The organism is Bacillus carboniphilus (genome assembly GCF_020524035.2).
In the GTDB taxonomy this organism is placed as follows: Bacteria; Bacillota; Bacilli; order Bacillales; family JAIVKR01; genus Bacillus_CC.
Window position 1 is genome coordinate 1,153,426 of record NZ_CP129013.1, and the last position, 115,343, is coordinate 1,268,768.

The 115,343-nt window shown below is 35.0% G+C and carries 117 protein-coding genes, 1 other RNA gene and 15 pseudogenes (1 of these 133 running past the window's edge); 18 read left to right on the forward strand and 115 right to left on the reverse strand.

The window, feature by feature from the left end; genetic code table 11:
* A protein-coding gene (glsA, locus tag LC087_RS05825) for a glutaminase A (protein WP_226538470.1) crosses the window boundary here: on the reverse strand, positions 1 to 608 show its 5' portion. 322 nt of this gene lie to the left of the window's left edge; the window shows 608 of its 930 coding nt (coding positions 1-608); it begins with the start codon at positions 606 to 608; the stop codon falls past the left edge of the window.
* 162 nt (positions 609 to 770) lie between these two features.
* Here glsA and LC087_RS05830 point away from each other — a divergent pair, with 162 nt between their 5' ends.
* Positions 771 to 1,226: a peptidyl-prolyl cis-trans isomerase gene (locus LC087_RS05830; RefSeq protein ID WP_226538471.1), complete on the forward strand. Its 456-nt coding sequence runs from the start codon at positions 771 to 773 to the stop codon at positions 1,224 to 1,226.
* Positions 1,227 to 1,662: 436 nt separating this feature from the next.
* Here the strand turns inward: LC087_RS05830 and LC087_RS05835 are convergent, their stop codons facing one another.
* Positions 1,663 to 2,991 (reverse strand): PhoH family protein, encoded by a 1,329-nt coding sequence (locus LC087_RS05835; RefSeq protein WP_226538472.1) that lies wholly within the window; start codon positions 2,989 to 2,991, stop codon positions 1,663 to 1,665.
* A gap of 429 nt (positions 2,992 to 3,420) precedes the next feature.
* On the opposite strand from LC087_RS05835, the gene LC087_RS05840 reads away from it, so the two are divergent.
* The gene (locus LC087_RS05840) at positions 3,421 to 4,014 is read left to right on the forward strand and encodes a YhcN/YlaJ family sporulation lipoprotein (RefSeq protein WP_226538473.1); all 594 of its coding nucleotides are present in this window, start codon (positions 3,421 to 3,423) and stop codon (positions 4,012 to 4,014) included.
* A 105-nt stretch (positions 4,015 to 4,119) separates the two neighbouring features.
* On the opposite strand, the pseudogene LC087_RS05845 reads toward LC087_RS05840, so the two are convergent.
* Positions 4,120 to 4,579: pseudogene (locus LC087_RS05845) on the reverse strand (pyridoxamine 5'-phosphate oxidase family protein).
* A gap of 243 nt (positions 4,580 to 4,822) precedes the next feature.
* On the opposite strand from LC087_RS05845, the gene LC087_RS05850 reads away from it, so the two are divergent.
* Both LC087_RS05850 and LC087_RS05855 read left to right on the forward strand, forming a co-directional pair.
* A complete protein-coding gene (locus LC087_RS05850) occupies positions 4,823 to 5,014 on the forward strand; it encodes a YlaI family protein (protein WP_226538475.1) in 192 nt (63 codons plus the stop codon).
* Positions 5,011 to 5,451: an SCO4225 family membrane protein gene (locus tag LC087_RS05855; RefSeq protein ID WP_226538476.1), complete on the forward strand. Its 441-nt coding sequence runs from the start codon at positions 5,011 to 5,013 to the stop codon at positions 5,449 to 5,451. Before LC087_RS05850 ends, LC087_RS05855 begins: the two co-directional genes overlap by 4 nt.
* A 27-nt stretch (positions 5,452 to 5,478) precedes the next feature.
* Here LC087_RS05855 and LC087_RS05860 read toward each other — a convergent pair whose 3' ends face one another.
* The 5 genes and pseudogenes from LC087_RS05860 to LC087_RS05880 form a co-directional block, all read right to left on the reverse strand.
* Positions 5,479 to 6,030, reverse strand: coding sequence for a YpmS family protein (locus LC087_RS05860; protein ID WP_306020316.1), 552 nt, complete (start codon positions 6,028 to 6,030; stop codon positions 5,479 to 5,481).
* 32 nt (positions 6,031 to 6,062) lie between these two features.
* Positions 6,063 to 6,842 carry a GDSL-type esterase/lipase family protein gene (locus LC087_RS05865; protein WP_226538478.1) on the reverse strand — a complete coding sequence of 260 codons (780 nt, stop codon included), beginning with the start codon at positions 6,840 to 6,842 and terminating at the stop codon, positions 6,063 to 6,065.
* Between the two features lie 173 nt (positions 6,843 to 7,015).
* Positions 7,016 to 7,564, reverse strand: coding sequence for an SCO family protein (locus LC087_RS05870; protein WP_226538479.1), 549 nt, complete (start codon positions 7,562 to 7,564; stop codon positions 7,016 to 7,018).
* A 40-nt stretch (positions 7,565 to 7,604) separates the two neighbouring features.
* A pseudogene (locus LC087_RS05875) lies at positions 7,605 to 8,448 on the reverse strand (DegV family protein).
* 193 nt (positions 8,449 to 8,641) lie between these two features.
* Entirely contained in the window at positions 8,642 to 8,776 is a 135-nt protein-coding gene (locus LC087_RS05880; RefSeq protein ID WP_264189759.1) for a hypothetical protein, read from the reverse strand.
* On the opposite strand from LC087_RS05880, the pseudogene trhA reads away from it, so the two are divergent.
* Positions 8,777 to 9,410 (forward strand): annotated as a pseudogene (gene trhA, locus LC087_RS05885) (PAQR family membrane homeostasis protein TrhA).
* Between the two features lie 113 nt (positions 9,411 to 9,523).
* Here the strand turns inward: trhA and LC087_RS05890 are convergent.
* The 4 genes from LC087_RS05890 to LC087_RS05905 form a co-directional block, all read right to left on the reverse strand.
* Positions 9,524 to 10,255: a lysophospholipid acyltransferase family protein gene (locus LC087_RS05890; protein WP_226538482.1), complete on the reverse strand. Its 732-nt coding sequence runs from the start codon at positions 10,253 to 10,255 to the stop codon at positions 9,524 to 9,526.
* A 166-nt stretch (positions 10,256 to 10,421) separates the two neighbouring features.
* Positions 10,422 to 10,910 carry a dihydrofolate reductase gene (locus LC087_RS05895; RefSeq protein ID WP_226538483.1) on the reverse strand — a complete coding sequence of 163 codons (489 nt, stop codon included), beginning with the start codon at positions 10,908 to 10,910 and terminating at the stop codon, positions 10,422 to 10,424.
* Positions 10,907 to 11,701 (reverse strand): thymidylate synthase, encoded by a 795-nt coding sequence (locus tag LC087_RS05900; protein WP_226538484.1) that lies wholly within the window; start codon positions 11,699 to 11,701, stop codon positions 10,907 to 10,909. Before LC087_RS05900 ends, LC087_RS05895 begins: the two co-directional genes overlap by 4 nt.
* Positions 11,702 to 11,811: 110 nt before the next feature.
* Complete coding sequence (locus tag LC087_RS05905) at positions 11,812 to 12,405, reverse strand: YpjP family protein (protein WP_226538485.1); 594 nt, start codon at positions 12,403 to 12,405, stop codon at positions 11,812 to 11,814.
* A 385-nt stretch (positions 12,406 to 12,790) separates the two neighbouring features.
* Here LC087_RS05905 and LC087_RS05910 point away from each other — a divergent pair, with 385 nt between their 5' ends.
* On the forward strand, positions 12,791 to 13,177 hold the full coding sequence (locus LC087_RS05910; RefSeq protein ID WP_226538486.1) for a DUF4181 domain-containing protein: 387 nt from the start codon (positions 12,791 to 12,793) through the stop codon (positions 13,175 to 13,177).
* A 52-nt stretch (positions 13,178 to 13,229) separates the two neighbouring features.
* Here the strand turns inward: LC087_RS05910 and LC087_RS05915 are convergent, their stop codons facing one another.
* From LC087_RS05915 to LC087_RS05930, 6 genes and pseudogenes are all read right to left on the reverse strand, one after another.
* The gene (locus tag LC087_RS05915) at positions 13,230 to 13,664 is read right to left on the reverse strand and encodes a BrxA/BrxB family bacilliredoxin (protein WP_226538487.1); all 435 of its coding nucleotides are present in this window, start codon (positions 13,662 to 13,664) and stop codon (positions 13,230 to 13,232) included.
* A 509-nt stretch (positions 13,665 to 14,173) separates the two neighbouring features.
* Positions 14,174 to 15,847, reverse strand: a complete 1,674-nt coding sequence (gene ilvD, locus LC087_RS05920) for a dihydroxy-acid dehydratase (RefSeq protein WP_226538488.1) — start codon at positions 15,845 to 15,847, stop codon at positions 14,174 to 14,176.
* 278 nt (positions 15,848 to 16,125) lie between these two features.
* On the reverse strand, positions 16,126 to 16,731 hold the full coding sequence (locus LC087_RS19600) for a HEAT repeat domain-containing protein (protein WP_371932686.1): 606 nt from the start codon (positions 16,729 to 16,731) through the stop codon (positions 16,126 to 16,128).
* 6 nt (positions 16,732 to 16,737) lie between these two features.
* Positions 16,738 to 17,150: pseudogene (locus LC087_RS19605) on the reverse strand (virulence factor); the annotation flags it as partial.
* The gene (locus LC087_RS19610) at positions 17,104 to 17,235 is read right to left on the reverse strand and encodes a hypothetical protein (RefSeq protein ID WP_371932652.1); all 132 of its coding nucleotides are present in this window, start codon (positions 17,233 to 17,235) and stop codon (positions 17,104 to 17,106) included. The pseudogene LC087_RS19605 and the gene LC087_RS19610, both read right to left, overlap by 47 nt.
* Before the next feature lie 64 nt (positions 17,236 to 17,299).
* Positions 17,300 to 17,792, reverse strand: a pseudogene (locus LC087_RS05930) (glutathione peroxidase).
* Between the two features lie 168 nt (positions 17,793 to 17,960).
* Between LC087_RS05930 and metA the strand changes: the two are divergent.
* Entirely contained in the window at positions 17,961 to 18,869 is a 909-nt protein-coding gene (gene metA, locus LC087_RS05935) for a homoserine O-acetyltransferase MetA (RefSeq protein ID WP_226538491.1), read from the forward strand.
* A 118-nt stretch (positions 18,870 to 18,987) separates the two neighbouring features.
* On the forward strand, positions 18,988 to 20,130 hold the full coding sequence (locus LC087_RS05940; RefSeq protein ID WP_226538492.1) for a diglucosyl diacylglycerol synthase: 1,143 nt from the start codon (positions 18,988 to 18,990) through the stop codon (positions 20,128 to 20,130).
* A gap of 233 nt (positions 20,131 to 20,363) precedes the next feature.
* Here the strand turns inward: LC087_RS05940 and LC087_RS05945 are convergent, their stop codons facing one another.
* Positions 20,364 to 21,041 carry a class I SAM-dependent methyltransferase gene (locus LC087_RS05945; RefSeq protein ID WP_226538493.1) on the reverse strand — a complete coding sequence of 226 codons (678 nt, stop codon included), beginning with the start codon at positions 21,039 to 21,041 and terminating at the stop codon, positions 20,364 to 20,366.
* Between the two features lie 242 nt (positions 21,042 to 21,283).
* Between LC087_RS05945 and cspD the strand changes: the two genes are divergently transcribed.
* Positions 21,284 to 21,487: a cold-shock protein CspD gene (gene cspD / locus LC087_RS05950; RefSeq protein WP_226538494.1), complete on the forward strand. Its 204-nt coding sequence runs from the start codon at positions 21,284 to 21,286 to the stop codon at positions 21,485 to 21,487.
* A gap of 131 nt (positions 21,488 to 21,618) precedes the next feature.
* A complete protein-coding gene (locus tag LC087_RS05955; RefSeq protein ID WP_226538495.1) occupies positions 21,619 to 21,891 on the forward strand; it encodes a DUF2564 family protein in 273 nt (90 codons plus the stop codon).
* 9 nt (positions 21,892 to 21,900) lie between these two features.
* Here the strand turns inward: LC087_RS05955 and LC087_RS05960 are convergent, their stop codons facing one another.
* From LC087_RS05960 to LC087_RS06025, 14 genes and pseudogenes are all read right to left on the reverse strand, one after another.
* The gene (locus LC087_RS05960) at positions 21,901 to 22,095 is read right to left on the reverse strand and encodes a zinc-finger domain-containing protein (RefSeq protein WP_226538496.1); all 195 of its coding nucleotides are present in this window, start codon (positions 22,093 to 22,095) and stop codon (positions 21,901 to 21,903) included.
* A gap of 95 nt (positions 22,096 to 22,190) precedes the next feature.
* Entirely contained in the window at positions 22,191 to 23,087 is an 897-nt protein-coding gene (locus LC087_RS05965) for a 5'-3' exonuclease (protein ID WP_306020326.1), read from the reverse strand.
* A gap of 201 nt (positions 23,088 to 23,288) precedes the next feature.
* A complete protein-coding gene (locus tag LC087_RS05970) occupies positions 23,289 to 23,417 on the reverse strand; it encodes a hypothetical protein (protein ID WP_264189760.1) in 129 nt (42 codons plus the stop codon).
* A gap of 98 nt (positions 23,418 to 23,515) precedes the next feature.
* Positions 23,516 to 23,779, reverse strand: a complete 264-nt coding sequence (locus LC087_RS05975) for a YpbS family protein (RefSeq protein ID WP_226538497.1) — start codon at positions 23,777 to 23,779, stop codon at positions 23,516 to 23,518.
* A gap of 15 nt (positions 23,780 to 23,794) precedes the next feature.
* Entirely contained in the window at positions 23,795 to 24,985 is a 1,191-nt protein-coding gene (locus LC087_RS05980) for a dynamin family protein (protein ID WP_306020328.1), read from the reverse strand.
* Between the two features lie 7 nt (positions 24,986 to 24,992).
* Positions 24,993 to 27,254, reverse strand: coding sequence for a dynamin family protein (locus LC087_RS05985; RefSeq protein WP_306020330.1), 2,262 nt, complete (start codon positions 27,252 to 27,254; stop codon positions 24,993 to 24,995).
* A 461-nt stretch (positions 27,255 to 27,715) separates the two neighbouring features.
* Positions 27,716 to 28,241 (reverse strand): annotated as a pseudogene (locus LC087_RS05990) (isoprenylcysteine carboxyl methyltransferase family protein).
* Positions 28,223 to 29,318: pseudogene (locus tag LC087_RS05995) on the reverse strand (type III polyketide synthase). Before LC087_RS05995 ends, LC087_RS05990 begins: the two co-directional pseudogenes overlap by 19 nt.
* Before the next feature lie 120 nt (positions 29,319 to 29,438).
* The gene (locus LC087_RS06000) at positions 29,439 to 30,941 is read right to left on the reverse strand and encodes a carboxypeptidase M32 (protein ID WP_226538500.1); all 1,503 of its coding nucleotides are present in this window, start codon (positions 30,939 to 30,941) and stop codon (positions 29,439 to 29,441) included.
* A gap of 172 nt (positions 30,942 to 31,113) precedes the next feature.
* Positions 31,114 to 33,039, reverse strand: coding sequence for an ATP-dependent DNA helicase (locus LC087_RS06005; RefSeq protein ID WP_226538501.1), 1,926 nt, complete (start codon positions 33,037 to 33,039; stop codon positions 31,114 to 31,116).
* Positions 33,040 to 33,166: 127 nt separating this feature from the next.
* Positions 33,167 to 34,297 carry a THUMP domain-containing class I SAM-dependent RNA methyltransferase gene (locus tag LC087_RS06010; RefSeq protein ID WP_226538502.1) on the reverse strand — a complete coding sequence of 377 codons (1,131 nt, stop codon included), beginning with the start codon at positions 34,295 to 34,297 and terminating at the stop codon, positions 33,167 to 33,169.
* Positions 34,298 to 34,492: 195 nt separating this feature from the next.
* Positions 34,493 to 34,870: RNase P RNA component class B (rnpB, locus tag LC087_RS06015), an RNA gene on the reverse strand.
* 65 nt (positions 34,871 to 34,935) lie between these two features.
* On the reverse strand, positions 34,936 to 35,241 hold the full coding sequence (gene gpsB / locus LC087_RS06020) for a cell division regulator GpsB (protein ID WP_226538503.1): 306 nt from the start codon (positions 35,239 to 35,241) through the stop codon (positions 34,936 to 34,938).
* A 124-nt stretch (positions 35,242 to 35,365) separates the two neighbouring features.
* Entirely contained in the window at positions 35,366 to 35,920 is a 555-nt protein-coding gene (locus LC087_RS06025) for an SLOG family protein (protein WP_226538504.1), read from the reverse strand.
* A gap of 564 nt (positions 35,921 to 36,484) precedes the next feature.
* Here LC087_RS06025 and LC087_RS06030 point away from each other — a divergent pair.
* Entirely contained in the window at positions 36,485 to 36,934 is a 450-nt protein-coding gene (locus tag LC087_RS06030; RefSeq protein ID WP_226538505.1) for an Hsp20 family protein, read from the forward strand.
* An 86-nt stretch (positions 36,935 to 37,020) separates the two neighbouring features.
* On the opposite strand, the gene LC087_RS06035 is transcribed toward LC087_RS06030, so the two are convergent.
* Complete coding sequence (locus tag LC087_RS06035) at positions 37,021 to 37,401, reverse strand: YppG family protein (protein WP_226538506.1); 381 nt, start codon at positions 37,399 to 37,401, stop codon at positions 37,021 to 37,023.
* Between the two features lie 189 nt (positions 37,402 to 37,590).
* On the opposite strand from LC087_RS06035, the gene LC087_RS06040 reads away from it, so the two are divergent.
* The gene (locus tag LC087_RS06040; RefSeq protein WP_226538507.1) at positions 37,591 to 37,737 is read left to right on the forward strand and encodes a hypothetical protein; all 147 of its coding nucleotides are present in this window, start codon (positions 37,591 to 37,593) and stop codon (positions 37,735 to 37,737) included.
* Between the two features lie 74 nt (positions 37,738 to 37,811).
* Here the strand turns inward: LC087_RS06040 and LC087_RS06045 are convergent, their stop codons facing one another.
* The 3 genes from LC087_RS06045 to LC087_RS06055 form a co-directional block, all read right to left on the reverse strand.
* The gene (locus tag LC087_RS06045) at positions 37,812 to 38,186 is read right to left on the reverse strand and encodes a YppE family protein (RefSeq protein WP_226538508.1); all 375 of its coding nucleotides are present in this window, start codon (positions 38,184 to 38,186) and stop codon (positions 37,812 to 37,814) included.
* 21 nt (positions 38,187 to 38,207) lie between these two features.
* Positions 38,208 to 38,366: a hypothetical protein gene (locus LC087_RS06050; protein WP_226538509.1), complete on the reverse strand. Its 159-nt coding sequence runs from the start codon at positions 38,364 to 38,366 to the stop codon at positions 38,208 to 38,210.
* 329 nt (positions 38,367 to 38,695) lie between these two features.
* On the reverse strand, positions 38,696 to 39,646 hold the full coding sequence (locus LC087_RS06055; protein WP_226538510.1) for a DUF2515 family protein: 951 nt from the start codon (positions 39,644 to 39,646) through the stop codon (positions 38,696 to 38,698).
* A gap of 152 nt (positions 39,647 to 39,798) precedes the next feature.
* Here LC087_RS06055 and recU point away from each other — a divergent pair, with 152 nt between their 5' ends.
* The 3 genes from recU (at position 39,799) to LC087_RS06070 (ending at position 42,989) form a co-directional block, all read left to right on the forward strand.
* On the forward strand, positions 39,799 to 40,395 hold the full coding sequence (recU, locus tag LC087_RS06060) for a Holliday junction resolvase RecU (RefSeq protein WP_226538511.1): 597 nt from the start codon (positions 39,799 to 39,801) through the stop codon (positions 40,393 to 40,395).
* 55 nt (positions 40,396 to 40,450) lie between these two features.
* Positions 40,451 to 42,160 (forward strand): transglycosylase domain-containing protein, encoded by a 1,710-nt coding sequence (locus LC087_RS06065; RefSeq protein ID WP_306020339.1) that lies wholly within the window; start codon positions 40,451 to 40,453, stop codon positions 42,158 to 42,160.
* A gap of 100 nt (positions 42,161 to 42,260) precedes the next feature.
* The gene (locus LC087_RS06070; protein ID WP_306020341.1) at positions 42,261 to 42,989 is read left to right on the forward strand and encodes a fibronectin type III domain-containing protein; all 729 of its coding nucleotides are present in this window, start codon (positions 42,261 to 42,263) and stop codon (positions 42,987 to 42,989) included.
* Positions 42,990 to 43,003: 14 nt separating this feature from the next.
* Here the strand turns inward: LC087_RS06070 and LC087_RS06075 are convergent, their stop codons facing one another.
* The 21 genes and pseudogenes from LC087_RS06075 to LC087_RS06175 all read right to left on the reverse strand — a co-directional run bounded on the left by LC087_RS06075 (position 43,004) and on the right by LC087_RS06175 (position 60,640).
* The gene (locus LC087_RS06075; RefSeq protein ID WP_226538676.1) at positions 43,004 to 43,375 is read right to left on the reverse strand and encodes a GNAT family N-acetyltransferase; all 372 of its coding nucleotides are present in this window, start codon (positions 43,373 to 43,375) and stop codon (positions 43,004 to 43,006) included.
* A 234-nt stretch (positions 43,376 to 43,609) separates the two neighbouring features.
* On the reverse strand, positions 43,610 to 44,113 hold the full coding sequence (locus LC087_RS06080; RefSeq protein ID WP_226538513.1) for a YpoC family protein: 504 nt from the start codon (positions 44,111 to 44,113) through the stop codon (positions 43,610 to 43,612).
* On the reverse strand, positions 44,110 to 44,760 hold the full coding sequence (gene nth / locus LC087_RS06085) for an endonuclease III (RefSeq protein WP_226538514.1): 651 nt from the start codon (positions 44,758 to 44,760) through the stop codon (positions 44,110 to 44,112). Before nth ends, LC087_RS06080 begins: the two co-directional genes overlap by 4 nt.
* Positions 44,761 to 44,771: 11 nt before the next feature.
* Positions 44,772 to 45,482, reverse strand: coding sequence for a DnaD domain-containing protein (locus LC087_RS06090; protein ID WP_226538515.1), 711 nt, complete (start codon positions 45,480 to 45,482; stop codon positions 44,772 to 44,774).
* Between the two features lie 162 nt (positions 45,483 to 45,644).
* Positions 45,645 to 46,936 (reverse strand): annotated as a pseudogene (gene asnS / locus LC087_RS06095) (asparagine--tRNA ligase).
* Between the two features lie 384 nt (positions 46,937 to 47,320).
* Positions 47,321 to 48,516 (reverse strand): annotated as a pseudogene (locus LC087_RS06100) (pyridoxal phosphate-dependent aminotransferase).
* A 19-nt stretch (positions 48,517 to 48,535) separates the two neighbouring features.
* The gene (locus LC087_RS06105) at positions 48,536 to 49,042 is read right to left on the reverse strand and encodes a cell wall elongation regulator TseB-like domain-containing protein (protein ID WP_226538518.1); all 507 of its coding nucleotides are present in this window, start codon (positions 49,040 to 49,042) and stop codon (positions 48,536 to 48,538) included.
* Positions 49,043 to 49,050: 8 nt separating this feature from the next.
* Complete coding sequence (locus LC087_RS06110) at positions 49,051 to 49,221, reverse strand: YpmA family protein (protein WP_226538519.1); 171 nt, start codon at positions 49,219 to 49,221, stop codon at positions 49,051 to 49,053.
* Between the two features lie 217 nt (positions 49,222 to 49,438).
* The gene (locus tag LC087_RS06115; RefSeq protein ID WP_226538520.1) at positions 49,439 to 50,275 is read right to left on the reverse strand and encodes a ComEC/Rec2 family competence protein; all 837 of its coding nucleotides are present in this window, start codon (positions 50,273 to 50,275) and stop codon (positions 49,439 to 49,441) included.
* A gap of 67 nt (positions 50,276 to 50,342) precedes the next feature.
* On the reverse strand, positions 50,343 to 50,471 hold the full coding sequence (locus LC087_RS06120; protein ID WP_306020346.1) for a hypothetical protein: 129 nt from the start codon (positions 50,469 to 50,471) through the stop codon (positions 50,343 to 50,345).
* Positions 50,464 to 50,823: a helicase C-terminal domain-containing protein gene (locus LC087_RS06125; RefSeq protein ID WP_306020347.1), complete on the reverse strand. Its 360-nt coding sequence runs from the start codon at positions 50,821 to 50,823 to the stop codon at positions 50,464 to 50,466. The genes LC087_RS06120 and LC087_RS06125 overlap by 8 nt, the downstream gene beginning before the upstream one ends.
* A complete protein-coding gene (locus tag LC087_RS06130; RefSeq protein WP_306020349.1) occupies positions 50,816 to 52,999 on the reverse strand; it encodes an exonuclease domain-containing protein in 2,184 nt (727 codons plus the stop codon). The genes LC087_RS06125 and LC087_RS06130 overlap by 8 nt, the downstream gene beginning before the upstream one ends.
* A 103-nt stretch (positions 53,000 to 53,102) precedes the next feature.
* On the reverse strand, positions 53,103 to 53,489 hold the full coding sequence (panD, locus tag LC087_RS06135) for an aspartate 1-decarboxylase (RefSeq protein ID WP_226538522.1): 387 nt from the start codon (positions 53,487 to 53,489) through the stop codon (positions 53,103 to 53,105).
* A gap of 61 nt (positions 53,490 to 53,550) precedes the next feature.
* Positions 53,551 to 54,408, reverse strand: a complete 858-nt coding sequence (gene panC / locus LC087_RS06140; RefSeq protein ID WP_226538523.1) for a pantoate--beta-alanine ligase — start codon at positions 54,406 to 54,408, stop codon at positions 53,551 to 53,553.
* Positions 54,408 to 55,244 (reverse strand): 3-methyl-2-oxobutanoate hydroxymethyltransferase, encoded by an 837-nt coding sequence (gene panB, locus LC087_RS06145; protein WP_226538524.1) that lies wholly within the window; start codon positions 55,242 to 55,244, stop codon positions 54,408 to 54,410. Before panB ends, panC begins: the two co-directional genes overlap by 1 nt.
* Positions 55,245 to 55,593: 349 nt before the next feature.
* Positions 55,594 to 56,574 carry a biotin--[acetyl-CoA-carboxylase] ligase gene (locus tag LC087_RS06150; protein ID WP_226538525.1) on the reverse strand — a complete coding sequence of 327 codons (981 nt, stop codon included), beginning with the start codon at positions 56,572 to 56,574 and terminating at the stop codon, positions 55,594 to 55,596.
* Complete coding sequence (locus tag LC087_RS06155; protein ID WP_226538526.1) at positions 56,555 to 57,757, reverse strand: CCA tRNA nucleotidyltransferase; 1,203 nt, start codon at positions 57,755 to 57,757, stop codon at positions 56,555 to 56,557. The genes LC087_RS06150 and LC087_RS06155 overlap by 20 nt, the downstream gene beginning before the upstream one ends.
* Positions 57,750 to 58,889 (reverse strand): annotated as a pseudogene (bshA, locus tag LC087_RS06160) (N-acetyl-alpha-D-glucosaminyl L-malate synthase BshA). Before bshA ends, LC087_RS06155 begins: the two are co-directional and overlap by 8 nt.
* Before the next feature lie 197 nt (positions 58,890 to 59,086).
* Positions 59,087 to 59,506, reverse strand: coding sequence for a methylglyoxal synthase (mgsA, locus tag LC087_RS06165; RefSeq protein ID WP_226538528.1), 420 nt, complete (start codon positions 59,504 to 59,506; stop codon positions 59,087 to 59,089).
* 11 nt (positions 59,507 to 59,517) lie between these two features.
* The gene (gene dapB, locus LC087_RS06170; RefSeq protein ID WP_306020355.1) at positions 59,518 to 60,318 is read right to left on the reverse strand and encodes a 4-hydroxy-tetrahydrodipicolinate reductase; all 801 of its coding nucleotides are present in this window, start codon (positions 60,316 to 60,318) and stop codon (positions 59,518 to 59,520) included.
* Positions 60,305 to 60,640, reverse strand: coding sequence for a nucleotide pyrophosphohydrolase (locus LC087_RS06175; protein WP_226538677.1), 336 nt, complete (start codon positions 60,638 to 60,640; stop codon positions 60,305 to 60,307). The genes dapB and LC087_RS06175 overlap by 14 nt, the downstream gene beginning before the upstream one ends.
* A 163-nt stretch (positions 60,641 to 60,803) precedes the next feature.
* Here LC087_RS06175 and LC087_RS06180 point away from each other — a divergent pair, with 163 nt between their 5' ends.
* Complete coding sequence (locus tag LC087_RS06180) at positions 60,804 to 61,715, forward strand: YitT family protein (protein ID WP_226538530.1); 912 nt, start codon at positions 60,804 to 60,806, stop codon at positions 61,713 to 61,715.
* A 178-nt stretch (positions 61,716 to 61,893) separates the two neighbouring features.
* Here LC087_RS06180 and ypjB read toward each other — a convergent pair whose 3' ends face one another.
* The 45 genes and pseudogenes from ypjB to prsW all read right to left on the reverse strand — a co-directional run bounded on the left by ypjB (position 61,894) and on the right by prsW (position 103,082).
* Positions 61,894 to 62,673 carry a sporulation protein YpjB gene (ypjB, locus tag LC087_RS06185; RefSeq protein ID WP_226538531.1) on the reverse strand — a complete coding sequence of 260 codons (780 nt, stop codon included), beginning with the start codon at positions 62,671 to 62,673 and terminating at the stop codon, positions 61,894 to 61,896.
* A gap of 132 nt (positions 62,674 to 62,805) precedes the next feature.
* Positions 62,806 to 63,402 carry a lipoprotein heptaprenylglyceryl N-acetyltransferase LhaT gene (locus LC087_RS06190; protein ID WP_371932687.1) on the reverse strand — a complete coding sequence of 199 codons (597 nt, stop codon included), beginning with the start codon at positions 63,400 to 63,402 and terminating at the stop codon, positions 62,806 to 62,808.
* An 80-nt stretch (positions 63,403 to 63,482) separates the two neighbouring features.
* The gene (locus LC087_RS06195; protein ID WP_226538533.1) at positions 63,483 to 64,253 is read right to left on the reverse strand and encodes a menaquinol-cytochrome c reductase cytochrome b/c subunit; all 771 of its coding nucleotides are present in this window, start codon (positions 64,251 to 64,253) and stop codon (positions 63,483 to 63,485) included.
* Between the two features lie 32 nt (positions 64,254 to 64,285).
* Complete coding sequence (gene qcrB / locus LC087_RS06200) at positions 64,286 to 64,960, reverse strand: menaquinol-cytochrome c reductase cytochrome b subunit (protein ID WP_226538534.1); 675 nt, start codon at positions 64,958 to 64,960, stop codon at positions 64,286 to 64,288.
* A gap of 12 nt (positions 64,961 to 64,972) precedes the next feature.
* Positions 64,973 to 65,482 (reverse strand): Rieske (2Fe-2S) protein, encoded by a 510-nt coding sequence (locus tag LC087_RS06205; RefSeq protein WP_226538535.1) that lies wholly within the window; start codon positions 65,480 to 65,482, stop codon positions 64,973 to 64,975.
* A gap of 142 nt (positions 65,483 to 65,624) precedes the next feature.
* On the reverse strand, positions 65,625 to 66,059 hold the full coding sequence (locus LC087_RS06210) for a DUF2487 family protein (protein ID WP_226538536.1): 435 nt from the start codon (positions 66,057 to 66,059) through the stop codon (positions 65,625 to 65,627).
* A gap of 132 nt (positions 66,060 to 66,191) precedes the next feature.
* Positions 66,192 to 66,733 (reverse strand): annotated as a pseudogene (locus tag LC087_RS06215) (ReoY family proteolytic degradation factor).
* A gap of 199 nt (positions 66,734 to 66,932) precedes the next feature.
* The gene (locus LC087_RS06220) at positions 66,933 to 68,183 is read right to left on the reverse strand and encodes a tetratricopeptide repeat protein (protein ID WP_226538538.1); all 1,251 of its coding nucleotides are present in this window, start codon (positions 68,181 to 68,183) and stop codon (positions 66,933 to 66,935) included.
* 37 nt (positions 68,184 to 68,220) lie between these two features.
* Complete coding sequence (locus LC087_RS06225) at positions 68,221 to 69,138, reverse strand: hypothetical protein (protein WP_226538539.1); 918 nt, start codon at positions 69,136 to 69,138, stop codon at positions 68,221 to 68,223.
* Between the two features lie 109 nt (positions 69,139 to 69,247).
* The gene (aroA, locus tag LC087_RS06230; protein ID WP_226538540.1) at positions 69,248 to 70,534 is read right to left on the reverse strand and encodes a 3-phosphoshikimate 1-carboxyvinyltransferase; all 1,287 of its coding nucleotides are present in this window, start codon (positions 70,532 to 70,534) and stop codon (positions 69,248 to 69,250) included.
* Positions 70,535 to 70,546: 12 nt separating this feature from the next.
* The gene (locus tag LC087_RS06235) at positions 70,547 to 71,653 is read right to left on the reverse strand and encodes a prephenate dehydrogenase (protein ID WP_264189763.1); all 1,107 of its coding nucleotides are present in this window, start codon (positions 71,651 to 71,653) and stop codon (positions 70,547 to 70,549) included.
* Positions 71,654 to 71,670: 17 nt separating this feature from the next.
* The gene (gene hisC, locus LC087_RS06240) at positions 71,671 to 72,768 is read right to left on the reverse strand and encodes a histidinol-phosphate transaminase (RefSeq protein WP_226538541.1); all 1,098 of its coding nucleotides are present in this window, start codon (positions 72,766 to 72,768) and stop codon (positions 71,671 to 71,673) included.
* A gap of 45 nt (positions 72,769 to 72,813) precedes the next feature.
* Complete coding sequence (gene trpA, locus LC087_RS06245; protein WP_226538542.1) at positions 72,814 to 73,626, reverse strand: tryptophan synthase subunit alpha; 813 nt, start codon at positions 73,624 to 73,626, stop codon at positions 72,814 to 72,816.
* Entirely contained in the window at positions 73,619 to 74,812 is a 1,194-nt protein-coding gene (trpB, locus tag LC087_RS06250) for a tryptophan synthase subunit beta (RefSeq protein ID WP_226538543.1), read from the reverse strand. Before trpB ends, trpA begins: the two co-directional genes overlap by 8 nt.
* Entirely contained in the window at positions 74,812 to 75,459 is a 648-nt protein-coding gene (locus LC087_RS06255) for a phosphoribosylanthranilate isomerase (protein WP_226538544.1), read from the reverse strand. The genes trpB and LC087_RS06255 overlap by 1 nt, the downstream gene beginning before the upstream one ends.
* Positions 75,456 to 76,208 carry an indole-3-glycerol phosphate synthase TrpC gene (gene trpC, locus LC087_RS06260; protein WP_226538545.1) on the reverse strand — a complete coding sequence of 251 codons (753 nt, stop codon included), beginning with the start codon at positions 76,206 to 76,208 and terminating at the stop codon, positions 75,456 to 75,458. The genes LC087_RS06255 and trpC overlap by 4 nt, the downstream gene beginning before the upstream one ends.
* Positions 76,201 to 77,211 (reverse strand): anthranilate phosphoribosyltransferase, encoded by a 1,011-nt coding sequence (gene trpD / locus LC087_RS06265; RefSeq protein WP_226538546.1) that lies wholly within the window; start codon positions 77,209 to 77,211, stop codon positions 76,201 to 76,203. The genes trpC and trpD overlap by 8 nt, the downstream gene beginning before the upstream one ends.
* The gene (locus LC087_RS06270; protein WP_226538547.1) at positions 77,208 to 78,710 is read right to left on the reverse strand and encodes an anthranilate synthase component I family protein; all 1,503 of its coding nucleotides are present in this window, start codon (positions 78,708 to 78,710) and stop codon (positions 77,208 to 77,210) included. Before LC087_RS06270 ends, trpD begins: the two co-directional genes overlap by 4 nt.
* A 297-nt stretch (positions 78,711 to 79,007) precedes the next feature.
* A complete protein-coding gene (gene aroH / locus LC087_RS06275; protein WP_264189764.1) occupies positions 79,008 to 79,376 on the reverse strand; it encodes a chorismate mutase in 369 nt (122 codons plus the stop codon).
* On the reverse strand, positions 79,373 to 80,467 hold the full coding sequence (aroB, locus tag LC087_RS06280; protein ID WP_226538548.1) for a 3-dehydroquinate synthase: 1,095 nt from the start codon (positions 80,465 to 80,467) through the stop codon (positions 79,373 to 79,375). Before aroB ends, aroH begins: the two co-directional genes overlap by 4 nt.
* Positions 80,467 to 81,639, reverse strand: coding sequence for a chorismate synthase (gene aroC, locus LC087_RS06285; RefSeq protein WP_306020363.1), 1,173 nt, complete (start codon positions 81,637 to 81,639; stop codon positions 80,467 to 80,469). The genes aroB and aroC overlap by 1 nt, the downstream gene beginning before the upstream one ends.
* 80 nt (positions 81,640 to 81,719) lie before the next feature.
* Positions 81,720 to 82,496 (reverse strand): CheR family methyltransferase, encoded by a 777-nt coding sequence (locus LC087_RS06290; protein WP_226538550.1) that lies wholly within the window; start codon positions 82,494 to 82,496, stop codon positions 81,720 to 81,722.
* 329 nt (positions 82,497 to 82,825) lie between these two features.
* Positions 82,826 to 83,272 carry a nucleoside-diphosphate kinase gene (ndk, locus tag LC087_RS06295; protein WP_226538551.1) on the reverse strand — a complete coding sequence of 149 codons (447 nt, stop codon included), beginning with the start codon at positions 83,270 to 83,272 and terminating at the stop codon, positions 82,826 to 82,828.
* A gap of 187 nt (positions 83,273 to 83,459) precedes the next feature.
* The gene (gene hepT, locus LC087_RS06300) at positions 83,460 to 84,422 is read right to left on the reverse strand and encodes a heptaprenyl diphosphate synthase component II (protein ID WP_226538552.1); all 963 of its coding nucleotides are present in this window, start codon (positions 84,420 to 84,422) and stop codon (positions 83,460 to 83,462) included.
* Between the two features lie 64 nt (positions 84,423 to 84,486).
* Positions 84,487 to 85,200, reverse strand: a complete 714-nt coding sequence (locus LC087_RS06305; protein WP_226538553.1) for a demethylmenaquinone methyltransferase — start codon at positions 85,198 to 85,200, stop codon at positions 84,487 to 84,489.
* A gap of 1 nt (position 85,201) precedes the next feature.
* Positions 85,202 to 85,957: a heptaprenyl diphosphate synthase component 1 gene (locus LC087_RS06310; protein ID WP_226538554.1), complete on the reverse strand. Its 756-nt coding sequence runs from the start codon at positions 85,955 to 85,957 to the stop codon at positions 85,202 to 85,204.
* Positions 85,958 to 86,607: 650 nt separating this feature from the next.
* The gene (gene mtrB, locus LC087_RS06315; protein WP_226538555.1) at positions 86,608 to 86,835 is read right to left on the reverse strand and encodes a trp RNA-binding attenuation protein MtrB; all 228 of its coding nucleotides are present in this window, start codon (positions 86,833 to 86,835) and stop codon (positions 86,608 to 86,610) included.
* A gap of 41 nt (positions 86,836 to 86,876) precedes the next feature.
* Positions 86,877 to 87,419, reverse strand: coding sequence for a GTP cyclohydrolase I FolE (folE, locus tag LC087_RS06320; protein ID WP_371932653.1), 543 nt, complete (start codon positions 87,417 to 87,419; stop codon positions 86,877 to 86,879).
* A gap of 228 nt (positions 87,420 to 87,647) precedes the next feature.
* Positions 87,648 to 87,926: pseudogene (gene hbs, locus LC087_RS06325) on the reverse strand (non-specific DNA-binding protein Hbs).
* 378 nt (positions 87,927 to 88,304) lie between these two features.
* Positions 88,305 to 89,783, reverse strand: a complete 1,479-nt coding sequence (spoIVA, locus tag LC087_RS06330) for a stage IV sporulation protein A (protein ID WP_226538558.1) — start codon at positions 89,781 to 89,783, stop codon at positions 88,305 to 88,307.
* A 216-nt stretch (positions 89,784 to 89,999) separates the two neighbouring features.
* Positions 90,000 to 90,725: a hypothetical protein gene (locus LC087_RS06335; protein WP_226538559.1), complete on the reverse strand. Its 726-nt coding sequence runs from the start codon at positions 90,723 to 90,725 to the stop codon at positions 90,000 to 90,002.
* An 11-nt stretch (positions 90,726 to 90,736) separates the two neighbouring features.
* A complete protein-coding gene (locus LC087_RS06340) occupies positions 90,737 to 90,937 on the reverse strand; it encodes a DUF2768 domain-containing protein (RefSeq protein WP_226538560.1) in 201 nt (66 codons plus the stop codon).
* 522 nt (positions 90,938 to 91,459) lie between these two features.
* Positions 91,460 to 92,508 (reverse strand): annotated as a pseudogene (locus LC087_RS06345) (NAD(P)H-dependent glycerol-3-phosphate dehydrogenase).
* A gap of 75 nt (positions 92,509 to 92,583) precedes the next feature.
* Positions 92,584 to 93,895: pseudogene (gene der / locus LC087_RS06350) on the reverse strand (ribosome biogenesis GTPase Der).
* Between the two features lie 186 nt (positions 93,896 to 94,081).
* The gene (locus LC087_RS06355) at positions 94,082 to 94,270 is read right to left on the reverse strand and encodes a capping complex subunit for YIEGIA (RefSeq protein ID WP_226538563.1); all 189 of its coding nucleotides are present in this window, start codon (positions 94,268 to 94,270) and stop codon (positions 94,082 to 94,084) included.
* A gap of 1 nt (position 94,271) precedes the next feature.
* Positions 94,272 to 95,162, reverse strand: coding sequence for a YIEGIA family protein (locus LC087_RS06360; protein ID WP_226538564.1), 891 nt, complete (start codon positions 95,160 to 95,162; stop codon positions 94,272 to 94,274).
* A complete protein-coding gene (locus tag LC087_RS06365) occupies positions 95,159 to 95,764 on the reverse strand; it encodes a YphA family membrane protein (protein WP_226538565.1) in 606 nt (201 codons plus the stop codon). Before LC087_RS06365 ends, LC087_RS06360 begins: the two co-directional genes overlap by 4 nt.
* A gap of 105 nt (positions 95,765 to 95,869) precedes the next feature.
* Positions 95,870 to 97,012, reverse strand: coding sequence for a 30S ribosomal protein S1 (gene rpsA, locus LC087_RS06370; RefSeq protein WP_226538566.1), 1,143 nt, complete (start codon positions 97,010 to 97,012; stop codon positions 95,870 to 95,872).
* A gap of 136 nt (positions 97,013 to 97,148) precedes the next feature.
* A complete protein-coding gene (locus LC087_RS06375) occupies positions 97,149 to 97,736 on the reverse strand; it encodes a lysophospholipid acyltransferase family protein (protein ID WP_226538567.1) in 588 nt (195 codons plus the stop codon).
* 7 nt (positions 97,737 to 97,743) lie between these two features.
* Positions 97,744 to 98,427 carry a (d)CMP kinase gene (gene cmk, locus LC087_RS06380; RefSeq protein ID WP_306020371.1) on the reverse strand — a complete coding sequence of 228 codons (684 nt, stop codon included), beginning with the start codon at positions 98,425 to 98,427 and terminating at the stop codon, positions 97,744 to 97,746.
* A 208-nt stretch (positions 98,428 to 98,635) separates the two neighbouring features.
* The gene (locus tag LC087_RS06385; protein WP_306020373.1) at positions 98,636 to 98,821 is read right to left on the reverse strand and encodes a DUF5359 family protein; all 186 of its coding nucleotides are present in this window, start codon (positions 98,819 to 98,821) and stop codon (positions 98,636 to 98,638) included.
* A 55-nt stretch (positions 98,822 to 98,876) separates the two neighbouring features.
* The gene (locus tag LC087_RS06390; protein WP_306020375.1) at positions 98,877 to 99,446 is read right to left on the reverse strand and encodes a flagellar brake protein; all 570 of its coding nucleotides are present in this window, start codon (positions 99,444 to 99,446) and stop codon (positions 98,877 to 98,879) included.
* A gap of 300 nt (positions 99,447 to 99,746) precedes the next feature.
* Positions 99,747 to 101,084 carry a germination protein YpeB gene (gene ypeB / locus LC087_RS06395; protein ID WP_226538571.1) on the reverse strand — a complete coding sequence of 446 codons (1,338 nt, stop codon included), beginning with the start codon at positions 101,082 to 101,084 and terminating at the stop codon, positions 99,747 to 99,749.
* A 13-nt stretch (positions 101,085 to 101,097) separates the two neighbouring features.
* Positions 101,098 to 102,165, reverse strand: coding sequence for a spore cortex-lytic enzyme (gene sleB / locus LC087_RS06400; RefSeq protein WP_371932654.1), 1,068 nt, complete (start codon positions 102,163 to 102,165; stop codon positions 101,098 to 101,100).
* A 230-nt stretch (positions 102,166 to 102,395) separates the two neighbouring features.
* Positions 102,396 to 103,082 carry a glutamic-type intramembrane protease PrsW gene (gene prsW / locus LC087_RS06405; RefSeq protein WP_226538572.1) on the reverse strand — a complete coding sequence of 229 codons (687 nt, stop codon included), beginning with the start codon at positions 103,080 to 103,082 and terminating at the stop codon, positions 102,396 to 102,398.
* Positions 103,083 to 103,274: 192 nt separating this feature from the next.
* Between prsW and LC087_RS06410 the strand changes: the two genes are divergently transcribed.
* Positions 103,275 to 104,240, forward strand: a complete 966-nt coding sequence (locus LC087_RS06410; RefSeq protein WP_226538573.1) for an asparaginase — start codon at positions 103,275 to 103,277, stop codon at positions 104,238 to 104,240.
* 51 nt (positions 104,241 to 104,291) lie between these two features.
* Here the strand turns inward: LC087_RS06410 and LC087_RS06415 are convergent, their stop codons facing one another.
* The 11 genes and pseudogenes from LC087_RS06415 to LC087_RS06465 all read right to left on the reverse strand — a co-directional run bounded on the left by LC087_RS06415 (position 104,292) and on the right by LC087_RS06465 (position 113,897).
* Positions 104,292 to 105,263 (reverse strand): YpdA family putative bacillithiol disulfide reductase, encoded by a 972-nt coding sequence (locus LC087_RS06415; RefSeq protein WP_226538574.1) that lies wholly within the window; start codon positions 105,261 to 105,263, stop codon positions 104,292 to 104,294.
* A 345-nt stretch (positions 105,264 to 105,608) separates the two neighbouring features.
* A pseudogene (locus tag LC087_RS06420) lies at positions 105,609 to 106,876 on the reverse strand (Glu/Leu/Phe/Val family dehydrogenase).
* Positions 106,877 to 107,056: 180 nt separating this feature from the next.
* Entirely contained in the window at positions 107,057 to 107,653 is a 597-nt protein-coding gene (locus tag LC087_RS06425) for a genetic competence negative regulator (RefSeq protein WP_226538576.1), read from the reverse strand.
* Between the two features lie 136 nt (positions 107,654 to 107,789).
* Positions 107,790 to 108,554: a metallophosphoesterase gene (locus LC087_RS06430; protein WP_226538577.1), complete on the reverse strand. Its 765-nt coding sequence runs from the start codon at positions 108,552 to 108,554 to the stop codon at positions 107,790 to 107,792.
* Positions 108,551 to 108,949: a hypothetical protein gene (locus LC087_RS06435; protein WP_226538578.1), complete on the reverse strand. Its 399-nt coding sequence runs from the start codon at positions 108,947 to 108,949 to the stop codon at positions 108,551 to 108,553. The genes LC087_RS06430 and LC087_RS06435 overlap by 4 nt, the downstream gene beginning before the upstream one ends.
* 48 nt (positions 108,950 to 108,997) lie before the next feature.
* Positions 108,998 to 109,633: a CBS domain-containing protein gene (locus LC087_RS06440; protein WP_226538579.1), complete on the reverse strand. Its 636-nt coding sequence runs from the start codon at positions 109,631 to 109,633 to the stop codon at positions 108,998 to 109,000.
* A 111-nt stretch (positions 109,634 to 109,744) separates the two neighbouring features.
* On the reverse strand, positions 109,745 to 110,203 hold the full coding sequence (locus tag LC087_RS06445; protein ID WP_226538580.1) for a DUF2663 family protein: 459 nt from the start codon (positions 110,201 to 110,203) through the stop codon (positions 109,745 to 109,747).
* A gap of 85 nt (positions 110,204 to 110,288) precedes the next feature.
* Complete coding sequence (locus LC087_RS06450) at positions 110,289 to 110,690, reverse strand: LysM peptidoglycan-binding domain-containing protein (protein WP_226538581.1); 402 nt, start codon at positions 110,688 to 110,690, stop codon at positions 110,289 to 110,291.
* A 9-nt stretch (positions 110,691 to 110,699) separates the two neighbouring features.
* Complete coding sequence (locus LC087_RS06455; RefSeq protein WP_371932655.1) at positions 110,700 to 111,302, reverse strand: CPBP family intramembrane glutamic endopeptidase; 603 nt, start codon at positions 111,300 to 111,302, stop codon at positions 110,700 to 110,702.
* A gap of 1 nt (position 111,303) precedes the next feature.
* Entirely contained in the window at positions 111,304 to 112,791 is a 1,488-nt protein-coding gene (locus LC087_RS06460; RefSeq protein ID WP_226538583.1) for a RecQ family ATP-dependent DNA helicase, read from the reverse strand.
* Positions 112,788 to 113,897: a YpbB family protein gene (locus tag LC087_RS06465; protein WP_226538584.1), complete on the reverse strand. Its 1,110-nt coding sequence runs from the start codon at positions 113,895 to 113,897 to the stop codon at positions 112,788 to 112,790. Before LC087_RS06465 ends, LC087_RS06460 begins: the two co-directional genes overlap by 4 nt.
* Before the next feature lie 314 nt (positions 113,898 to 114,211).
* On the opposite strand from LC087_RS06465, the gene LC087_RS06470 reads away from it, so the two are divergent.
* Positions 114,212 to 114,460 carry a ferredoxin gene (locus LC087_RS06470; protein WP_226538585.1) on the forward strand — a complete coding sequence of 83 codons (249 nt, stop codon included), beginning with the start codon at positions 114,212 to 114,214 and terminating at the stop codon, positions 114,458 to 114,460.
* A 255-nt stretch (positions 114,461 to 114,715) separates the two neighbouring features.
* Here LC087_RS06470 and LC087_RS06475 read toward each other — a convergent pair whose 3' ends face one another.
* Positions 114,716 to 115,264 (reverse strand): ECF transporter S component, encoded by a 549-nt coding sequence (locus LC087_RS06475; protein ID WP_226538586.1) that lies wholly within the window; start codon positions 115,262 to 115,264, stop codon positions 114,716 to 114,718.
* Positions 115,265 to 115,343: the final 79 nt, after the last annotated feature.

Sequence of the window (115,343 nt, forward strand, 5' to 3'; positions counted from 1 at the left end):
CTGTGCATTTTTATGGAGCATTGCTTCGTATACACTTCTATTAAATGATCTACACTCCCCTTTATTATGTCATGCTCTTTCATAAAATAACACAGAGATCGGTTTAGCCAAGCAGTGTTATATTCTGATTGAGCAACGATTGTGTCATAAGTAATCGAATCTGAATCGGCTAATTCTTTTATAAAGTTTAAAAGTCTTGTAAATTGCTCATCTTTATCAGAACCTTTAATCATATTAGTCACCGCTAATGCACCTGCGTTTATCATCGGGTTTAATGGTTTAGACGGGTTATTTGTCTCTAATTTTACAATTGAATTAAAAGGATCTCCTGTCGGTTCCATTCCTACATGCTCAAAAACATACTCTTCTCCATGATCCATTAATACAAGCGCTAAAGATAAAACCTTCGAAATACTTTGCAACGTGAAGCTATGCTCAACATCTCCTGCTGATACACAAGTTTTATCTAAATAGTATATTGAAGCACACAAATGCTCTTTATTCTCATTTGCTAAAGCAGGAATGTAATCCGCTAATTTTCCTTTAGTTGTCAAAGACTTTACTTGATTAATAATCCTTTGTAGTTGTTCGTCCTTTTTACAATGCATTTTCTTCACCTTTCTTTATGTCAAAGGGAATGTGAAATAACATTAACACCACATCAATACCAAGAATATTGCAAATGATTGATATCATTATCTTTACCCATCTATGATGAAAAGTGACAAAGTTTTTGTTAACCTTTATACTTTTATAGGGGAGGGGTAAATATGTCAGATATTATTCAAATTAAAGGAAGCGTACAGTTTGAAATCACTCTTGATCCTAGCACATGGATTTTTGATGATCGAAAGGTCGATTTATCCACTTGCTTTCAAGATCAAAATAATTTAGACGAGATCCAATTTGAAACCGAATTGTACCGACCACCTACTGCAAAATCAGAACAAAAATTTCAAAAAGAAAAAATATTAACTGGCTCCTTTGCGATTCCGCTCGCACCTTTTTTAAAAAATAGCGAACCTAAATCAAGCGCAACTTTCGTTTCATTTCAAACAAATGATGAAAAAATAACTATACCTATTCACGATGCTGAAAAGATATTACTAGCCTTCAGTAAGGATGGAAAACCATTGAAGGATGATGGACCTGTCCATGTATACTATAAGGATGGTTCAAACCAACACTCACCTATAAAAAGGGTTGATGGGATCATTATTTCTTGAATATAAGAAAAGCGTAAGCGCCCGTTTAGCGACGCAGGTGAAAAGGTACGTCAACTAAGTACAGTCACGACGCGCAAACTAACGGTGACGCTAGGACTTCCTGTGCATCGCCGCATGAGATAAAGGAAACACGAAAACCAGAAAGTAGATGATCTACTAACTACCGCCACGTCCTGTGGTAACGTAGATCCACTTCCCTCCTGGAGGCGTCTCCGTTGACTTATCGTAAAGGTAATGGAACATTATCTAAAAACGCCCAAGTCATGTGGGCAACGATGATGCTAGCACGTCGTGTGCTTTGAAAGCAACACAAGACGCTGGGCAATGGAGCTAGACAACGGTGAAAACACCTTTTATAAAGGACAAAGTTTATACATTCTTCTTTTTTAAGAAAAGGGACATCTTAAAGTCTTTTTACGACTAAGATGCCCCTTTTTTATAATATATCGGCTGCCAGCTGCGCTAAATTTGAACGTTCACCCTTAATTAGCCTCACATGTCCAGAAACTTTTTGCTCTTTAAACCTTTCAACAATATAGGTTAATCCATTATTATAAGCATCCAAATATGGATGATCAATTTGTTCTGGATCTCCCATTAAGACAATTTTACTTCTTTCCCCTACTCTTGTTAATATGGTTTTAACCTCATGCTTCGTTAAGTTTTGCGCTTCATCTATAATAATAAAATGGTCTGGAATACTTCTACCACGAATATACGTAAGAGCTTCAACTTCAATAGAACCCATACCAGCTAGGATCGCATCAAGCTCACCTGGCTTTTTCGTATTAAATAAATATTCTAGGTTATCATAGATTGGCTGCATCCAAGGCCTCAATTTTTCTTCCTTTTCTCCTGGAAGGTAACCTATATCTTTTCCCATCGGTACAATAGGTCTTGCCACAACAAGTTTATTAAACTGTTGCAAATCCTCCGTCTGCATTAATCCTGCTGCTAACGCTAGCAATGTTTTTCCTGTACCTGCTTTTCCAATTAAAGTGACAAGAGGTATGTCATTTCGAAGGAGAAGCTCTAAAGCCATAGTTTGCTGGACATTTCGCGAGCGTATTCCCCAAACATGCTCTTGATTGAAAATTAATTTTTGAATATTTTCCCCTTTATCATCAACAATTCCAAGAGCAGAAGATGAACTCCCTAATACATCCTTCATAACGATAAATTGTCTAGGAAAAAAAGTTTGCTGACTAATTTCTGAAATTTTTATATAGTTTTTTTCATAGAAGGATGTAAGTTGCTCTGTAGTTATGTAATACTCGGAGAAGCCCGTATAAATTTGATTAGAATCGACTACACGATCACTTAAAAAATCTTCTGTTAACACCCCAATGGCATCCGCTTTCACTCTTACTAAAGTGTCTTTACTTACTAAAATAACGGGCTTGCCTCGATCTTTTCCATTCTCCTCATCCGTTAAATTTTTTGCAACAGCTAATATTCGATTATCATTAGTTTTTTCAATAAAGATTTCTTGTAAGTCATGGAAGGAGCGGTGATTTAATTCTATGCGTATCGTTCCCCCATTAGGAAGTGGAATTTTCTCATGTAATCTCCCTTTATTTCTTAATTCATCTATTAACTTTGAGATATATCGAGCATTTTTCCCTATTTCATCCATGTATCTTTTTTTTGAGTCCACCTCTTCTAAAACAACAGCCGGGATCACAACATCATTGTCCTCAAAAGAAAAAATCGATTTTGGATCTTGTAAAAGTACGTTTGTATCTAAAACGTAAACTTTGCTCAATCTTCCGCCTCCTATACATTGTTTTAGGAAGTTAAGTCGTATTCAAAAAATCGGGAATAACTTACTCCTGCAAGTACTTGAGCAATATCCATTTACCTATATATATGAATTTTTGAATAAAGATAGAAGGTTGTTAAGACAATAAGTATAAATCAACTATACACTTATAGTGCATGTTCAAAAAGTAAGGAAAAAAGGACGCTGAATCAAAAAGCTAAAGTCCTTTGCTCACACTAGGGCGAGCATAACGTGAAGGTGTTCTTTACCTTTTCAAAGTATTTGACTATTTCAGAAGATCTACTAAGTACAGTCACGTCCTGTAACTAACGATGATGCTAGGCCATCCACGCCATCGTAGGACTTTTTGAACAAACTCTTAAAGACCTCGCAGTATGACTATTACAAATTAAGCTTGTAAAGGAGAAAAAAATGACAATCAGCCATAAAATTTGTATCGCATGTATGTTACTTTTAGTGAGCTGTTCAAATCAACAAGCGGAGTCAAATGGTAAAGAGAATAAAATCAATGTAAGAAACACAGCTGTGGAAAAAACGGAACAAAAAACAGGTCAGGATATAGCGAAACATTTAGTATCTTTAGCAAATGATAATCCTGATGTAAATGATGCTACTGCTATCGTAATTGGGAATTTTGCAGTAGTAGGAATCGATGTTAATTCAAAGATAGATCGAAGTAAAGTTGAAACCATAAAATATACTGTGGCGGAAACATTAAAAAAAGATCCTTACGGCGCTAATTCTGTTATCATCGCAGACCCAGATACAAATGAGAGGTTGCGTGCAATGGGAAAAGAAATTGCAAACGGTCGCCCTATAGCAGGAATTCTGGATGAACTTGCCGCGATCACCGGTAGGATCATCCCAGACGTCCCAAAAGAACAAATAACTCCAGATAAAAAATTAGCACCTGATGCAGAAAAAGACCAACTTGATAACCAGGAAGAACAGAACATTGATGAAATTCAAAACAAGCAATCAAACGATTACCTAAAAGATCAATAAAACATAAAATGGTGTTCAAGATAGCAAGTACAAAGTAAGGGAAATTAATAAGCCAGCTAAATACAAAAACATCAATCATTATTGAAAACCATTTCTATATTAAAATCATTTACATCTTTTCATTGCCTCGATAACAGCTTGGTCAAGTTTTTCAGCAGCCTGTTTATCATATGTTTTTTCATAAGCAGGCTTAGCTGAAATTTTAGACCCATAAAACATCACATCATGAACTTCGTTTATCTTTAACTCAAAAAGTACTAGTTTTAAAGGAACTCCAGCAAGCCTTTCTTCTTTCATGTTGGCAAATCCATTAATGGAGTAAGTCGTTCCATTTGTAATTACATTTATAACTACTGCTGGATGTTTTTTTTATGTTTTCTACAATGCGAGAACTTTCATCAACTGTAAAATAAACTCGTTGACGATCAGGAGCATATACCCAAGAGATGACACTGACTGACGGGACAGATGTTTCGTGATCAATCGTTGCAACGTGAACAAAATGTTCTTTTTGAAGACTTTCAAATAATGGATCAATCATAGAAGTTTCAATCCTATTTGCCATTTTCACACCTCCATTTCCAGTGTATAATTCTATCATAACGATTTTTCACAAATTGGTCCATTCATAATTATGAAATTTTTGGTTCCCTTTAGAATAAAACAATAGAAGTGCATGTTCAAAAAGCAGGGAAAGAGGATGCTGAATAGAAAAGCTGAAACCCTGTAGGTCCATCCTTAACGAAGATGCTAGGCAATCCATTCCAACGTAGGACTTTTTGAACAACCTCTAGAAAGGAATTTTGAAATGAAAGTAAAATGTGTACTATGTGAAGTAATAGAAACAATTGATGATGATACATTAATCGCAAAAAGACTAAGGAATCGTCCAATCCATACTTATTTATGTAGCAATTGCTATAACCGTATAGAAGAAAAAACGCTCAAAAGAAAACAAACGCATCCCTTATCAAAAGAGGAATCAGACTATACACAATGAAAAAGGTGTATTATTATGGTGCTATCTCAGGGTTAGTTTCTGGTATTTTAATGGGGATGTTCCTTAAAGTGTTGGAAGAGAAAACGGGTGAAAAAGTTTATACCCTTTTATTAAATATTGATTTTATTTATGAAAACCCTCTTCCTGAACTAGTTGAGTTTTCACTCCATTTATTAGTGGCTATTGGTATTGGTGTTTTATTACAAATAATTGTGTCAATGACAGATAAGAGTTCTTTTAATTCAATCCTCATATACTCTTTTCTTTTAACAGCGCCTACCATTATTTTATTTTTCCCTTTAACAACCATCGCCAATAAGCCAACCCCAGAAATGAGCGATGTATTGGCCCTTTCCTTATGGACCGTTGGTCATATCATTTTTGCTTTTATTTTAGGATTATTGCTACATTGCCTCTATAAGAGGAATCAACCATGATTTTCATGCTTCATGGTTGATTTTCACTTACTGAGGAATTAGTAAAGTAACTTCAACTCTCTCCTCCTCTAAATTAATGTCATTCGCTTTTATCTTATACCCACTGCCTACTTCCAATTCCGTTAACAAGACGTAAATTGATTCTTCTTCTTTATCAATAACAACCTCATTTGGAATGGCATATTGGCTATTAACATAATTTAACACAAATGATACAGGAAGACTGAAACTACCTAAAGTCAAATCATCAACTTTTAACTGTACATTTCCTTCTTCAGTTACAATAGGAATTAAATCCATCGTCATATTAATATCTTTCCCAAAAGCAACTATTTTTCCTACCACTCGTACTTTATCATTTACTATCACTTGATACTGTAATGGTTGATTATTCGATTCTTTTTCTAAAAATTGATTAATGATCCTCTCCACTGCTTCTAAATCAGATTCAAGGCTAATTTCTGCATAACGATCCATCGATATGGGTTCATCAAGCTCGAGTTCAGGTTCACTACTGTTAGTGAATAATAAAACAAACAATGTTGAAATACTCAAAACATTTAAAGCAAGAAGGAGCAAAAAAAGCCCTTTTCCAACTTATATACTTCATATTATTCTCCTCCGTCATTAAAATGAATAGTATCTAAAATTCTGTCAGCCATATTGGAATAGCCTTCCTCATTAGGATGGAATAAATCATCAGATAACAACGTTGGTTCGAAGTTAAAAATGTCATCAATCGAGACGAAATAAATTGGATTGTAGTTACTCACAACTTGTTTGGAAAGTTGATTATAATCACTCATAATTAGTTCAATTTCAGGAATATCAGAAACAAGGTAACTAAAAGGGTTATATAAAGAAAGAAAAACGATAAAAGCATTTGAATTTACATCTCGAATATAAGACAATATTTGATTCAGTCTTTTCTTGTAAGAGGATTGGTCTTCCATAAATTTTTCATAGTCTAACTGAAACACATTCTTTTTAAAAACGTACATAATATCATTCGCACCTATGGTAATAAAGATCATATCCGCATCTTCAATTTTCTTTTTAGTCTCTTCTTCTTTTAATCTCTTCATCATGTTGGTCGTTTTATCACCCTCAACCGCATAATTGGCTAGCTCAATATCAGAGTGTCCTTCTTTTTCAAATTTCTCTTTCACCCTGTCTATATAGCCTCTCTCTTCTTTATCTCCCACACCTTCCGTTAATGAATCTCCCAAACCAACAATCAACATCTCATCCCTTAAATAGGATTCAACGGTATATGGTTTTTGTTTCATGGCAACCTCATGGGAAGCTAAAAGTTTTGTTTCGTTAGTTGTACAACCGATAAGGAGCATAGGTATAAGAACAATGAAGAAGCCTATTTTAACCGCGTTCATTTGTTTATCACCTTCTAATCTTAAACATTTTCCTTGCTAGTCTTTTGGCATATCATATGGGATTTCTTTTTTAAAGGTACTCCATTCATTTTAAAAAAGACTGGAAAAGGATAAAGTACCTGCAACGGTACATCACTCTTCAGTCTTTTTAGACGTTCTTTAGAAAGGTTGTTTTATTGTAATTCCTTTAAATCTTCAATAATCTCATCATAAGGAGTATCTGAATAGCCACCATATTGATTAACAACGTTCCCATCTTGATCAACTAAATAAAAATAGGACTGATGAATGACTTGGTCTTCTCCTTTAGGTTTTTGAGCAATTGTTTTAAAATGTTCATTCGCAAATTTCCCGATTTCTTCTTGAGAATAACCAGTTAGAAAACTCCAATTGGCATGATCTACATCAAATTTTTCAGCAAACTCTTTTAAAACAGCTGGAGAATCAACTTCCGGATCCACACTAAATGAGATAAACTGGACATCCACCTCTTGTTCCTTTGCTTTTTGTTGCAGTTTTGCCATATGAGCTGTCATAGGTGGACAAACTGTGTCACAATTAGTGAATATAAAATCAGCTACCCAAACATTTCCTTTTAATGATTCCAGTTCAAATGTTTCATTATCTTGATTCGTAAAGCTGTACTCTTCAAATTGATTAGCTCCCGCTCCACAACCTGCTAATAATAAAAGAGAAATCAAAACGACTATGCATTTTCTCATCTTTATTCACCTTTTCTATTGTTAAAAATATGTTGTGTTTCTATTCGGCAAAATAGACGAAACCAATTGCGCCCGGGCCTGTATGTGTAGAAACAATAGGTGTAGTTGGACAAATTTCAATATCCTTAAACGTAGACACTTCCATTAACTTTTCTTTAAGATTTATTGCAAGATCGTATGCATCTGCATGAGCAATTCCGACCGCTTTTACCGTTTTCCCTTTTATTCCATTTGAATATTCTTTTACTAACGTTCGAATAACAGCAGAATGGCTTCTTGCCTTATTTACAGGTGAGTATACACCATCTTGAAGCATCGCAATCGGCTTAATGTTCAGTAAAGAACCTATTAAAGCTTTTCCTTTACCAATCCTTCCACCCTTCACTAAATTTTCTAGTGTATCAACTACAACATATAAAGTGGTGTTTTGTTTTACTTCTTCAATTCTGTGAAGAATATCATCGACACTTTTCCCCTTCATTTGCTAACTTAGCAGCTTCTTGCACTTGGAAAGCTAGTCCTCTAGAAATAAAGAAAGAATCAACCACTTCTATATTACCTTCTACCATTTCAGCAGCACTTTCTGCTGAGCGAACAGTTCCACTCATGCCACCGCTCATATGGATTGAAACAATATCATATCCTTCTTTTATATACTTCTCATATACTTCCACAAATGTCCCTACCGAAGGTTGAGAACTTTTAGGTAGCTCCTCTGATTGTTTCATTTTCTCCATAAATTCTTCTGGTCCAATTTCAACTCTGTCTATATAGGTTTCACCTTCAATACTTATAGATAAAGGAACCATTTCGACATTTAAAGACTCTAGTTGTTCTTTCGATAAATCGACTGTTGAATCTGTAATAATTTTGACTTTTCCCATAAAACTCACTTCCTATCCACAATCAATAAAAATTATGTTACACGAATATAACTCTAAAATAAAGAGTTTGAACATTACCTTAAATAAATCTTCTAGTGTGTCCATTTTAACATTTCTACCTATGAAAGTGATACCATTTTTACTATTATGGAAACGGCATTCTCTAAAGAGAAGTCTAAAATAGAGTTTCAATTTACGATGTCACTAACCTAGTCACATTTTTAAATTTAAGTAAACCGTCTTCAATGTTTTCTTTCACTTTGGTATAATGAATCAATAATAAAGATGTTAATTCAACAATTGTTTTTTTCATTTGGAGGTTTTTCATTTGGCAGCTCACCAATTTACTATTAAAGAAGAGGTAGCTAATGCAATCACTCATGGGATAGGGGTCATTCTTAGTGTCCCTGCCCTAGTTTTGTTAATAATAAATGGCGTACAAAAAGAAGATCCTTGGTATATTACGTCGTTTATGATATTCGGCATTTCCATGTTATTACTGTATTTGTTTTCTACACTATTACACAGCATTCCTTATAAAAAAAGCGAGGGCGGTTTTCGAGATACTCGATCACTCGGCAATTTATATTTTAATTGCTGGTACTTATACTCCTTTCACATTAATTACCTTACAAGGACCATTAGGTTGGACGTTATTTGGTATCGTCTGGGGTCTTACCATTTCAGGGATTGTTTTCAAGGTGTTTTTTGTTAAAAAATTCGTTATCGTCTCTACTATTCTTTACGTAGTAATGGGCTGGCTTATTATCTTTGCAGTAAGACCGATTGTACAAGAGATTGGTTTAAATGGTTTTATGTATATGTTAGCAGGAGGTATATTTTATACGCTTGGCTCTATATTTTATGTTTGGCGTGCCTTTCCTTATCACCATGCAGTATGGCACCTTTTCGTTTTAGTTGGAAGTACGTTTATGTTCTTTTGTGTATATTTTTATGTTTAAGAAGAAAAGCGCAAGGGCACCTTTAACCACGCATGATTTTTGTAAAAAAGGCATCTTCCTCATATCGAAGATGCCTTTTTTGATATCGTATAAAACTTAGTAGCTCGGGAGTGTTAAAAGTTATTTAACATCTGCTCAATTCTACCTTTTGTGATATCGCTAATTTCACCGATTGTTTTCTCTGACATCACATCTAGCATAATTGGTGTCCCTATTTCTAATTGAATAGTGGTTGGCTTAATCTTATACAACTTCCATCCTTGATTTTTTTCAAACATATCATATGTCCCCTTTAACGCGACAGGGAGAATGGGAACATTCGCTTTTTTAGCCATTCGAAAAGCACCTGTTTCAAACTTCCCTACCCCTTTACCCTTACTTCTCGTCCCTTCAGGGAAAATAATCATCGAGTGACCAGCTTTTAAAGATTCAATCGCATCATTCAAAGACCGAACAGCTTTTCTCATGTTTTTCCGATCAACAAATATACAGTTCATTGCCTCCATCCATTGGTAAACAAGTGGCAACTTTTTAACAGATTCCTTTGAAAAGAATCCTGCTGGCTTATTTACATATCCTAATAAAACAGGGATGTCAAAATGTCCGTCATGATTACTGATAATAATCACGGGGCCTTCTGGTATTTTCCTTTCTCCTCTAACCAATACATTCGAACCTGTAAATTTTAATACACTTTGCGCAAACTTTTTTGTATGTTCATGAACCATTTGATCGTGCTTATCAACTGGTATGGATTGATTTATTCTCCTTACTTTTAAAAGTTTAGGAGTTACAAAGATTAAATAAAACATAATATAAAAAAAAGTAAATACTGTCCTAATCAAAAAGTCCACCTCTTTATGTTCTGTTCCTCTTATAGTGCGGTTTAAAAAGTAGGGAAAAAAGGACGCTGAAGAACGAGGCGGTGTAGCTTTGAGCACTCACAGTGTACGTTCTTGGTACATGAGGAGCGGAAAAGCAAACCAACAAAGTTATTCAGCCGACATTTTTTTAGGACTTTTTAAACAACCTCTTATATACTAAAAACTGATGATTGTATAAATTACGCTCATCTACAACCCCTTTTTCAGAGGAAACTAATGTCCATTCATTTTCATTAATTGGTGGAAAGTATGAATCTCCTTCAAAGGTAGCGTTAATTTTCGTTATATATAATTTATCTGCAAAGGGGAGCATCTCTTTATAAACTTGCGACCCACCAATAACAAATATTTCTTCATCATTAATCTTCTCTAGTTCATCTAAAGCATGAATGACTTCACAACCTTCTGCTTGAAAGGATGAATTTCTCGTAATCACAATATTTTTTCGTCCAGGCAACGGTTTACCTATAGATTGGAATGTCTTACGTCCCATCACCACTATATGATTCATTGTCACTTTTTTGAAATATTTTAGATCATTCGGTAAATACCAAGGTAACCCATTGTCTTTCCCTATTAAACGGTTCTCATCCATAGCCAGTATTAATGATATCATACACTTACAGCCCCTTTTATTAATGGGTGGGGATCATAACCTTTCAGTTGAAAGTCTTCAAATTGGAAATCAAAAATTGATTTTACTTCTTTATTTAGTTCCATAATAGGCAAAGGTTTTGGGTCTCGCGTTAGTTGCAGTTTCACTTGATCTAGATGATTTTTATAAATATGGACATCACCAAAAGTGTGAACAAATTCGCCCTCTTTCAAACCACAAACATGTGCAACCATCTTTGTTAATAAAGCATATGAGGCAATGTTAAACGGTACTCCTAAAAACAAGTCCGCCGAACGCTGATAAAGTTGACATGATAGTTTTCCATCCACAACATAAAATTGAAAAAAGCAATGACAAGGTGGCAGTGCCATTTCCTCTAATTCTCCTACATTCCATGAATTCACAATTAACCTTCTAGAATCTGGATTTTCTTTTATTTGTTCAATCACTTGACTAATTTGATCAATCGTTCCATTGTTTTTTGTAGCCCATGAACGCCACTGTTTGCCATATACAGGACCTAAATCTCCTTCTTCATCTGCCCACTCGTTCCAAATCCGCACACCATGTTCTTGTAAATATTCAACATTCGTGTCTCCTTTTAAAAACCATAATAGCTCATGGATAATTGATTTCAAATGAACTTTTTTTGTCGTTATTAAAGGAAAACCTTTGGATAGATCAAACCTCATTTGATGTCCAAAAATACTAATTGTTCCTGTTCCAGTTCGATCTTGTTTTTCTATCCCATTTTCCAAAACATGTTTGCATAGTGTTAAATATTGTTCCACTTCATTCACATCCTTAAAAATATTATTTCACAAAAAAAAGAAGCATGTAAAAAAGGAAATGTGCACGATCTCCAACAGCTTCTTTCATTTTACATTCGTTTAAAACATGGTTAATGTTGCATCCAATTCGGTGGAATATTCTCATCCCAATAAATCTTTCCTAAAGAATAATGTTGATTAAACTGGTCTTCAAACGTATGGTAATGAAATTCAAACCAGTATCCTTCTAAAGGTGGGTGTTCTCTTCGTACATGAAACCTTAGTAAATCTTCTCCAGTTTTCATATCATAAATATGAAAAATTTTTTCTCCAGTTCCACCACTAGGCTTTTGTGAAAAGGCAACATAAGTAAACTTTTCTTGATATTGATTATAGTATGTGTTCAATACTTCCTCTACTTGAGGGACAATCAAATCCTGAAATTCCTCTTCAATTACGGGAGAAATTCTTTCACCAAACTTAATGTGAGCTTGCTCTTCAAAATTCTCAACTGTAGTAGATACCCAGTCATCTTCTTCGTTAGTTCCGCTACTCCAAGAGGAGGAATACTCCTCCAAATCAAACGATTCATAAGGTTGTTTAACGGTATTCTTTTGTGAATTATCCGTACTTGTATCGATTGTTAGCGCAGGTGGCGGTGAGATCATCCCGAAAGTGACAATTGAAAAAAGGACAAATAAAGGTTTACGGAGCCATGTTTTCATCGTACCAATCCCATTCAAAAAAAGATACTATTATTCTATCACATTATTCTATTCGTTTGAATCTCTCATTTTACTACTTTTATGATCGTATTATGAACTCACAACCTTTATCGAAAAAAGGTTTCATTCTCTCTAAATATTGGGTAAAATAAATACAGCAGAATCAACTTTTCAAACTATTGATAGGGGGTTTTTTCATGTATGAAACTGCATTGATTGTCGCAAGCTTCGCTACCCTTTCTTACTTTATTTACTTAACGGTGACAGATTAAAAAGAAAAGCGGAAGCAACCGTTTAGCGTTGTAAAAAAAGGCACAGTAAAAAATGTTACTGGGTCTTTTTCATTTTTAAAATAGACTCTATAAGAAGTGATTGGAGTTTTATTATGGAGACAATTATATATTCTTTAGGAATAGTACTTATAATAGGAATAATATTTGAAATATATCGAAGAAAACTAAAAAAGAAATATAACATTACGAAAAAGAAAAAGAAATTAATAGACCTTGATCAATATAGGGGCAGTATATTTAAATATGCGGACCTTTCCATCTTAATCGTATCTTTCATTACCTATATTATAGTCGCAATGTTAAATGTTGATCATATCATAATCCCTATTTTTTGCTTTTTCTTTTTAAGAAGCGTTCTCCATGGATTCGAGGAATGGGTTTATCATAAAGATGAAAAAGCTTACTACTTAATGTGGTTGGATGCTTTTTCATATACTTTAATGTTACCACTTTTCTATATTTTAATGACCATTTTTTAATTAGACAAAAGAACCACCTCGCATAAGAAGAGGTGGTTCTTCACCAAGTATCTTAACAGTTCTTAGAGAATGCCCCTAGTAAATTATCAACAATTCCTTCTAGTGTGTTCCCTTCAATTTCATGTCGATGAATAAAATGGACAACCTCTTTGTCTTTTAATAAGGCCATTGATGGTGAGGATGGCTCATAACCTAAGAAATATTCACGCATTTTCGCTGTCGCCTCACGATCTTGACCCGCAAAAACCGTAACGGTATGATCTGGCTTCTTTTCTGTTTTTGTTATAGCCTCAACAGCTGCTGGTCTTGCTAATCCGGCCGCACAACCACAAACAGAATTAATAAAAACAAAGGTTGTACCTTGAACATTTTCAAAGAAAGAGTTAACTTCGTCTAGTGTTTGCAACTCTTGGAATCCATTGCTCGTTAGTTCTTCTCTCATTGGTTTCACCATTTGTTTCATATATTCTTCATATGCCATTGACAAAATAATCACTCCTTAATTATAACAAAAAAAGATTTTTAAAAAATGCACCCTATTCTACTTTCATTTATTTATATTCTCTTCTAGTAAAGATATTCTAATAGGTGCTAAAAAAAATTGACCATCTATTCAAACACTGTACTACATTTTAGCATAGTTGTCTTTTTCAACAAAACTTAAGACACTACAAGTGCGTGTTCAAAAAGTAGGGAAAAAAGGACGCTGAATAGAAAAGCTGAAGCCCTTTGCTCACATCCGACCAGCATAAGGCGAACATAACGTGAAGGTGTTCCTTCACTAAATGTTTGACTTATGACCTCGAGGATGTAAGGGCTGAAGCTAGACAAGAACGAGGCGGTCTGCTTAAGGAACACAGGCTAAGTACAGCCACGTCGCGAGAGCAACGCCTGCGCTAGCCCGTCCTGGGCGTCGAAGGAGCGGAAAAGCAAACCAACAAAGTTATTCAACCGACATTTTTTTGGGACTTTTTGAACAACCTCTACAACAAATCTTTAATAATCATCAGTCACAGCACCTTTCGATGAACACGTGACACTTCTTGCATATTTAGCTAACAGTCCTCTGCTCACAAGATTGGGAGCTGTCCAGTTACGTTTTCGTTCAAGCAGTTCCTCTTCTGAAACATGAAGGTCAAGACGTTTTTGTTTACTATCAACTGAAATGATATCGCCATTTTTAACAAGGGCGATCGGTCCTCCCTGTTGGGCTTCAGGTGCAATATGACCAACAACAAGTCCGTGCGTTCCCCCTGAAAACCTCCCATCTGTTAAAAGGGCCACTTTATCTCCTAACCCTTTTCCTACAAGAATGGCTGAGATCGATAACATTTCAGGCATCCCAGGTCCTCCTTTCGGCCCTTCATAACGAATGATTAATACATCCCCTTCTACTATCTCTCCATTTAACACAGCTTCAGTAGCTTCTGTCTCATTGTTAAACACTTTCGCCGGACCTGTCAGTTCGGTCGTTTTCAATCCGGACACTTTCGCTACAGCCCCACTTGGAGCTAAACTACCTTTTAAGACAACTAAAGGACCATCTTTTCTTAAGGGGGTTGCTATTGGATAAACAACTTGTTGATTCTCAATTAAATTAGGCCAATCATTAAGATTTTCTTTTATAGTTTTCCCGGTAACCGTCAAGCAATCTCCATGTAATAACCCTTCACTAAGTAATAATTTCATGACTGATGGTACGCCACCTTGCTCGTGTAAATCTTGCATAACATATTGACCGCTAGGTTTTAGATTTGCAATATGAGGGACTATCTTTTGCAGGCGATTAAAATCTTCTAGACTAAGGTCTATATTAGCTGCATGGGCAATTGCCATCAGGTGCAATATAGCATTTGTTGAACCACCTAGAGCCATAACAACTGTTATTGCATTTTCAAATGCTTTCTGAGTGAGAATATCTTTCGGTAGAATACCTTCGTTTAGTAGTTTATAAACGGCCCTACCTGATTGAATCGCATCCTCCATCTTTAAACTAGACTCCGCGGGATTAGAAGAACTTCCCGGCAAGCTCATTCCCATTGCCTCAATTGCAGAAGCCATCGTATTCGCTGTATACATCCCTCCACAAGAACCTGGCCCTGGACAAGCCTTGCATTCAATTTCACGAAGTTCATGTTCCGTTATTTCTCCACTATTATGTTTTCCGACTGCTTCAAACGCCGAAACTATATCAATATCTTTGCCATTTAGTTTCCCTGGTTTAATGGTCCCACCGTATAAAAATATGGCCGGCAAATTCATTCGAGCGATTGAAATGAGACAACCTGGCATATTTTTATCGCACCCACCAATCGCAACGAATGAATCCATTGACTCTGCACTAACTACAGTTTCAATTGAATCCGCAATCACTTCTCGACTTGGTAAAGAGTATCTCATCCCTTCTGTTCCCATAGAAATTCCATCTGAAACAGTAATTGTATTAAAAATCAGACTAGCTGCCCCTTCTTGTTTAGCACCTTCCTTTGCTTTATCAGCCAGTCGGTCGATATGAATATTACAAGGAGTTACTTCACTCCAAGTACTCGCCACCCCTATCATAGGTTTCTTAAAATCTTCATCTGACAGTCCTACTGCTCTTAACATCGCCCTGTTTGGCGCTCTTTTTCTGTCATCACTGATCGCTTTACTTTTATGACGAATATCCATTTTAAACATCTCCCAAGTAAGTATTTTTATAAATATAGATGAAAAAATGTTTTTTTTCAATCTTTTTTGAAGATTTCGATAGTAATAAAAGTAATAACATTTAGAAGGTCGATATTAACCAAGATTATCATCTTTTCTTGAGAGTCAAAAGTTCACCTGTATTTCTTATAAATACTAATAGTTTTTTATGAACTGTAAGGAATTACCCTATAAAGTTTTTTATAGCTTTCTCCAAATAGAAAAAAGCCTAATTCCAAGGAATTAGACCCCTACACTTATCATTTATTCCCTCTTAGTTCTGTCATCTGTTTCCAAATAGACCCTCTTGCTTCTTCCCCTTTTTCAATTCGTTCAATCGCCATTTTCACTTGCATTTTCACTTCAAATTCTTTGTCGTTTTCTGCTTTCTTTAAAGCTGTTAGAGCAGATTCATCTCCTTCTTCATATAAGAACATCGCTGCTCTCCATCTTACGAGCTTATTTGGATCTTCTAAAGCTTCCACCATTGCTGGAATTGCCTGTTTATCTCCTAAGTCAGATAAACAATCACCTGCCGTCCTTCTTACTGTTACTGCTCGATCTTTCAACGCTTTATACAGTAAAGGTAATACAATCGGTTGTTCAATCATCCCTAAATAAACGGTTGCTAACCTTCTAATCGATACCTTCTCATCATTTAAAGCTATTTTTAAGACTTCAAGATCTTCTTCACTTGGATCCATTTGTTCTAAATGAGCATAGCGAACACGCCAGTCAGAGTCTGACAACATTTCCTTTGTAACCTTGTATGTTGGCCTTGCCTGTTCTTTTCTTTTCGTATTGGGCTCAAGTAGTCGTTGCAGACGTTCTTTACTATAGGCAGCGGCTAACTCTTCAACTACCATTTTCCCAATCTCTTCAACATCCCCATAACGCACTCCTTGTTCTTTCCACTCCGTTCTAATACAACATTGCTATCTTTCGTTTGCATAGAAAAAATTGCTTCTTGAAAACGGTCAGGAAGTGAAAAGCGCTTATCTTCATCTCCACTTGTTACTTTGACTTGCATAGGAATACCATTGTACATTTGCACAAAAACTTTATTCTCTCCAAAATCTTCTATTAATTGATTCGTATTATTTTCCGTTATTTTCTCACCAAATAGATTTCTAACTTGAGTCAGCAGCTGCTGCCATTCATACTTAGCATTTCTTTCCACAGCTAAAAAATCAGCAACATGATAAACTCCTTTTATCCCTTCTATTTGTAAAATATTTTTAATCTGTTCTGGAGCATTTTCTATATCTTTTTTTTTGATAGTTATGACTACTTCCCATTGGCAGTTCTTGGTCTAAAATAATTTTCATCGTATTAGGACTTGGAGTTGGCTCGATTGATCGTATATTCATTTAATCATCCTCCTTACATTAAAACTATTCTAACATAGCCTCATCTCAGTAAAAATTAATACGACTATATCACTTCCGTTTTTAAATAATGTTCAATATCTTTCGTTAATTCTTTTGGATTAATTTGAGGCGAAAATCGTTCTATGACTCGACCTTTTTTTGATATTAAAAATTTAGTGAAATTCCACTTTATTTTTGTCTCACCTGAAATACCAGAGAGCTTGGTTAGATAAAAATTCAAATAACGGATGAGGATTAGGTTCATTAACATCCACTTTTGCAAACATAGGAAATGTCACACCGTATTTGTATTCACAAAATTGCTTAATCTCCTGTTCGTTTCCTGGTTCTTGATTATTAAACTGGTTACAAGGAAAAGCCAGTACAGAAAAGCCTTGCTGATGGTACGTTTGATACAGCTCTTGAAGATCTTTGTATTGAGGAGTATAGCCGCATTGACTTGCAACATTTACTATTAACAATACTTGTCCCTTAAATGAGGCTAGTGTTGTTTCTTTTCCATCAATGGTCTTCACATTATAATCATATACGTTCATCACTTATTCTCCTTCTAATTAAAGTATGCATGCTAATTTATTGAAGGTTAATTTAAGAATTTCCATACTCTTATTGAATTTAAGATAAAATGTTGTAGAATGTATGATAACATCTTTATTTATGTAAATAACGGTATTAAATTTTAATATTATGGGGGGATTACTATAATGCCAATTAACATCCCTAAAAGTTTACCCGCAAGAAAAATATTACAAGATGAAGGCGTGTTTATTATGGATGAAGAGAGGGCATTCCGTCAAGATATTCGTCCTCTAAACATTATAATTTTAAACTTAATGCCTGAGAAACAAAAAACGGAAACTCAATTACTTAGATTACTCAGCAACTCTCCTTTACAGATCCAAATTACACTTTTAAGACCAAAAAACTACTCACCAAAAACGACTTCAATGAAGCATCTAGAACAGTTTTATACTACCTTCGATCACGTTTTTAAAAAAAAATATGACGGGATGATCATCACAGGTGCACCTGTTGAGCAGCTGCCTTTTGAAGAAGTTACTTACTGGACAGAACTTTGTGAAATAATGAGTTGGTCTAAAAAGAACGTAACATCCACTCTTCACATTTGTTGGGGTGCACAGGCGAGCCTTTATTATCATTATGGCATTAACAAATATGATTTGCCACAGAAGTGCTCTGGTATCTATCAATATAAAGTACTTACCCATAAGGAAGATTTAGTTAAAGGATTTGATGAGGAATACTTCTCACCTCACTCATGTCATACTTATATAAAAGAAGAGGACATCACCAACAATGAAGACTTAACCATCCTTTCTAAATCTGAAAAAGCCGGAATAGGATTAATCCTTTCTAAAGATAAAAAATTTATTTTTTTACCTTATCATCCCGAATATGACCTTCTAACGTTAAAGGAAGAGTATGAAAGGGATAAAAAAAGAAAATTACACCCAACCATTCCGAAAAACTATTTCCCTCAAGATAACGCAAATCATAGGCCTATTTTCACTTGGAAATCACATGGATACTTACTTTTTTCGAATTGGCTAAATTACTTTGTCTATCAAATTACCCCTTTCAAGTGGTCATAAAAATAATTTATATACTGTAAGAATTTCTTAACAAAAATTGATTACTTTTATGTTATTATGTTTAATGGAAGTATTTACCCGAATCTTGTTGTCTTATTAGGTTGAGGTGAGATGGACATTGAAAAAGAAACCAAAAATATTAATCTTAACTGCTAATTATGGAAACGGGCATATTCAAGTAGCCAACAGTCTCGAAAAACATTGTAAAAATTCGGGAATTGATGTTATTGTATCAGATTTGTATGGTGAATCACACCCTTTAATTGCTGATATCACTCGTTTTCTGTATTTGAAGAGCTTTTCAATTGGAAAACAATTTTATCGTTTATTTTATTACGGTGTTGATAAAATTTATAATAAGCGAATGATGAATCTATATTTTAAAATGGGCAATAAGAAGCTTCATCAAATCATACAAAAAGAGAAACCGGACATCATTATCAATACGTTTCCAATGATTGTAGTACCAGAATATAGAAGAAGAACAGGTGTCGTCATTCCAACTTTTAATGTCATGACAGATTTTTGTTTACATAAAATATGGATTCATGAAAACATTGATAAATATTACGTTGCGAGTTCAAATGTAAAAGAAAGACTAATGGAAACTGGTACTCTTCCATCTAATATAAAAGTTACTGGAATACCTATTCGTCCTCAGTTTGAAAAAGAAAGAAATATTCAATCTTTGCATAAAAAATATAACTTAGATCCCAATAAGAAAATATTATTGATTATGGCAGGAGCACACGGAGTATTAAAAAATGTTGAAGACCTTTGTAAAACATTTTCATCCTACGATCATTTACAAACGGTTGTTGTATGTGGAAACAACCACTATTTAAAAGATTCTCTGACCCATATTGAACAACAATCTCAAGAGAGAGTAAAAGTACTTGGATATGTTGAAAGCATTGATGAACTTTTTAGAATCTCTGACTGTATGATTACAAAGCCTGGTGGAATTACACTAATGGAGGCCTCAGCTTTAAAGGTTCCTCTTATTTTATTCAAGCCAGTACCGGGTCAAGAGAAAGAAAATGCTTTATATTTTGAAGAAAAGGGTGCTGCTTTTATCGTCAATAAAATAGATGAAATTTACGAGGCCGTTGATCAACTATTAACAAGTCCAACATTAATTAATACAATGAAAAACAACATTCATACCCTGTTTAATCCTAATGCAACTGAAACGATTATAAATGACATCCTTGAAGAATCAGAGAAGATTTATCGTCAAGAGCTTTATTTACATTCTTGAAGTTAAGAAAAGCGCAAGCGCTCGTTTAGCAACGAAGGGTGAGGAAAGTCAACTAAGTACAGTCACGTCCTGTGACTAACGCCTGCGCTAACACATCGTGTGCGTCGGAGTTGCTGGGCAATGGAGCTAGACAAGAATATAAACCGCCAGCTAAATAAGGACCTATTTATACTTTCTTACTCTGTAAAAAAAGGAGCATTATCTTCTGTTTCGTAGATAATGCTCCTTTTATGTTACCCTTTTCTTTTTAACATATACAACCACATGAATGATAAAGCCTGTTTTAAATCATTTGGTAAAGAATCAAAATTTTGGTTTGACACTCCTTTTCTATACACTCCCTTTCCGTCCACTACTGTCCAATTATTTTCTAAAGCCAACCTCTCAAATTCCCATGGCATCATCGTATTACAAATAGATTCCTCATTGTGTAACCTTGGAAAACTATAAGTTCTAGGATGAGCAGTGGGTCCTAAAATTCCTATTAATAAAAAACCACCCACTTTAACTACTCTTTTTAATTCTTTTAAAGCCGCTAATGGATGTTCTGTCCATTCTATAGCATTAATAACCATCAACGCATCAAACTGTTGATTTTCATATGGTAAATCCATCATATTTGCTTGTTGAAAGGATAAATTTACACCCTTCCTATTTCTTGCAATTTTTATCATTTCGTGAGAAAGGTCAACACCATGTACTTTAAAACCTTGCTCCATTAGTTTTTGCGATCCATACCCATCTCCACAGCCAACATCTAATACTTCACAAGGTGATTTTATATGCTGTGTAAAAAAGGGAATGATATCTTTTCTACTTCCGTTATCCCACATAGTTCGGCTCGATTCATTCCAATCTTTTGCCGTCTCATCCCATTTTTTCTCTGAACGTTTAGACCAATTTTCACTCATCCTATTCCTCCTAAATAAAAATCTAGAATTATTCCTTCAGAACCCACATTCATTATACCAATTTAACCTAAATTAATTACCAAACTTTTCACATTTATTGTTGTGTATCCTTGACTTCTTTTCTTTTAGTCGTGTATAGTTGAATTATCATTTAACATTAATATGCGGCTAGTAGACCATATTAATGTTAAATGATAAATATGTTAAGCACGACTGTGCAAGTATTAGGAGGATAATTAAGCATGCAACAAACTGGAAAAGTAAAATGGTTCAATAATGAAAAGGGATTTGGCTTCATCGAGGTTGAAGGAGGAGACGATGTATTCGTTCACTTCACAGCTATTCAAGAAGAAGGATTTAAATCATTAGAAGAAGGTCAAGAAGTTTCTTTTGAAATTGTTGAAGGAAACCGTGGACCTCAAGCTGCTAATGTTTCTAAAATCTAACATATACCTATATAGATTTGAAAGAGACTGCTTTTCGCAGTCTCTTTTTTGTATTGAAAACCGCTACTTTAGAACACTTGAATAGTAAGTACATATAAAAAAGATAATAAAAAGAGGAGGAGGTGTAGTTAATGGATAAAATTAATCATCAAGGGTTAATTAGTGGCTTAAGTGATGAAGAGCAACTTGATTTAGCTGTTAAAGCGGCTCAAAAAATAACAAGTAGTGCCACGATGCAATTAAATGAAGAGGTTAAGAAAAATGCAAAACAAGCTGTTTCCGATGCAATCGTGCAATATGAGAAGGTAAAATCCTCTAGAGAAGAACATAACGAGCAATTATTAAATGAACAACTAAAAAAAATAAATGAATGTCAACATCAATTGAACACTTCTTTTAAGTAAGAAGGGAACTTAACTGTTCCCTTCTTTACTTTGAAGATAGCTTCCATAATGTTTCACTTTCTGTCCTACCGTACACTTATTTATACAAAAAGAGTGGGCATACGTTTTGCCAAACTCTTTTTTAAAATGTTTTTTTAAGAAGCAATCTGTACAATAATCATCCATCAACTTTGTCACAGTCTCAATTACTTGCTTTTTTTCCATAAATTCATCTCCAATACAAACCTCCATAATCGTAGTATATGTGAAAATGCTAATAGTAAATCAACTCAATTTTGTTTAATTTCAGTTGGCTTATCCTAAACAGCTTTTAAGTTAAGCTTAATTTTTAATTCTAACTCCTCCATTACTGCTAATATGTGATCTTGACTAAGGGCTAACTTCAATTCTTGAAAGTTTAACATGTCAAAATCGGTAATCTCACAGAATATTGTCGCTAATTCTTTACTAATAAAGACCGATTCTCTTCCTTCTGTTAATTTCTTCTTATACCGGTTATATTTTTTATCTAATTGATCAATTTTTTCAAAAAGCTCTTCTACCGAATGATACTCTTGTACTAGAGGGAGAGCTGACTTTTCACCAACTCCAGGACATCCGGGGATGTTATCACTCTTATCACCCAATAATGCCTTCACATCAATCCATTGCTTTGAGTCTATTCCATATTCACTTTTAAAGTGATTAATTGTGTATATAATCTCTTCTTTCTTTTTCGCAATGATTTGTGACGTCTGTTGATTAAGAAGCTGAAGGAGATCTTTATCGTTACTATAGATTAAACAACTACCTTGTGTTTCTTTTGTCCATTTTGTTGAAAGAGTGCCAATTATGTCATCCGCTTCATATGGTGACATTTCTAATTGTTTTATTCCGATCATATTAAGAACTTCTTTTAGCGTTTCATATTGTTGTATAAGAGGTAACGGTAGTTCATTTCGCGAAGCCTTATAAAAATCATACTTTTGTCTTCTACTTGTGTCTTCTCTCTTTACATCCCATGCAACAGCAAGATGAGTAATTCCATGATCATTTATTAAATTAAATAATTTTTGAAAAAATATTCTTAATGCATTCGTATATTGGCCTTTACTTGATTTTTGTATTTGATCTTCTGTTTTATTATAAGCAGTTGCAAAATAACCCCTACTTAACAAATTGAAACCGTCAATTAGTAATAATGTATCTTGTTTCATAATAAATAACTCCTTACTTTTATCACGGCATGTATGTTTAACATATATGCCCGAACCTTGTCGATATCACTCATGATAGCATCTTGTTATGTTTATGTATATATAATCTGGCTCTTGTTCATGCTTAATAAACGAAACAAATTGATAAAAATTGTAAAATCGCCAACGTGTTGTTTGGCGATTTTACAGATTCTTATTGTGCTATTTTTTCTTTGAATTCGATAACTTACTCGCCTCTACTTCTGCATATGAAACAAAACTGTTATCATCTTTTCCTTTTACATTATTATTTCGTTTCGCGTTAGCATTGGCATTTTTTGTTCTGCCCATTTCTTAATTCCTCCTTCATCATAAAGGTGTTCGTCCAAGAAAGGGCTACTCACTTTTTAAACGAACACTTTTATCGTGTGCAATTCATGGTCATTCATTCAGAGGAACTTCTTTTTCACATATTCGTGCACCATTTCTGGCGTCACCATTTTCCTTGTCGGAACAATCCCTCTTTGGGATAGGTGATTCATTTCTTTTGTAACTTGATTAATTTTTTGTACATCGAATGGTTTATTTTGTCTACATAAGCTTACTGCTTCATCAATCAATGTTTCTCTTAATTGCTCCAGATGAAGAAAGCTCTTCACATGTTGATGTTGACTATTGCTATGCTTTGTTATCTCTTTGTGTACTTCACTCATATTTTTTCCTACTTTCTATTGAGCTAACTGCCTTTTGATCTCTTCTAAATTCTCAACTACTTTTTGATAGACTGTTAAATCTTTTTCATTAATCGTGGAGGTTAATTGATCTAAATAGTTTGTTGTTTGCTCTGCATAATCTTTCTTCACTTGTTGCAGTGCATTATTATAAGCTTCTTGATAGTATTTTGTCCAGTCCAGTAAATATTCCTTTGCCATTCTCTCAAAGGTTTCTGAGAGCTTAACCTGAAAATATTCTAAAAGCTGCTCTTTACGCTCTTTTTCGATAAATTGTTTAACACTCTTATAAGGAGCATGAATTTTATTAGGATCAAAAGTTAGCCACTCTTGCAAATTTACATGAACATACTTTTCCTCAATCAATAGATCTTCTAAGTGAACATGGTCGGAAGAAGGTATATGGCTATATATCACTTTCTTTATATAATTTTCAATCCTTACAGTCGTTATCGACAATTCATTGAAAATTTCTACTTCCATTAAGTTCACAAATTGTTCAAAACAAGAAAGTAAACAATCTAGCATCGACTCTTGTTGATTAACAAATTGCCCAGGATGATAGCATTCCTTAAAAAAATCACTTATTTTCATCGATAAACGCTTTTCAACATAATGAAGTAATTGCTCAATTTCTTGTGTAACAGCTAAATAGCTAACTTGAGAATCGACTCCATCCATTTTTTGTACCAATCTTTTATAATGAATGCTCCATTTATCAATTGTCTCTTTTCTTTCTTTTTCAGATAATGTTTGCAATGATATTTTTTCTTTCATGAGATGAATGATGGACGTTATGTCCTGCAGTCCAGTATTCACTAATAGAGAACTTACATCATGCTCTAAAAAATAAGAGAATTGATCTCGAAACTCTTGAAACTCATCTGTTTGCTGGTCTTGTTCTTTCTTACTAGATAATGCAAATAATCTATTTTGTAACTGAAATTGTGCTAACCGATTTGAAACATAATCAGTTACTTCCTGCCTTTCAACTTCATTTTTGGCTAAGTCGATCGCATTAACAATAAAGAAATTTTTATTTAAAGTAAATGTATCCTTGGTTCTCTTTAATTGTTCAATAAACTGTTGATCCGCAATGGAGAATGGATGATTATAGTACGTTAAGTATATAATCGCATCTGATTCTTTTATATATTGAAACGCGAGTTCTGTGTGACGTTGGTTCATTGAGCTGCTAAGCTCCTGGTGTATCTACAATTGTTACACCACTTCTTGTTAAAGAGCAGTCATAATAAATAACAATTTCTTCTATAATAACAGCTTCTTCTTCTTTTACTGCATATGTTTGTAATTGGTCTATTGAGATTACCTGCTGTTTCTTCTTCTTTTCTAATAAAGACAAGCCACTTTTATAGACTGATGCTCTTTCCTTCACTGATATCGAACCGTTCTTCGATAATTGTATTAAGCCTTCTTCTATTTCGACATCTCTATATCCATGTTCGTTTAAAAAACGATGAATTTCTTTTTGAAAGTTTTCTCTTGTCTTATAGGAAATGACAACTTGCTTATGCATAAAGATAGAATTCGGCCTTGTTAATTTTGTGATGACGGCTGTTGTTGGTGTAGGTGAACTTGGAAAAATATTATCCTTAATCCATGCGTTTGCAAAACTTGATTTTCCTGCGCTAAACGCTCCAAATAATGCGACCGTAAATGTTTTATTTTTAACACTTTTTGCTCTATTTTGGAGCTTGTTCGCTTCATTTTCAAAGCCATCAATCTTCTGAACTTCAACACTCGCCTGTAAAAGGAACTGATCTGGCTCTTTTAACCGAGGCATTTTCTTTTTACGTCCGATTTGTTTTGTCTTTGTTTGTCCTTTTTGTTTTATTTGAAAAGGCCATTCATCTTTTTTCATGTAATAAACGTTATGATCATCTTTTAAAGAGGAATGTGACCCATCAATCTGCAAAAGTTGTTCCCTTTTCTGCTTAATGTTGTTCACGCGTTCCTTAACCTCTGTTAGACGTTCAATCTTTTCTGTCAGTTCAATAATGATTGCCGATTTTTCATCTATATTTATACGATTTCTTGTCTCAAATTCATCTTCTATATGATTTAACATTGGATCTAGTGAAGACTTGACCATTCTTGAAACATAGTTTTTTAAATCTGCCCCGTATTGCAAAACATATTCATTATTAAGAAGTGCTCCTTCTTTTAATACTCTTTCAAAATCATCACTGTCCAGACAAAGCTGAAATTCGTTCATTTCTTTCAAAATGGTTGGATCAGATAATTGGTTTTGATCATAAAAAGATTTGAGCTCCTCTCTTAAGTGCCAATTCAATTCAGCATCTAATTGCTTTTGAAATTGCGTGATTAATTCTTGAATACGCTGTTTCTTTGTTTGTTCCGTTTTCTTTTTAGAGAAAACAAACCCTTTTTTAAAGGTATCCTGTTTCACTTCTATAAAGTTTTCAATGGACTCACGTATATGAAAAGGAGTTAGATTGGCATTACTTATGATCGATTGAATGGATTTTCTTAGCTCTCCAATTTTGTTTAACCCTTCTGATGCAATAATATTAAGCTGTTTCTCTACTTGCTTTCTTTCTTGATGCAATGAGGGTAGTTTCTTAATATCCTCAAGAGAAGTTTTTAAATCCTCTCTCACTAAATGGATTTGTTCCTCTTGCCAATCATCCAATAAGGAATCAATACTCTCTTTTATTGAACTACGCTTAATATTATGTAAAAGTCGATAAAGATCATTCTCTAGTTCGTCATTATATATAGAAGTAAACAAAATATTCTCTTGCTTTAATCCAATTGGTATAAATGTCCCTTGGATTCTTTTTTCGTATTCAGACCAAGATATCTCCTTTTCATTATGCTTATCAATTTGGTTTACGATTAAGAAAATATTTTTTCCTTTATTGATTTGATTTTTAATGAACTGTATGTTTTGCTCTGATTGAACATGATGGTAGTCGGTAACATAGAAGATTGCATCGGCTAAATAGAGGGCATTATTAGTTCTTTCTTGATGCCACGTATCCGTTGAGTCAATTCCAGGTGTATCTAACAACATTAGATTTTCTTTTAGATTAAAATCATCACTTGAGATCTTTACTTTTTCAACCTCTTCTCCTTTACACAATAGTTGAATCTGCTTCGGCTGAATGCCTTCAATCCATCTGTATATTTCCCCATCCTTTGTTGTGGCTTCTACCATATTGTTACCTTTACCGAGCATAACAATGGTCGAACTTGTTGGTACAGGACTTGATGGCAATATTTCTCCAAGTACAAGAGCGTTTAAAATCGAGGATTTCCCCGCTGAGAAATGTCCAGTAAAAGCTATATATATTTTTCCACTCTCAACTTTTTCACTTAAATAAAGCCACTTATTTCTCTCCGATTGACTTAATTGATCCTTAATGTTTTCGAATATAGATAGTATTTCCATTTTCAATTGATTTACTTTCATTATTTTTACCCCTTTGTCTTACAGTCAATAATCCAATTGTACATAAATATGAAACGAATGGGTATACGTTATCACAAAAACAAAAAACCAATCTATGTCTTCATAAATTGGTTCAAGTATCACTGTTATATATGTAAAAACGATATTTAGAACATAATAAAAATCCTTACGTTTAAGCTAGTAATTAATGGTGACGCCATTCTACACAGTTCACCTGTATTATTGAACTATCTTGTTGCTTCTACACGCTTCAAAACATATCCAATGAGGACACTGTATGTGACTACCGTACCGGTTATTAAAACCATCATCATTGTTCTTCACCAACCTTTTAAGAGGATGATCTATTTATTATTAATGATAATCATTTTCATCTCACTTTTATTTTACCAGTAACGATAATCATTTTCAATATGAATTATGAAAATTTTATGCCCCTATCTTATCCAGAATTAGGACATCTACTCAATACTATATTTTTGTAACACCCTCTCCTCTTCGTTAATTCGTACCACCATGATGATCGCATTTAAGACCGAAAATAACACAGCCGTAAAAACTGCACCATATAAAAGAGGAATGAGTAATATTTCAAGAGCAACGACAACATAGTTAGGATGTTTAAGATATTTATACGGACCGACTTGAACCCTTCTTGCACCGGGTAATACAATAATTTTTGTATTCCAATATTTCTTTAATGAAAGTATGGCCCAATATCGAATAACTTGAACAAATAGTAAAATAAAGAAGATCAACCACCAGTAAGTAGTAAGGTTTTTATTAAAAAAAATAACTTCAGCAAAGAGGGGAGAAAAAAAACAAAATATGAAGTGCCACAATGAAAGGATAATGATTTTCTCCAAATTCTATCGCACCTTTTCCCTTTAAATATTGTTCATTTTTTCTAGCAATACCTAATTCAATAATCCTCTGTAAAATAAAGAGAAAAAGAATGACAAAACCAATCAAGATACCTCCTCCCATTTCACCAAAATCATTTCAGAACTAAACCCTGGACCGAGAGCTGCTATAAGCCCATAATCTTCTTCAATCTCAGCTTCAATATATTCTTTTAACACATACATGACCGTTGCAGATGACATGTTCCCGTAATTCTTCAAAACTCGTTTAGAATAAATAAGTTTTTGAGTATCCATATGCAGTGACTGTTCATATGCATCCAATACCTTCTTACCTCCAGGGTGAGCAATAAAATGGTTGATCTTATCTAATCTAACTTCATTATGAGTAAGAAAGGTTTCAACATTTGGCTTTAACCACTTTTGAATGATTGACGGAATATGACGAGAGAAAACAACATACAGACCATCATCTTTTATATTCCAACCCATGACATCTTCTGAATCTGTCAATAACGTTGTTTGATGATCAATCGATTGCATGACAAAAGAATGTTTTAATTGATTGAGAATGGTACTTTCATCACCAACGACTAACGTACAAGCGCTCCGTCTGCAAACAAAGAAGTACCAATCAAATTTGCCTTACTCACATCTGAACGTTGAAAGGTTAAACTACATAATTCAACAGCTATAACAAGCACATTTCGTTTTGGAAAAGCTTTCGTATATTCGATCGCTCTAGAAAGACCTGCTACTCCTCCAGCACATCCTAAGCCCCATATAGGAATACGAGCCGTTTTAGATTTAAAAGATAGTTGATTAATAATTTTCGCATCAATCGTGGGTGTGGAAAGTCCCGTTGAGGTGATAAAAAAAAAATGGCATCAATTTGTTCAACAGCAATTTCTTCTTTAAAGACTCGTTTATTTTTTAAACAGCTGCTAACTGAAGAAACACTAAGATCTGTTGCAGCCTTAATAAAAAGATCGTTTTTTTCTGCAAAAGAACGTTTCTCCTTATACCAGCTTATCGGCATGACAAAATGGCGTTTGTCTATTTCACCGTTATGAAAAATTTTTAATAACCGATCAATATCAGAGAAAGAAGAGCTAAACATCATTTTAGTAAATTCCATTGCCTCTTCTTGATTAACTCTATATTTTGGTGGTGAAATTCCTACAGAAACAATATTAGGCACAGCTTATTTTCCTTTCTGGTACCAAATTAATATTTCGTAAATTACCCGAAAAATTACTAATTTATGCATAAAAAAAATCGAGTAGAGATGAAAGCTTCCCTACTCGACATAACCGTTATATTATAAACCATAAATACGTGAATACTTATCTTCAAGGTAATCAATTAAAAACTGAGCGTTTAATGATTCACCCGTTACATCTTGAAGAATTTCAAGCGGTTTTTTCAGTTTTCCAAATTGGTGAATGTTGTTCGTTAACCATTCTTTCACTTTTATATAGTCACCGTTCTCCATCAATTCATCGTAGTTGGGTAAATCTTCAAGCATTTTATGCTTAAATTGAGCTGCATACATATATCCTAGTGCATACGATGGGAAATACCCGAAGCTTCCACCAGACCAATGAACATCTTGCAATACACCTTCTGCATCATTTTTCGGAGTAACCCCTAAATATTCTTCATATTTTTCATTCCATATTTTCGGTAGATTTTCCACTGCTACTTCTCCATTAATCAGCGCTTTTTCAATTTCATAGCGAATCATAATATGCAGAGGATACGTTAATTCATCCGCTTCAATACGAATAAGAGAAGGCTTTGATTCGTTAATGGCTTTATAATAATCATCTAAAGACACATCTGTAAATGCCTTTGGTGCATATTCTTTAAATAGTTGATAATTTTTTTTCCAGAATCCATAATGTCTACCGATAAAGTTTTCAAAGAATAGAGATTGTGATTCGTGAATCCCCATGGATGTTCCATCCGCTAAAGGCGTTCCTTCGAGTTTTTCTGAAATGTTTTGTTCATAAACGGCATGACCACATTCGTGAATCGTTCCAAAAACAGAAGTACGGAAATCGTTCTCGTCATATTTCGTTGTAATTCTCACATCTTGGCGATTTAACGAAATAGCAAATGGATGCACCGTTTCATCTAATCGGCCTGCTTCAAAATCATAGCCTAACTGTTTTAAAATTTGCATAGAAAATTCTCTTTGCTTTTCTTTTGAAAATGTTTCGAACAGAAAGTCCGTTTTTGGAGCCTTTGCTTCAGAAATTTTATGTACTAATGGTACAATTCGTTCTCTCAATTGATGAAACACGTCATCAAGAATATCAACCGTAATACCTGGCTCGTAAATATCTAAAAGAGTATTATATTTATTCCCTTCATAACCCCAATATTCAACAAACTTTTGGTTAAACTCGACAAGTTTTTGAAGAAAAGGAGCAAATAGTGAAAAATCTGACTTTTCTTTTGCCTCTTCCCAAACGGCTTCTGCCTTTGATTGTAAGATGACATATTCTTTATACTCTTCTGCTGGTATTTTCTTATTGCGATCGAATTCCTTCTTGCATTCTACTAATGATTTTTGTGTCACTTCTGAAAGAGTTTCAAAGTTTTCAGGTTTTATTAGTTCTGTTATGTAAGATTCCATTTCCTCTGAAGTAGACATTTCAAAGACTTCTGAAGACAAATTACCAATCACTTGGGATCGACCTTCAACAGCTTTTTTTGGTGCACCTGTGCGAAGATCCCAAAACATAAGTGAAATTGCTTCATTGTAACTTTGCATCTTTTGTATAAAACTTAAAAACTTTTGTTCAGTCGCTTCCATTAACGACCTCACTCCCTTCTTAATCAATCATTTCGCATTACGAAATATAAAAGACGATTCACTTACAAGATTAATAGAAATATCGGATAAAGTCAATTTGTTCATCAAAGGGAAAAATCAATTAGCCAGCTCATTACTGGTTTGAATTCCCCCTCTTTTGTATGGTTCTTGCTTACTTTTCATGCAAACTGGTTGGAACCACATTTTGTATTTTTTCTTTTATCCTTTTAGCTTCTTTGCGATCAACGAAAATAAACACTTTTCCACTATCAGCACTTGTTCTTATCAACCTTCCGATGCCTTGCTTCAATCGGAGTGTCATATATGGAAGGTCTACTTCAACATAAGGGTCATTACTATCAGCGCGTTTTGCTTCAAAAACTGGGTCATTAGAAGGAAAAGGTAACGACCAAATAATAACTTGTGTCAATGCCTGCCCTGGAATATCTAATCCTTCCCATAAATGTACTGCACATAAAGTTGTCTCCTTTTGTTTTTGAAATTGGCTTACTAATTCACTAATTTCTTGATCACCTTCAAAAAGAATGTTGTTTTTATGCTTAAAATATCGCTTGAATTGCTGCAATTCTTCTTCTGCTCGAAATAAAATAAGGGTGGCTCCTTGGTTCTCTAGAAGAAGATCATTCACAATTTCTCTTTGCTTGGACGGTTCCCACGTCGAATCTTTTGAGTATAGTGCTGTCGCTTTCATTTGCTGATCATAGGCAAATGGTGAATTTACAGAAAACGATAGGTAATCTTCTATCCCTAAGCTTTTCGCTAAATAATCAAAATCTCCATTGTGACTAGTCATCGTAGCTGAGGAGAAAATATAAGGTTTTTTAATCGAGAACAGTTCCTTTTTTAATGTATCTTCAACTTTTTTAGGCATAACGATGAATACTTGCTCATCTCCATCTTCTTCTCCCCAATAAATGGCTTTTTGATCGTTAAGAAAAAGATGAAAACTGTACTGAAGTTGTTCTAAATACTCCTCAACAATCCTTAAATCATAATGATCAATTGCGTACATTTCACTTTCAAAAACTAAAGCCTCCGTTAACCTTTCTACATTGCTTAACAATTGCCTAGCAGAGAATAAAAGGTCTTTGTTTTTTATAATTTTGAGACGATTAGACCCTTCAACTCTTTCATGATGATTCTTTATTTCATAAAAAAATTGGTCGTTATTCACAATGACCTCTTCAATCAAAAGTGATGTTTGTTCTCTCATGTCATTTGTGAGCAGTTTCTCTAAATAAAAATGGAGTGTGTTCTTTTTAACTTTATAGGTTAATGCTTTTTGCGCTGCATATTCTAACAAATGACCTTCATCAAAAACCACGCAACTATGTTTTGGCAATAATGGCAATTGACCTTCTCGTTTCCGTGCTTCTTCAGTCCATATATGCTCCATATAAAAGTCATGTGAACATATAATAAAATCAGTTGCATTTCGATAATAGTCTCTTGTTAACGTTAATCCACAACGATGACGTTTAGGACATGAAAAGCAATCTTGAAAACGATCCCAATTAATCTGTTCCCACTGATCATCATTTAAGTGAGGATATTGTTTTCGATCCCCATAATGAAAAAAGCTTTGCATTCCTTTCGTATCCTCAACAAACGTTGGAAGACCGTTGTATATCTCACCAAAATGATCATTTTGATCCATTTGCCCATCTAATTTATTTAGACATAAATAATTTGATGAAGACTTCGCTAAGCGAACATCCATGTTAATATTTAATATTTCTTCTAATTTAGCTATATCTCCTTGTTTTTTCACAAGCTGCTCAATAAGTGTTTCATCTGCACAAGTAATAATAGCTGGTTTACCCGAATACCTTGCATAGCATAGTGAATATAACAAATAAACAATCGTTTTTCCTGTTCCTACTCCAGCTTCGGCAAAAATCACTTGTTTATCTTTAAAAGCTCGGTCTAACTGAAATGCCATGTACACTTGCTCATCTCTTATTTCAAAGCCATGCTCAGGAAGAATATCGTAAAGAACATCTCCAATCCAACCATTTAATGCCTCATAAAAGCTTTCATCTTTAGATAGTGAAAAAGGCAATTTCGCTCCTAACATAGGCTTGTTCTCCCCCCTTTATCAATAAACGATTATATCATCTCTCTTTAGTATTTAAACAAACATTCAGGAGAGAAACATAAAACAACTCAGTACAAGAATGTTTAGTACTGAGAAGTAAATCATTTTATTTTTTATTACCCCAAAATTGGTAATAATCTGTTTTAATAAACCCATTGAATAACTTTCTTTTCTTTGTCGCTTTTTTTCCATAAAGTTGTTCAAAATGAGGATGCGAAGTTAATATATAGATTGACCAAGTGTCAAGTGGAGAAAAAACTTCTCCCATATCTCGATATAATTGCTCTACTTCGGGCTTATCCCCTAACCTCTCTCCATATGGAGGGTTTGTGACAATGACGCCATTCAAAGTATTCACTCGCAAATCCTTTAGTTGCATTTGTTTAAAGGAAATAAGATCAGAAAAACCTGCTTCTTGCGCGTTCCCTTTTGCAATCTGAATCATTTTATGATCAATATCAGATCCTATTATTTGTAAAGGTTGATCATAGTTCGCTAGATCTTCAACTTCTTGCCTAGACTCATTCCAAATTCCTTGATCCATCCACTGCCATTGTTCACTAATAAATTCACGATTAAAGCCTGGAGCAATATTTTGTCCAATCAATGCAGCCTCCAAAACAATCGTTCCAGAACCGCAACATGGATCAATAAAAGGTTTATCTGGTGTCCAATTAGTAAGTTGAACAAGCGCTGCTGCTAAAGTCTCTTTTATTGGAGCTTCTCCTTGATCTAACCTGAAGCCGCGTTTATGTAAACCTGATCCACTAGTGTCCATTAATATTGTCGCTTTATCTTTTAGTAAAGCCACTTCTATAGGGTATGTGGGACCACTTTCTTCTACCCAATCTGCTCCTTCTGATCTATAGAGCTTAATACGTTCAACAATAGCTTTTTTTACAATCCTTTGACAATCGGGGACACTCGATAATTGAGATTTAACGGATTTTCCGATAACAGGAAATTTTCCGTTTGTACCTATATACAGCTCCCAAGGTAGTTCTTTTGTCCTTTCAAATAACTCATCAAAAGACAATGCACTAAATTGACCAATTTCGACTTTTATTCTATCTGCACATCTTAACCAAAGGTTCATTCTAACAATGGCTTTTTGGTCTCCTTGTACGATGACTTTTCCATTATCCACTTGACAATCGTACCCTAAAGCTCTTACCTCTTTGGCAACGATTGCTTCAAGCCCCATTGCACAGGTTGCAATTATTTTAAATTTGTTCATGTTTACACCTAACTTTCACCATACTTCAAGTGTTTATTTTATCAAAAACCTTTCTTGTAACAAAAGGCAACGTTTACGTTTTAGATTTTCTCAAGTCTAATACAAATTATACTTCAATGACTTTTAAACATAGTAAAAAGCCTTCGTTTACATATAAAGAAGGCTTTAGCATCTTTAGCGGATCTCTTAATAACATTCTGTAAGCCATGTTTTGTTCTTCTGTACTCATAACGGAATTGCACCTCGTACAGAAGTGGTAATCATCTATCTACAGATATAATCTGTCTTTCCCTTTGTTCATTTCCTCCAGGAAAGTGCCCCTACCTAAATTTGGGTTTCTCGCTCGAGGGGTTTACCTCGTTCCACTCCTTTAATTTCTTAAAGGACTTCGTCACTGTGGCACATTATAAGTAGTTCCACCATATCAAAGGACTTAGGTGGTTTCCCTGCCGTTAGCTTTTCCAAGCTACCTTAGCTTATGACTTCGCTAAGCACGAACACTACAAGCATCTCAGCTTGTGCGAGCATGGACTTTCCTCTATAAGTAAAAACTTATAGCGATTACCCGAATGTCATTTCCTATCCACACTATGTAGTATAATTAATTTTAAAGAAACAAGCAAATCTTTTTTATGGTATTAATCGTAAAGCTTACTTCCAAATACATGTTTTTCTAAATTGGAGAGCCTTTTTAAAATATCGAAGTTTGTCGTACCAGCTTGTGAAGGAGTCGAAGCTGTTTTTTTATATAACTCCTCTGCTTGCTTTTTTAATTTTAAATTTTCTTGTTGTAAATCTTCAATGACTTGATGAAACGTTTCGTAGTCTTTAATTATATCGTCTAAATATTTATCAACATCTTCTTGTTTATAGCCTCGCATGGTTGTTTTAAATTCTTTCTCAAGAATTTCTTTCGCTGTTAATTTTATCTTATCAGAAAGCATATACTTTCACCTCTTAAATGAGAGTTCTCACTATTTATTTTTTCAAAGTTCTATAAAAAAGTCAATTTTCCTTTATATAAGGGTTTATTATTGTAAAAATAAGTAGAGGGTAGATTGCCGTTTTTCACACATAGTTATTGTTATTATATTCATCTGCAATCTCTTGTAGATCATCAAAACCAATACGAATAATCTCATAAGGCTGTTGTTGTTGCTTTTTCAATGCCATTTCATATTGATATTTAGGTGATCCAGTCTTTTCTTCGTCAAATACAATGATTAACCCTTCACTTTTCGATGTTAAGAACATGTTTTTTAATCGATATTGTTCAGGACTCTCATAACCTTTGTTTGTTACACTTTGATGAAAATCGGCTTGTGAAACCACTTTTTCGTAGGCACCTTTTGTTTCTTCCTTCCAATTTTCATGTTGGAATAAAAAAGCTGGAACGACAGCAAGTTTTAATTGAGGATAAAAATCCTTTAAAGCTAAAACAACTTCTGCTCCCCAAAGCTCCACACCTGGGTGTCCAGAAAGAAGGACCCACTCAAGCCCATCTTCAATAAGTGGAATAAGTTTTTTCTTCAATGCATCTTTTATACATTGGATCGCAAAATCTTTTTGATTATATATTCCAAGTTCAAAATGTTTATAACCAGTTAATGAAACAACTTTCATAGACTATAGTCACCCATTTAGACGTACATACAGGCCCTTTGTAGGTAGTAAGTAAACCGTCTTCTCAATTATTTCGTAACCTTCAATAACAACTACACTTTATCATTATATAAATAACTCCTCTAATCATCAACTTATTATGCTGATGACTAGAGGAATTGTGGTACTCATAAAGGTAATGCAAAGAGAGACTCTTTGAAATTAGTAAATAAAATCAACGTTAAGCAAATAACGAAAAAGAAGAGAAATAAAATACCCTTGTACATCTCCATTCTCCTATCAGTCTTTTCAATGATTTAAATCTATCACGACTAACACCATTTGTCATGATGATTAGAGCAATTTCCTGAAATAGTCATATATTTAAAAGCTGAATCGTTTCAAACATAGAAAGAAGATAGGTAATTAGACATGACGTTTGGAATAAATAAACTTAAAACACACACAAAGTGAAATTCATCGCCGATATGCATCTATCTTTATAATTCACACAACAGTAACCAAATAATTATTTAAAGCATAGGCTATGATGATATGAAATGCAACATAAAGGAGGAGTGCTAAATGTCAAATTTAGAAAAAAGAAATAATACTAACTTACCTTACGGCAATCTTTCTTTAGATCAGTTTGAAAGAGAAATGCGTGAGTGGATATATGAATCTCCCTTAAAATCAATTTTTCAGGAAATTGAACAATTATTTGAACAAGCAAGTCCATTTCCAAATATCTTCTTTGAGGATTTTCAAACAGAAACGCAGTATATAATAAAAGCTCACTTACCTAACATTAAAAAAGACCAAATATTTATTGATTTATATTATCAATACTTGACCATTTCAATTGAACATAATGAAACAATGAAACAAAAGAACCATGATGGGACATTTATCAATAGCTTTAGTTCGATGGGGAAAATTGCAAAAACTTTTTATTTACCTAGTGAAGTACGCGACCAAGAATTAAGTATTAATCATGAATTAGATATTTTAACAATAACAGTTCCAATTAAATAATACCCTCACTGTTTCAATGCAAAAAAAGGTGATCAATCGAACACACGTAAAAAACAGAATCCCCATTATTCAGGGATTCTGTTTTTCTATTTGAAAATTGACCCAAATCCTTTAACTAAAGATCCCACTTGATTCATGGTATTCACCATTTGCCCTGCCGTATTCATCATCTTATTGTAATCAAGATTTCCTTCCTTGTTTTTAAACTGAGAAAGAACTGTGTTAAAACCTCCATTTTTTGCAGGCGAATAAGGGAGTGGGCGGGGATAAGGGTTAGCAGCTTGGTATGGAGATTGACCTTGAAGTGCTGTTGGATAAAAATAATTTTGCTGGGTTGGATAAGGATTGGGATTCATTTGAGTTTGCTGCGGAAAATTAGGATAGTAAGCTTGTTGATTCCCATACCATTGTGGATGAGACGGTTGTTGATAATAAGGATAACCTCCAGATCGTGGTTGTCTGTTCATTTGTAGTACCTCCTAGAAGATATGCCTAGATTATCATATGTATTCACTTCAAAAATGTCCCTTTATCTGATAAGAAATAAAGCCTCATACGATCTTTTGGTTCTCTTATAAATTACTTAATGCATTCTAAAAAGATACACATAATTAATGTTGATTAAACAAAGCATAAATAGCAAGGAGGGATTAGGTTTGAGTAGAGGTCAGCACTTTAAACATAAAACAAAATCAAATGAAAAAAATCAGTCTAATGTTCAAAGTAAGCATCCAAAAAGAATAGAAACGGATATTAATTTTGAGCAGAATCAAAAAATAGAGAATAAGGATATAAACAATTAAGAAAACCACAAGCCCCAATATAGTGACGAAGTTTTTTGGGCACTTTTGTGTATGTTAAAATAAGTCTCCTTCATTCAAAAGGAGACTTTACCTTCTTCATTGTCAAACTCTTGCAAAATTTGATTCACAACATAATCCACTGATTCTTTCATATCTTTCCACCTTTTAGCGCTAACATCATAAAAAAATGATTGTACAAACAATTTTTCTGCGTGTTCAAAGGTCGTTTCTATTTGAATAGGGTATAAGTTTGCAACTTCATTATTCTCTAACCAATTAAGGGCTTCTTTTTTCCAATCAGCTAAAACCTCATGTTCATAATCGACTGCTGGTTTAACCGTTTTATAAAAATCGAATTCCTGCTTATTTTCTTTAACATTTAAAAACCTTTTTTCTGCTTGATTAACTAACTGTTTCAACTTCATGGATATATCATAAACATTAGTCAAATACGCTCACCTCTAAATTAATCATAGCAAATGAGCAGAAAAACTTGAATGCCTTTCAAAAACGTAGACATGTAAAAGATCAATTCTATTGGAAGATTTATTAGCTAAACAGTGATCAATTTTTGTTAGTTTTCCTTCTAGTTGACTCATTAATAACACGACTCTCATTTTTTGGTTCACGTCTTTTCCCCCTTAAATGAAACCTATAAGTAAGATTCTTTTTTAAACATGATTTCCCTTTACCCTTGACAAAACTAGTATCAATTCGTCATAAAAAGTGATTTTACAAAATCTTATGTATCATTCAAGAACAATTACACAAATTATCATAAGGAGGTGAGTGGTTTGGCTAACAATAATCAGGAAAGCAAGGAAGAAGTAAAACAAGTGGTAGAAGAAGAGACTGCACCCGGTTATGGTGATAAAAAATTAGAAGGACCTAATCGTCCCTCCACTTAATTTTATACTTACTGAGAGGGTGTAAAATGTTGACACCCTCTCCTTTTATTTTAGGTGTGGTTAATATGCTCTTCCAATAAACACATTACCCTTATTTGATTTCGCTTTTTTAAATACCACTCTGTTATAATGTTAATGTTATCCATATGAACAGGGGTATAATAATGATCAAGCAATTGGTGATGAAACCAATTTCTTTTTTTAACGTCTATATAATGAGGAACAATTGGATAGACTGCTCTTAACATAGGAGATTCCTTGTGACTACTCGAACTTAAATAACGTTCAAAATCATACCTTGAACCAGTATGAACAGTTAAATTCGAAAATTGATAGAAGAAAACATACAACTGGGGATGGAACAACATCGCTGCTAGCTTTTTTCCTAATTCTATTCTTTTTTTTAGACGATAAAAATCTTGAACAGAATACCCATATAGTTGTCCATTTGTAGTTGGAAAAATAACCGTACTTAAATGAAATAACTCTTGAAGTTTAAAGTGAAATCTATTAATAACTTGTTTTTTCATTTGCTTTATAACCGGTTTATCAATGAGATGTTGTTCATTTATAATTAAGGATGTCATCAAGCGTTCTTCATCTTTATACGAATAGAAATGATACCATTCTTTTATCATGAAAGAAGAAACATGGAAGTGTTTTAATAGATCAAAAATAGGACTTCTTAACCTCTTAGACCATTCATACATTAGTAATTGTGGGTAAGCGTCAGAAAAAATTAGCCAATTTGCCTTCTCGTAAAAATAGAAAAATTGCGTTCTAATAGACTTATCTAAGGCTTTTCTCATCCAAATGCCTTCTAGGTCGGTCATTGACCAACCCGCATTTCTTGAAACCATGCTGGCTAAAAAAGACCATTTTACTTCTTTATGTTGTTGATAAAATGTTGCATACGCAACTGTACGTGAAATGTTGTCAATGTTCTGTTTTTGTGTTTTCTTATTTATATTTTCTATGATCTTTCCTTTGTCTAAACTCATAAGCCTTCACCTCATCTTAACTAACATGCCCAAAGAAAGGAATTCGATTCATAAAGAGATCTTTTTCTGTTATAATGTGAATTTAACCTGAGAGCAACTTTATAACCATTTTCTTTTCATTGAATTGAAATGTATAGGAGGGTGAGATCATTATGATCTTTAATTATCCTAATGGAAAAGCATATACAAATAACTCCTCTCTTGCTAAACAACCAGCTAGTAACCATCGATATAGTAATCGTGGGATGTCGTTAGAAGAGGATATTAATCTTACCAATCAATATTATTTACAAGAAAATATTGCGGTTATACATAAAAAACCTACACCCGTCCAAATTGTGGATGTTCATTATCCACAAAGAAGCAGAGCCGTTATTAAGGAGGCTTATTTTAAACAAGCCTCAACTACAGATTATAACGGTGTTTATAAAGGGAAGTACATTGATTTTGAAGCAAAAGAAACGAAAAATAAAACATCGTTTCCCCTGCAAAATATTCATCAACACCAAATTAACCATATGGAGTCTGTAGTTAACCATAACGGGATCGCATTTATGATTATTCAATTTACCTCTTTAGAGGAAGTATATTTTTTACCAGCGATTGAGATCTTCCCATTTTGGGAACGAAAGCTGTCGGGAGGACGTAAATCTATTACGATTGATGAGATTAGAATAAATGCAACAAAAATAGAGCTTGGCTATCACCCAAGAATCGATTATATTAAAGTAATAAAAAATATGTATTAAAGGGAATAGAAAATTCAACCAAATATTTTTATCTTTCAACAGGAGTTGGAATGAAATGACAGAACAATATAAAAGTCGTATAGAAAAACGAAAAAAGACTCAAGGAAAGAAAAAGCCTAAAAGCAAATGGATTATATTAAAGAAAATTATTCTCGCCATGTTCGCGCTTGCGATCGTTGTCATCATTGCAGGCGGCGCTACCTTTGCCTATTATATTTCTGATGCACCTGAACTTAATGAGGATCTACTAAAGGGAAACCTTTCTTCTAAAATTTATGACCGTGATGGTAATGAAATTGGGGAAATTGGGGCAGAGAAACGGAGATACGTATCTTACGATGAAATACCTGATGATTTAAAAAATGCCTTTTTAGCTACTGAAGACACTCGTTTTTTTGAGCATCATGGATTAGATATTATTCGTTTAGGTGGTGCCGTTATCGCTAACATCACAAACGGATTCGGGTCAGAAGGAGCGAGTACAATTACACAACAGCTTGTAAAGAACTCCTTTTTATCTAGCGAAAAGACATTAAAAAGAAAATCTCAAGAGCTTTGGCTCTCGTTCCAGGTGGAACGAAATTATTCAAAAGAAGAAATTTTCGAAATGTATTTAAACCGTATTTATTACAGTGGTAACAATTACGGAGTTGCAAAAGCAGCCGAACTGTTTTATGGAGAAGAAGAATTGAAAGATCTAGAATTACACGAAGCGGCGATGCTTGCAGGGATCCCCAAAAATCCAAGTGCTTACAATCCAATAAACAACCCTGAAGATGCGAAAAAACGAAGAGACATCGTCCTCTCACTTATGGAAAAAAATGATTTTATCACAGCTGAACAAGCAGAAGAAGCAAAAGCTGTATCAATCGATCAAACTTTAGTAGAGCAAGAGCAAACACAAAGTAAATATTACGCGTTCGTTGAAGAAGTTTCCGAAGAAATACAAGCAGAACTAGGAATTGATCCAGGAACAGCAGGTCTTACCATTAACACAACACTCGACACAAAAGCTCAAGATCATGTTGATAAAATGTTAAATGAAGACCTTATTGCCTTTCCAGATGATGAACTCCAAGCAGGAATTACCCTTTTAGATACAAAAACAGGAGAAATTTTAGCCATAGGTGGAGGGAGAAATATTCCTGTGGGCGGACTCAACTATGCAACAGACACTTACCGCCAACCAGGTTCAACGATGAAGCCGATCGTCGATTATGGGCCAGCTATTGAATATTTAAAATGGCCAACTTATCACCCTTTAACGGATGAGAAAATCACTTATTCTAATGGTGATTCAATTTCAAACTATGATAATAGCTACATCGGTAATAAGTCCATTCGTTATCACTTGAAGAAATCTCGTAATATTCCTGCTCTAAAGACTTATCAACAAGTCGTTAAAGAAGTGGAGTTTGAAGGAGTTAATGAGTTCACATCTAGCATAGGAGTTCCTTTACAAAAAGAGGTTGAAGCAAATGCCATCGGCGGTGGAGACGAACTTTCCGTCATGCAACTAGCTGGAGCCTATGCCGCTTTTGGTAATGAAGGGATATATAATAAGCCACACACAGTCCGATCAGTGGAATTTCCAGATGGGCAAACAGTGGAGCTGCAACCAGAAGGAACAAAAGCGATGTCAGATTATACCGCTTTTATGATTACGGATATGCTAAAAGATGTAGTAACTAGTGGTACAGGAACTGCTGCTGCAGTTCCTGGAGTAAAGATCGCAGGGGAAAACAGGAACAACAAATTCAAATAATGATAGTTGGTTTGTAGGGTATAACCCTAATTACACAGCTGCAGTCTGGGTTGGTTATCCAGAACAAAAAACAGTTCCAGATACCTCTTTATCCAAAAAGTTGTTCAAAAGCCTGTTTACAACAGTAGCAAGTGGCGATAATTCTGATTGGAAGCAACCAAGTTCCGTTGAAAAAGTCGTTATCGAAACTGGGACGGGTAAACGAGCGAGTAACTATACACCGGGTAGTGAAAAATCGGTAGAATATATCGTAAAAGGAACATCAAAACCGTCAGTATCAACCCAATATGAAAAAGTTGATAAACCTACCAATTTTACACCATCTTACGATGAAGAGAAGAAAACGTTGACGTTATCTTGGGACTATGATGAAAGCAAGTTAGAGAACATCTCATTCAAACTTACACAATCAGTTGGAGGTGGAACAGCAAAAGAGATCACTACTACCAAGCAACTTTCGTATACGATTACTAACTTAGAGCCTGGTCAAAAGTATTCCTTTACGTTGACCGCAGTTGGTGAAAATAGTGAGAGTGATGCAGCTGCGACTAGTTTTACTGCTCCTCTAGAGGAAGAAGAACCAAGTATTCTCGAACCGATCGATCCAATTGATCCAATTGAAGAAGAAAACGGGAATGAGGAAGATAATAACGAAAATCAAGAGGATAACGGGAATAACGAGGAAGATGATGAAAATACGAACAATGATGATGGAAATGGTGATCAGGAAGATCCGGTCGAAGGAGAGAACGAAGAATCTACTGAAGGAGCCTTCCTTCCTATTAACCGAGAAAAACGACTCTATATTGAAGACGCTCAGAGCCTATAGCCCTGAGCGTTTTTCTAATTAAGGTATTTCTGCTGTAATTGAACATTTATATACCTCGCCATTCCTGTCTTTACATTTTTAAAGGCATGTTTATAATAAAAATGCTCGTTTCCTGTCGTTGAGATGAGATGCACACATGAAATATCGCTTAATTGTTCGAGTAAGCTATTCATAATTTTATCACCAATTCCCCTCCCTTGAAAATCTTTATGTACAACCACATCGTAAATTGCAGCATTAAACACACCATCTGAGATCGCTCTTCCTAAACCGACAACTTGTCCATTGATGCTTGAAATTGCAAAAACATTACTCGCTATAAAAATTTTTTCGATAACTTCAACCGTATGCTTTTTCCATCCAACTGACCAGTAAACTTGTTCCATTTGAACTAGGTGTTCTTTTTTTCCAACTGTCACTAATTTCTAGACTCAAAGCTTCCCTCTCCCATTCCACTAACTAAACGCCTCCGCACTAAAGTGACGGAGGTTTCTCGTAGGCGGACTGAACCGCCTACGAGTTTTATACTAAAAGAAATGCTACTAAAAGTAGGTGGTTTTATACCACACCTCCTGCTACGCAGGTGCTTCCGCAAGCCAAAGCTAGGTATAGAAAATAAATTATATATTCTTTTTCATTTTATCTATCGCTATTTTTTTCTGCGCTTGTTTCATCGCTTCTCTATATAGTTGATCCAATTGAATGACCGAATGATGTTGTGTTGGTTTGTTCATGACAAAAGAGAGGCGTTCGACGACATTTACAGGTTTCATTGTTAAATCATTAATGTCCACTACATGTAACGAAGCCACTGGCTTTTGATTCATCCAATAAAGAAAGGCAAAAAAGGAAACGAGCCCTTTTATCATAAACTCTTCACTAACCTTACCCTTTTTCTTTTGGTTTACATGTTGTTTGAAACCTTCTTCCCAATTTTGAAAAAGCCAAGTTAAAGACTGCTCTATTTCAAACCAAGGCTTAAACAACACTTCTTGCCTAGTGTGAAGTAACAGATCAAAGTATAATGGTTGATTATTAAGCGTTTCTTCATTTGTAGGGTATGTCTCCTTCTTCAGGACTAAATAAGAAGAAAAGACCTCTTCTCCCTTTAAACACATGTTCATATCTTTCCTTTCATACGCTTTTTTCCTTCACGGCAAAGAGAAAGTAACGTGCATACGTCACATTGAGGGGTTTGAGCTTTACAATGATAACGGCCAAAAAAAATCATTCGATGATGCGTATCACTCCATAGTGTCTCTGGAATCTTTCTCATCAACGTTTTCTCTACTTCAAGTACCGAATCTTTCCACCTGCAAATCCCCAACCTTTTACTCACTCGTTCTACATGTGTATCGACAGCAATCGCAGGAATATCATAAGCCACTGAGACGACCACGTTCGCTGTTTTTCTTCCGACTCCTGGAAGGTTAATAAGTTCATCCCTGTCTTTAGGGACTTCACCATGATAGTTTTCTATTAACATTTGACAAAGCTTTTGAATATTTTTCGCTTTATTCCTATATAGACCAATCGATCGGATATCATTTTGTAGTTCTTCTATCGAAACGGAAAGATAGTCTTGAGGGGTTTCATACTTTTTAAATAGCTCCGTTGTTACTCGGTTCACTAAAGCATCTGTACATTGGGCAGATAAAAGCACCGCAATGACAAGATCAAACGGGTTGCGGTGGTTAAGCTCACAATGAGCATCTGGAAACATTTCTGCCATAGTCTCAATAGCATGATTAATTTGTGCTTTTGTTAACATCTCTTCTCACCTCATTGCTCTAGCCAGTTATAAAAAGGTACTTTCCGTTTGTAATCACTTGCTTCCGTTTGTGAAGGTTTTTGTTTATTCGTTTGTTGATTTGCTCGAAATTTTTTAGCATGCTGTCTTGCTTGCTCAATGGTGGTGATTCCATTCTTTTTCCAATCAAATAATATGCGATCAATGTAACGGAAGTTCACTTTACCGGATAAAACAGCTTCTCTTAATGCCGCTTTAATCATCTCAACATCATGATGGTCTTGATCTATCCAAATGGACAAAGTTTCACTTTCAAAAGGAGAAAGAGGCCTAGCAAACTCTTGTTCAAAAATTTTATATAAATTGCCTTCCTCTTGTTCTTTTTTCTTTTGATTAGCTCCATTCATTTCACTCATGAAAAATTGATATAATTTTGACCATAGGGGATCGATCGAATATTTCTCGCACTGAATGTGATTATCTTCATACTCTTCGATTTTTAAAAAGCCATGTTGAATTAAGCCTCTCAATAAATTCGAGCAATTTGTTACAGATATCGACATACTTTCAGATAATTGTGCAGGAGTAGGAAAAAGTTCTCCTTTTTGAAGATAGTATTGAATTTGTAAAATAAGGACAAGTTCATCTTCTGTTAATCCCAGTTTTGAATAATGTAAAAGTAGCTGGTTTGGAACGGCCAAACTACCACTATTCATAAAGGTTTGAAACGTTTCTTCATTCATGGTATACACCTCATTAGTAAGTATAACATGTCCTTTTCATGACACTCACCTGAAAAGTTTTAGTAGGTTTTCATCATCACTAATACTCTTTACAAGAAGAAAACAAAGCTGACACTCATTAAGAATGCCAGCTTTAAAGTATTTTAGATAAAACAAAATTTATTAAGGATATAGTCGATTTAAAAGTCTTGGGAATGGAATCGTTTCTCTAACATGTTCAACCCCTGACAGCCAAGCAACGGTTCTCTCTAACCCTAACCCGAAGCCCGAATGAGGAACTGAGCCATACTTTCTTAGTTCAACATACCACTGATATGCCTCTGGATCTAAATCGTGTTCTTTAATTCTTTGTTGTAATAGTTCAAGATCATCAAGTCTTTGCGAACCGCCAATAATTTCTCCATAACCTTCTGGAGCAATTAGGTCGGCACATAAAACAACGTCAGAACGATTCGGATCAGGTTTCATATAAAAAGGCTTAATGGATGCTGGATAATGGGTAATAAATACCGGCTTATCAAAGCTTTCTGCAATTGCCGTTTCATGAGGAGAACCAAAATCATCGCCCCAAGTAATATCTGTAAACCCTTTTTCCTCTAAAAACTTAATGGCATCATCATAAGTAATTCTTGCGAAAGGAGTTTCATTTTTTCAAGCTTTTCTAAATCTCTTCCTAACGTTTCTAATTCTAGTTTGCAATTTTCTAATACCGATTGGACGATATAGGAAACATATTTCTCTTGAACTTGCAAGTTCTCTTCAAAATCACAGAAAGCCATTTCCGGCTCAATCATCCAAAACTCAATAAGGTGACGTCTCGTTTTTGATTTTTCTGCTCTAAATGTCGGTCCGAATGAAAAAACTTTTCCTAAAGCCATTGCTGCGGCTTCCATATAAAGTTGTCCACTTTGAGATAAGTAGGCATCCTCATCGAAATATTTTGTATGGAATAATTCTGATGTACCTTCTGGAGCACTTCCCGTTAATATTGGTGGATCTACTTTCACAAAACCTTGTTCATTAAAAAATTGATACGTTGCTCGAATGATCTCATTACGAATTTTCATCACCGCATGCTGTCTTTTCGATCTTAGCCATAGATGCCTATGATCCATCAAGAATTCTGTCCCATGTTGTTTAGGTGTTATCGGATAATCAACTGCCTCATGAATGACTTCTATATTTGTCACGTTTAATTCATATCCAAAAGCAGAACGATGATCTTCTTTCACAACCCCTGTGACATACAAAGAACTTTCTTGCGTCATTGATTTTGCTAAAGTGAAAATTTCTTCTTCAACTTCATTTTTTATGACCACACCTTGTATAAAACCAGTTCCATCTCGTAATTGTAAAAAGGCAATTTTTCCGCTAGATCGTTTGTTGGCTAGCCAAGCTCCGATCATTACTTCTTGGCCAACGAATTGTCCAACTTGTGCAATTGTAGTCTTCACTTCAATAATCCCTCCAAAAGCTGTTTCAAACTATGTATAAATAAGAAAAGCGCAAGCGCCTTGCTCAGCCACGACAAGCATAAGGCGCGGAGAAAAGAAAGATGTTCTTTATCTTTTGTTCTACGTGACTTATGACCTCGAGTGGCTAGGCGCTGGAGCTAGACAGCAATGTTAGCACCTTCTTATAAAGGACAAAGTTTATACTTTCTTACTCTGTAAGAAAAGCGCAAGCGCCCCTCTAGCGATGCAGGTGCTTATTCTGAAATAAAATACGGAAGTGAAAAGAGTGGAAGGTGTTATCTCACACTCTTTTTCCCTCATTCGATATTATTATTAACCTCTAATTAGACAGTTTACCTTTGACTTAAGAAACTGTCTACAATTTTATTGTACTTTCTTCGTAGACTTTTCTTCCACAAAGCGTGACAGTCTTTTAATAGCTTCTTCTATATTTGTTAAGGAGGTTGCATAAGACAAACGAATATTGTCTGGTGCACCAAACCCTGAGCCAGGAACGAGAGCCACTTTCTCCTCATCTAATAAAGCAGTGACAAACTCATCTACAAATTCGAATCCTGATGATAGAGCTGCTTTTTTTTACATTTGGAAAAAGATAAAAAGCTCCCTTCGGCTTCACACAAGTAACCCCAGGAATTTTAATGAGCTCTTTATATGCTTGGTTTAAACGTTCCTCAAAAGCCTTTCGCATTCTTTCCACTTCTTCTTGTGACCCACTATAAGCTGCAATGGCTCCAAATTGAGAAATCGTCGTTGGGTTAGAAGTACTATGACTGGCTAAATTAGTCATTGCTTTAATAATTTTTTCATTCCCTGCAGCCATATCCAATTCTCCACCCAGTCATAGAGTGGGATTTAGAAACACCATTAATAACTATTGTTTGTTCTTTTAATTCAGGTGAAAGTTGCGCAATTGAAAGATGACTTCCATCATAAATTAACTTTTCATAAATCTCATCAGAAATAATTAAGATATTATGTTTTAAACAAATTTCACCTAGCTTTTCTAATTCTTCTCTTGTATAGAGAACACCTGTAGGATTACTTGGAGAATTTAAAATTATTGCTTTCGTTTTCGTTGTGATAACTTCTTTTAATTGACTTGGAGTAATCTTGAAATCATTGTTTTCATATCCCGTAACATATACAGGGACTCCTCCTGCTAGCTTTACTTGTTCAGGATAACTCACCCAATATGGAATTGGAATGATCACTTCATATTCTTCGTCTAATAAGACTTGAAATAAAGTATAAAGAGCATGTTTAGCACCCGAGCATACAATAATTTCTTTACTGCTATAGGTGAGTTGTTGATCACGCTTAAACTTATTAATAATTTCTTCTTTAAGCTGAGGCAAACCTCCTGAAGGTGTGTACTTCGTTTGCCCTTCATTCATTGCAGTCACCGCAGCATCAATAATATGTTGAGGGGTGTTGAAATCAGGTTCACCTGCCCCTAATCCAATGACATCATACCCTTGTTCTTTTAAAGATTTTGCTTTGGCCGTAATCGCTAACGTTGAAGAAGGTGTAAGTGATGAAACTCTTTTCGCTAACTTCATAAACATACCTCTCTCTCTTTTATATCGTCATACTTTGTATAAATTCCCCATTCTCAAATTTAAGGTAATAATAACTTAAGCGATTATCTTGATCTTTGTATTGTATTTCCCAGGCTATATACTTTTCATCTATGTCTTTAGCCATATGAATGTAATTAGATACTCCTAACGAAATTCCATTGATTTCTTTTGGATTTTTGTCTGCTTTTAATAAAGAAATTGCCTTTTCTTGTGAAATTCCTTTTGACTTATAAACTTTATCATATACTTTTCCGTCTTGTATAAACACATAAAATTCTTCAGAGTTACTATCGGTAGCAGTAATGACATAATATTTTTCCTCACCATGATAAGTGTTGATCTCCACAATCTTTTCTACCTCTTCATCTTTCAAAGCAATGTGTTCTGCTTCTTCATGCCCTGATTTTTTATCCTTTATCGCAGAGGTATATATATAAGTAAACGAAGAAAGGCCTGCTAAAATTAGAATAATAACAATAAAAATAAACAATGATTTTTTACTCATAGTAACTCCTATGTACGATATATTGTAAAGACAGCTTTGGAATGATCTTGATCATCAAGTGCTATCCCAAACATCAAATCGTCTTTTTTTAACGTTCGATTTAATAAATCTACCATTTTATACAATTCATCTGAATGTTCAACCGTAACCGTTGACATAACTTCAACTTTACTTTCCACTCCTAATTCCTCCTACTTCACGAAATAATTGTTACTCATGATTGACGCGTAAATAGTAAACCATATGAATGCAACAATATTTTGTTGCTTTATGATCCCATTATATCAGCTTCTGCAACTGATTTGAAAAGTAAATTACCTTCTATATCACACCAATAGAGACTAACTAAACCTAATTGGCTGTTTGTTAGTCTCTTTTTAAACAGCTTATTCGTTATTATTGTTCCTTTGTAAAAATAGGGATTACTTCATATGTCTCTTTATTCATTTTAATGGAGACATTACCAAATTGTTTCGTTGTGTAAATATCGATCCAAGTTGAATATAATCTTTCAATGACATCCTGTGAAGGATTTTTGTCTTCCCCTTGAAAAATGATCGCAATATTAGGATCAATATAGTCGATAAACTTTCTAGAAGTGCCTGCTGCATCTCCAAATTCAGGGACTTTAATAAAGTCAATTTCTTGTAAAAACGATTTATTTAAAAACCCAATTTCTACTTGTTTGTTCGCGCTCGACATATATAACAGTGAGTGCTCCCCATAAGTTAAAACAAAATCTAAACCTAAATGCTCTGTTGTTGAAACGTTATCATGTAAAATATAAAATTGAAGCTCATTTTGCCATTTTACCGACTCATTTACCTTCCAAGTATCCCATTCTTTTAATGAAATATAATGATCAAGATTGCCATTTTCAACATTACGTTGCCCAGAAATCCATTGACTTCCTTTAAAAGTGGAGTATAGGCTGGCAAGGTTATTTACATAGCCGTTCGTGTCTTTCGTAACAATGACCGCTTGCAAACTTTCCACACCGAACATCTTTAATAACTCAAAAAGCTCTTTTTCAGTCCCTTCTCCACCTGTATTGACTAAAAAATTGCTCCCTGTCCAATCTTGAATCAACGTTGCTTCTCCTTTTGAAAGATGTAAAAACGTAATGCCAATCTCATTTTCTTCCAGGTTTAAATCCACCTTTTCAACCGCTTGTTCTTCTGATTCAAAAGCACAAAGCACACATAAACAAAGGATGATGAGAGCCTTTTTCAAAAAAAGATCCCTCCTAAATTGATTGTATTCTCACAAAAAGAAGAGTTGGTTATAGATTATCTCCTTTTTAATTAACCTTTCCAACAGTCTCCTTTAGTTCCTCAATCGTTTTTTCTATCAGTTCCACTTCTGGAATAGACATAATAAAATGCTCCCCATATTTCGTTGATATCATACGTTTGTCTAAACTAATCAATACACCTTTTTTTCGAATTGTTACTTAATAGAAGATTAAACATTTGCTTAAACGTTAACACAGCTTCAGGTAAAGTGTAATATTGAAAAGGGTCCATATTTGTTTGATCCATTGCCTCTATTGTTGCTGCCGTTAAAGGCTCCTCAGGAGAGACAAATGGAAGTTTAGGGAGAACGACAGCATCTATTTCGTTACTGATAAAATTTACTGAGTGAAAAAATGAAACAGTCCCTATAAAAATAGTTGGTCCAACTGCTTGATTAAAAAGTTTTATTAGTTTAGATTGACTTCCATTTGTAACCCCTTGCCCAATGATGGTGTAATCATCTAACATAAACGATTCATTAAGCATAGGATAGGTTTCTTTTAATAGGCTCGTAAGATGGAAACAAGACAAATACTTTATTGAAAGAAGGAATGAGCTCCTCTATCGTATAAGCGATCCACTGCGAAAACTCCTCTACGTCCAGCTCTTTAACTGAAGGAATCTCTGATGGAATGAGTAGTTTCATTCTTTTGCTATTTGGATTTGGTAATTTTAATGTTAAAGGATAAAAATCTTTTAAGCCTAGCTTCTCAATCATAAATTGATGGCAATTTTTAATGGTCATCGTTGCACTTGTTAATATGACACTTCTTTTATTTGAAAATAAGGAATTGGCTAATAAATGATCAATAAAAATAGGGTTTTTACATAACGTAACAGCGTTTTTAGCCCCTTTTTTCTCAGCTTCTATCCATTTGACTTCATTTAATTTTTTTTGCAAAAAGAATTGAACAAGATATTCTTTTACATTTAACAAATGTCTTTTTAATAAATAATTACTCGACGTTTCTTGTTGATTATTGACAATTACTAAAAGTTCAGCAATTCTTATAGACATGTTTTTTGCTTGTTCTTTAATATCCATCCAAGCTTTATCTGATTTTCCGTTTACTCGATATTTTACAACGTTAAGATCTTTGTTAGTAATTGCTGAGGTTACAAATTGATGTATCGTGGTAAAAAAATAATTAAATTCTTCTAAAAAAGACTCTATTCGACTCGTTTCAGACAAATCCGTTGTTCTACGCATTGATAATAAACGTTGAATTTGATTCATCACAGCTTTGTATTGAAGTTTTTCTCCTATGGTGGTTAACACTACTTTATTTAAATGATGAGCTTCATCTATAATCGCGTACTGATAATTTGGCAACAATGAGAAGTTCGCTTCCATATCTTCCACTAGCATCGAATGACTCGTTATAACTAGTTGAGCTGTTTGAGCTTTCTTTTGTGCCTCTAAATAAAAATCTTTAACAGGGTGAGATTTAGAATCCTCATGGTAAACAGAAGCATTTATTCGATCCCACAAACTATTTCCACCTGATGATAGATTCAGCTCGCTTTTTTCTCCCGTATTTGTTTCATTTAACCAAATGAGTATTTGCGCTTTTGTTAATAAGCTGTCATAATTTTTTTCATTTTCAAGAAGAGATTTTTCGAACAAACGAATATTTAAGTAATCTTTTTTATGTTTTACTACAGCTGTCTTAACCGCTAGTTTCTTTTCTAAAATAGGAATTTCATGGAAAAGTATTTGTTGTTCAAGTTCATATGTATAAACGCTAATTAAAACCTTTTCTTTTTTTAGTAGGGCAAAATAAAGGGCTGGAAATAAATAACCGAGTCTTTTACCAACACCCGTTTCAGCTTCAAATAGTGCATGTTCATTAGTCGTCAATGCTTCAAATATTTTTGAACTATATATTTCCTGTTCTTTTCGATAAGTAAAAGATGGGATTATACTTTCTCCTTGTAGAGGGTATAGTTCTTGGATAGATTCATGAAAATTTTCCAGATGATTGTTTGTCACCTCATTCTTTTTAACACTTTGATCAACATAATGAAACGAATTGTTCTGATTGTTCTGATCCCTCTTTTTCTCTATACACTCTTGTAACCATTCTTGTAAATCACTTATAAAATTTACCGAAAGTCTATGTAAGCGTTGCAATGTTAAACAAGGTTGATTGGATAATTTACCTAACAAATAGAGTAGCAATTCAGCTGTAACGTAGGCATCACTATCTGCCCGATGAGGAAATTCATGAGTAAATGAAAAAAAGGCTGAAAGATCCGCCAATTTATAACTCGTTAATGTAGGCTCCATTATTCTTGTTAATTCAACTGTATCGATAATAGGACAATCAATTTCCTGATAGCCGGCCCTTTTAAACTCTTCCTGGAGAAAGGTGAGATCAAAAAAAACATTATGAGCAACAAAAAAAGCATCCTTAAAAAGCTGGTGAATTTCATTTGCAACTTTATCAAATGTAGGGGCATCATATACCATATGTTCGCTAATCCCTGTTAATTCTTGAATAAAACTTGGGATTTCTTTTAAAGGATTGATGTAATGATTCACTCGCTTCACAATTTTCTGTTTCTCTACCACTACAGCAGCAAATTGGATAATACGGTCATCATCCTTTGCCGAATTCCCTGTTGTTTCAATATCCACGACAACATACCGATTATTCATAAAACACTTCCCTCTTCTACCGCTTGAAATGCTTGATGTATCTTTTAAAAAAGTGTCAGGTTCCTTCTTTTCATCTAGGACCTGACACTACTAGATCTTAATCTTAATTCATAACCGTTGAAGCAGGCTCTTCCTCTATCATTTTAACAATTTGATTGTCTTCATTCATTATAGCCACTTTAGGTTTATGTTCGTGTACCTTTTCATTTGCAATTAATGCGTAGGAAATAATAATTACAATATCTCCTTCTTGTGCAAGCCTCGCCGCTGCTCCATTCAAGCATACAACTCCTGAACCTCTTTCACCAGAAATGACATAAGTTTCAAGCCTCGCACCATTATTATTATTTACAATTTGAACTTTTTCGTTCACAACCATCCCAACAGCATCGATAATATCTTGATCGATGGTAATGCTACCAACATAATTTAAATTAGCTTCGGTAACTCGAGCACGATGAATTTTCCCATTCATCATCGTTCTAAACATAATGATCGCCTCCAACTACTTATAAACTTTACGTACGTTTATGCCATTTCAACTTGTTTCACTATCTTCGTTTATTTACGGTTATTATGAGATTATCAATGAGTCTTACACGAGAAAACTTCACCGCCATTGCCATAATGACTTGGCCATTTATACAATTTATTTCAGCTAATTCTGGATACGACAAGACAGAGACATAATCTATAGTACCGGATGTATTTTTCATGATATAGTCTTTGATAAATTGCTCAATCCTATCAGGACTTCTTTCTCCTTGATTAATCATCATCTTAGCTTTTTTTAATGATTGATACAAGTGGACCGCTTGTTGTCTTTCTTCGTTTGTTAAGTTTACATTTCGAGAGCTTTTCGCTAAACCATCAGATTCTCTTACCGTATCCACTTTGCATAACTCAATTGGAAAGAAATAATCTCCAATTAAGGCATCAATGACTGCTACTTGCTGAGCATCCTTCATCCCAAAATAAGCTCTGTTCGGTTGAATTAGATTAAAAAGCTTGGATACGACGGTAACAACGCCATCAAAATGACCTTCTCGCGTGGCACCGCAAAGAACATCTACACGATCTGTAACGGTCATTTTTATCGTTAATGAATCACGATACATCGTATCATCATTTGGGACAAATACAGCATCTACACCTGATTGTTTAGCTAACTGAAGATCTCTCTCTAAATTTCTTGGATATTGATCGTAATCTTCATTTGGACCAAATTGAAGAGGGTTGACATATATACTTACAACAACATAGTCGTTTTCTTTTCTAGCTTCCTCAATTAGTTTTAAATGACCTTCATGCAAAAAACCCATTGTTGGAACAAAGCCAATAGATTTACCTGCTTGTTTTTGCTCTTGAGCCTTCGAGGTCATTTGCTCTGTGTCTGTAATCAAGATCATTATTTGCTTCCCCCATACAAAGAGGACAAGACTTCTTCTTTCATAGTGAAAGTGTGCTTGTCTTCTGGGAATTCTCTGTTCTTAACATCGGTTGTGAAATGTTCAATTGCCTCTACAATTGTTGATTCAACTTGCACATACTGCTTCACAAATTTCGGTACTCTTGGTACACCATAGCCAACCATATCGTGATAAACAAGAACTTGGCCATCTGTTTGGACACCTGCACCTATTCCTATAGTTGGTATCGTTAATTGGTTGGAAATTTCCGTAGCTAATTGATGTGGAACACATTCCAGCACTAAAGCAATAGCTCCTGCTTCTTCACAACGAATGGCATCCTCTAGCAACTGTTTAGCACTTTGAATATCCTTCCCTTGAACCTTGTATCCGCCTAGAACACCAACTGATTGCGGCGTTAAACCTAAGTGACTAACAACAGGAATACCACCATTTGTAAGAGATTGAACAATATTTAACACTTGTCCTGCTCCTTCAAGCTTTACAGCACTAGCTCCTGATTGTTGCTTAATAGCAGTCGCATTTTTAAGAGAATCTTCCTTTGATATGTGATAAGACATAAAAGGCATATCTGTAACGATAAATGTATTAGGCGCCCCTCGTTTAACAGCTTTCGTATGGTGGATCATGTCATCCATTGTCACCTCGATCGTACTATCATAACCTAGCACAACCATTCCTAACGAATCTCCTACTAAAATCATGTCTACCTTTGCTTTTTCTGCTTGCTGTGCAGAAGGATAATCGTAAGCTGTTAACATCACAATCGGTTCCTGCTCTTTTTTCATGTTCATAAAATCCGTTCTCGTTTTCATACTTTACCCTCCTCATTTTTTAGAGGAGATGACACAAACATAAACAGGTTGACTAAGATTAGAAGAACGGTGTTCAAAAAGTCATAATAGTAACTTTACATCGTGAGACTTTTTGATCTACTTCTAATAGTCAACCTTTTATTGGAACGTGTTTGCTTTCATCCCTCCGTCCTTGTCCCTTTTCTTGAGATCAAGGCAGATCATGTTCGTTCTCATAATCACTAATAAAAAAATTGGTGAAATTAATATAGGTGAAGTTCCAGATGGATACTACCCCAATGTGATTATCGCAAATAAGGTCCATGATTGCAATTCAAAAACTTGAATTTATAAACAACCGTTTTACTTACTACAGTATTTTTATGTCAGCTGAATAAACACGTTCGACTTGTCCATCATCCTTTTTCAATAAAAGTACTCCTTCATCATTAATTCCAGTGGCAATTCCCTCAAAAGAACCTTGAAGTGTATTTACTTTTACTCTACTATTCAAACTAATCGCATAACTTTCCCAAAGTAATTTAATTGGCTTAAATCCATATAATAAATATTGGTCATATAGTTTTTCGATATTTTTCAAAACAACCTGCAACAAAGTCCTTCTTGATTGCGTTTGTCCTGATTCTATCAATAATGAGCTTGCTGTTTCTTTTAATGAATCAGGAAAATGTTCTAACCTTTGATTGACATTAATTCCTATTCCAACAATCACCGCATGAACTTGATCGGCTTCTGCTTCAAGCTCAGTTAAGATCCCCACGACTTTCTTACCATTAATTAATATATCGTTCGGCCATTTAATCTGCGTGTTGACACCTGCTACTTGTTCACACGCTTGAACAATTGCTACGGCTGTTAATAACGTTAACTGAGGCATTTGCTGAATGGGTATTTGTGGTCTTAAAATCAAACTCATCCATAAGCCTGCTCCTTTAGGAGAATCCCATGCTCTTGATAATCTTCCTCTTCCATCCGTCTGCCTATCAGCTATAACGACCGTACCTTCTTCTGCACCTGAGTGCACTAACTCGCGAGCAACTTTTTGTGTCGATGTGACTTTCTCTTTCAAGACAATGTGTTTACCAATCACCTTTGTTTTTAACCCAAACGCGATCGTGCTTTCCGTCAGTTGATCAGGAACCTCCGTCATTTTATAGCCTTTATTCCGAACTGCTTCCAGATGATAGCCTTCTTTTCTTAACTGATCAATATGCTTCCAAACAGCTGTCCTTGTACACCCTAATTGTTCACTTATTTTTTGTCCTGAAATATATTGATCTTTATTCAACGAAAAGATCTCTATTAATTCTTTACGAAGATTTGTTTGCACGACTAATTAGCCACTCCTTAATCAATAGCTTGTCATTTTGTAGGTGTCCCTCTACTACCTGCTTCTCTACCGCTTGTATGGACTCTTCTATCCATGCTCCAGGCTTTTTCGACTGAAACCATGACAAAAGATCTTTCCCATCACAGGCGAGTTCTTGTCTCTCTTTAATAGGTAATAGGTTATATTGATTCTTAATTTCATGATCACTTTTCACTTGATTATTTTCCATTATCGAGAGGATGTTTTCTACTTTTATTGCTTGTTCCACACCTAAATGATAAACCATCCAATTGGAAAGAGGCGCTTGCAATCTTTTATTAACGAATTTCACCAGCTGTTTAACCGAACGGATAAGTTTGGTGGAAAGCTTCCACTTCTTTAAAAATAAATCAATATCCGATATTTTCATCGCAAGACAAAGAACCGACCATACTTCCTCTACATTATTCAATTTTTTTAATTCCACATTCAACAACTTTTCTAGTAATGTTTTGTTTTGTGAAAATTGTGGCAAAAAAAGATATACTTTTGTTTCAATCAGATACCTTAACCCCAATTGAGGATTGCACCCTAGAAATAGTTTTTGTATCTCAGCTGTTTTTCTTTCAATCGATATGTCTTCTAACAATGAATGTGACTGTATAATCGCTTCCTTTGTTTCCTTTTCAATTGTGAAATCTAATTGACTCGCAAAGCGGAGCGCACGCATCATTCTTAAAGCATCTTCCCCAAAACGATCGCTCGGTTTTCCAACTGTTCGGATTACACCGTCCTCAATGTCTTTTTTTCCGCCGAAAAAGTCGATAACATCTCCTACTTTAGTCATCGCAATTGCATTAATTGTAAAATCTCTTCTTTTTAAGTCCTCATTTAATGAAGAAATGAATGTAACCTTTGATGGACGACGGCTATTTATGTATGTTCCTTCACTTCTAAAAGTAGTAACTTCAAAACTACCTTGTTTTGTTACCACTACAATCGTTCCGTGCTTTGCCCCAACATCAATCGTTCGATTAAAAATCTTTTTCATTTCATCAGGTGTTGCCGATGTAGCAATATCTACATCGGCAATTTCTCTACCAATCAAATAATCCCTAACTGCTCCACCAACAAAGTAGGCTTCAAAACCGAATTGATACAGTTTATTTATAATTGGCGTGGCTAGTTCAAATTTTTTATCCATTATTATTCAAAACCTTTTCATAAATATCTTCATACTGGTTAACAATTTTTGAATAATGAAATTTCCCTTTGGCTAAATCCAGCGCTTGATTAGCCATTTGTTTATGTAATTCTCCTTGTTTTAACAACTGGATCGTTCTACCTGAAATTTCGTCAATATTGCCTACCTCACATACAAATCCAGAACGTTCATGATCAATGACCTCTGGTATACCTCCAATGTTCGTTCCAATGCAAGGTACACCACATGCCATTGCTTCTAATAAAACTAATCCAAAGCTTTCTTTTTCAGACAGTAACAACTTCACGTCACTAATCGAATATAACTCAGCCACATTCTCTTGTTTACCTAATAAGAAAACATCATCTTTTAAATCAAAATCATCAATTAGTTTAGAAACGACACACATTTCAGGGCCATCCCCTACTAATATTAGCTTACTAGGGACTTCTTTCTTCACTTTACTAAACACTCTAACTATATCGGGAACACGCTTTACATGACGAAAATTAGAGACATGAATCAAAACCTTCTCTTCTCTTCCTTATCCAATTCCATAAGCTTCTCTTAAAGTTGTTTTCTTTCGAAAGTATGTACGCTCGTCAATAAAATTATAGATTGTTTCAATATCCTTATTCGGTTCTAATAATTCATACGTCTGTTTAACTAACGACTCGGATACTGCCGTAACGGAATCAGATGCTTCAATTCCATAACGAATCAGTTCTGATAAGGTTGGATCATATCCTAGGACGGTGATATCTGTCCCATGTAAAGTCGTGACAATTTTTAAATGATCTCCTACCATTTGTTTAGCTAAAATTGCACAGATTGCATGGGGAACGGCGTAGTGAACATGCAATAAGTCTAACTGTTCTCGTCTAGCTACTTCAGCCATTTTACTTGCCAACGTTAAATCATAAGGTGGATGTTTAAATACTGAATACTGATTCACTTCTACTTCATGAAAATAAATATTACGATAAACTTTATTTAATCTGAAGGGCATACTAGAAGAAATGAAGTGAATCTCATGTCCTTTTTCAGCCAACTTTATCCCCAATTCAGTCGCTACTACTCCTGACCCACCAACAGTTGGATAACAAGTAATTCCTATTTTTAATTTTCTCACGTTACCTCTCCTAATAAATCATAATGAATCACAGGTGGATGATTTGAGATAAACCCTTCTGCATAAGGTCGCTCTATTTCTCTTCCAAATAAAAGATCTCTTGCCTTCACAGACTCAATATAGCCATTGGTTAATTGTGTATCAATTGAACCTACACTTTATCGGCAAGAGCACCAAATACTACTATGTCAACCTGTTCATTCATTTTTATTGAACTCTTTCTCATGAATAATCGTTCGCCATTTAAAGTCTCCACGCTCAAGTCCATGTACCAAAATCTCCGCACTGCCCATATTCGTTGCCAATGGTATAGAATAAACGTCACACAACCTAATCAATGCACTTATGTCAGGCTCATGTGGTTGGGCAGTCAAAGGGTCACGAAAGAAGATGACCATATCCATTTCATTTTTTGCAATCAAGGACCCAATCTCTTGATCTCCACCTAATGGTCCTGACTGAAACCTAGTGACAGGTAGCCCAGTTGCCTCTATAATTCGCAATCCCGTCGTTCCAGTCGCATAAAGTTCATGATTTTCGAACACTTGCTTATATGCTGTTGCAAATTGAACGAGATCATCTTTTTTCATATCGTGTGCGATCATTGCAATTTTCATTTCTCTTCCACCTACTCAATTATATTCTCGAGACCATAAATAAAATTATTATCTTGCATAACAGTTTCAACAGATAATTTAACTCCTGACATAAATGACGCACGATTGAATGAATCGTGACGAATAGTCAACGCTTGTCCATCCCCTCCAAACATCACTTGTTGATGACCTACAAGACCTGGCAGCCTAACACTATGGATAGGAATCCCTTGATAAACGGCTCCTCTTGCTCCATCTAATGTCTCCTTTTCATCAGGATGACCTTGTCGTTTTTCAGGTCTGTTTACGGAAATCATCTCTGCTGTTTTTAAGCCCGTACCTGATGGAGCATCTAATTTTTGATCATGATGCATCTCAATGATTTCGACATCAGTTAAATATTTTGCCGCCATTTGTGAAAACTTCATCATTAGGATGGCACCTATTGCAAAATTAGGAGCAATAACAGCACCTAGACCTTTTTGTTCAGATAAGGTTTGAACGGCTTTTAATTCATCCTCTGTAAAACCTGTTGTGCCTACGACTGGACGCACACCATATTGCAGTGCTAGTTTTGTGTGTTTTTTGCCTACATCCGGCGTAGTTAAGTCAATGAGAACATCTGGGGTCTCTAGTTGAAAGCATTTTTCTGGGTCTTTATAAATAGGGACATCTTTTTGTTGGAAACCTTCTATTGACGAAAGCTTTAATCCATCGTTTATTTTATCAATAACAGCAACTAGCTGAAAGTGGTTTGTTACTTCTACTAATTTTACAGCCTCTCTCCCCATTTTCCCTCGTGGTCCCGCAATGACAATTTTAATGGGATTCATTGTTCTTCACTTCCTCTTTCCTAGTCCATCTATTTTTGTCACGATTATTAAATTTATTCATCACCATCTGATGAGCTTCTTCTAAATCTATATTTAATGAATTGGCTAAACAAATCAACACAAATAAGTTATCCCCAATTTCTTCAATAATTGCTTTCTCTTTTTCCGTATCTTTTTTTGGTTTTTCTCCGTATGTATGATTAATCTCTCTTGCTAATTCACCAAGCTCTTCCGTCATTCTTGCTAACATGGCTAAAGGACTAAAATACCCTTCTTTAAATTGACTAATATAGTTGTCTACTTGCTTTTGCATTTCTTTCATTTCCACTTCTAAACACCTCTTTCTATCTCTTTCATGTTAGCTAATTCACTTCATTTTGACAAATGAAAAATCATTTTTTTAATCGCTCTTTAAAAAGAGTTTGCTACTTGCTCACTCATTTACTATAATTAGTTTGCTATCAGACATGTTAAGGAGGTTCATCATGGAACAAATACTAGCGAATTTTATAATCTCTTTTTTAGGAACCATTAAAAAGTTAAAAATAAAAAATGTGATCTTTATTTTATTAGGTTCTACTATTTTTTCATTCGGAATTGTTCATTTTAATATGCAAAATAATTTAGCAGAAGGCGGTTTTACGGGTATTACCTTATTATTATATTTTTTATATGACATTAACCCTTCCTTCTCTTACTTAGCTCTGAATATTCCTGTCTTTATTATCGGATGGAGGTTTTTAGGAAAGACAACTTTTGCCTATACCATTATTGGGACTTTATCCGTTTCTATCTTTTTAGAGGTATTTCAGCGCTATCAAATTCTGATCCCGTTAAAAGAAGATTTAACTTTAGCCGCTCTTTTTGCCGGTGTTTTCATCGGTGGAGGTTTAGGAATTATCTTTCGTTTTGGTGGAACGACTGGCGGAGTTGATATAATTGCGAGGATTATCCATAAATATTTTGGGTGGACTATGGGGAGAACCATGTTTCTCTTTGATGCTGGTGTCATTCTTTTATCTCTTACTTATTTAGACTATCGAGAAGCTATGTATACTTTAGTTGTTGTTTTTATTGGAGCACGTGTTATTGATTTTGTTCAAGAAGGAGCCTATTCAGCTAAAGGGGCAACCATCATTTCCGACTTCAATGATCAAATCGCCAAGGAAGTGCATGAAAAAATGGATCGGGGCGTTACCGTTTTAAAAGGTGAGGGTAGCTACTTAAAGACCGAACGGAACGTGTTATATTGTGTCGTTGGACGAAATGAGATTGTCAGGTTAAAATCTATTATCGGTTCCATTGATCCTCATGCTTTCGTGGCTGTTACTGATGTTCATGATGTACTCGGTGAAGGATTTACACTAGATGAAAACAAAAGGCCACTAGCGGATTAAGAAAAGCGGAAGCGGTCGCTGATCGCTGGAGCTGGACAATAGAAAAGCGGAAGCGGTCGCTTAGCGACGAATAAGCTGTACATTTAGATTATTACCTCATACATTAAAGGTTGTCTGAAATATGATCAGACAACCTTATTTTCATATGTAACTAGGATTCCATCGAAGCTGATTGGTCTCATCTCTCTTTTTTCACCTTTCTTTTTTTCTCTAGTTTTTCACCTTGGTATTTCCTCCATCCAGTGTAAAGAAGAGAAAGTACGATGATACCTCCAGTTGTAATGATGACCCAAACTAACGAAGGATCTGCCTCATCTTCTTCCACAGCCTTAAACATTCTTTTTAAATCCTCTTCCATGACTGATAAATGATTCAATTTTGTTTGTGTAGACATCTTATGAAAAGCTGAACTTTCAACTGACGAAACTTGAGTGTCTATTCGATTCACTTCAATTGCTTGTACATCCATCATAAGTGAAGGATACACTAAGCGGTATTGATCTAGAAAATGACTCCAATGATTATTAAAAAGCTCTTGATCACCATTTTCTATACTAGTCATTAAATGAGTCATTCGTAGCATCAACTCATCTTCCATCGCTCTCCACATTGGATTTTCATCGTAAAAAAAAGCATCCGATACTAAGCGAAGTTTTGTGATGGCACGAACCTTTTCATCATTGCTTATACTATTGGACCGCATCGCATCAAGTGCATTTTGATAAGTTGTCGTCAATATATAAACATCATCTACAGTTCGTTCCGTAGTTACTGGGATATCATTTAACTGCTTTTCAAAATATAATAAAAGTTGGGTAGCTTCTTTAAACCGTTCTTGTTTAGCCAATTGCCACGCCGAATCAACCGTGTCATCTAATGAATCCCAACTATTGGATTGCGCTTGACCTTGGAAGGTAATCAACATGATTGCAAATACTAGAAATAAAGCCCTTTTCATACTTGTCCCCCCTACAACTTATAATAATAAGTATGTTGAAATGGACAAGAGTAGACCTTTTTATCAATATGATATCAATCAAATTGTAAAGAAACTCTCTCACTTTGAGACAACCTCTTACAATCTCAAACTTCAAAAAGTTATATGATACTTTGTTGCGTTTTTATGTAAAACAAGTCGATAAGCGATTGCAATAGATATAATACTCAACCAAAAAGTAAAATATCCGATGATGTCTCTATATGCTGATAAACCTGAATAAACAGGCATTTGTCCAAAAACATAATCAATCATTTCATTGTGCAAAAGAACGATAGATGCAATGGCAAGGTGCTTTAGCTTAAATCGATAATAAGGGGCGTATAGTAGTCCTTGAAGCGCCATTCCTCCATGGGAAGCAATAAGCATATATCCTGCTAAAGATAACTCTCCAGTCGTATATAAAACAAGGAGGTTCATGATAACAGCCCAAACTCCATATTTAAACAATGATAGCATCGCAAAGGCTTCAAACCATTTACTATTCTTGCGAAATAAAAAAGCAATTAAAACAGGAATAAAAAACAATGTAGCCGTAGGACTATCAGGAACGAACAAAATAAATTTCCAGTCAGTATAAGCTAATTGATATCGATACCAATAGTATCCATATACCGTTCCAAAAACATTAATGACGAGTAAGAGCCATAAAAAAGGCGGTCTTGTTAATACATAATATAGTTGTTTCACATTCATCACTCATCCTACACACTAATATACTTCTCTATTATACCCTTTGATACAGAAAAAAGCTGACATTAAGTCAGCTTTTATTCTTCAGATGTTACATTTGCAATAAACTCAGACATAACTTTAAGCTCTTCATCGGTTCCTTTAAACGCATCTGCTGGCATATCGCCTTGACCATTTACAGCAATCTCCGCAATCTCCTCAGGTGTTAACCCTGTATCAACTAATGATGGTCCAGCTCCGCCTTCCAGGTTGTTTCCGTGACAGCTAAGACATCCTTGTGCATCCATGATTTGATATCCTTCTGCTTCTGTATCAATTTCAGGCCCTTCAACAATCTTTCCTTGCTGTGCTGCTGCTTCCCAGTCATGATAGGCAACAGATTCCCACGTTAAGAAGATGATTGAAGCTACCGCTAATAGCATTAAGCCAACGGCCACTGGACGTTTATGTGGACGTCTTTCAGGTCCTCTATCTAAAAACGGTGCAAGCATAAGGGCACCAAATGCTAAACCTGGCATGATAATCGCACCGATAACCGTATATTGACTCGATGCAAATTGATATTTCAATAATTGATAAAGAAATAAAAAGTACCAGTCAGGAAGTGGAATATACGCTGTATCTGTCGGATCCGCAATCTTCTCTAAAGGAGAAGGATGAGCTATTGTTAAACATAAATATCCGATTAAAAATACAGCACCAACAAGCCACTCTTTTAACAAGAAGTTCGGCCAGAAAGCCTCCGTTTTTCCTGGATACTCTGAATAATCTTTCGGAATGTTTGGCATTCTACCTGATGCAGGTATACGAGAATCACCAACAAACTTCATACCTTTACCGCGTTTCATTTGTTCCCCTCCTTTTCATTCAAATCTTCAACTTACAACGGTCCAGAAATTCCTTGTTTTCGAATCATGATAAAGTGTGCACCCATTAACATGAATAATGCTGCTGGTAAGAAGAAGACGTGAATTGCAAAGAAGCGAGTTAACGTTTGAGCTCCAACAATTTCTGGGTCTCCCGCAAGTAAAACTTTAATATGTGTTCCAATTAATGGCGTTGCCTCAGCAATCTCCAAACCTACCTTCGTAGCAAATAACGCTTTCATATCCCAAGGTAGTAAATATCCGGTAAATCCAAGACCAAGCATAACCATAAAAATTAACACCCCGACGATCCAGTTAAGCTCTCGTGGCTTTTTATAGGCTCCTTGGAAAAAGACCCGTAATGTATGTAAAAACATCATTACGATAACTAAACTCGCACCCCAGTGGTGCATCCCACGAACAATTTGTCCAAAGGCCACTTCATTTTGTAAATAATAAACAGATTCCCATGCATTTTTAATATCTGGTACGTAATACATAGTTAAAAACATTCCAGAAAGCACTTGTATGACGGTAACAAAGAAGGTTAATCCTCCAAAGCAGTATACAAATGCAGAGAAATGATGGGCAGGATTAACGTGCTCCGGAACTTCGTGATCCGCAATATCGCGCCACATAGGCGTAATATCTAAACGTTCATCTACCCAATCGTATAACTTGTTCAGCATATTAACGCCTCCCTATAGATTTTGTGGATTCGCCTTTCCTAAAAGCAGGATCCCATCTTTCACTTTCGTTTCATATTTTAATAATGGTGATGGAGGTGGAGTTCCTTCAACATTTTTCCCATTCTTTTTATATAGTCCATTATGACATGGACAAAAGAACATATTTTGATTTGCTGAATCCCCGTTCCAGTTTACAGTACAACCTAAATGCTGACATATCGGTGATAAGGCGACAATTTCTCCATTGTCATCTTTATATACCCATGCAGATTTAGGCTCATCTGATTCGTACCATGCGTCTACTTGTTCTACAACAAAGTCAACAGAAACAGGTTCAGTAGTAATGTCATCAACCTTCGTTCCAGTTGCAACAAAATCTCCTCCGCTATAATCCTTTAATACCGGATCAAGAGCAAAACGAACCATTGGCATAAGTGCTGCAGAAGCCATAAAACCACCGACACCTGTCAAGGTGTAATTTAAAAATTGACGCCTTGATACTTGATGCTTTTTCTCGCTCATCATTCTCCCCCCTCTATCTTAAGCTAAGTCCAAACGGACATACGAATACAAATATATAAAACTAGGACATAATCATGATATATCAATCTCCAGTCAAGGTCAATAACATCATCACAGATAAACCCCTGTTATGATAAGGTTTTTAACGACTGTTCCAATATTGTAATAAAATGTTCAAAATTTGTGCCACTTGATCTTGAATCACTTTCTTTTTCAATGATTGGTCCATATTTTCAATAGGGATTGTTGGACTCCATAAAACATCTTGGCTCTCTTTTAGGACTTCTTCACCCGTTAAGAAAAAAATGTATGTAAAATGTTTACTTAAAATTTCTTTCCAATTATTCATATCTGTTTCTAATCTCTGCTTTTCCGGAAAAAAATATACAAGTGGTGGAGTCAAAAACAGTCGACCTCTTAACTGTTTTTCTAATTCTTGACTTAGTAACGTTAAGTATTCATGTTTTTCAAGTTGTTGTTTATTTTTTAGACTAAGCGGGACAACAGGAACAACAACCGTATCCACATATTCCTTGGATTGCTTGTACAAATCCCAGTCCTTTATTTCCCATCTCATCACCTATCGCTCCAATCTTTGTATGTAAAACTTATATCTAGTATAACTTATTATTGAACAAACAAAAAAGACCTGATCACTTTCTTATTATCAGGTCAAACGAGGTATAACCATATTGAGGTCGCCAAAGGATTATTGGGGTAATTGTTTTAGTTTCTTAGACAACTCAACAAATGTCTTCTTGTCATGTCGATCCAGAGCCGCATCAATTTTCAAGAGGAGTGTTCTCTTTGAAATGTTTGAATTGTGGACTCGATAAACCTTTCTGCTACTAACCGATCTTTAGCAGTAATATAGTGATGCTTCGGCATAAACGGGTTTTCTTCTAAAACGGCAGCAAATTGTGGAGACTGGAAAGCTGATTTAAAATTTAATTGAATATATAATTCCTCTTCTTTGTTAAGACGAATATCATGAAATGATTTTTCTGCATCTGTTGTCATCACGTTTTCCTTGTAAAACCGAAAAGGTACTTCATCAATACAGTGTGTACTCATCACGATTCCTCTAGGACAAAATTGCGCTTGTTCAACAAAATGAACATTAGCAAGAAGAGTATCGTGACTCATTAAATAGTTTAAAATCCAAACACACTCTCTCCTCTTCAACTGATAGTGATTTAAAAACCAGCGAATAAAATCTTTTTTTTCGTTTACAGATACAAGGGCTGACACCTATTTCCCTCCTCTGCTTCATCTCAATTTGATTAAGCAACCAATATTCCTTATTATTAAACATTCAGTTAACTAGACAAGATGTAAAAAAGGATTGTTATAATGTTTGTCATCGCTAGACGGGCACTTCCGCTTTTCTTTTCTTTCAAAATAATAATTCAACATAGATATATTAAATCCTGCCCAGTAGTCCATGAAACTACTCGTCTAATTGCCTTAGGATTTCCTCTATTTCGACATTTGAAGGTTCGATCCTTAGAGCCTTTTTCAATAGTTGCATCGCTCGAGCTTTTTGTCCTTCCTCTAATAAGAAAAAAGCATATTCTTGCAAGAACTCTTTATCTTCTTTGAAAGAAGTATATGCACGCTCATAATGGTTTGATGACTCTGAATAATTTTCCAATTGATGATGAGCATACGCTAAATCCCAATCAAACTGTGGGTCATATTCTTCAAATTTCATGACCTCTTGTAAGCTTTCAATTACCTCTTCAAACATTTCCTCTTGTAGAAGTATTTTAGATAACATAATAATGGCTTCAATATACCCTGGGTCAAGCGCTATTGCTTGGCGCAAGAACTCAATAGCCTTTTGCATTTGTTGTTGCTTAATGGATAACTTCGCTGCAAAAAAATACATTTCTTTGTTATATTCATCATACTTGAGTCCTTTTTCTATCGTTTCCTGAGCCTCATTGACTTTACCAGTTTGTTCATAACTTTTAGCTAACTGTAAATAAAGCGAAGTAAAATATGGATCTAAATCTTGTAATTCTTCGAATTGACGAATGGCTGTTTCAAATTGTTCAGCTTGAAGAGCTGTCATTCCATATCCAAATAAATGATCAGGATCTTTACTATTAAGTTCGCGATAATAATTTAGCGCCTCGTTATACGAGCCTAAGCTACTAAGACTTTCAGCTAGTCTTTGGCCAATGAGAACACCATTCAATTCAGAAAAGCTTCGTATTGTTTGTTCGTATAACGGAACGGCCTTTTGATAATAGGCTTGATGAAAATAGAGCTCTGCTAAAGCAAAATCAATAATAGGCTGATTGTTTATTTGTTTGGCCTCTTTTAACTTTTTTTCACTAACCTCAAATAACCCTTGCATTTGATATAAGTCTGCTTGTAAAACGAGCGCTTGTACATAACGATTATCATGACGAGGAACACGCTGAAGTATTTCGATTGCTTCATCCTCTTTATCAATATCTATATATAATTCAGCAAGAAATATAGAAATATCTATTTCTTCAGGATATAGTAAAGTAATTTCCTCTACTATTTCCACGGCTTTTTCAATTAAGCCCCATTCATAATATTGTTCAGCCAGCTGTAGTTTTGTTTGATCATCAAGTTTTGGCATCGTTTCCTCAATGATTTTAAGACCTTGCTCTGCTTGTCCTTCTTCAACTAGTTTGATTGCTTCTTGTATACGTTGTTTCACCTTGAACGATCCTTCCTCATTTGTGAAAATGGCTATATTATATGTAGTTATTATTCTTAAACCTAGATGGAACCACCTCACGCAATTCCCTTCCAGAACCTACAAATAAAAATTTTTCTTTCCCTGCTTTGATTACTCGACCATTATGAACTGTAATTAATGGAATATGTTTATCATAATTGAGTTCACCATTTTGTTCAACTATTGCCTTTTTTGTTTCTGAAGAATAAAGATTGTAATCAACATTTGCCCCTACTCTGACGTCCCCCCGTATTGGATTTAAGCCTAATTTCATAAGAAGATCTTCTCGTATGGGTACACCTTCTTCAATCTTTCTTATTGAAGTTACTATTCGATGCGCTTTCGTTATCTTTTTCCATTTCGTTTGTATCTTTCGTTTTTCCATACTACTAATAGAAGTGTCGTCGAGTAAAGGAATAATTGGAATAGTGTAAAAAGAAGTAGCATGTTGGATAAACCCCCACGGTATTGTATCCAACTGTTTAGAATGATTCACATTAACAAAAATCACCTTGCACTTTTGATGATGACATTTGTAAATTAATTGTTCAGTTAAAGTTTGGTACGAAATTTTAATTCCAAAACAAAAATCAACAGGAGCATTAATCATTAAATGACGATATTTTTTAAACTGTTGACCTAAATCTCGCAAACGATTCACAGGAATGATTGGAATCACTGTTGTACAGCCTTTATTTATAATACTTTCCAAAAAGAATGTTTTAAATGCTGGAAAGGAATCCTTTGAAGTAAGGATAAAATCAAAAAAAACATGACCGGGTGTCATTACATAATCTTTGCCATTCATCTGGACAAATTGATAATTCGAGAGGCTATTATTAATTTGATCAAAACGCCCATTGTTTACTAAAACCGACACTTTTTTAATCTTGTTTTTTCTATACAAATCTACCTCGTTAATAATATAAGGCATTTTTCCTCTCCACCTTTTTCTTTTCTTAAGACAAGCTATGAGTAGAAGAAGCGAAATAGACCAAGAAAAAACACCTTAGTGTTTTCACTAAGATGTTCTATACCGTTCGTTATTTCGCTAGTTGCTCTAAGTGCTCAAAAAACATTGGGTATGATACGTTAATAGCCTCTGAATTTTCTAACAAGATTTCCTCTTGACAAATGGTGCTTGCAATGGCAAGCATCATTCCTATTCGATGGTCACCATAACTTGAGACGGTTGCATTTCCATGTAACGAATTCTTCCCTTTAATGATCATTCCATCAAGAGTAGCTTCTATATTCACACCTAATTTCGACAATTCCTGCACAACCGTATCAATACGGTTTGTTTCTTTTACTTTAAGTTCGGCAGCATCTTTTATGACCGTTGTTCCTTGTGCTTGAGATGCTAGCAAAGCGATGACTGGAATTTCATCAATTAACCTTGGGATAAGTGCACCGCCAATCTCTATTCCTTTTAGTTGAGACGATTGAATATGAATATTTGCGAGCGGTTCCATTTGGTCTGTATCATGTTCATCAATTGTGATATCTGCTCCCATTTCCATTAGTACATCCAAAATACCTGATCGTGTCGGATTGATGCCTACATTTTTAAGAGTAATTGAACTATTGGGTACAATGGCACCTGCGACTAAAAAGAAAGCAGCTGAAGAAATATCTCCAGGAACATTTATATGAGATGCCTTTAACTGTTGTCCCCCTTCAATCGAAGTGGTTAAACCGTCGATCTTTACAGTAGCGCCAAATGACTTTAACATTCTTTCTGTATGATCTCTTGAAGTGTGTGGTTCAATGACCGTTGTTTTTCCTTTTTCCGATAATAATCCTGCTAATAAAATCGCAGACTTCACTTGAGCACTTGCCACAGGAGAGTGATATTCAATGGGGGTAATATTTCCACCTCGAATCGAGATCGGTGTATACTTCCCATCCATCCTCCCATCAATTTTCGCTCCCATCTTTTGAAGAGGCTTTGTTACTCGACCCATTGGTCGTTTTGCAATGGACTCGTCACCGATAATACATGCATGAAAAGGCATACCTGCTAAAATCCCAAGCATTAAACGAGTAGTCGTTCCTGAATTCCCTACATCTAATATTTCAACTGGCTCTGTCATACCTTCTTTTCCTTTGCCATGAACGATAACTTCCTTGTTATTAACTTCAATATCCACACCCATCTTTTGAAAACAGGAAATTGTACTTAAACAGTCTTCTCCTAATAAAAAGCGATGAATGGTTGTTGTTCCTTTCGCTAAGGAACCGAACATAATCGCCCGATGAGAAATGGATTTATCACCTGGTACTTCAATTTGCCCCGCTAATTGTGAAACGCTTAATAATTTCTTCATCTATTCTACTCCCTATTTTGCAATGTACGTTTGATATGGTGTATGTTTTTCAATGCAATCCTTGCCTTGTATACAATCGTATTCTGTCTGAAATGTAATTTGTAAAACACCAAAAATATCTTCCCTAGTTTCAATAATCCTTATATTCGTTATACTAATCTTTTCTTTCGCAAGATAATAAGTAATTTCAGATATAACTCCAGGGTTATCTGGAACGTCTATGTATAAATCATGAAAGGAAGGAATAACCCCTTTTTGTTTTTCAGGTAGCCCATCTCGAAATTGTTTTGCATCAGAGAAAAACTCATAAATCCCTTTTGCATCCTCTTTTTGTACCATACGTTGAATACGTTCCATTTCTAGTAACCACTTTGAAAAAAGATCGTTTATTACTTCTTGATTTTGTAATAAAATATCTCTCCACATCGTTGGGTTACTAGAAGCTATTCTTGTAATATCTCGAAATCCTCCAGCAGCGAACATCTTTATATCGAATAGATTTTCTTCGCTTTTCTTTGCTTGATGGACAAGACTAGAAGCAACAATATGAGGAAAGTGACTAATGACGCCAGCCATTTCATCGTGCTGCTCAGCAGACATCGTGTGAAATTTCGCTTTCGTTCCTTTTAACAATTCCATTAGTTGTTGAACGTTTTGTTTTTGCTCCTCACTATTGGTAGGAGTTAATATATAAAAAGCATTTTCAAATAAGTGACTTCGGGCAGCTTCCACTCCTGATTTATGAGACCCTGCCATCGGATGTCCACCTATAAAACAGATAGGATGAGGTAATATTTCCCTTGCTTTTTCTACTATATATCTCTTCGTACTTCCAACATCTGTGATGATGACTCCTTTTTGCAATGGGATATCACGAATCTCATATAAAATGTCGATTGTTTTTTGAACCGGCGTCGAAATGATAATAACATTTGCCTGTTTTGCACCTTCCTCAATGGTTGATACAGACTGGTCGACCACTTTTATCGTTCTTGCTTTATTTCTCGTCTGTTCATTAATGTCAAAACCAATCACGTTCATAAAAGGATGATGCTTTTTAATATTTAACGCAATGGAACCCCCAATAAGTCCCAACCCAATGATAAAAACGTTTTTCATGATGACCACCTATTATATTAATCACTATTTTTTTGTGAAAGAATTTCTTCTAATACTTTTATGATCTCTTCGTTCTGCTCCTTTGTTCCAAATGTAATTCGTAAAGAAGTATTAAATCCAAGTGCTTTTCCTGAACGAACAATATAGCCTTGCTCTAATAGGGCTTGAAATAATTCATCGCTATCTCGTTTGAAATCGATTAAAATAAAGTTCCCTTCTGTTTCACAATAAGAAAGATGATTCCGACTACAAAAATCATAAAACCTTTGTTTTTCTATCCTATTTTTTTTAGTACAGCTTTGGATAAATGACTGATCGAGCAAAGCTTGTTTAGCTGCAACTTGTGCTAAACGATTCGTGTTAAATGGCTCTCTTGTCGGTTCAATCGCTTGTATAATATTAGCATGACCAATTCCATAACCAATTCTTAAAGCAGCTAGTCCATAAGCCTTTGAAAAAGTGCGTAATATAAATAAGTTGTCAAACTCTTCTAATAAAGAAAGCGTATTTGGATAGTCCTCCACTTGTACATATTCATAATAAGCTTCATCCACAACAACAAGAACATGGGAAGGGATTTTCTTTAAAGTCGATTTTAATTTATCTTCATTTACATAAGTTCCAGTTGGATTATTTGGAGAACATATCCAAAATATTTTTGTGTTTTCGTCAATTTGATCGACCATTTTTTTCAAATCATGATCCCCATCCTTTAAAGGGACCTCTCTTATTTCTGCTCCCTCAATTACTGAATTATGTTTATATTGAGGGAATGTTGGTGTAGCCATAACTGTATTAAACCCTTCCTGTAATAATGACCGACAAAGGATTTGGACAACTTCATCTGAACCATTACCGAAAATTAACTTTCCTTCTTCAATATGCAAATAATTAGCTAGTGATCTTCGTAAATCTGCACTATAACCATCTGGATAAATGGCCAATAGGTTCACTTCATCCATTATCGCTTCCCTCACTTTAGGAGAACACCCATAAGGATTTTCGTTGGAAGCCAGCTTAACCACTTTATCAAGATGAAGCTCCCTTTTCACCTCTTCTATCGGTTTTCCAGGCTTATAAGGAGTAAGAGACTTTAATTGTTGTTTAATTTCCATTTCCTCACCTCGGTCATCTTGTTATCTATATGTTTGTTATAGATATTATACTTTATGTTGAAGGTTCGAATTCCCCAATAATTGTAGTAAATATTGATCAAATATTTGTTTTGATTCAGCGCTCCACTCATGATCTTTCACTAATTGTTCTATTTTATTAATTATGGCACTTCCTACAATAACTCCATCACAAACGTTTTGAAATAGTTGCACTTGTTCTCTTGTTGAAATACCAAAGCCTACAACAACCGGAATATCACTCTTTTCTTTTACTTTTTCAACAAACGAAAGAACAGACTGATCAAATTCTTTTCTTTCTCCAGTAACTCCTAATGAAGATACACAATAAAGAAAGCCTTGTGCTTGAGAAACAATTTTCTCTAACCGATTCATTGAAGTCGGTGCTAATAATGAAATAAAAGTAATTGAATTTTCTTGACAATTTGCTCTCAAGGCTTCACTTTCTTCAAAAGGTAAATCAGGAATAAGGAGACCTTCAATAGCATTTTCCTTCATTAAAGCAAAGAAGTTTTGATTCCCTAATTGTAACACAGGGTTATAATAGGTAAAAAGAATGATCGGGATGGTCAATCCTGCTTTTTTCATTTTCCGTGCTAAACACATGGCACTTATAATCGACATCCCTCTTTTTAATGACCGACTAGCTGCCCGTTGAATAGTAGGACCATCTGCTAAAGGGTCAGAATATGGAACGCCTAACTCTAAAGCAGAAGCACCAGCTTTTTGCAGTGAGAGCGCGATGTCAATTGTAGCTATTTCAGACGGATCTCCAGCGACAATATAAGGAATAAATAAAGGTTTATCTGATTGAATTAATAGCTCATTCCTTTTACTCATGACCCGTCCTCAACTCCTTCATTAATGTATGAACATCTTTATCGCCTCTACCCGATAAACATACTAATATCGATTGACCCTTTGGAAGCCGCTTTGCTAACTTTATAACCTTTGCAATAGCATGAGCAGACTCAATGGCACATAATATGCCCTCCGTTTTCGCCAATAATAATAAAGCTTCAAGCGCCTCTTGATCGGTCACACTATCGTATTCGACTCGGTTTATACTTGCTAAATAAGCATGCTCTGGTCCAACTCCAGGATAATCTAACCCAGCAGATATTGAATACGGTTCGCTAATTTGTCCAAATTCATCTTGAAGCAAATACGTTAGTGATCCGTGAATAACTCCTTTTGATCCTTTTGTAATTGTTGCGGCATGGAATGCCGTGTTTATTCCTTTGCCTGCTGCTTCAACTCCATATAGTGGAACATCAGTATCAACAAATGATGTGAACATTCCTATTGCATTGCTACCCCCGCCAACACAGGCAACAACGGCATTTGGAAGTTTACCGACAACCTCCACAAATTGCTCCTTTGCTTCTTCTCCAATAACCTTTTGAAACTCCCTTACCATATAAGGATATGGGTGAGGTCCAACTACAGAACCTATCATGTAAAAATGATCTTGACAATTTGCCACCCAGTAGCGAATTGCTTCATTTGTTGCGTCTTTTAACGTCTTGTTTCCACTTGAAACAGGAACCACTTCTGCTCCTAATAATTCCATACGAAAGACATTTAACTGTTGCCTTTCGATATCTTCTTCTCCCATAAACACTTTACATTCCATATTAAACTTTGCCGCTACAGTAGCAGCTGCTACTCCGTGTTGGCCTGCTCCTGTTTCTGCGATGATTTTTGTTTTCCCCATTTTTTTTGCTAATAAAGCTTGACCAATGGCATTGTTTATCTTATGTGCCCCCGTATGAGTTAAATCCTCTCTTTTTAAAAAGATATTTGCCCCATCAAGTTGGGTTGTTAAATGATCCGCAAAGGTTAATGATGTAGGTCTACCCGTATATTCTTTTAACAACCTATTATATTCACTTTTAAACTTCGGGTCTTGCAATGCCTCTTTTAACGCTTTCTCAATTTCATAAAGGGGTTCAATTAATGTCTCAGGAACAAATTTACCTCCAAATTCACCGAACTTTCCTCTTTTCGTTGGGACACTATACATCAGTTCATCAACCTCTCTTCTAAAGCTTTTATACTTCTCATACTCTTCTGACTCTTCTCTTCTATACCACTCGCTAGGTCGATCCCGTATGGCTGATAAGATAATAATTGTTTAATATTCCCTTCATTTATCCCACCAGCAATAAAATAAGGTTTACCTTTAAATTCCATAAACTGTTTAATAAATGGGACAGCTCGCCAATCAAAACGAGTCCCTGTCCCCCCCCACATTCCATCTACTTTACTATCGACTACAAACGCTTGAACATATTGATGGAATTGGTCGATTTCTATTTGTAGTTCCTCATTAAAATGGAGTGCTTTCCATAATGTGATTTTTGGATAACGTCCCTTTAATTGTTTTACAAACGACAAACTTTCTTTTCCATGTAGTTGAATAACATCTAAGGGCACATAAGAAAAAACTGTTTCAATTTCACCAATCGTTGGATTTACAAAAACCCCAACAATCTTCTTGCTGCGAAGATCAACTTGGTTAATCCAGTTAACGACATCCTTTGCTTCGACCTTCCTTTTACTTTCAGAAAACACAAAACCGATGTAGTTTGCTTTTGACTGAACAACCTTCTGTAAATCTTCTAAACTCGTATTCCCGCAATATTTTATCATTGGATGAATGGTGTTCATTCTCCAAATAACCTCTTAATAGCCTCTTGTTGGTTGGAAGAACGCATCAGTGATTCTCCGACTAGGACGCCATCCGCACCGAGCGATTTCACATAACCAATATGGTCAGGGGTAAAAATTCCACTTTCACTGATGACCAATGTTTCTTTTGGTATTTGAACAATTATATTTTCTGTATGCTTAACGTTTGTTTGAAATGTTGTTAAATCTCGATTGTTAACACCTACAATTTCAGGTTGAAATAAATCTAAGATTCTTAACAACGTTTCGTCTGAGTGCACTTCAACAATCACATCTAATTCATTTTCATATGCTTTTTGATAAAAATGGTGAAGCTTTGAAGGAGGCAAGACTTCTCCAATCAATAAAATGGCATCTGCTCCAATCCTTACAGATTCCTCAATTTGTTTCTCGTCAATAATAAAATCTTTTCTTAGCACTGGTAATTTCACATGTCGTTTCACTAGTTCAATGTAACTTTTCTTCCCGTGAAAGAAACGTTCATCCGTTAAAATCGATAAACAATCTGCTCTCCCATTAAGGTATTGCTTGGCAACCATAATGGGATCTGCTGTTTCATTGATCACCCCTTTGGACGGGCTTGCTCTTTTAATTTCAGCAATTAGAGCAAGGGATCGTTTAGGTTTCTCTAAAGCACTCTTAAATGAATAACGAGGGACACTAGCTTGTTTTGGGAGCATCATAGATTCAATTTCTTTTTTCTTATGTTGAATAATTTGATCAAGCATACTCCCTCTCCTTTTGAAGATTTTTTAATTGTTGATACGCTTTTCCGCTTTCAATTGTATAGATTGCCCTGTCAATTCCATCCTTTAAGCTGGCTACCTTTCCAGATACATATATAGCAGCTCCTGCATTCATCGCAACAATCTGTTTAGCACTATTGTTTGCCTTCCCTAAAAATATTTGTTTAATAAGGGATGCACTTTCAGCTGTTGAGTCCACCTTCAGATCATCGATTTCTCCTTTTGTTAAACCAACATCTTCTGGGCTTAAAGTATAGCGTGATATTTTTTCATTCTTTAATTCCACGATATCTGTTGGTGCTGAAATTGATATTTCATCAAGTCCATCTTGTCCCGTAACAATTAGTACATGACTAGAACCTAGTTCTTTAAAGACGTGAGCTAATTTCTCAGCATAGCTTGTTGAAAATACACCAACTACTTGTCGTTTCGCATTAGCTGGATTTGCTAAAGGACCTAAAAGATTAAAAACAGTTCGAAAACCAAGACTTTTTCTTACCTGTGCCACATTTTTCATTGAAGAATGATAGTAAGGGGCAAACAAAAATGACATGTTGTTTTTAGACAAGGATTCTTTTACCTCTTTAATGGTAGATTGAATTGGAATAGCTAATTGTTCTAACACATCTGCACTTCCACTTTTAGAAGAAATAGCTCGATTTCCATGCTTCGCAATAATAATACCACTAGCAGAACTGACAATCGCTGCAGCAGTAGAAATATTAAAGGTTGATTTTCCATCTCCACCTGTCCCACACGTATCCACTACATCATCAATTCCTCTAATTTTTAACATGTGGGCTCGCATAGCGGTTGCAAATCCAACCATTTCTTCCACTGTTTCACCTCTTAAACGCATCATAGACAATAAACTTGCTACTTGGCTTTCACAAAAATCACCAAGTAACATTTGATTCATCACTTCTATCGCCTGTTCCTTTGAAAGGGAATTACCTTCCACTACATAGTTTAAAATGTTTTTCACTGTACACTCACCTCACATAGCAAGTCACATTGCTCTGCTAGCTTGATCGCAAAAATGAGTGCACTAGCTTTGTTACGTGTTTCTTTCCATTCATTTTCTGGTATTGAATCAGCTACGATTCCCGCTCCTGCTTGAATATAGGCTTTATTTTCTTTAAGTCTAATTGTACGAATCGTAATGCAAGAATCAATATTGCCATCATAGCCGATATAAGCCATCGCACCTGCATAACTTTGCCTAGCCGTTGGTTCTAGTTCATTTAAGATTTGCATGGCTCGGATTTTAGGAGCACCGGATACAGTGCCTGCTGGGAATGCTTCGGTTAAGGCATCAACAGGATGTATGTCCTCTCTTCTTTTCCCTGTCACTTTGGAAATCATATGCATTACATGAGAAAAATAAACAATCTCTTTTTGAATAGGAGTTTGCACCGTTCCATATTGGCTCACTCTTCCTAAGTCATTTCTTGCTAAATCCACTAACATATGATGCTCTGCTAATTCTTTTGAATCTTCTTTCAGCTGATTGGCAATTACTTGATCTTCTTTTGCTGTTTCTCCCCTTCGCCGTGTCCCCGCAATAGGATGAATTTCTAGTTCATCTCCTATGACATTGATTAATCTTTCAGGAGAGCTTCCAATGAGTTCTTCTGTTTTCCCTTTATAATAAAATAAATAAGGAGACGGATTAATCATTCGTAATACACGATATAGTGTGAACGCAGTGAATTTAACTTCCAGTTCAAAGCGTTGTGATAATACAGCTTGAAATATATCTCCAGCACGAATGTATTCTTTAATTTGCTCCACATCTTCTACAAACTTAGATTTTGAATAATTGGAAGAAACATTTGTAAACAAATCTTCATTGTTTACTTTATTTTCAAATTGAATAGGAGAGAGTACTTGAGTGTTTGTCAACAACTTTGCTTTTAGCTTCGTTAATTGCTGAATAGAATGATCATATTTTTCTTTTAGATCGCCCTTTACTTCGACATATTTGATAAAATGCACTTTCTGTCTCCGTTGGTCTATCGCAATGACGAACTCACAAATCACGAGTTCAACCGATGAATCTGCTTTTTTTTCTGGATGGCTGACCATTTTCTCAAACATGTGAACCGCATCATACCCGATTGTCCCTACGGCTCCTCCTTTAAACGGAGCATCAATATCGGCCACTTTGACTTTTAAACGATTCGTCAATTGCTGCATTAAATCACTTAACGAAGAATTTTTTTCAATCATGTTATCCGCTTTGTCTTTCGCGACAAACAAACCATGACATTCTTCGACATAATATTGTGGGCTTATGCCAATAAAAGAAAAACGAGACCAAGGTGATTCCTCATCAAAGCTTTCTAAAAAGTATACCGCCTGTTCTTTGAACAGATGAAAGATTTGTAATGGCGTAAGTTGGTCTACAAACATACTCTCTACAATTGGAATGGTATTAAACTTGTTGGCATCTTCACAAAACTGTGAAAAAAGAGGGTTCATTTTGCTTCACTCCTTTTATAGAATGAGCAAAGTGAGGTTGTGTATAGAGGAAAACTCTTTTACCTATATAAAAATATGGCAAAAATAAGTCATGGCACTATTTAATCATACCAATTGACTTTGACTCCACTTTAATCAACAAGACCTCGACTATGCTATTCTCATTCTAAACTAATAAATTTCTCTATGAGGCTATTCAAACCAAATGGTTTGAACAACCTACTACTAAACTGAACTAATCTAATTGATAAAAATGTTGTTTACTTATTGCTTATAGACACTTTATTATATGCCACCTTATTTGTCAATAAGATCGGGTCTTAAGCCTACTGCCTCTTTTAAATATACATGATGAATATCCACTTGATCCATTGTTGTATTTATATGCATCATCATTCTAATACACATCGGCATGCTATCTTTTACATCGATTTCCTTCATGCACATTACTGGAACAAATTGATATCCTTCTAGTTGCCTGAGTGCTTTTGCAGGGAAAGAAGCAGATAAATCAGACGTAACAGAAATAAACAGAGATGCAACTTGCTCTGACTGAATGTTGTTAAGCTTTATCATTTCCTTTAATAAATTCATGGATGCCTCTGTTATTTGCTTCTCCTCATTTCGATCAACGGTAGTAGCTCCTCTTATCCCTCTAACAATCATTTCTTTCCCTCCTGCCTCCAAATATTTAAGTAACTCATGAGTTCTTCTTTAGTAAAATCTTTTATAAATGGATGACCTATTCGGTCAAGTAAAACCATCTTTATATAATCATCCGTCGACTTTTTATCTTGTTTCATCTTTTCAACAAACGTTTCAGTAGAAATCGTAGAGTCAATGGTGGATTGGTAGCCCATTTGTGTCATCCAATTCAATAATTGTAGGTAATGTAATGATTTTTCACTTATATTTTCACTCAACCATAAAGCGAACATCATTCCAGTTGCAACAGCCGAACCATGGGTTACTTTTCCATATCCATACAAAGATTCAATCGCATGACCTAACGTATGGCCAAAATTCAAATAAGCTCGAACACCCTTTTCTTGTTCATCATCCTTTACTATTTTCGCTTTAATTTTAATTCCTTTTGAAATGATTTTTTTGATAAACGAATCTGATAAGTCCTCAACTTTTTGCACGTTCTTTTGAAGTTCCATTAGAAAATCAGGATCATCGATAAACCCGTATTTGATAACTTCTGCCAAGCCACTTAACCATTGTTTATGGGAGAGAGTTTTTAAAAAGCTCGTTTCAAAAAACACTGCGTTTGGCTGATAAAAAGCACCGATTAAATTTTTTCCTAACGGATGGTTTATCGCCACTTTCCCTCCGATTGCACTATCATGGGCAAGAAGCGTAGTTGGGATTTGGATATAAGGGATACCACGCATGTAAGTAGACGCAATAAACCCGGTTAAGTCACCAACAACCCCACCACCAAATGCCAATATTAATGACTTTCGGTTTAACCCTTTCTCCAAAGCAAATGTAATTCCATCATAGTATTGTTGAAACGATTTAGATGATTCACCACTCGGGACTATATACGTGAAGACCTCTTTAAAGTGAGGTTGCAATATAGATATTAGTTGATCATAGTGATAACTGTAGACATTTTCGTCCACATAAATTAGGACTTTCTCTGTTCGATTTACTACTTCTTTTATTACTTCTGGAAAAGTCGCTAAGATGTCCTGACCAATGAGAACAGGATAGCTTTTACTAGTCGCATGTACCCAGATTCTTTCCATTAAAACTTCCTCGTATAGGCAGAAAATTGATCTAAATCTTTTTTAATAAAATCCATTTGATCCCTTCCAAATTGCTCAAGGATGGCATGTGCGAGTTCCCAAGCAACCACAGACTCAGCCACGACACTCGCAGCAGGAACTGCACAACTATCTGAACGTTCAATACTTGCTGCAAATGTTTCTTTTGTTTCAATATCAACACTATTCAGCGGCTTATATAAGGTTGGTATAGGCTTCATTACTCCTCTAACCACGACAGGCATTCCAGTCGTCATACCTCCTTCAAAGCCTCCTAAATGATTGGTTTTACGAGTATAGCCATTAATCTCATCCCAGATAATTTCATCATGGACTTTACTTCCATATGTATGCGCGGCATCAAATCCAATTCCAAACTCAACACCTTTAAAAGCATTTATACTAACAATTGCTTGATCTATTTTTGCATCGAGTTTTTTATCATAATGTACGTAGCTTCCTAATCCAGGAGGTAACCCTTCAACAATAACCTCCACAATTCCTCCAATTGAATCTCCATTTTCCTTTGCCTGATCAATTTGATTCATCATTGTTTTTTCAATCTCTTGATCAAAACAGCGAACAGGAGATTGTTCAGTTACAGACTTTAGTTGTTGTAAAGAGGAATAGGCTTTATTTTTCGCTTTGATTCCACCAATTTCTATCACATGTCCTGCAACGTCGATATTTAGCTCCTTCAAAATCTTTTTAGCAACTGCCCCCGCTGCAACACGGATCGTCGTCTCACGTGCAGATGATCTTTCTAACACATTTCTGATATCGCGATGTCCATACTTCATGGCTCCATTCAAGTCTGCATGACCTGGCCTTGGTCTAGAAATTTTTCTCTTTATATTATTCTCTTGCTCTTCAGAAATAGGCTCAATTGCCATAATATTGGTCCAGTGTTTCCAATCGTTGTTTTCAACTACTAGCGTAATAGGTGAACCTAGCGTACGACCATGTCTGACTCCACTTTTTATTTGCACGGTGTCTTTTTCAATTTGCATCCTTCTTCCTCGACCATACCCTTTTTGCCTTCTTTGAAGCTCCACATTTATATCATCTACTGATAAAGATAAACCAGCAGGTACTCCTTCTAAAATCGCTGTTAATTGAGGACCATGCGATTCACCAGCTGTTAAATATCTCATATTACAGCTCCTCCTTCATTACTTTAAAGCTTTTATGTAAAACTATATCATGAACATTACCTAATTGGGTAGTAAATTTATTAATATTTTTGATAAAAAAATGTTTCGATTGTGTGAAGGTCATATTGACTAGGGGAAAAAATTTGTTCTGTACTTCCTACAAATAGAATACCTTCCTTATTTAAAGAGCTGCTAAACCGTTTGTATAATTCTACCTTTGCTTGTTCAGTAAAATAAATCAAAACGTTCCGACAAACAAGAAAGTCTACTTGTTTTTCAAAGGAATCTGCTAGAAGATTATGTTTTTTAAATTCTACACACTTTTTTATATCATCATGAATGAAAAACTGATCCTCCACCTTGGTAAAATGCTTTTGAATCATATCATTTGAAGTCTCTTGCAATGACAATTCAGAATACACCCCTGTTTTCGCTTTCTCAAGCATACGATCGTCAATATCTGTAGCTACAATGTTCACTTTTGAAAGGGGCAAATGCTTCGAAAGAATCATCGCAATCGTATAAGGTTCCTCCCCACTAGAACAAGCGGCACTCCATACTTTTAAGCTTTCCTTTTTATTTAATAAAGGGGGAAGAATATTTTTCTCAAAAATATCCCACCTATTTTTATTTCGAAAAAATTGGGAAACATTGATTGTAATTCGATCAAGAAATTCTTGCTTCAAGTGTTGATCCTGCTTTAATGCCCAAAAATATTGATCAAAGCTTTCAAATCCTCGTTTCATAAAAAGGGACGTTAATCTCCTTTTCATTTGTCCTTCTTTATACAAAAACAAATCTATTCCCATCGTTTTTTTAATATTTGCGATAAATTGTTGATATGATTTTTCCTCCATATATAGTTTTCCTTTCAGTCCAAATTGATACATAGAAAAGCGTAAGCGTCCTGCTAGCGACGAAGGGGAAAAATGATCGTCAAACTCCTGTGACTAACGGTGACGCTAACACATCGTGTACGTCGGGGTCGCTGGACCCTAGAACTCGATAAATCAGAATATTCTAAATAATGTATGTTTCAGCATAAAAAATATTCTATATAGCACCCTTTATGCACTACAATTGTATCACAGTTTGTTATATACTCTGATGCAGAACAAAATCACAAAATAAAAAAAGTGCTACTAAAGAAGCAATATCACTTCTTTAGTAGCACTTTTTTGTAAAATTAATAAATCCAATGGTTTAAAGAAGAATCATACGATATAAGTTCATCTTCTTTGAAGAATAAGCCAATTTCTCTTTCAGCACTTTCAAGAGAATCTGAACCATGGATAATATTTTTTCCAACAAACATACCGTAGTCACCGCGGATTGTTCCAGGTAATGCTTCTTTCGGGTTTGTTTTCCCCATCATTTGTCTAGCAACCTCAATTACATGATCTCCTTGCCAAACCATGGCAAATACCGGCCCTGAAGTAATAAAGTCCACCAGTTCTCCGAAGAAAGGTTTCCCTTCATGCTCACCATAATGCTTCTCTGCTAAAGAAGTTGGAATTTGCATGAGCTTTGCACCTACTAATTGAAATCCTTTTTTTTCAAACTTGGCAACAATTTCCCCAATTAATTGACGTTGCACTCCATCTGGCTTGACCATTAAAAATGTTTTCTCCATCGTTTCTCCACCCCATCTTCTTATGTATAAAACAAATCATACAAAGTAAATCTTACCATCATTAAAGCGTTTTCGCAATTCAAATCCGGTACTATCTCTTATTTAAAGGGGAGTATTTGAGTGAGAAATATGAATTAAACACCTCAAAAATCAGAGGTGAATGGTTCCTAGTACAATAAACTCTGTCTTAAAACTTTCTCTTACCAATATAGTTCGCAATCTCTTCAAGCTTTATTTTATGTTCTCCATCTGGTAACTTATCTAATATATTTAAAGCTTTATGTAAATAACGATTACTTAATTCAAAGGATTGATCGATGGCTGGACTTTTTCTTATTTCTTTAATAATATTTGTCATCTCATTAGCAGGGGTATCTTTATTGATCTTTTTAATTCGACCTGACAGTTTAGGGTCATGTAAAGAATATAGAACGGGTAATGTTATATTCCCTTGAAGAAGATCACTTCCTACTGGTTTCCCTAGCTTTTTTTCAGATGAAGTAAAGTCCAGAATATCATCAATAATTTGATATGACATGCCAATATAATAACCAAACCAAAATAACCTTTGATGAGTAACATCATCAACTTCTGTAGATATGGCCCCTAGTTGACAACTTGTCGCAATTAGTAATGCTGTTTTTCTTTTAATCCTTTGCAAATATTGACGTAAGTTTTGATCAACATTAAATTTATCTTTTATTTGTTCAATCTCTCCTAAACATACTTCAACGATAGTTTTAGACAAAAGTTTGTGGGCAAGTGGGTTATCTAAAAATGTAATCATTTCAAGTGAACGTGCAAACAGAAAATCTCCAGTATACATCGCAATCCGATTGTCCCATTTTTCCTTTATGGTTGGCTTGCCTCTCCTTAGCTTCGCATCATCAATGACATCGTCATGTACAAGAGAAGCCATATGAATTAATTCAAGTGAAACAGCCACTCGTTTAACCCTTTTAATATCGTAGTCACCAAACATACTGGATAGCATAACGAAAACAGGACGAATTCGCTTTCCTCCTGCTTGAAGAAGATGTAGCCCTGCTTCACTCAATAATGGATATTCAGATTGAATGGTTCTCTCTAATTCAGATTCTATTTCTTTAAGATCATTTTTTATAAACGAAAAAACAGCATTAAGCTTCATTCTGTTTCACCTAGATTTCAAAATATCTTCTATTTTTTCTCGCCTTGAGGAATCATATTTTTCATTAATTTTTTTCAGGTTTAATTCCTAAATGCATGGCTGCAACTCCACCAGTAAACGATTTTACTTGGACGTGTTGAAGACCTGCTTGCTCAAACATAAATTTTAATTTTTTCATATCTGGAAAGTCTTTCGCGGACTCTTGAAGCCATGAATACTCTTCATAACTACCAGCAAATATTTTTCCAAAAAAAGGCATTAAATGACGAAAATAAAACTGGTACCCTTGTTTGAATCCAATCATTGTTGGTTGAGAAGTTTCTAAACATACAACTTTTCCCCCAGGTTTAACTACACGAGTCATCTCCTGTAAAACTTGATTATAATCTGGAACATTTCGAAGACCAAAACCAATCGTTACGTAATCAAAGCTGTTATCGTCAAAGGGAAGATTCATAGCATTTCCATGAATGAGTTCAATATAATCTAACTGCTCATGTTTGACTTTTTCTTGGCCTATTTGCAGCATATTTTCACTAAAATCGAGCCCAACTACTCTCCCCTTATTACCGACAGCTTCTGCCAAACGAATAGTCCAATCGGCAGTCCCGCAACATACATCTAAACAATGACTTGCTTCTTTAACAGCCATATGCTTCATCGTCTCTTCCCGCCATTTTATGTGACGCTTGAAGCTTATGATGGAATTCATTTTATCATAATTTTTATAAATCTTTTCAAAAACATCATGGACACGTTCTTCTTTAGCCTTTGGCAATTTACTCATCCTCTACCGCTGTATTTAAAATATATTTAGGATGTGAGGTTTCACTATTAATTAAACTTTCTATTCGGTTTACTAATTGGTTTTTATAATGTGTGTGAAATCCTACTTGGGAATGGTCTAAATTACTAAGTGATTTTATTAGTATAGATTGATTAAATTTACTATGGTCTAAAATTGAGTGATCCAGTCCAAAAAGTGAAGGTAATTGTAAATTTAGTTTTTTATACATCAAAAAGGATTCTGCAAGCTGTACCCAAGAAGAACAATTATAATAGCTAAACAAATGTTTATATAAAGAGGATTCCACAATTGTTAGACTTATTATTTCACCTTGATTTCCTTCATAAATTCGCATCTTATGCTCATTAATTTCTTTAATAGCTCTAGCCAAGGTTCGAACTAAGCTAATATCATCTATTTGAGACAGGAGTTGGTAGTATAATCCACTATAAAAATCCCCAGCAAGGACTGTTAACTGTCTTTGAACTAGTTGTTCTTGACTTGTTATTTTATCGCTGGTCACCTGTTCGTGGGTATCTAGAGCAATTTGCACTAACAGAGTTGTAATAACATATGTATGTTTCTGTTTAACTGTAAGGTCTGGTAAACCTTCAAAGAATGCTAATAATAATAATAATTTATCTTCATCAATTTCAGGTTGTTGAATATACTTCAACAAATATGAATGAGAAAGATGATCTTTTAGGCTTTGTCGTATATTTGTTTTATTTAAAGTATATTCTTGCAATCATGATCACCCTTGTCTTGTACATACTATTATTCCCTTGAAAGGTCGAAGATTATTATACCATAGAATGATACATTTTTGGGTAGGGGTACTCATCTTAAATAGACCCTTGTAAATAAGTAATAAATCCATATAAGAGGTTGTTCAAAAAATCCTAAAAAAATGTCGGTTGAATAACATTGTTGGTTTGCTTTTCCGCTCCTTCGACGCACACGAGGTGCTAGCGCAGGCGTTAACCACACGATGTGGTTGTTCTTAGCCTGTGATCCTCCACCTGTACGTACACTGTGAGTGCTTCGATGCCCAGGACGGGCTAGCGCGGGCGTTGTCACAGGACGTGGCAGAACTTAGCCCGTGTTCCTTTAGCAAACCGCCTCGTTCTTGTCTAGCTTCAACCCTTACACCCTCGAGGTCATAAGTCACTGAGAACAAAAGATAAAGAACATCTTTCTTATCTCCGCGCCTTATGCTTGTCGGGTGTGAGTAAAGGGTTTCAGCTTTTCTATTCAGCGTCCTTTTTCCCCTACTTTTTGAACACGCACTATAATGTCAGTGTGAATTCTTGATTAAACTTCAAACTTTTTTAAATCCTTGGAGAGTTTAGTGTTGGAGGAAGTTCCTAAACAGAAATAAAAGCAGGGTGAGCCTGCTTATTTTCGGGAATCCGTTTCAACTTCTCCATAACTTGTTTTAATGACAGATTTCCCTCTTACTTTGATTGCTGACGTATGTTCTGTAAATTGAGCAATCATGACTTCGCCTTTGTCTAGCTTTTCAGAATGGTGGAAACGTGTATCGCTTCCCCTAGTTAAACCTATAACATTAACACCATCCTCTTGCGCTTTTATCACAACATAATCATTTCCTAATTGTTTCATTAGTTTATCAACCTTTCTGAATTAACGAAAGTACTTCACCTCTAGCTGCCTCCTGCAGCATCTTCAGTAAAAACACCTCTTACTGCAGAAGTAACTGTTTTAGACCCTGGCTTCTTCACACCTCTCATGGTCATGCACATATGTTCTGCTTCAACGATCACCATTACACCATGCGGATCAAGAGAATCTACTATGCTATCTGCAACAGTTGAGGTAATTCTTTCTTGTAACTGTGGTCGTTTTGCCACCGCTTCAACAGCCCTAGCTAATTTACTTAATCCTGTAACCTTACCCCCTTTAGGAATATAGGCAACATGAGCATGTCCAAAAAAAGGAACAAGGTGATGTTCACACATCGAATAAAAAGGGATATCCTTTACAAGGACTAATTCTTCATGATCCTCTCCGAAAATGGTCTGGAAATATTCTTTAGGATCATCTCTGAGTCCTGAGAAAACTTCTTCATACATTTTTGCTACTCTTTTTGGAGTATCAAGTAAACCTTCTCTATTGGGATCTTCTCCGATTGCTTCAAGAATTAATTTAATTGCAGATTCAATTTGTTGTATATCAATTTGTTTCATTAGCTTCCTCCTGGAACTACTTCGTTTGTTCAGATTCTAGCATATATTAAAAAAGAAAAGCAAAAGATTGCCCACTTTATGAATGTATCTGTTTAAAAGAGGACAAAGGGATTTAAAAATTCTTTGCATTTTAAAAGCCCCATAGTTGGGGCTTTTATAGAGAAGTATTATATATATGTAATGTACAACTATATCATGCACATTTTTGTATGCATGTAAATAATACAATTACTTTCCAGCTACAGCATCCTTAAGAGTTTACCAGGTTTAAAAGCAGGTACCTTGCTAGCTGGGATTTCAATTTCTTCCCCAGTTTGTGGATTACGTCCTTTACGAGCAGCCACGTTCACGTACTTCGAAATTACCAAACCCAATTAATTGGATTTTATCACCATCTTTTAATGTATCAAGAATCGTATCGAATACCGCATCCACAGCTTTAGTTGCATCTTTTTTAGATAACTCACTTGCTTCTGCCACTGCATTTATAAGTTCTGTTTTATTCATTCCTTTCACCTCCTCCCAAAGGATTGTACACTATTGTCATTTTTACACACTTTAAACGGATTGTATACTAGTAAACAACAATTTTTACGTTTTTATACGGAATATCCTGATTGTTTTAATCCGTCAGTAAATATTACCTAATCCTTTAAAAAATATCAACATATTTTTAAAGAAGGTAGGATTTCTTGTATCAAGGTATTTATGACCAATCTAGAGAAGAATTTCTGATAGTAGATTAACACATTACACCCTTTAGAATCAAGGTTATTCCGCTTTTAAACCAATAATAACATTGATTTTGTTCTTTTTTAACCAAAATAAATGCGAAAAAGAAATTTCAAACATTTCTTTTTCGCATTTATTATAAACGTTCGTCCTTTAAAGAATAATCGCAATTAATCCTCCGGACCCTTCATTAATGATTCTTTCGAGAGTTTCTTTCAGTTTGTACCTAGCGTTTTCTGGCATTAAGGATAGTTTAGCTTGAATTCCCTCTCTAACTAGACTACTTAATGAACGCCCAAATATATCTGAATTCCAGATGGATAAAGGATCATCTTCAAAATCTTGCATTAAATATCGAACAAGCTCTTCACTTTGTTTTTCAGTCCCAATTATCGGAGCAAACTCACTTTCCACGTCTACTTTAATCATATGAATGGAAGGGGCTACAGCCCTCAATCGAACCCCAAAACGTGATCCTTGACGAATAATTTCAGGCTCTTCTAAGCTCATATCTTGAAGAGCAGGTGCCGCAACGCCATAACCCGTTTGTTTAACCATTTTAAGTGCATCTGCAACATGATCATATTCAGATTTAGCATGAGAAAAGTCTTGCATAAGCTGAAGTAAATGATCTTTTCCACGAATTTCAACACCAACAACTTCTTTTAATATTTGATCATATAGATCATCTGGTGCAAACAAATCAATTTCTGCGATCCCTTGCCCCATTTCAATACCAGCTAAAGATGCCCGACTGATAAAATCATACTCACCAAAATAACTCACAACCCTGTCAACATCACGAAGCCTTTTAATATCCTTAACAGTATCTTGAACGGAGTCTTGGAAGCTCTCCCTTAACCAATGTTCCTCTTTTAATACCATCACCCAACTAGGCAAATTCACATTAACTTCTAATACAGGGAATTCAAAAAGTGCTTCTCGTAAAACATTGATTACATCTGATTCTCTCATGCTTTCTACGCTAATTGCTAAAACAGGAATATCATATTTTTCATTCAATTCTCGTCTTAATGCTTCTGTCTCTGAATGATAAGGGTGAACAGTATTAATTATCATGATAAAAGGTTTCCCAACTTCTTTTAACTCTTCAATCACTCGTTCTTCTGCTGCTACATAGTCACTTCTTGGAATATCGCCAATTGTCCCATCTGTTGTGACAACAACGCCAATTGTTGAATGCTCTTGTATTACTTTTCTTGTACCAATTTCTGCCGCTTCATTAAATGGGATCGGTTCTTCATACCAAGGTGTATTAATCATCCTAGGTCCATTTTCATCTTCATATCCTTTAGCACCAGGAACTGTGTATCCTACACAATCGACCATACGAATATTTACATTTAGACCATCGTCAACATGAACATTTGCAGCTTGATTTGGAACAAATTTAGGCTCTGTCGTCATTATGGTTTTACCAGCAGCACTTTGAGGGAGTTCATCTTGAGCCCTTGTTTTATCTGCCTCTGTCGTAATATTAGGAATCACTACTAACTCCATAAATTTCTTTATAAACGTCGATTTACCTGTTCGAACTGCCCCAACAACTCCAAGATAAATATCGCCTCCCGTTCGTTCAGCAATATCTTTGAAAATATCTACCTTTTCCAAAAGATCCCCTCCCGACCTCTTAGTTCTTTTATTGATTTGATTAATCCATTTAAGTATGTGTTCAAAAAGGAACTATAAGTAATATCCTACTCTTGAACAACCTCTTTTAGTTAGGACATTATTAATTTATGATGTTGTCCTATTTACTTATGACATAATAATTAAATTAAAAGAACCTTTCTTTTAGAATGTATTCCTAAAAGAAAGGTTCATGACTTAATTCTCAAAAAAGATTGGTTCTCCTTGCTCATTGACTGTGTAGGGCAAGGAGAAAGCAGGAACAAAAAAAGAATTTTCACTTAATATATATCGAATATCTTCGTTTTTATTTGTCCCATCCATCTGTTGAAGCTCTTGGTAAAGATCTAAAGAGTAATCTACATAAATATCGTTTGTATTTACATCAATAACTAGAGGTAAGTATTCTCCTGAGTACGGACTTTTCACTTGAGGAACCTCTTCAAAACCTAATTCTTCATAATTCAAGCGGTATACACTTCCTGATACACGTTCAGAAAAAGGATAATGACCATTCACATCTCGATATGCATCTAATCTGATTTGAATGGTATGGATTTTGTCTGCCATTCGGATGTCTACTAGTTTTACTGTCGGGTTTTCTTCCACGTCGACGAGTACATACATAAAATAGCCACCATTTTCATAAGCACTTCCTGGCGGTTCTGCCATATACTTGGGTGTAATTTTATGAAAATCTATAGGATACTTTTGGTACATATCCGTATCTGCATCTCTCGTTTTTATCGGCAAAAGTCCATTGTTGTCTAATTGATAGGAGTCTACTGCGTCTTGGACAGATGCCACTTGTGAATCATATGGAACTTGGTTTTTTTCCAATTGACTACTAGGATATAAACAACCCGATAGAAAGCAAACACTTAAAAATACAAAAAGTAGATTAATATTCTTTTTCACAATCATCACCTATCTCATCATTCATTTACTGGTCCACTGAAAACAACAAAAAATATAATGATTCCAGAAACGATTAAACATATATATCCTATAATCGTTATAACAGCTTTAAAAATCCCCTTTAACTTAAATCGACTTAAATAAACACAAAAAACAGCAATGAACATTAACCCCATCGCAATAAGTGAAATCCACATTTTCAATAGTCCTGGAGACATATCTTTCCCTCCTCTAAATTCGACAGTCATTATACCATATTTTCATTGAAAAGGATTTAAACAATTCGTGAAAATTCAAGCAAGTTCTCTTATAGTGCGTGTTCAAAAAGCAGGAGGAAAAGGACGCTGAAGAACGAGGCGACTGCTTAAAGGATCACAGGCTAAAAGCAACCACGTCGTGTGGTTAACGTCTGCGCTAGCACATCGTGTGCGCCTGAGGAGCGGAAAAGCAAACCAACCAAGTTATTCGACAGCAATTTTTCATGACTTTTTGAACAACCTCTTATATGTATATAATATTCTGAAAAAGTCAAAAAACTGAAGTAAAGAGGGGGCGATCTTTACTTCAGTACAATAATGACTAATTTTACCCATACGAACAAAACAACTCATTTTTGGCTACAAATCCACCTTCGAACACTACCATATTGGCACAAGCAACAATGCCATTTTCGATTAAGTTTATTGAAATTAATAAAGTTGATTTGTCTTATTCGTTCAGTCATTTCATTATATTCACTTTCAGCTCATTTGTGATGACTGATCCCCTAAAATATCAACAAGGTCTTCCATCTCATGCGTTTTCATTCTTGTCATTAATACTCCAACTGCATCTATTGGTTTTTCATTATTGAACAGCACTTCATATAATGCACCGGTAATTGGCATTTCAACTTCGTACTTCTTGGATAATTGATAAGCTGCCTTTGTCGTCCTTACTCCTTCCACAACCATCCCCATACTCGCTAACACTTCATCTAACTTATGACCTTTTCCTAGCATATTCCCCGCTCTCCAATTACGCGAATGAACACTCGTACATGTAACAATTAAATCCCCAATTCCTGAAAGACCTGAAAAAGTAAGTGGATTTGCTCCCATTTTCGTTCCTAAACGAGCAATTTCTGCTAATCCTCTTGTAATTATTGGGCAGCTTTCGCATTATCACCAAAACCAACTCCATCTGTTATACCGGCTGCTAATGCGATAATATTTTTTAAAGAACCACCAAGTTCAACCCCGACTAGATCTGGATTGGTGTAAACTCGAAAATGTTTATTGATAAATAAGTCTTGAACGTATTCCGAGGATTTAATATTCTTAGAAGAAGCTGTAACTGTTGTAGGGTGTCTCAAACTTACTTCTTCCGCATGACTAGGACCAGATAATACAACAATATCCTTTCTAAGATCCTCGGGAATTTCCTCATCAATCATTTCTGAAACCCTTAATAAAGAATCTGGCTCAATCCCTTTACTCACATGAATAAACATAATCGGTTTATGTACGTACTCTTTAACTTTAGTTGATACTTCACGAATGGCTTTCGTAGGAACCGCAAATACCACTGCTTCAATTCCATTAAGAGCTCCTTTTAGAGAAGAGGTTGCTCGAATCCCTTCAGGTAATTCAATATCAGGTAAGTATTTTTTGTTTATTCTTGTCTTATTAATTTCTACAATTTGCTCTTCTGAATGGCTCCATAACCTCACGTCATGTCCGTTATCTGCAAGGACCATAGAGAGAGCCGTACCCCAGCTCCCTGCTCCTAATACTGCGATCGCTGTCATATATCATCACCCCATACATTTTCATACAATTTTAAAGTAAATCCATCTATAGGTGTTGTTCAACTCAGCTTTAGCTTATTTTCGCGTTCTGGCAATAAGTTTAATAGGTGTACCTTCAAATCCAAAAGCGTCTCTAATCCTATTTTCTAAAAACCGTTGATAAGAAAAATGCATCAATTCTCTTTCATTTACAAAAACAACAAAGGTAGGTGGTTTAACAGCTACTTGGGTTACGTAAAATATTTTCAACCTTTTTCCTTTATCTGTAGGGGTTGGATTCATAGCTACAGCATCCATAACAATTTCATTTAAAATATTGGTTGGAACACGCATCGCATGATTCTCACTGGAGACGATAACTTGTGGCATCAATGTATGCAACCTTTTCTTTGTTTTAGCAGAAAGGAAAACGATAGGAGCATAATCTAAAAAGAGAAAATGATCACGAATTTTTTGTTCAAACTCTTTCATCGTTTTTTCATCTTTGTCAATTACATCCCACTTGTTGACGACGATTACTACTGCTCTTCCTGCCTCGTGTGCATATCCTGCAATCCGCTTATCTTGCTCGATAATTCCTTCTTCTCCATTAATTACAACGAGAACGACATCTGAACGATCGATGGCCTTTAATGCACGAAGGACACTATACTTTTCAGTTGACTCATACACTTTTCCTTTTTTTCTCATGCCTGCTGTATCAATCATAACAAAACTTTGACTATTATAGGTAAATTTCGTATCAATTGCATCTCTTGTAGTCCCAGCTACATCACTAACAATTACCCTCTCTTCACCTAAAATGGCGTTTACAAGTGAGGACTTCCCTACATTCGGTCGACCAATTAAACTAAACTTAATCGTCGTTTCATCATACTGCTCACTAGTTAAATTTGGAAAGTGAGTCGCTACAGCGTCCAACATATCACCTAGACCAAGGCCATGTGATCCTGATATTGGATAAGGTTCTCCAAATCCAAGTGCATAAAAGTCATACATGAGTTCTCTCATTTCCGGGTTATCCACTTTATTTACTGCAAGAACGACAGGCTTATTTGATCGATATAAAATATTCGCTACTTCTTCATCCGCTGAGGTAACCCCTTCTCGGCCATTTACGATAAAGATAATGACATCTGCTTCATCAATAGCAATCTCAGCTTGATTTCTAATTTGCATTAAGAATGGGGCCTCTCCAAATTCAATTCCCCCCTGTATCAATTAGCTTAAATTCATGAGTAAGCCACTCTGCAGAGCTATATATTCGATCTCTCGTTACTCCTGGAGTATCCTCAACGATCGACAAACGCTCTCCTACAATTCGATTAAATATTGTTGATTTCCCAACATTCGGTCGACCAACAATCGCTACTATGGGACTAGACATAAACCATAACTTCCTTTCAATCGTTAAATTCAATATATAAACACGAAACGTGATTAACATTTCAGTTGATATTAAAAACCATATGTAGTCGTATAAAATAAACCCTTTTCTGATACAGAAGAGGGTTAACTTAATCATTATATAGGTTTTATGACCATTACACAATGGTATAGATGATTGATCTTACTAAAAGTGTTTAACTACCATATAAACATCCTCATCCACTGCATGTGCAATACCATCTAAAATAGCTTCAATATTTTTTGCGTAATTATCCATCTCTTCTTTAGTTTCACAAATAAATACTGGAGCGCCACCAGCAACTTTATCTGGTTTTATCGTTACAATCGCTAAAATGGCTTTCTCAATGATCATGCTATTCACTCTCCTTTTCATTTGCAGCTGATTCAGTTGGAAGCCTGATTGCATTTTCTAAAATAGGAACCTTTTTAATTACTTTGATGGCACTTTCTACATCTTGGTGTTGAGGGAGAACAAAAACACCAATTCGACCATTTTCTAAATCTCTTTTCGCAAGAGGTGTTAATGATGGTTCTCCACTATCTCTTACAACACCTAAGGCAGTTGACACATCGTGTAATACCGCCTGTCTCTGGCCTAAATTTGAAATGGTAATTCTGGCATCTATACTTTTAGGATTGAGAATGAAACCCATTCCATATTTTAATACTAAATCTCTCTTTTCAGGAATACCAATATTCATAATATATATATCATCCACATAAAGCCCTGCATCTTTAAATTGTGGTTTTCCCTCTTCCACACTTACTATATCGCCCATTTTACTCCCTGTCATTAATATCTTTGAAAGAATCAAACACACCAATCCAACGATTGTTGCGACCCAAACATTTGTTAGCAAATATGAAAAAGTAGTAAAAAACGACGTGAAAATAACTAGGTAATTTCTGCTCTCAAAAGCAATGGCAATTCCTTCAATGTAGGTTTTCCCTCTTGGAACAAGTTCGCTTTTATCAATCTCTGTCAACGTGTTCCTTTCCATATTTCTTACCTCTCGAAATTGAGATGCTGCCAAAGTTAAAAAAGTAACGGCAGTAAATTCTTTTTCCATAATAGCCGGAACAGCAATCGTACCTAGGGAAGCTGCAATAAAACCAAGAGCTATATGAATTATTTTACCGTGCAAATACGTTGGATACTGCCTATAGTCCGTTCGTAACATGTAAAGTCTGGACAGAACACCAACTAAAACACCATATAAAATTGGAAAGGAATATTCATTCATAATGTTTTTTTCTCCCTTATGTTCTTTTGAACCGCATGAGCTACTCCTTTTAGACACCAGTCAAGGAAACTCCAACAGCTAATTATTAATAAACTGATTGCACTAATATAAATAAAGGTTGTATCGCCTATATAAATAGGGCGAAAATAAACCGATAATACAATCCAATACAATAATTCTCCATACACTAATCCATTAATAAACAAAACCATTCTTTCTCTATAACTTGAAACAAGGTAGATACATAAAACACTATATAGAACAGAGGTTGTCCAATGCTGATTCATATAAATAAACCATACTGGATCATATAATTGAAGTAGCCTAATACTTGTATAACAACACAAAAGAATAAAGGTCATAAAAACGTTAAGATACAGTTGACTCCTTCCAAATCGAACAAATAAGAACAACCCTATAGCACTCATACATAGCCAAAGAAAACCTATATGAACTACTCTCATTTGAAACGAATAAGGAAGAATTAAAATTAGACTTAAAATGAATAAACCTAAGAAAAACCGCGCTTTCGTTTTATCCAACAAAAAGGTAACAATAATCCATGAACTCCATAAAACAAAATAACTAAACCAATTTTCCAATTCATCTCTCCTCCTATCTACATTATGAGTAGAAATGAATGGTTTTAATCGGAATATAAAAAAAAGATGAGCTCCTTTTATGGGCTCACCTTTTTAACTTGTTTTTTATCGTAATTTATTTAATTGATCACCAATCAAATCACCTAATTGAAATCCACTAGAATCATCATTGAAATTAGTATCCACTTGCTGGTGTTCTTCTTGATGATCTTCTTCAAGTTCACGAATACTTAAAGATACACGTTGTTCATCTTTATTAACATCTAGAACTAAAGCCTTCACTTGTTGACCTTCTTCTAAAACTTCATGTGGCGTTCCTATATGTTTATTGGATATTTGTGAAATGTGAACAAGACCTTCTACCCCTGGTAAAATTTCAACAAATGCTCCAAATGAAACTAAACGCTTCACCGTTCCTTCTACAATATCATCAATTTTCACTTTTTCATCAATGTTATCCCATGGTCCAGGTTTTGTCTCTTTTATAGATAAGGAAATACGCTCGTTATCGCGATCTACAGAAAGCACTTTCACTTGTACACTTTGCCCCTCCTCTACTACTTCAGAAGGATTATTTACATGACTATGTGATAATTGGGAAATATGGACTAGACCGTCTACACCGCCAATATCAACAAATGCTCCAAAATCAGCAATTCGCTGAACCGTACCATCTAGTACATCACCAGGGTTAATAGACTCGAGTAACTGTTGTTTTTTCTTGATCTGCTCTTGTTCCACTACCGCACGATGTGATAATATCACTCGGTTCTTTTCACGATCTAATTCAACAACCATTAACGTAAGGGTTTTACCTTTATATTCAGAAAAATCCTCAACATAATAAGATTCTACTAAAGAAGCAGGAATAAAACCTCTTACTCCAAGGTCAACAACTAATCCACCTTTGACATAATCCTTTACTTCAGCTTCAAAAATTTCATTGTTATCGAATTTTTTTTGCAATTCATCCCATGCTTTATCTGCATCAACTGCTCGTTTTGATAATATTAAGACATCATCTTCTATTTTCATTACTTTTAGTATTAATTCATCGTTCTCTTTCACGCAGTCAGAAGCTTTTTCAACATGCAAGCTAGAAAGTTCACTGATAGGAATAATCCCACTATGCTTAAACTCAATAATATCAGCAAGCACTTGTTTTTCTTCTACCTTAGATACTACTCCTTTAACCACATCCCCAATTTCTGGAGCTTTCACTTCTACATTATTCATTTCATCAACCATTTTCTTAACCTCCTTAAGTCAAAACCAATACAACTTTATCCTTATTATTATGTATTCCTTTCAACACTAAATAGCATAAAAGAAAATACCTCTTTAAATAAACTTCTAATAAATGCTACCTTTTGTCAAGGAATATCTATTGTTTTTTATATTTTTCTAGTAAATGTCTGATTTCATTCATAATTAATGAAGTTGCTTGTTCAGCTGAATTTTTATTTGCTCTTAGTTCAGTAAAGTCAATAGGAGAACCAAAAATGATTTTAACCTTGTTGAAGCGTTTATACGGTCCAATGATGGCACAAGGCACTACACTAGCATCAGAACGAAGTGCAAAAAAACCTGCACCTGCTAAACCTTCTTTCAACTGACCGTTCTTACTCCTAGTCCCTTCTGGAAATAAACCAAGAACTTCACCATTCTTCAAGATTTTCAACCCTTTTCTTAAAGCTTCACGGTCACTCATCCCACGTTTCACAGGAAAGGCCCCAAGATTGGCAATGATAGTTCCTATTACTTTTTTATGAAAGATCTCTTCCTTTGCCATAAAACGAACTGGTCTTGGCGAGGATATTCCAACTAATGGAGGATCCCAATTATTAATATGATTGGAACACAGAAGGACTCCTCCTTCATCTGGAATATTTTCAATCCCCTCCACCTCTATTCGATAAAGAGATTTCATTAAAAATTTAACAACACTTCTAGAGAAAGTATAAAAAGTCATAGTTAATTTAGACCCTCTCCTTTATTAAATTTTCTATTACTCGAATGACTTCTGAAATCGACAAAGAAGTCGTATCAATCTCAATTGCATCCTCTGCTTTTATTAATGGCGCCATTTCTCTCTCTGAGTCAATTTTATCACGTCTAGCAATACTCTCTTGTATTTCCATAAGATTAGATTGAATTCCTTTTGTTAAATTTTCATTGTGACGTCTTTGTGCTCTTTCCTCTACTGATGCTTTCATAAATATTTTTAGCTCTGCATTCGGTAATACATAACTCCCTATATCTCTTCCATCCATGACAACACCACCACTTTTAGACATCTCTCGTTGACGATGAACCATTTCATGACGAACTTGTGGGTGCTGAGCTACTATGGAAACATGATTCGACACTTCATTAGAGCGTATTTCTTCCGTAACATCTTCTCCATTGACAAATACTGCTTGACCTTCATTTCTAGGTACTAATTCAATCGTCATCCCATTTAATAATTCAACGAGTTTACCTTCATCATCTAGAGATATCCTTTTCTGAATCGCTTTAAATGTAAGGGCTCGATACATTGCACCTGTGTCTATATATACATACGATAAGTCTTTAGCGATCACCTTTGCAACCGTACTCTTTCCAGCTTCAGCTGGTCCATCAATAGCAATTGAAATCATCTTATTTTTCTCCTTGTTCATAAAAAATTCCACCAGTATTTATTGTACAGATTTACTGATGGTTTACTCATAAATCGTTATTTTACTTGTCCAACTATGCGGACATACTATAAAAACTACTTATCTATCAATAAGTGATGGTGGACAAGAAGATAGAAGTGGTATTTAAAGAGGAGTAAGTAAATTTATTACCCGATGGAAAATAACACATTTATGAATTAGATTTTATCTATTCACCAATGTACTTGTTTACCTCAACCTTTTCTATCTGCTCTTGATTAACAATCCCTTCATATAAAAATACCTTTGACATATAAGGACTAACAGCGGGAAATTGGAAAATAAACTGAACAATAATCACTAAAATTAAATGTAAGAAAGCCAACTTTAATAAAATCCTTTCAAACTGTTTCAACATATCAACCTCACTAGTGAATTTGTTATTTAGTTGTTGGCTCTAACAAGTAATTTTATTCGTACTTCAACCCTTTTATTCTTAGTTGAACTTGAGTAAAGTAACAGTACTGTAATAATGTTTGTTGATCTTTCTCAGAGATATTGATAAATTGTACGTTTATTTGTTTATTTTCAATACGTTTCACAGTCGCCTTCACATGCAAATATTGCAACTCTTTACTAAACGGCAAGACTAACCATATTTTAATTTTATCGTCTATTTTAAAGAGAGTGTCACTGCTATTTTCAAATGATAGGCCGCCAGCACTAATGTTATGAGTAAAAGATGTGAAAGGATTAAAGTCTTTCACAAAAGGGTGCACCGCTAAATCCAGTTTTGACATAACGCGTACAAACTCCCTCCGCTGCACTTTTACATATTGATCTTCTTTAGGTCTTTTTATAACAATCATAGGAATTTTTTCTTTTCTTCTACCAACGACCGTTGTTTCAAAACGAACAAGCTGTTGGTCGTTCCATATACTAGTTAATGATAACTTTTGACCATCTAATAAAAAATGAGCTTTATGCGTCTTCTCATTTATTGGATAATCTATGTAAAAAAAAATCACTGTTTTTTTCAACAAGCATACACTTTAATTCACATGACTGATTATTAATTCTATTAACCGTCAATGTATCACCTATTTTCAACATAAGCATCACTCTCTCACATAGAAGAATAGCGTACACATAATATTAAAACAGGATTGTAAGAAAAGCGCAAGCGCACGTTTAGCGACGAATAGAAAGAGGAACGTCAACTAAGAACAGTCACCTCCTGTGACTAACATTGACGCTAGCACTTCCTGTGCGTCGAAGCACTCCCCATATGATGTGACTCACTTTTAACAGAAAAAAGTGTAACGGCGTTCGTTACACTTTTAGAACAATTGCTCCGCTCCTTTTAACCTCTCGACTTTCTCTTCTCGACCATTTTCAGCATTAATATAAATTCGAAAAGTGTCACTCGACATTGTGCCTAAAAATTCATAACATAAGATTTCTTCACCAATATCATTCATAATAACCCCTAACCTCTCCTCTTGAATATCTAAATTACTATTGACGGCCTTTCGTGCTTCATCACTTTGAATTGTAGGTTTTGAAATGTTACGGTCTTTTTGAGCCGATAAATAGTCCTTGGCTGAAAAACCGACAACTTCACCATTGTCCAAAGCTACTTTAATTCTAACCGCCTCTGGATAAATTCTGACTTCACCTTCTTTTTTCACAAATGAAAAAACTCCAACATTATCATATTGAGAACTTTCAAAAAGGTCAAAGCTTTTAAAGCTATGACGTTTTAAAAAATCTAGTGCCTTGTTCGCTCCCTCATTTAAACTCAGTTTTTTTTGATCAACCTCCCTATTATTCAATACATATATTGGATGTCCCCCTTGCTTAGTTATATCAACATATATTTCTTGGCCGTCTTCTTGATTATTAATGGTGATACTATAAAACGGAAAATCCGACCCTTCCCCACTCTCTGTAACCTCCATATCATTTGAATTAACATCCTTCACAAACTTTTTTACTACTTCTTTTGCTTGTTTTTCATCAATAAGACTTCCTTTTAAATTCTCAAACCCTTTTTTTTGATTTTGTAAGCTAGTCATCGTTACACCAAAATTGTTTTCCGAATACCCTTCAACATTTTTTTCAACAGCTTGAAAGCCATCAATGATTGAATTCGTTTCTTGAGTATTACTTTCAGCTAAAGCTAATTCAACATCCATCCAGCGAAGGTTTTCATTAAGAACCGTGTTCTGGACCTGCCTAAGCTCATCTTGTATTTCTTTCGCATTTTCATATAATTCATTCAACTGGACATATTCTTCTTCCGATAGGGGGTCTTTACTTAAATCTCTTACAGCTGTTCTATAGCAAAACTCTCCGATGTTAGATAGAAACTCTTCTGTCTTATCAAAAGGCATTAATGTTAATGGAAGTTGACCAACATCATTTAGAGCTTGAGATGTAATTCTCCATGCCTCTGTTAAACCCGGTGTTAAGGACTCCTTTGAGTTCATGGCAAGAGTCGTACCAATTTGATCATGTAATTGGTCTATTTGAAAGGTTAAATCATGAAACGCACGCTGATAATTGTTTTCAGCATTAATTAAAATAGCGTTTTTTTCTTGATGTTCTTTATAACCCCAATAAGTTGTACTAACCACTCCAATTGATAAAACTGTAATAATAATTCCACGAATCATATTTCCACCTCCTTTATTTACAAAAAATATGTTTGCCAATTCTTTTCACTTGTGGTCTTCCCCAAATCCAACTGTTAGTCGCCGTATTTGGATTAAAATAATAGATAGAGTTTTCACTTGGATCCCACCCATTCAAAGCATCTAATGCCGCATCCATAGCTCTCTCATTAGGTGTTAAATTAATTTGTCCATCAGCAACCGCTGTAAAAGCACCAGGTTCATAAATAACGCCAGAAACAGTATTGGGGAAAGTAGGACTATCAATTCGATTTAAGATAACCGCAGCTACAGCAACTTGTCCAGAGTACGGTTCACCTCTTGCTTCACCATAAACAGCGTTAGCCATAAGACGAATATCATTTTGTGAAAAACCTCCAGGCATATTAGCTGCTACAGGATCGTTATTTTCTTCTTCTTGTGTTTGTTTTTCGTCCTTTTCTTGTTGCTCTTCTTGGGCTTTTTGCTCTTGTTGTGCTTGTTGATCTTGTTTCGCTTTTTGCTCTTGTTGTGCTTGTTGTTCTTGTTTCGTTTTTTGCTCTTGTTGCGCTTGTTGATCTTGTTTCGTTTTTTGCTCTTGTTGCGCTTGCTGTTCTTGTTTCGTTTTTTGCTCTTGTTGCGCTTGTTGCTCCTCCTTTTGCGCTTGTTCAATTTGTTTCTTAAACTTACCCTTCATTTCTTCCATGAATTTTTTATCTGGCTCTTGTTGAATCTTTAATGGAACTCCGCCATAATGAGTGAAGTAAGTTCCTTTATTTAAATTTTCATATACGAATGACTTATAAAATTTAGTGGACTTTAATAACATTTCTTTTGTTTCTTCTCCTACTAACCCATCAACCTCTTCTAATTGAAATTGATGTTGAAAGTTTTTTACCGCCCAAAATAACTCCCATCCGTATACACCATTTATTCTTCCATGATAATAACCGTTATACTGTAATCTAGCTTGAAGTTCAATTACATCATCCCCTACAGCTCCCCGTTGGATCACTTGTTCAGAAAAACCCTGAACTGCAAGCTGCTGAATAAAGAAGAGACCAATGAATAAAAAGAAAGACAACATATATTTAACAGATGGCATAGAAGTGTTCCTCCTTCTGTATATCCTTTTTTGTATCATTTGTAATGATTCACATTTTATGCACACTTTATCTATCGCGATACAGTTCTATCATTTCATTTAAAGTTTTTAAATAAATTATTGAATTTTTAGATTATTTATGTAAAAAATATAGTCAATAAAAAACACCATCAAGTTTTTAGTAAGAGTCTAAAAAAGTCCAATTACTAAAAAGACGATGGTGCGTGATTTTAAAGGCTATTAAAATCAGACAACTGTTCATGACTTTTATGATATATTTCTCTAGCTTGCTTTGCTTTTCTTAAACTAAACCACCATAAGAACACCATAAACGGCGTGATAATCATTTTCCAGTCTTGACCTTTAGACATTAAGATTAAATCAAATAACCCATGAAAAAGAACAGGGAAGAACAGGGCGATAAATGGCCAAAAAAATCGATTTTTTGAATAAGAAAACTTCCCTTTTCCAAAGTAATACCCCATGAGAACACCAAACAGCGCATGTCCAGAAACTGGAAGTAACGCTCTTCCTAAAGCATCGTCAACACCAAAAGTAAATAAGTATAAGATATTTTCAATTGTTGCAAAACCTAATGAAATACATAATCCATAAATGATCCCGTCGTAATGTTCATCGAAACTATAGTGTTGAAAAATAATAAAATAATATATAAACCATTTAAAGAACTCCTCAAGTAAAGCAACAGAAAAAAAGGCGATGACAATAGGAGATTGAAAAACCTCTTCAACTTCTAAAACATATTGAATGAACATAATAGGAAAAACCAAAATAGCTCCTAATATAAAAGACCTTATAATCAAAGAGAACGATATACCTTCGCACTCATTTTTCAAATAAAAATAGCAGAGAATTGCCAAGCTAGGTGCAACACCTGCTGAAATGATTCCAATCATGTAAAATTCCTCGTTTCACACACAATTCCATTTTATCGTACCATGAAAAAATTTGGTTGCCTATAATTGCGTGTTCAAAATTGAGACAAATTAAATAAACAACTGCTTATCCTTTACAATATAAGAAAGTAAGGTTACGATTTGATAAGGTTTTCACTCATGAACATGCAAGCGATCAGGAGGTAATTTCACATGACTAAAAACATTTTACTGATTCATACAGGCGGAACTATTTCTATGGAAGAAGACTATGTTACAGGAGAAGTAAAACCTGGTACTCGTAATCCTCTAGTTAATGAAATGCTTTCATTAGAAAATATTAATATAATAGTTGAGGAACTTTTTCATCTTCCTTCTCCACATATAAAAACAGCAGATATGTTGAAAATTAAAAATGCGATTGAACATTCCTTAAACAAAATTGATGGTGTCGTTATTACTCACGGAACTGATACGTTAGAAGAAACAGCCTACTTCTTAGATATAACGACATCAATAGATATACCCATTATTGTGACAGGTGCAATGAGATCAAGCAATGAGATAGGTTCTGACGGATTATATAACCTATTGTCATCCATACATGTTGCATCTAGCGATGATTCAAAAAATAGAGGGGTTCTTGTCGTAATGAATGATGAGATTCATACGGCTAAAAATGTAACGAAAACCCATACCAGTAACTTAGCAACATTTAAAAGTCCTCAATATGGGCCGATAGGATATGTTAATAAGAGAGGGGTTATTTATTATCATTCTCCGAAAGTCACTCCTACCCTTTCTGTTACAAAGTTAAATAAAAAAGTTCCATTATTAAAAGCATATGCTGGAATAGGTAATGAAATTTTATCTTATCTGTTATCTATGGGAATTGATGGATTGATTGTAGAGGCATTTGGACAAGGTAATTTGCCACCCACTTTTGCAAAAGGGTTGATCCCACTGATTGAAAAAAACATTCCAGTTGTCATCGTTTCTAGGTGCTTTAATGGAATCGTGCAAGATATATATAGTTACGAAGGTGGTGGAAAGTATTTAAAAGAAAAAGGGGTTATTTTTAGTAACGGTCTAAATGGACAAAAGGCACGGCTTCAACTTATGATCGCGCTGGAAACAACCAATGACATGAATGAGTTAGCCAACATTTTTTCTCTATAAGAGGATAAAAGCCAGAAGCAATGCACATTGCTTCTGGTATAAAAAATCTTATTAATACCTTATTAAGCGTTTAGCCATCTCTTTAGCAATCATTTCTCCATGAAAACGCCCATTTTCGATGAAAATCTCATTCGCATTATTTCCAGCTGCTATGACTCCTGCTATAAAAATACCTTCAACATTTGTTTCCATAGTTTCTTCATTAAACTTAGGTCTTCCTGTTTGCATATCAACTTCAATTCCCATCTTCTTTAAAAACCTATGATCTGGATGATAACCCGTCATGGCAAATACAAAATCATTTTTGATTACTCTCTCCTCAATTCCATATACTACGTAGGTCAAAGTAGTGTCACCAATTTCTTTAACATCGGCATTAAACTCCATTTTAATTACTCCTTTTTCTACTAACGCTTTAAACTCTGGTAAGATCCATGGTTTTATACTTGAAGAATAATCATTTCCTCTGTATAAAACGGTGACATTCGCCTCACTTTTCACAAGTTCTAAAGCGGCATCTACACTCGAGTTTTTCCCACCAATAACAGCAACATCCATATCAAAGTAAGGATGGGCTTCTTTAAAGTAGTGTAAAACCTTACTCTTTTCTTCCCCTTTGACATTTAAATAATTAGGATGGTCATAATAACCTGTTGCAACGATGACTGTTGACGTACGATATTGTGCTTTTGAGGTTTCCACGATAAAGGAGCTATCCATTTCCTTTTTAACACTTTCTACTTTTTCAAAAGCATTCACTTGAATTTTTTTCCGTCTAACGACCTCTCGATAATAAGAGAGCGCTTGATTTCGAACAGGCTTCCTTTTTTCTGTAATAAACGCTACTTCCCCAATTTCTAGTTTCTCACTTGAGCTAAAAAACGTTTGATGGGTTGGATAATGGTAAATTGAATTAACTACGTTCCCTTTTTCAATCACAAGTGGTTTAATCCCCATGTTTTGCAAGTGTATAGCAGCGGATAATCCACATGGACCCCCTCCAATAATAATTGCGTCCTCCATAAAAACGACTCACTCCTGAATTCTATATTTGCATATATATTTTAAGTTCATAAGGTAACTATTTCTTTATTGCTCAAAACAAAAATCCCCTATCTAATAATAGAGGTTGTTCAAAAAGTAATGAAAAATTGCTGTTGAATAACTTTGTTGGTTTGCTTTTCCGACACTCCGACGCCAGGATTGGCTAGCACGGGTGTTGTCCCTAGGATGGGGACGTTCTTAGCCCGTGAACCATACTGTACGTACACTCCGAGTGCTCAAAGCTACACCGCCTCGTTCTTCTCGGCTCTTTTCCCCCTACTTTTTGAACACGCACTAATAGGAGATTTTTACGCGTCTGTAAAACTAAATCCATCCTCTAAAACGGGATGCTTCAGCCATTTTGCGAACACCAACCATATAAGCAGCTAAACGCATATCTATTTTTCTATTATAGGATGTGTTATAAATGTTATTGAATGCTTTCACCATTACATTCTCTAGTTTTTTCTCTACTTCTTCCTCTGTCCAATAATAGCCTTGATTATTTTGAACCCACTCAAAATAAGAAACGGTAACTCCACCAGCACTTGCCAACACATCTGGGACTAGTAAAATACCCCTATCTGTTAAAATTTTCGTTGCTTCTATCGTGGTTGGTCCATTCGCAGCTTCAACGATAATAGATGCTCGAATGTTATATGCATTTTCTTCTGTTATTTGATTACCTATTGCAGCAGGAACGAGTATATCACAGTCCAATTCTAATAGTTCTTGATTTGTTATGGTATCATTAAATAAATTGGTTACCGTTCCAAAGCTATCTCTTCGATCCAATAAATAATCAATATCTAATCCGTTCTCATCATATAACCCACCATTAGCATCAGAGATACCAACGACTAAAGCTCCTGCATCATGCATAAATTTTGCTAAATAACTACCCGCATTTCCAAATCCTTGAACAACCACTTTTGCACCTTGTAAGTTAATCCCCTTTTTTCGCGCTGCCTCTTGTATGCATATTGTTACTCCCTTTGCAGTTGCTGACTCTCTTCCATGTGAACCTCCTAAAACAAGTGGCTTTCCAGTGATAAAACCTGGGGAATTAAATTCATACGACTATACTCATCCATCATCCAAGCCATGATTTGTGAGTTTGTAAAAACATCGGGAGCAGGGATATCTTTAGTGGGTCCGACAATTTGACTAATGGCTCTAACATATCCACGACTTAGTCTTTCTAATTCCCTAAAAGACATTTTACGCGGGTCACAAACAATACCACCTTTTCCACCACCATAAGGTAAATCTACGATTCCACATTTTAAACTCATCCAAATGGAAAGAGCTTTGACTTCTGTTTCCGTTACATCTGGATGAAATCGTATACCTCCTTTGGTTGGTCCTACAGCATCATTATGTTGTGCCCGGTAGCCAGTAAAAATTGAAACAGAACCATCGTCCATTCGAACAGGAATCTGGACTTTCATCATTCTCATTGGTTCTTTAAGTAGTTCATACACTTCTTCAGGATATCCTAGCTTTTCTAACGCATTATGTATAACAATTTGTGTTGATTTCAACACATCATGTGTCTTTTCTCCAGATTCTGTGTGTTTTTTGGCTACCATTATGTTGTTACCTCCTACAATGAATTCAGTTGATAATCTTTCATGACATAGTATACACCTTAACAACTTTTCTGGAAAGAATAAAAGAATAGAATCAGACTATAAATGTAAGCGATTTCAAACAGGCGGAATTAGTCTATAAAACAGGGACAATCATTTTGAATGTCCCTTAAACTACGCTTAATTTTTAAAAAGGTTAAAGTGTGTAGTAATCGTTTCAACAGCATTATCATCCATTATATTTTGCCCGTATTCTCCAAGGAATTCTGGGGTTATCGGAGTCGAACTACCATACTCAGCTAATATGGCGATTAATGAATCTAAATTAACCAATTCAGGAATATCTTTTATCCATAAGTAATATCTCCCTTGATATAGAAAGAGTGTACCACCAGTTACTTGGATAGTTGATAAAACATGACCTAGTCGAATGACATCTTCAAATTGATCAAATCCATATAGTACAGCATTTCTTTCATCAAGCATTACTTGCATTTCAATAACATCATCGATGAACTCTTCATCCAATGTATCTATTTGACTTTTTGTTACAATAATTACCATCCCTTGTGCTTGAAGAGAGAATACTTCAATAGCTATGGGACCATTCGGTTCAAAGCCCAACTCTTCACTAGCTTCATTCATCATGTCTTGGAAAAGCTGATGTACCTTGAGCGAATCTCGCCACAAATCTTCCCTAGATAATCCCCTATCCATCAAATCATCTAATGTTAAAAAAATCTTTATTTTATCATAATTCAAGCGCTCAAGTCGCATCCTTTTCCCTCCCAGCAGTTGAAAACTCTCAAACGTTTCTACACTATTGTATGAAAAATGAGCGAGATGGTTCTTAAGTTAATAACAGTTTACAACCTTCCATTCAATAAGACAAGGCTTATTGCTTGTACATCCCTTAGTTAGCTTTCATAATGGTCAATTGATGGGTTTCACTTTTGGCACCTATTCGCATTGGAATACCTGTTGTACCGTATCCATTACTCACTAAAACAGCAGTATGACCATAATAATCAAGGCTACCTTTTTTATAAAAACCAATTGGACCTAATCTAATTTGTCCACCATGCGTGTGTCCAGAAAGAACGAGATCAACCTCCGATTTTTTTCCTAGTTGTGATATGACATTAGGGTGGTGACTAACTAATATTGTAAATCCACAAATTCCTTCTAATGCTTTGTCCAGACGATCTCTTTGTTTTGAAATATCATCTATCCCTGCCAAGTTTAGGGTGCCATTTTTCAATTGTAAAGTAATAGCGCAATTATTCAGAACAATAATCCCTAATTCAAGCAATAAAGCATCCAGGTTCCTTGCACCAATCTCTTCATCATTATTACCATATACAAAATATACAGGCGCAATTTTCTTAAGTTCTACTAAATTTTTTTTAACTCTTTTTAATGAAACTCCTTTTTCTGCTAGATCTCCACCAATGATAACCACATCAATTGGCTGATCAATTTGATCCAATAACTTTTTTGAAATCAGTCTCCTGTGAATATCGGATATAAAAAAAATGTTAACCTGTTCATTGTCACTCGGAAAGTTTGAAAAGGTTAACACTTGTTTAATTAAATGATTATCAAATGCATTTTTAACCATCATGATATTTATGAAAACGATAAAGGCTACCCCAATAATGATAATTGAAACAGTCATTCTGACCCTCCAGTATCGTATGTCGTTTCTCTCTGCATATTAATTGTCATTCCACTATAGAGGACAGAAAAAACAATCAATAATATTGTTTGCCATGCACCTAAACTAAATAAGAGATAGAAAGAAACGAACACCATACTCCCTATGATTAAATCCAACCAATTTATTCGGTTATTTTTTCTTAAGAAAGGAAGTTGCTCTACAAATAGATTCAATATTTTTGAATTAAAAACAAACCCGAAAAAAAGACACACCATCGCTAATACAAAATTTAACGGCTGACTAATCAGGTCATATAAGAAATAATCAATTTCTAATGGACTAGCTTCAGGAAAAAAGCTAATCATTAAATAACCTGCAATAAAACCAAAAAATAAATAAAAAATATGAAACATGATTATCCCTCCCCTACAAACTATGTAAGAGAGGAATGGTTCATGTCGTTATTTTTCTTCAAATATTTCGAGAACCCTAAACCCGTTTTTTTCTAGCTTACTTAAAAATTCAGGAATATTATCTTTCTTTTCGATTTTCAAGACAATTCTTCTGACTAACTTGTCTGTTTCATCAAAAGTGACAATTGAGATTATTTGTTCGTGATATTGTTTGGCTACCTCTGCTAAGCGGGCTAGTCTCCCACCTGCTTCAATGGATGTAATGGTAATTCTAACTCCATTCTTTTTCATCCCAAAAGCACTTTGAAATTGCTCTAAAACTTCATATCTTGTTACTAACCCTTTGAACTCAAGAGAGGAATCAACAACTGCTAAAGCTGGAAAATCCTTTAAACTTAACAGAATGCTCTCAAATTTTTCATCACCCGTTAAGAATGTATTTTGGTGGGTACATATTTTCCCTACTAGCACTTCTTTTAAAAATTGCTCTTTGTTAGAAGAACCTTCAAAAAAATGACGGTATATTTGATATCGAGTAACCATTCCTACATATCTTTGTTCATCTAGAACAGGGACTCCATCAATTTCATTTCTTTCTAATATATTTAATACTTCATCGACAGTTTGATCTAATTGCACAGTGATTGATTTATGCTTAGGAATCATAATACTACTAACGAACATGGAGATCACCTCATCTATATTTTTTACGTATCATCAAATTATATAACTGTATTTGTTGAATGTCATAATAAACTATTCGACATTTTTCTTAAATATCCTCTTTAGGACTCCTTATTTATTCTCAAAGTATAGGTTGATATCAAATTCTCTCTTCATAAAAGAATAAACTTCATCACGCTTACTCCATAATTGAGGTTCATTCCAGAGATCTGTACTCTTATCAATGAGCTCACAACGCAAATCATGAAATTCTTTTTCCGATTTTTCTTCCTTCTTCTTATAATAAATCGCCGTTGCATAGCAAGCAGCTATGACTAGAACGTAAAAAAGATGGTTTGACGTTTGAAAAAACAAGTCAAACATTTCCACGAGTTGATTATTTGATGGTTGGATGATCTCAATCCAAGCAAAATAAAAATAAACCAACGTCAATACAAAGGACAACCATAACCATCTCGTCGTTTTCACTTTGTATTGATCATACTTTTTCTTCCTTTTTACTATTCCTTTTAACATCTCTCTTGTCGGTTTATCTGCATATTTTTCTAACTGATCAATGCTTTTCTCCATCGTTCACCTCTCCATTCTTCATTAGTACAAGTTATGCTATTGAAGAACAGAGATTCATATTTTCAATCAGTAAGGGAATAATAGTTCATTTTTCTATTGGAATTTTTAACACTTGTCCTTCAAATAGTTGATTATCAGCTAATTGATTATACTCTTTTATTCGTTCAACAGCTGTTTCATCACCATAATATTCAACCGAAATTGAAGAAAGTGTTTCACCTTCTTTTACTGAATGCTCAATCGTTTCTATTTGTTCAGTTATTTGAGAAGGTTCATTTATAAGTGTGTAAGGTTGCTCCGTTGCCATTCTTTCATTACCTAAAGTAACCTGTATGAAATAAGTAATCAATATAACAAACGGTAAACAAATAAAGATAATGACCAATACAAAGGTTGTCGGTAGTGGTTTTTTCTTTTTTTTCTTCTTTCGGTGCACATCTACTCGAGAAGGAAGAGTATTATGGGATTGTTCAGCCGGTTTCTCCACCTTTTTCTCTCACCCCTTTAAATCTTTTGACAAATATTTTGTTCGAATTTGCAGGGCAAACACAAAATCGATTAAAAAATGCGCCAACATCGACGGAAGGATACTTTCCGTTATTTCATAGACAACACCAAGTAAAAAACTAACGAAAACAACCAATGAAAATAACAATACTTTCCCTAAATAACGAACATGAAGTAAAGCAAAAATAATACTAGCGGTGATTAATCCAAAACTCGTTTGAAGAACCCCTCTAAATAATAACTCCTCACAAAAGGCAATAAGAGCCGTTAAAAAGAATATTTCAATATAAGAGCGGTTCTGGAATAACTTTTCATTTATACCACCGTCATCATACCACTTCTCTGGTGCATATTTGACAATAGCTGTGTCCACTAAAATAACAAAGAGAGCGGTACCGTTACCAATTAGAATAAAGTTCGGTTGTGGATGTCCCCAAATATCCCGCCAAGACAGCCAGTTGTCAAAAAGAAAAAAGCTTAAAACAATCGCAGTGATTAAAATTAGTGCTTGTGTAAAATATAGCTGACTTCTAATTTGTTTATCGGTCAATCGTTCAATTACTTTCTGCTGCTTTTGAAACAATTTTGTCATCCTACTCTATTTTAAATATTCTTCGCAATTCTTCTTCCCATTTTAGATCCTGAGACTGTTCTTCTTTATTTACAGCATAGTATGTTTCTACCTTAATTCCACACCGGTCACAACATTGCTCTGGTTTTTCCTTTATCTGTTCACCAAAATAGTCCAATAGAAAAGTCCTTCTGCATGAAGAGAGGTACAAATATTCAAGCATTTTCTTCAATTTCCTTTTCTTTAATTGCTTGCGTTGTTCGATAATGTCTTTGATCTTTTCGATTAGCGTCGTGCAGTCATAAACAGAGGAAAGCTGACGAACATAATGGTGGATAAACCGCCATTGTACCTCTGATAAACCTAGTTGCGACCACTCATTTTCAGTTAAATCAATCTTAATTTTATTCGTTTTTTCATTGTATAGTTGCCTTATAATCGGATCAATCATTTCAACAGAAGGAAAGTCTTGTTCAATCAATGACTTCGGTAAATATACATCCGTTTCCATTATGAATGTATAGGCTATACTAAGTTCTCCATCTCTGCCCGCCCTTCCAATCTCTTGCATATAACTTTCGATTTGACCAGGAAAATGAAAATGGATGACAAACCGAATATTGGGCTTATTAATTCCCATACCAAAAGCATTCGTTGCTACAATGCACTTAAGTTGATTATTGATAAACTGATGTTGAATTAAACTTCTATCTTCATTTGATATGCCCGCATGATAAAAAGCAACAGATTTGAAGCCTTTGTCTTTTAAGAATTCGGCTATTTTTTCTGTCCACGATCGACTCGAACAATAAATTATACCTGGACCTTCTATTTCGGATAAAAGGTCATAGATTTTTACTAGTTTTTCATTTGCTGATAAAACCTTTTCAACTACAAAACTAATATTTGGGCGATTCACCGACTGAATGACATATTCCGGATCTTGAAAATGTAAATGATTCGAAATATCTTGTAATATTTCTAAAGTAGCCGTTGCTGTTACAGCTAAACAAGGAGGATTTCCTATTTCCTTTCGAATGGAGCCTAGTAACGAGTAATTAGGTCTAAAATCATGACCCCATTGCGAAATACAGTGTGCCTCATCTACAACAAATAAAGATACGTTAATCTCCTTTAACGCCTGTCTTATTTTTGGTGATTGAATAATTTCTGGAGATAAGTATACAAATCGATATTTCTCCAAATTAACAACCACCGATTCTTTTTCCTTAAACGTAAGCATACTGTTAATCGAAATTGCTCGTTTTTCTCCCTGTTCATTGAGTTGGTTCACTTGATCCTCCATCAATGAAATTAAAGGAGAAATAATCACCACAGTTCCTGGAAGTATATACCCTGGCAATTGGTAACATAAAGACTTCCCCCCTCCTGTAGGAAGCAACGCAATGACATCTCTTTGTGATAAAATGGAAGATATAATCTCTTTTTGACCTGGCCTAAAAGATAGATAGCCAAACTTTTCTTTTAAGGTTGCAAATAGACGATTCAATTTCCGGCCCTCCGCAATTTAGCAAGAGCTAATCGAATTTGAAAAAAACTGAATTGGTTATGTAAATCTTCTTTAATGACTGATAATTTTTGCACTTTTTTTCCCTTCAAATAATTATTAATGATGTTATAATCTTTTTCACTTAAAAGAGGCTCAACTTCAAAGTCGTTTAGATGAAAAGCAAGCTCAACAAAATGATCTTCGATGGTTCCAGTCTTCAGTTTTCTTATAGTGGAAATCTGCTCAATTGTGTATCCTTTTTCATAGAAAAACAATGTTTTCCTAGTTGATTGAGTTAATGTTTCATAGTCAAGAAAATCTTCCATAAGCCTATAAAGTAAGGGATATACAGCTTGATTATTAGAGAGCGATTCGATCATTTTATGAATAGTCGCCCAAAACCAAACATCAATATATTCTTTATCTTTATGAAAGAAATCTCCTAACTGCAAGTTTGTTAATCCTGCTCGATTATAAACAGATAAACGGAATGTAATTAATAACGCTTCCTCATCAGTAAGAGAGGATAACAGTTCGTGTAACTGTTTATGAGACTGGTTAATAATCTCTTGTTTTGATAAAGGCATTGAGAGTAAAAAATTTTTCACCTTGGTTTGTTGTTGCCGATCTTTCATAACAGGTTGAAAGGACTGTTGATAAGCAATATGGGAAACAGATTGTATATATAGTGCTAATCTATTCCAAAACCTCCGATCAATATTTTGATATTTTAACCCCTCTAAGGCATTTGGCATAGGTCGTCCAATCAATAAACGACCTAATAATATCTTGCCTTCTGTTGTTAGTATATAACTATTCTCCGTTTGTCGATCGATCACCTTTTGCTCCTCTAAATAGATAATCACTTCAATAAAAGAGTATTTTGTTAATTGCATAAATACACCAAAAAGATTCGTTAATTTAAATAAATAGCTGTCTTGAATGGTTTGCGAAGATTTTTTCCCATTTAGTATATGAAGGACTGCCGAAACCGTTCTTTGACCGTCCAGATGATTTAAGCAATATAGGATACAAACATGTAAATAAGAAAACGAAAGGATTTCGCTTTTCTCGTTAACCGATAATTCTTTTGAAGAGAGGACCACAATCCCACCTCGTATTTTAGAGTACCAATGTGATCATTTTATCATAAAAATATACTAAAAGGTGGATGATCATGCTTTATTGAGCTTTATCTATAGAAATTTTTTCTTTCCAAAAAAACCATTGCTGAACTCTATGAAAATAGCAAAACCCTTGTATGATAAGCATTCTCAATGAGTTTTCTGTTGAAATGTTTTAATTTCCCCTTTAAAATAAACATAGTCCCATAAAATATAGAGAATGAAAATCCAGCAAAAGAAAACACTTCTAAAGGAAGTTGTCTATAGTTATTTATAATATTACAGGAGGTAGAAAGATGGCTAAATATACAATTGTTGATAAAGATACTTGCATCGCTTGTGGTGCTTGCGGAGCAGCAGCTCCAGACATTTATGATTATGATGACGAGGGCATTGCTTTCGTAACACTTGATGATAACCAAGGAACGGTTGAAGTTCCTGAAATATTAGAGGAAGACATGATTGATGCTTTTGAAGGTTGTCCAACAGATTCTATCAAAGTAGCTGATGAATCGTTTGACGGGGACGCTTTAAAATTCGAATAGGATCTGAATATAAAGGATAAGCATGTGCTATGAAAAGTACACATGCTTTTTTATTTATTAAAAGTAAAACCGATATCATTAAACGAGGTTTTTTTACTCAATATATACGTTGTAATTCTTCTTGAAACTCAATAAAAGTAATGGGTTGTAAAAACTTCATTTATCCTCTATCTGTAAAAAGTCAAAAAACCTCTAGATTAAATGACTAGAGGTTTTTCATTTATTTTAATCAACTGCCATCTATCTCAAAAAAACTTATACAACTTGAGTTGTAATCCATTTACTTAACCGTTTATAAACCATTAAAAAGACCATCCCAACAATTAATCCTTTGAGCATATTAAAAGGCATGATGATCTTTACAATTTTCTCTATTGGCATTTCTGGAATATTCATAAAGAAAGCATAAAGCGGAAAAATCACGAAATAGTTGGCAATTGCCATTCCAATTGTCATAATAAGTGTTCCGAGACCAATCCCTACCACTAACCCTTTGGTTGAGTTTAATTTTTTAAACATAAGGGCTACTGGAATGACAAACATCGATCCTGCTAAGAAGTTTGCAAACTGTCCTATCGGAACTCCCGTTTGACTAGAAGTAAATAAATAATGAAATCCATTTTTTAAAAACTCCACTAAAATGCCGCTAATAGGCCCAAACATAATAGCTGCAATTACGGCAGGTATATCACTAAAATCAATTTTCAAAAACGGAGGAAATCCTGGAAAAGGAAAATCCAACATCATCAATAAAAACGACAAACTTCCTAACATTGAAACTGTGACTAATTTTTTCACTTTCATTTTTACCTCTCCTTTTTCAAGAAGATCCATCTTGAAAAGAAGGAATGGTCCTTTAATCTGCTTTTACAAACTAAAACGC

Excerpts from the sequence above, each read along its gene's own strand:
- nth (WP_226538514.1), bottom strand. The coding sequence starts at position 44,760 with ATGTTAACAAAAGCACAAATTAATCATGCTATTGAGACTATGGCAGAA.
- panC (WP_226538523.1), bottom strand. The coding sequence starts at position 54,408 with ATGATCTTGATTACAGACACAGAGCAAATGACCTCGAAGGCTCAAGAG.
- LC087_RS06005 (WP_226538501.1), bottom strand. The coding sequence starts at position 33,039 with ATGTTAGGAGCGAAATTGCCTTTTTCACTATCTAAAGATGAAAGCTTT.
- aroC (WP_306020363.1), bottom strand. The coding sequence starts at position 81,639 with ATGAGATATTTAACAGCTGGTGAATCGCATGGTCCTCAATTAACAGCG.
- LC087_RS05840 (WP_226538473.1), top strand. The coding sequence starts at position 3,421 with ATGACAATCAGCCATAAAATTTGTATCGCATGTATGTTACTTTTAGTG.
- LC087_RS06355 (WP_226538563.1), bottom strand. The coding sequence starts at position 94,270 with ATGATCATTGAGAAAGCCATTTTAGCGATTGTAACGATAAAACCAGAT.
- gpsB (WP_226538503.1), bottom strand. The coding sequence starts at position 35,241 with ATGCTTTCTGATAAGATAAAATTAACAGCGAAAGAAATTCTTGAGAAA.
- aroA (WP_226538540.1), bottom strand. The coding sequence starts at position 70,534 with ATGAAGAAATTATTAAGCGTTTCACAATTAGCGGGGCAAATTGAAGTA.
- LC087_RS05910 (WP_226538486.1), top strand. The coding sequence starts at position 12,791 with ATGGAGACAATTATATATTCTTTAGGAATAGTACTTATAATAGGAATA.
- qcrB (WP_226538534.1), bottom strand. The coding sequence starts at position 64,960 with ATGCTGAACAAGTTATACGATTGGGTAGATGAACGTTTAGATATTACG.
- trpB (WP_226538543.1), bottom strand. The coding sequence starts at position 74,812 with ATGTATAGTGTCCCAACGAAAAGAGGAAAGTTCGGTGAATTTGGAGGT.
- LC087_RS06175 (WP_226538677.1), bottom strand. The coding sequence starts at position 60,640 with ATGAAAGAAATGCAAAAGCAAGTAGACAACTATATTAGTCAATTTAAA.
- LC087_RS06055 (WP_226538510.1), bottom strand. The coding sequence starts at position 39,646 with ATGAGTTTAGACAAAGGAAAGATCATAGAAAATATAAATAAGAAAACA.
- LC087_RS06375 (WP_226538567.1), bottom strand. The coding sequence starts at position 97,736 with ATGACTTTTTATACTTTCTCTAGAAGTGTTGTTAAATTTTTAATGAAA.
- LC087_RS05870 (WP_226538479.1), bottom strand. The coding sequence starts at position 7,564 with ATGAGAAAATGCATAGTCGTTTTGATTTCTCTTTTATTATTAGCAGGT.
- mtrB (WP_226538555.1), bottom strand. The coding sequence starts at position 86,835 with ATGAAACAATTAGGAAATGATTATGTTGTGATAAAAGCGCAAGAGGAT.
- LC087_RS06440 (WP_226538579.1), bottom strand. The coding sequence starts at position 109,633 with ATGTTCGTTAGTAGTATTATGATTCCTAAGCATAAATCAATCACTGTG.
- cmk (WP_306020371.1), bottom strand. The coding sequence starts at position 98,427 with ATGAACAAGGAGAAAAATAAGATGATTTCAATTGCTATTGATGGACCA.
- LC087_RS06435 (WP_226538578.1), bottom strand. The coding sequence starts at position 108,949 with ATGTTTCATATTTTTTATTTATTTTTTGGTTTTATTGCAGGTTATTTA.
- folE (WP_371932653.1), bottom strand. The coding sequence starts at position 87,419 with ATGAAACAAATTGATATACAACAAATTGAATCTGCAATTAAATTAATT.
- LC087_RS05975 (WP_226538497.1), bottom strand. The coding sequence starts at position 23,779 with ATGAGTGAAGTACACAAAGAGATAACAAAGCATAGCAATAGTCAACAT.
- LC087_RS05960 (WP_226538496.1), bottom strand. The coding sequence starts at position 22,095 with ATGGAAAAAAAGCAAGTAATTGAGACTGTGACAAAGTTGATGGATGAT.
- panB (WP_226538524.1), bottom strand. The coding sequence starts at position 55,244 with ATGAAAACGAGAACGGATTTTATGAACATGAAAAAAGAGCAGGAACCG.
- LC087_RS06000 (WP_226538500.1), bottom strand. The coding sequence starts at position 30,941 with ATGGAAGCGACTGAACAAAAGTTTTTAAGTTTTATACAAAAGATGCAA.
- LC087_RS05985 (WP_306020330.1), bottom strand. The coding sequence starts at position 27,254 with ATGAAAGTAAATCAATTGAAAATGGAAATACTATCTATATTCGAAAAC.
- LC087_RS06475 (WP_226538586.1), bottom strand. The coding sequence starts at position 115,264 with ATGAAAGTGAAAAAATTAGTCACAGTTTCAATGTTAGGAAGTTTGTCG.
- LC087_RS06155 (WP_226538526.1), bottom strand. The coding sequence starts at position 57,757 with ATGGATAAAAAATTTGAACTAGCCACGCCAATTATAAATAAACTGTAT.
- LC087_RS06035 (WP_226538506.1), bottom strand. The coding sequence starts at position 37,401 with ATGAACAGACAACCACGATCTGGAGGTTATCCTTATTATCAACAACCG.
- ypeB (WP_226538571.1), bottom strand. The coding sequence starts at position 101,084 with ATGATTCGTGGAATTATTATTACAGTTTTATCAATTGGAGTGGTTAGT.
- LC087_RS06125 (WP_306020347.1), bottom strand. The coding sequence starts at position 50,823 with ATGCTTAATGAATCGTTTATGTTAGATGATTACACCATCATTGGGCAA.
- ilvD (WP_226538488.1), bottom strand. The coding sequence starts at position 15,847 with ATGGATATTCGTCATAAAAGTAAAGCGATCAGTGATGACAGAAAAAGA.
- LC087_RS06270 (WP_226538547.1), bottom strand. The coding sequence starts at position 78,710 with ATGAACCCTCTTTTTTCACAGTTTTGTGAAGATGCCAACAAGTTTAAT.
- LC087_RS06075 (WP_226538676.1), bottom strand. The coding sequence starts at position 43,375 with ATGGAACAAGTTTACTGGTCAGTTGGATGGAAAAAGCATACGGTTGAA.
- LC087_RS05895 (WP_226538483.1), bottom strand. The coding sequence starts at position 10,910 with ATGATATCATTAATACTGGCTATGGATGAGAACCGTTTAATAGGGAAA.
- trpA (WP_226538542.1), bottom strand. The coding sequence starts at position 73,626 with ATGAGTAAAAGGAATGAGCTATTAATTCAATCAGATAAACCTTTATTT.
- aroH (WP_264189764.1), bottom strand. The coding sequence starts at position 79,376 with ATGATTGTTAGAGGGATAAGAGGAGCTACTACCGTTGATCGAAATGAG.
- LC087_RS05850 (WP_226538475.1), top strand. The coding sequence starts at position 4,823 with ATGAAAGTAAAATGTGTACTATGTGAAGTAATAGAAACAATTGATGAT.
- LC087_RS05865 (WP_226538478.1), bottom strand. The coding sequence starts at position 6,842 with ATGAACGCGGTTAAAATAGGCTTCTTCATTGTTCTTATACCTATGCTC.
- hepT (WP_226538552.1), bottom strand. The coding sequence starts at position 84,422 with ATGAAGCTTAATGCTGTTTTTTCGTTTATAAAAAATGATCTTAAAGAA.
- LC087_RS06340 (WP_226538560.1), bottom strand. The coding sequence starts at position 90,937 with ATGTCTCCAGGACTATTGAAAATGTGGATTTCACTTATTGCGATGGGG.
- dapB (WP_306020355.1), bottom strand. The coding sequence starts at position 60,318 with ATGAATCCCATTAAAATTGTCATTGCGGGACCACGAGGGAAAATGGGG.
- rpsA (WP_226538566.1), bottom strand. The coding sequence starts at position 97,012 with ATGGTTGATGAAATGAATAATGTAGAAGTGAAAGCTCCAGAAATTGGG.
- LC087_RS06255 (WP_226538544.1), bottom strand. The coding sequence starts at position 75,459 with ATGAACACCATTCATCCAATGATAAAATATTGCGGGAATACGAGTTTA.
- LC087_RS05855 (WP_226538476.1), top strand. The coding sequence starts at position 5,011 with ATGAAAAAGGTGTATTATTATGGTGCTATCTCAGGGTTAGTTTCTGGT.
- LC087_RS06225 (WP_226538539.1), bottom strand. The coding sequence starts at position 69,138 with ATGCCTTATATTATTAACGAGGTAGATTTGTATAGAAAAAACAAGATT.
- ypjB (WP_226538531.1), bottom strand. The coding sequence starts at position 62,673 with ATGAAAAGGGCTTTATTTCTAGTATTTGCAATCATGTTGATTACCTTC.
- LC087_RS06470 (WP_226538585.1), top strand. The coding sequence starts at position 114,212 with ATGGCTAAATATACAATTGTTGATAAAGATACTTGCATCGCTTGTGGT.
- LC087_RS06195 (WP_226538533.1), bottom strand. The coding sequence starts at position 64,253 with ATGAAACGCGGTAAAGGTATGAAGTTTGTTGGTGATTCTCGTATACCT.
- LC087_RS06425 (WP_226538576.1), bottom strand. The coding sequence starts at position 107,653 with ATGCGACTTGAGCGCTTGAATTATGATAAAATAAAGATTTTTTTAACA.
- cspD (WP_226538494.1), top strand. The coding sequence starts at position 21,284 with ATGCAACAAACTGGAAAAGTAAAATGGTTCAATAATGAAAAGGGATTT.
- LC087_RS05905 (WP_226538485.1), bottom strand. The coding sequence starts at position 12,405 with ATGAAAACATGGCTCCGTAAACCTTTATTTGTCCTTTTTTCAATTGTC.
- mgsA (WP_226538528.1), bottom strand. The coding sequence starts at position 59,506 with ATGAAAATTGCAATGATCGCACACGATATGAAAAAAGATGATCTCGTT.
- LC087_RS05955 (WP_226538495.1), top strand. The coding sequence starts at position 21,619 with ATGGATAAAATTAATCATCAAGGGTTAATTAGTGGCTTAAGTGATGAA.
- LC087_RS06290 (WP_226538550.1), bottom strand. The coding sequence starts at position 82,496 with ATGGAGGAAAAATCATATCAACAATTTATCGCAAATATTAAAAAAACG.
- LC087_RS05830 (WP_226538471.1), top strand. The coding sequence starts at position 771 with ATGTCAGATATTATTCAAATTAAAGGAAGCGTACAGTTTGAAATCACT.
- LC087_RS06415 (WP_226538574.1), bottom strand. The coding sequence starts at position 105,263 with ATGGAGGACGCAATTATTATTGGAGGGGGTCCATGTGGATTATCCGCT.
- LC087_RS06205 (WP_226538535.1), bottom strand. The coding sequence starts at position 65,482 with ATGAGCGAGAAAAAGCATCAAGTATCAAGGCGTCAATTTTTAAATTAC.
- aroB (WP_226538548.1), bottom strand. The coding sequence starts at position 80,467 with ATGGAAAGAATCTGGGTACATGCGACTAGTAAAAGCTATCCTGTTCTC.
- LC087_RS06090 (WP_226538515.1), bottom strand. The coding sequence starts at position 45,482 with ATGAATGAAGAAACGTTTCAAACCTTTATGAATAGTGGTAGTTTGGCC.
- LC087_RS06235 (WP_264189763.1), bottom strand. The coding sequence starts at position 71,653 with ATGAAAAACGTTTTTATCATTGGGTTGGGACTTATTGGGGGTTCCATT.
- LC087_RS06030 (WP_226538505.1), top strand. The coding sequence starts at position 36,485 with ATGTCAAATTTAGAAAAAAGAAATAATACTAACTTACCTTACGGCAAT.
- LC087_RS06360 (WP_226538564.1), bottom strand. The coding sequence starts at position 95,162 with ATGAATGAATATTCCTTTCCAATTTTATATGGTGTTTTAGTTGGTGTT.
- prsW (WP_226538572.1), bottom strand. The coding sequence starts at position 103,082 with ATGATTGGAATCATTTCAGCAGGTGTTGCACCTAGCTTGGCAATTCTC.
- LC087_RS19600 (WP_371932686.1), bottom strand. The coding sequence starts at position 16,731 with ATGGTAGTTGAAGAGTTAGCCGCTGCCTATAGTAAAGAACGTCTGCAA.
- LC087_RS05980 (WP_306020328.1), bottom strand. The coding sequence starts at position 24,985 with ATGAACCAACGTCACACAGAACTCGCGTTTCAATATATAAAAGAATCA.
- LC087_RS06025 (WP_226538504.1), bottom strand. The coding sequence starts at position 35,920 with ATGAAAGTTGTTTCATTAACTGGTTATAAACATTTTGAACTTGGAATA.
- LC087_RS06010 (WP_226538502.1), bottom strand. The coding sequence starts at position 34,297 with ATGAACAAATTTAAAATAATTGCAACCTGTGCAATGGGGCTTGAAGCA.
- LC087_RS06180 (WP_226538530.1), top strand. The coding sequence starts at position 60,804 with ATGGAACAAATACTAGCGAATTTTATAATCTCTTTTTTAGGAACCATT.
- LC087_RS06430 (WP_226538577.1), bottom strand. The coding sequence starts at position 108,554 with ATGACTGTTTCAATTATCATTATTGGGGTAGCCTTTATCGTTTTCATA.
- LC087_RS06455 (WP_371932655.1), bottom strand. The coding sequence starts at position 111,302 with ATGACAAAATTGTTTCAAAAGCAGCAGAAAGTAATTGAACGATTGACC.
- LC087_RS06210 (WP_226538536.1), bottom strand. The coding sequence starts at position 66,059 with ATGAGATGGGAAATAAAGGACTGGGATTTGTACAAGCAATCCAAGGAA.
- LC087_RS19610 (WP_371932652.1), bottom strand. The coding sequence starts at position 17,235 with ATGAATATACGATCAATCGAGCCAACTCCAAGTCCTAATACGATGAAA.
- LC087_RS06410 (WP_226538573.1), top strand. The coding sequence starts at position 103,275 with ATGACTAAAAACATTTTACTGATTCATACAGGCGGAACTATTTCTATG.
- LC087_RS06335 (WP_226538559.1), bottom strand. The coding sequence starts at position 90,725 with ATGATTGTGAAAAAGAATATTAATCTACTTTTTGTATTTTTAAGTGTT.
- LC087_RS05880 (WP_264189759.1), bottom strand. The coding sequence starts at position 8,776 with ATGAAAAACCTCCAAATGAAAAAAACAATTGTTGAATTAACATCTTTA.
- LC087_RS06065 (WP_306020339.1), top strand. The coding sequence starts at position 40,451 with ATGACAGAACAATATAAAAGTCGTATAGAAAAACGAAAAAAGACTCAA.
- panD (WP_226538522.1), bottom strand. The coding sequence starts at position 53,489 with ATGTTTAGAACGATGATGAATGGGAAAATTCATCGTGCTCGAGTTACC.
- LC087_RS06080 (WP_226538513.1), bottom strand. The coding sequence starts at position 44,113 with ATGAACATGTGTTTAAAGGGAGAAGAGGTCTTTTCTTCTTATTTAGTC.
- LC087_RS06445 (WP_226538580.1), bottom strand. The coding sequence starts at position 110,203 with ATGGAGAAAAGCATTGATCAGTTAGAAAAATATGCAGATAAACCGACA.
- trpC (WP_226538545.1), bottom strand. The coding sequence starts at position 76,208 with ATGCTTGATCAAATTATTCAACATAAGAAAAAAGAAATTGAATCTATG.
- hisC (WP_226538541.1), bottom strand. The coding sequence starts at position 72,768 with ATGGAAATTAAACAACAATTAAAGTCTCTTACTCCTTATAAGCCTGGA.
- sleB (WP_371932654.1), bottom strand. The coding sequence starts at position 102,165 with ATGCCATCTGTTAAATATATGTTGTCTTTCTTTTTATTCATTGGTCTC.
- metA (WP_226538491.1), top strand. The coding sequence starts at position 17,961 with ATGCCAATTAACATCCCTAAAAGTTTACCCGCAAGAAAAATATTACAA.
- LC087_RS06105 (WP_226538518.1), bottom strand. The coding sequence starts at position 49,042 with ATGAGTAAAAAATCATTGTTTATTTTTATTGTTATTATTCTAATTTTA.
- LC087_RS06130 (WP_306020349.1), bottom strand. The coding sequence starts at position 52,999 with ATGAATAATCGGTATGTTGTCGTGGATATTGAAACAACAGGGAATTCG.
- ndk (WP_226538551.1), bottom strand. The coding sequence starts at position 83,272 with ATGGAGAAAACATTTTTAATGGTCAAGCCAGATGGAGTGCAACGTCAA.
- LC087_RS05945 (WP_226538493.1), bottom strand. The coding sequence starts at position 21,041 with ATGAGTGAAAATTGGTCTAAACGTTCAGAGAAAAAATGGGATGAGACG.
- recU (WP_226538511.1), top strand. The coding sequence starts at position 39,799 with ATGATCTTTAATTATCCTAATGGAAAAGCATATACAAATAACTCCTCT.
- LC087_RS05965 (WP_306020326.1), bottom strand. The coding sequence starts at position 23,087 with ATGAAACAAGATACATTATTACTAATTGACGGTTTCAATTTGTTAAGT.
- LC087_RS05970 (WP_264189760.1), bottom strand. The coding sequence starts at position 23,417 with ATGGGCAGAACAAAAAATGCCAATGCTAACGCGAAACGAAATAATAAT.